Annotated in this window: 83 protein-coding genes and 3 pseudogenes (1 of these 86 only partly in view); 52 read left to right on the top strand and 34 right to left on the bottom strand. The window is 67.8% G+C overall.

Going from position 1 to position 92,756, the window contains the following annotated elements; genetic code table 11:
* On the top strand, nt 1–817 hold the 3' portion of the coding sequence (locus GOAMI_RS11075; RefSeq protein WP_051995403.1) for an SDR family NAD(P)-dependent oxidoreductase. 83 nt of this gene lie to the left of the window's left edge; only the last 817 of its 900 coding nucleotides appear in the window; its start codon lies off the left edge, out of view; it ends in the stop codon at nt 815–817.
* An 11-nt stretch (nt 818–828) separates the two neighbouring features.
* Here GOAMI_RS11075 and GOAMI_RS11080 read toward each other — a convergent pair whose 3' ends face one another.
* Entirely contained in the window at nt 829–2,364 is a 1,536-nt protein-coding gene (locus tag GOAMI_RS11080; RefSeq protein WP_006436592.1) for an FAD-dependent oxidoreductase, read from the bottom strand.
* A 132-nt stretch (nt 2,365–2,496) separates the two neighbouring features.
* Here GOAMI_RS11080 and nadB point away from each other — a divergent pair, with 132 nt between their 5' ends.
* From nadB to GOAMI_RS11115, 7 genes are all read left to right on the top strand, one after another.
* Nucleotides 2,497–4,146: an L-aspartate oxidase gene (nadB, locus tag GOAMI_RS11085; protein WP_006436593.1), complete on the top strand. Its 1,650-nt coding sequence runs from the start codon at nt 2,497–2,499 to the stop codon at nt 4,144–4,146.
* A gap of 70 nt (nt 4,147–4,216) precedes the next feature.
* The gene (locus GOAMI_RS11090) at nt 4,217–5,227 is read left to right on the top strand and encodes an alpha/beta fold hydrolase (protein WP_006436594.1); all 1,011 of its coding nucleotides are present in this window, start codon (nt 4,217–4,219) and stop codon (nt 5,225–5,227) included.
* 166 nt (nt 5,228–5,393) lie between these two features.
* Entirely contained in the window at nt 5,394–6,332 is a 939-nt protein-coding gene (locus GOAMI_RS11095) for a hypothetical protein (protein WP_006436595.1), read from the top strand.
* A gap of 169 nt (nt 6,333–6,501) precedes the next feature.
* Nucleotides 6,502–6,795, top strand: coding sequence for a metal-sensitive transcriptional regulator (locus tag GOAMI_RS11100; RefSeq protein WP_005196646.1), 294 nt, complete (start codon nt 6,502–6,504; stop codon nt 6,793–6,795).
* Nucleotides 6,796–6,847: 52 nt separating this feature from the next.
* Entirely contained in the window at nt 6,848–7,054 is a 207-nt protein-coding gene (locus GOAMI_RS11105; protein ID WP_006436596.1) for a heavy-metal-associated domain-containing protein, read from the top strand.
* A 1-nt stretch (nt 7,055) separates the two neighbouring features.
* Complete coding sequence (locus GOAMI_RS11110; protein ID WP_006436597.1) at nt 7,056–7,244, top strand: hypothetical protein; 189 nt, start codon at nt 7,056–7,058, stop codon at nt 7,242–7,244.
* A complete protein-coding gene (locus GOAMI_RS11115) occupies nt 7,244–9,526 on the top strand; it encodes a heavy metal translocating P-type ATPase (RefSeq protein ID WP_006436598.1) in 2,283 nt (760 codons plus the stop codon). Before GOAMI_RS11110 ends, GOAMI_RS11115 begins: the two co-directional genes overlap by 1 nt.
* A 145-nt stretch (nt 9,527–9,671) precedes the next feature.
* Here GOAMI_RS11115 and GOAMI_RS11120 read toward each other — a convergent pair whose 3' ends face one another.
* Nucleotides 9,672–11,147: an FAD-binding protein gene (locus GOAMI_RS11120; RefSeq protein ID WP_006436599.1), complete on the bottom strand. Its 1,476-nt coding sequence runs from the start codon at nt 11,145–11,147 to the stop codon at nt 9,672–9,674.
* 165 nt (nt 11,148–11,312) lie between these two features.
* On the opposite strand from GOAMI_RS11120, the gene GOAMI_RS11125 reads away from it, so the two are divergent.
* From GOAMI_RS11125 to GOAMI_RS11155, 7 genes are all read left to right on the top strand, one after another.
* Entirely contained in the window at nt 11,313–12,869 is a 1,557-nt protein-coding gene (locus GOAMI_RS11125) for a molybdopterin-dependent oxidoreductase (RefSeq protein WP_006436600.1), read from the top strand.
* 331 nt (nt 12,870–13,200) lie between these two features.
* Nucleotides 13,201–14,292: a Re/Si-specific NAD(P)(+) transhydrogenase subunit alpha gene (locus GOAMI_RS11130; protein ID WP_006436601.1), complete on the top strand. Its 1,092-nt coding sequence runs from the start codon at nt 13,201–13,203 to the stop codon at nt 14,290–14,292.
* A complete protein-coding gene (locus tag GOAMI_RS11135) occupies nt 14,292–14,597 on the top strand; it encodes an NAD(P) transhydrogenase subunit alpha part 2 (RefSeq protein WP_004020381.1) in 306 nt (101 codons plus the stop codon). The genes GOAMI_RS11130 and GOAMI_RS11135 overlap by 1 nt, the downstream gene beginning before the upstream one ends.
* 20 nt (nt 14,598–14,617) lie before the next feature.
* A complete protein-coding gene (locus GOAMI_RS11140; RefSeq protein WP_040004779.1) occupies nt 14,618–16,144 on the top strand; it encodes an NAD(P)(+) transhydrogenase (Re/Si-specific) subunit beta in 1,527 nt (508 codons plus the stop codon).
* Nucleotides 16,145–16,310: 166 nt separating this feature from the next.
* Nucleotides 16,311–16,742 carry a nitroreductase family deazaflavin-dependent oxidoreductase gene (locus tag GOAMI_RS11145; protein WP_006436603.1) on the top strand — a complete coding sequence of 144 codons (432 nt, stop codon included), beginning with the start codon at nt 16,311–16,313 and terminating at the stop codon, nt 16,740–16,742.
* Nucleotides 16,743–16,820: 78 nt separating this feature from the next.
* Complete coding sequence (locus GOAMI_RS11150; RefSeq protein ID WP_006436604.1) at nt 16,821–17,249, top strand: DoxX family protein; 429 nt, start codon at nt 16,821–16,823, stop codon at nt 17,247–17,249.
* Nucleotides 17,250–17,366: 117 nt separating this feature from the next.
* Nucleotides 17,367–18,386 carry a YdcF family protein gene (locus tag GOAMI_RS11155; RefSeq protein WP_006436605.1) on the top strand — a complete coding sequence of 340 codons (1,020 nt, stop codon included), beginning with the start codon at nt 17,367–17,369 and terminating at the stop codon, nt 18,384–18,386.
* A 32-nt stretch (nt 18,387–18,418) separates the two neighbouring features.
* Here the strand turns inward: GOAMI_RS11155 and GOAMI_RS11160 are convergent, their stop codons facing one another.
* The 3 genes from GOAMI_RS11160 to GOAMI_RS11170 all read right to left on the bottom strand — a co-directional run bounded on the left by GOAMI_RS11160 (nt 18,419) and on the right by GOAMI_RS11170 (nt 22,639).
* On the bottom strand, nt 18,419–19,156 hold the full coding sequence (locus GOAMI_RS11160; RefSeq protein WP_006436606.1) for a metallophosphoesterase family protein: 738 nt from the start codon (nt 19,154–19,156) through the stop codon (nt 18,419–18,421).
* Between the two features lie 166 nt (nt 19,157–19,322).
* Complete coding sequence (locus tag GOAMI_RS11165; protein ID WP_006436607.1) at nt 19,323–20,099, bottom strand: dienelactone hydrolase family protein; 777 nt, start codon at nt 20,097–20,099, stop codon at nt 19,323–19,325.
* A 62-nt stretch (nt 20,100–20,161) separates the two neighbouring features.
* A complete protein-coding gene (locus GOAMI_RS11170; RefSeq protein WP_006436608.1) occupies nt 20,162–22,639 on the bottom strand; it encodes an ATP-dependent DNA ligase in 2,478 nt (825 codons plus the stop codon).
* Nucleotides 22,640–22,755: 116 nt separating this feature from the next.
* Here GOAMI_RS11170 and ku point away from each other — a divergent pair, with 116 nt between their 5' ends.
* Nucleotides 22,756–23,739, top strand: a complete 984-nt coding sequence (gene ku, locus GOAMI_RS11175) for a non-homologous end joining protein Ku (protein WP_445614945.1) — start codon at nt 22,756–22,758, stop codon at nt 23,737–23,739.
* 60 nt (nt 23,740–23,799) lie between these two features.
* Nucleotides 23,800–25,131, top strand: a complete 1,332-nt coding sequence (locus GOAMI_RS11180) for an MFS transporter (RefSeq protein ID WP_006436610.1) — start codon at nt 23,800–23,802, stop codon at nt 25,129–25,131.
* Nucleotides 25,132–25,152: 21 nt separating this feature from the next.
* Here the strand turns inward: GOAMI_RS11180 and GOAMI_RS11185 are convergent, their stop codons facing one another.
* Nucleotides 25,153–26,061 (bottom strand): LysR family transcriptional regulator ArgP, encoded by a 909-nt coding sequence (locus GOAMI_RS11185; protein WP_006436611.1) that lies wholly within the window; start codon nt 26,059–26,061, stop codon nt 25,153–25,155.
* Between the two features lie 85 nt (nt 26,062–26,146).
* Between GOAMI_RS11185 and GOAMI_RS11190 the strand changes: the two are divergent.
* From GOAMI_RS11190 to GOAMI_RS11200, 3 genes and pseudogenes are all read left to right on the top strand, one after another.
* A pseudogene (locus GOAMI_RS11190) lies at nt 26,147–26,766 on the top strand (LysE/ArgO family amino acid transporter).
* Between the two features lie 79 nt (nt 26,767–26,845).
* A complete protein-coding gene (locus GOAMI_RS11195) occupies nt 26,846–27,727 on the top strand; it encodes a YhjD/YihY/BrkB family envelope integrity protein (protein WP_006436613.1) in 882 nt (293 codons plus the stop codon).
* A 55-nt stretch (nt 27,728–27,782) separates the two neighbouring features.
* Complete coding sequence (locus GOAMI_RS11200) at nt 27,783–28,469, top strand: CDP-alcohol phosphatidyltransferase family protein (protein ID WP_006436614.1); 687 nt, start codon at nt 27,783–27,785, stop codon at nt 28,467–28,469.
* Here the strand turns inward: GOAMI_RS11200 and GOAMI_RS11205 are convergent.
* Complete coding sequence (locus tag GOAMI_RS11205) at nt 28,449–29,465, bottom strand: hypothetical protein (protein ID WP_006436615.1); 1,017 nt, start codon at nt 29,463–29,465, stop codon at nt 28,449–28,451. The genes GOAMI_RS11200 and GOAMI_RS11205 overlap by 21 nt on opposite strands.
* 95 nt (nt 29,466–29,560) lie before the next feature.
* On the opposite strand from GOAMI_RS11205, the gene GOAMI_RS11210 reads away from it, so the two are divergent.
* From GOAMI_RS11210 to crtI, 4 genes are all read left to right on the top strand, one after another.
* A complete protein-coding gene (locus tag GOAMI_RS11210) occupies nt 29,561–30,175 on the top strand; it encodes a TetR/AcrR family transcriptional regulator (protein WP_006436616.1) in 615 nt (204 codons plus the stop codon).
* A gap of 153 nt (nt 30,176–30,328) precedes the next feature.
* A complete protein-coding gene (gene idi, locus GOAMI_RS11215; protein ID WP_006436617.1) occupies nt 30,329–30,916 on the top strand; it encodes an isopentenyl-diphosphate Delta-isomerase in 588 nt (195 codons plus the stop codon).
* Between the two features lie 82 nt (nt 30,917–30,998).
* Entirely contained in the window at nt 30,999–31,910 is a 912-nt protein-coding gene (locus tag GOAMI_RS11220; RefSeq protein ID WP_006436618.1) for a phytoene/squalene synthase family protein, read from the top strand.
* Nucleotides 31,907–33,496: a phytoene desaturase family protein gene (gene crtI, locus GOAMI_RS11225; protein ID WP_006436619.1), complete on the top strand. Its 1,590-nt coding sequence runs from the start codon at nt 31,907–31,909 to the stop codon at nt 33,494–33,496. The genes GOAMI_RS11220 and crtI overlap by 4 nt, the downstream gene beginning before the upstream one ends.
* Nucleotides 33,497–33,757: 261 nt before the next feature.
* Here crtI and GOAMI_RS11230 read toward each other — a convergent pair whose 3' ends face one another.
* The 5 genes from GOAMI_RS11230 to GOAMI_RS11250 all read right to left on the bottom strand — a co-directional run bounded on the left by GOAMI_RS11230 (nt 33,758) and on the right by GOAMI_RS11250 (nt 39,242).
* A complete protein-coding gene (locus tag GOAMI_RS11230) occupies nt 33,758–35,251 on the bottom strand; it encodes a phytoene desaturase family protein (protein ID WP_006436620.1) in 1,494 nt (497 codons plus the stop codon).
* A complete protein-coding gene (locus GOAMI_RS11235) occupies nt 35,248–36,396 on the bottom strand; it encodes a glycosyltransferase family 2 protein (protein ID WP_006436621.1) in 1,149 nt (382 codons plus the stop codon). Before GOAMI_RS11235 ends, GOAMI_RS11230 begins: the two co-directional genes overlap by 4 nt.
* Nucleotides 36,383–37,237 (bottom strand): carotenoid biosynthesis protein, encoded by an 855-nt coding sequence (locus tag GOAMI_RS11240; RefSeq protein WP_006436622.1) that lies wholly within the window; start codon nt 37,235–37,237, stop codon nt 36,383–36,385. Before GOAMI_RS11240 ends, GOAMI_RS11235 begins: the two co-directional genes overlap by 14 nt.
* Before the next feature lie 143 nt (nt 37,238–37,380).
* The gene (locus tag GOAMI_RS11245; protein ID WP_006436623.1) at nt 37,381–38,103 is read right to left on the bottom strand and encodes a hypothetical protein; all 723 of its coding nucleotides are present in this window, start codon (nt 38,101–38,103) and stop codon (nt 37,381–37,383) included.
* On the bottom strand, nt 38,100–39,242 hold the full coding sequence (locus tag GOAMI_RS11250) for a polyprenyl synthetase family protein (RefSeq protein WP_040004770.1): 1,143 nt from the start codon (nt 39,240–39,242) through the stop codon (nt 38,100–38,102). Before GOAMI_RS11250 ends, GOAMI_RS11245 begins: the two co-directional genes overlap by 4 nt.
* Nucleotides 39,243–39,367: 125 nt before the next feature.
* Here GOAMI_RS11250 and GOAMI_RS11255 point away from each other — a divergent pair, with 125 nt between their 5' ends.
* Nucleotides 39,368–39,661, top strand: coding sequence for a hypothetical protein (locus tag GOAMI_RS11255; RefSeq protein WP_006436625.1), 294 nt, complete (start codon nt 39,368–39,370; stop codon nt 39,659–39,661).
* Nucleotides 39,662–39,729: 68 nt separating this feature from the next.
* Complete coding sequence (locus GOAMI_RS11260) at nt 39,730–41,010, top strand: alpha-hydroxy-acid oxidizing protein (protein WP_006436626.1); 1,281 nt, start codon at nt 39,730–39,732, stop codon at nt 41,008–41,010.
* Nucleotides 41,011–41,194: 184 nt separating this feature from the next.
* Here GOAMI_RS11260 and GOAMI_RS11265 read toward each other — a convergent pair whose 3' ends face one another.
* A complete protein-coding gene (locus GOAMI_RS11265; protein ID WP_006436627.1) occupies nt 41,195–42,151 on the bottom strand; it encodes an oxygenase MpaB family protein in 957 nt (318 codons plus the stop codon).
* Nucleotides 42,152–42,234: 83 nt separating this feature from the next.
* Between GOAMI_RS11265 and GOAMI_RS11270 the strand changes: the two genes are divergently transcribed.
* From GOAMI_RS11270 to GOAMI_RS11290, 5 genes are all read left to right on the top strand, one after another.
* Nucleotides 42,235–42,939 carry a TetR/AcrR family transcriptional regulator gene (locus tag GOAMI_RS11270; protein ID WP_006436628.1) on the top strand — a complete coding sequence of 235 codons (705 nt, stop codon included), beginning with the start codon at nt 42,235–42,237 and terminating at the stop codon, nt 42,937–42,939.
* Between the two features lie 28 nt (nt 42,940–42,967).
* On the top strand, nt 42,968–43,615 hold the full coding sequence (locus GOAMI_RS11275) for a TetR/AcrR family transcriptional regulator (protein ID WP_006436629.1): 648 nt from the start codon (nt 42,968–42,970) through the stop codon (nt 43,613–43,615).
* Between the two features lie 123 nt (nt 43,616–43,738).
* Nucleotides 43,739–44,953, top strand: coding sequence for an acyl-CoA dehydrogenase family protein (locus GOAMI_RS11280; RefSeq protein WP_006436630.1), 1,215 nt, complete (start codon nt 43,739–43,741; stop codon nt 44,951–44,953).
* Nucleotides 44,950–45,966, top strand: a complete 1,017-nt coding sequence (locus GOAMI_RS11285; RefSeq protein WP_006436631.1) for a phosphotransferase family protein — start codon at nt 44,950–44,952, stop codon at nt 45,964–45,966. The genes GOAMI_RS11280 and GOAMI_RS11285 overlap by 4 nt, the downstream gene beginning before the upstream one ends.
* Nucleotides 45,967–46,004: 38 nt before the next feature.
* Entirely contained in the window at nt 46,005–46,751 is a 747-nt protein-coding gene (locus GOAMI_RS11290) for an SDR family NAD(P)-dependent oxidoreductase (protein WP_006436632.1), read from the top strand.
* A 113-nt stretch (nt 46,752–46,864) separates the two neighbouring features.
* On the opposite strand, the gene GOAMI_RS11295 is transcribed toward GOAMI_RS11290, so the two are convergent.
* Nucleotides 46,865–47,572, bottom strand: coding sequence for a histidine phosphatase family protein (locus GOAMI_RS11295; RefSeq protein ID WP_006436633.1), 708 nt, complete (start codon nt 47,570–47,572; stop codon nt 46,865–46,867).
* A 133-nt stretch (nt 47,573–47,705) separates the two neighbouring features.
* Here GOAMI_RS11295 and GOAMI_RS11300 point away from each other — a divergent pair, with 133 nt between their 5' ends.
* Nucleotides 47,706–48,122: a VOC family protein gene (locus GOAMI_RS11300; protein ID WP_085950455.1), complete on the top strand. Its 417-nt coding sequence runs from the start codon at nt 47,706–47,708 to the stop codon at nt 48,120–48,122.
* Nucleotides 48,123–48,148: 26 nt separating this feature from the next.
* Here the strand turns inward: GOAMI_RS11300 and GOAMI_RS11305 are convergent, their stop codons facing one another.
* Nucleotides 48,149–49,210, bottom strand: coding sequence for a sigma-70 family RNA polymerase sigma factor (locus GOAMI_RS11305; protein ID WP_006436635.1), 1,062 nt, complete (start codon nt 49,208–49,210; stop codon nt 48,149–48,151).
* A 673-nt stretch (nt 49,211–49,883) separates the two neighbouring features.
* On the opposite strand from GOAMI_RS11305, the gene GOAMI_RS11310 reads away from it, so the two are divergent.
* The gene (locus GOAMI_RS11310) at nt 49,884–51,047 is read left to right on the top strand and encodes an ROK family transcriptional regulator (protein ID WP_006436636.1); all 1,164 of its coding nucleotides are present in this window, start codon (nt 49,884–49,886) and stop codon (nt 51,045–51,047) included.
* 133 nt (nt 51,048–51,180) lie between these two features.
* Here the strand turns inward: GOAMI_RS11310 and GOAMI_RS11315 are convergent, their stop codons facing one another.
* Together GOAMI_RS11315 and GOAMI_RS11320 are read right to left on the bottom strand one after the other, a co-directional pair.
* The gene (locus tag GOAMI_RS11315) at nt 51,181–52,029 is read right to left on the bottom strand and encodes an ABC transporter permease (protein ID WP_006436637.1); all 849 of its coding nucleotides are present in this window, start codon (nt 52,027–52,029) and stop codon (nt 51,181–51,183) included.
* Nucleotides 52,029–53,045 (bottom strand): ATP-binding cassette domain-containing protein, encoded by a 1,017-nt coding sequence (locus GOAMI_RS11320; protein ID WP_006436638.1) that lies wholly within the window; start codon nt 53,043–53,045, stop codon nt 52,029–52,031. Before GOAMI_RS11320 ends, GOAMI_RS11315 begins: the two co-directional genes overlap by 1 nt.
* 284 nt (nt 53,046–53,329) lie before the next feature.
* On the opposite strand from GOAMI_RS11320, the gene GOAMI_RS11325 reads away from it, so the two are divergent.
* Genes GOAMI_RS11325 through GOAMI_RS11340 form a run of 4 tightly spaced genes read left to right on the top strand, consistent with a single transcriptional unit; the run spans nt 53,330 to nt 56,389 of the window.
* The gene (locus tag GOAMI_RS11325) at nt 53,330–53,731 is read left to right on the top strand and encodes a TOBE domain-containing protein (protein ID WP_006436639.1); all 402 of its coding nucleotides are present in this window, start codon (nt 53,330–53,332) and stop codon (nt 53,729–53,731) included.
* Complete coding sequence (gene modA / locus GOAMI_RS11330) at nt 53,728–54,477, top strand: molybdate ABC transporter substrate-binding protein (RefSeq protein ID WP_006436640.1); 750 nt, start codon at nt 53,728–53,730, stop codon at nt 54,475–54,477. The genes GOAMI_RS11325 and modA overlap by 4 nt, the downstream gene beginning before the upstream one ends.
* Complete coding sequence (locus GOAMI_RS11335; protein ID WP_006436641.1) at nt 54,474–55,298, top strand: ABC transporter permease; 825 nt, start codon at nt 54,474–54,476, stop codon at nt 55,296–55,298. The genes modA and GOAMI_RS11335 overlap by 4 nt, the downstream gene beginning before the upstream one ends.
* Complete coding sequence (locus GOAMI_RS11340; protein ID WP_006436642.1) at nt 55,295–56,389, top strand: sulfate/molybdate ABC transporter ATP-binding protein; 1,095 nt, start codon at nt 55,295–55,297, stop codon at nt 56,387–56,389. The genes GOAMI_RS11335 and GOAMI_RS11340 overlap by 4 nt, the downstream gene beginning before the upstream one ends.
* 195 nt (nt 56,390–56,584) lie before the next feature.
* Here GOAMI_RS11340 and GOAMI_RS11345 read toward each other — a convergent pair whose 3' ends face one another.
* The 5 genes from GOAMI_RS11345 to GOAMI_RS11365 all read right to left on the bottom strand — a co-directional run bounded on the left by GOAMI_RS11345 (nt 56,585) and on the right by GOAMI_RS11365 (nt 61,235).
* On the bottom strand, nt 56,585–57,118 hold the full coding sequence (locus GOAMI_RS11345) for a hypothetical protein (RefSeq protein ID WP_006436643.1): 534 nt from the start codon (nt 57,116–57,118) through the stop codon (nt 56,585–56,587).
* A 297-nt stretch (nt 57,119–57,415) separates the two neighbouring features.
* On the bottom strand, nt 57,416–58,429 hold the full coding sequence (locus tag GOAMI_RS11350; RefSeq protein WP_238064040.1) for a hypothetical protein: 1,014 nt from the start codon (nt 58,427–58,429) through the stop codon (nt 57,416–57,418).
* A gap of 50 nt (nt 58,430–58,479) precedes the next feature.
* A complete protein-coding gene (locus GOAMI_RS11355) occupies nt 58,480–58,830 on the bottom strand; it encodes a hypothetical protein (RefSeq protein ID WP_238064039.1) in 351 nt (116 codons plus the stop codon).
* Nucleotides 58,831–59,018: 188 nt separating this feature from the next.
* On the bottom strand, nt 59,019–59,978 hold the full coding sequence (locus tag GOAMI_RS11360) for an adenylate/guanylate cyclase domain-containing protein (RefSeq protein ID WP_006436646.1): 960 nt from the start codon (nt 59,976–59,978) through the stop codon (nt 59,019–59,021).
* 87 nt (nt 59,979–60,065) lie between these two features.
* A complete protein-coding gene (locus GOAMI_RS11365; RefSeq protein ID WP_040004781.1) occupies nt 60,066–61,235 on the bottom strand; it encodes a TetR/AcrR family transcriptional regulator in 1,170 nt (389 codons plus the stop codon).
* A gap of 129 nt (nt 61,236–61,364) precedes the next feature.
* Here GOAMI_RS11365 and GOAMI_RS11370 point away from each other — a divergent pair, with 129 nt between their 5' ends.
* A complete protein-coding gene (locus GOAMI_RS11370) occupies nt 61,365–62,576 on the top strand; it encodes an acetyl-CoA C-acetyltransferase (protein ID WP_006436648.1) in 1,212 nt (403 codons plus the stop codon).
* Between the two features lie 112 nt (nt 62,577–62,688).
* Nucleotides 62,689–64,863, top strand: coding sequence for a 3-hydroxyacyl-CoA dehydrogenase NAD-binding domain-containing protein (locus GOAMI_RS11375; protein ID WP_024499449.1), 2,175 nt, complete (start codon nt 62,689–62,691; stop codon nt 64,861–64,863).
* 168 nt (nt 64,864–65,031) lie between these two features.
* Here GOAMI_RS11375 and GOAMI_RS11380 read toward each other — a convergent pair whose 3' ends face one another.
* From GOAMI_RS11380 to GOAMI_RS11390, 3 genes are all read right to left on the bottom strand, one after another.
* On the bottom strand, nt 65,032–65,967 hold the full coding sequence (locus GOAMI_RS11380) for a hypothetical protein (RefSeq protein ID WP_006436650.1): 936 nt from the start codon (nt 65,965–65,967) through the stop codon (nt 65,032–65,034).
* Between the two features lie 164 nt (nt 65,968–66,131).
* Nucleotides 66,132–66,989 carry an alpha/beta fold hydrolase gene (locus GOAMI_RS11385; protein WP_006436651.1) on the bottom strand — a complete coding sequence of 286 codons (858 nt, stop codon included), beginning with the start codon at nt 66,987–66,989 and terminating at the stop codon, nt 66,132–66,134.
* Between the two features lie 32 nt (nt 66,990–67,021).
* Nucleotides 67,022–67,342 carry an ArsR/SmtB family transcription factor gene (locus GOAMI_RS11390; RefSeq protein WP_006436652.1) on the bottom strand — a complete coding sequence of 107 codons (321 nt, stop codon included), beginning with the start codon at nt 67,340–67,342 and terminating at the stop codon, nt 67,022–67,024.
* 93 nt (nt 67,343–67,435) lie between these two features.
* Here GOAMI_RS11390 and GOAMI_RS11395 point away from each other — a divergent pair, with 93 nt between their 5' ends.
* The 5 genes and pseudogenes from GOAMI_RS11395 to GOAMI_RS11415 all read left to right on the top strand — a co-directional run bounded on the left by GOAMI_RS11395 (nt 67,436) and on the right by GOAMI_RS11415 (nt 72,524).
* A complete protein-coding gene (locus GOAMI_RS11395; RefSeq protein WP_157228304.1) occupies nt 67,436–69,070 on the top strand; it encodes an ABC transporter substrate-binding protein in 1,635 nt (544 codons plus the stop codon).
* Nucleotides 69,025–70,143: an ABC transporter permease gene (locus GOAMI_RS11400; RefSeq protein ID WP_174324730.1), complete on the top strand. Its 1,119-nt coding sequence runs from the start codon at nt 69,025–69,027 to the stop codon at nt 70,141–70,143. The genes GOAMI_RS11395 and GOAMI_RS11400 overlap by 46 nt, the downstream gene beginning before the upstream one ends.
* Nucleotides 70,140–71,006: an ABC transporter permease gene (locus tag GOAMI_RS11405; protein ID WP_006436655.1), complete on the top strand. Its 867-nt coding sequence runs from the start codon at nt 70,140–70,142 to the stop codon at nt 71,004–71,006. The genes GOAMI_RS11400 and GOAMI_RS11405 overlap by 4 nt, the downstream gene beginning before the upstream one ends.
* Nucleotides 71,003–71,638: pseudogene (locus tag GOAMI_RS11410) on the top strand (ATP-binding cassette domain-containing protein); the annotation flags it as partial. The gene GOAMI_RS11405 and the pseudogene GOAMI_RS11410, both read left to right, overlap by 4 nt.
* A gap of 274 nt (nt 71,639–71,912) precedes the next feature.
* On the top strand, nt 71,913–72,524 hold the full coding sequence (locus tag GOAMI_RS11415; protein ID WP_006436657.1) for an ABC transporter ATP-binding protein: 612 nt from the start codon (nt 71,913–71,915) through the stop codon (nt 72,522–72,524).
* Between the two features lie 144 nt (nt 72,525–72,668).
* Here GOAMI_RS11415 and GOAMI_RS11420 read toward each other — a convergent pair whose 3' ends face one another.
* Both GOAMI_RS11420 and GOAMI_RS11425 read right to left on the bottom strand, forming a co-directional pair.
* On the bottom strand, nt 72,669–73,625 hold the full coding sequence (locus GOAMI_RS11420) for a R2-like ligand-binding oxidase (protein ID WP_006436658.1): 957 nt from the start codon (nt 73,623–73,625) through the stop codon (nt 72,669–72,671).
* A gap of 101 nt (nt 73,626–73,726) precedes the next feature.
* Nucleotides 73,727–75,856 carry an MMPL family transporter gene (locus tag GOAMI_RS11425; RefSeq protein ID WP_006436659.1) on the bottom strand — a complete coding sequence of 710 codons (2,130 nt, stop codon included), beginning with the start codon at nt 75,854–75,856 and terminating at the stop codon, nt 73,727–73,729.
* A gap of 223 nt (nt 75,857–76,079) precedes the next feature.
* On the opposite strand from GOAMI_RS11425, the gene GOAMI_RS11430 reads away from it, so the two are divergent.
* Nucleotides 76,080–77,207, top strand: a complete 1,128-nt coding sequence (locus GOAMI_RS11430; protein WP_006436660.1) for an NDMA-dependent alcohol dehydrogenase — start codon at nt 76,080–76,082, stop codon at nt 77,205–77,207.
* A 55-nt stretch (nt 77,208–77,262) separates the two neighbouring features.
* On the opposite strand, the gene GOAMI_RS11435 is transcribed toward GOAMI_RS11430, so the two are convergent.
* Together GOAMI_RS11435 and GOAMI_RS11440 are read right to left on the bottom strand one after the other, a co-directional pair.
* Entirely contained in the window at nt 77,263–77,844 is a 582-nt protein-coding gene (locus GOAMI_RS11435) for a potassium channel family protein (protein ID WP_006436661.1), read from the bottom strand.
* Nucleotides 77,841–79,832, bottom strand: a complete 1,992-nt coding sequence (locus GOAMI_RS11440; RefSeq protein ID WP_081598231.1) for a M13 family metallopeptidase — start codon at nt 79,830–79,832, stop codon at nt 77,841–77,843. The genes GOAMI_RS11435 and GOAMI_RS11440 overlap by 4 nt, the downstream gene beginning before the upstream one ends.
* 85 nt (nt 79,833–79,917) lie before the next feature.
* On the opposite strand from GOAMI_RS11440, the gene GOAMI_RS11445 reads away from it, so the two are divergent.
* The 3 genes from GOAMI_RS11445 (at nt 79,918) to GOAMI_RS11455 (ending at nt 82,963) form a co-directional block, all read left to right on the top strand.
* On the top strand, nt 79,918–81,378 hold the full coding sequence (locus tag GOAMI_RS11445) for a dihydrolipoyl dehydrogenase family protein (protein WP_040004772.1): 1,461 nt from the start codon (nt 79,918–79,920) through the stop codon (nt 81,376–81,378).
* A 128-nt stretch (nt 81,379–81,506) separates the two neighbouring features.
* Nucleotides 81,507–82,244 (top strand): FadR/GntR family transcriptional regulator, encoded by a 738-nt coding sequence (locus GOAMI_RS11450; RefSeq protein ID WP_006436664.1) that lies wholly within the window; start codon nt 81,507–81,509, stop codon nt 82,242–82,244.
* Nucleotides 82,244–82,963: a sterol desaturase family protein gene (locus GOAMI_RS11455; protein WP_006436665.1), complete on the top strand. Its 720-nt coding sequence runs from the start codon at nt 82,244–82,246 to the stop codon at nt 82,961–82,963. Before GOAMI_RS11450 ends, GOAMI_RS11455 begins: the two co-directional genes overlap by 1 nt.
* Nucleotides 82,964–83,313: 350 nt before the next feature.
* Here the strand turns inward: GOAMI_RS11455 and GOAMI_RS11460 are convergent, their stop codons facing one another.
* On the bottom strand, nt 83,314–84,066 hold the full coding sequence (locus GOAMI_RS11460; RefSeq protein WP_006436666.1) for a pirin family protein: 753 nt from the start codon (nt 84,064–84,066) through the stop codon (nt 83,314–83,316).
* Nucleotides 84,067–84,255: 189 nt separating this feature from the next.
* Between GOAMI_RS11460 and GOAMI_RS11465 the strand changes: the two genes are divergently transcribed.
* The gene (locus GOAMI_RS11465; protein WP_040004783.1) at nt 84,256–85,893 is read left to right on the top strand and encodes an NTF2-like N-terminal transpeptidase domain-containing protein; all 1,638 of its coding nucleotides are present in this window, start codon (nt 84,256–84,258) and stop codon (nt 85,891–85,893) included.
* A 119-nt stretch (nt 85,894–86,012) separates the two neighbouring features.
* Here the strand turns inward: GOAMI_RS11465 and GOAMI_RS11470 are convergent, their stop codons facing one another.
* On the bottom strand, nt 86,013–86,462 hold the full coding sequence (locus GOAMI_RS11470) for a DUF3054 domain-containing protein (protein WP_006436668.1): 450 nt from the start codon (nt 86,460–86,462) through the stop codon (nt 86,013–86,015).
* 6 nt (nt 86,463–86,468) lie between these two features.
* Nucleotides 86,469–87,626: a lysylphosphatidylglycerol synthase transmembrane domain-containing protein gene (locus tag GOAMI_RS11475; RefSeq protein WP_006436669.1), complete on the bottom strand. Its 1,158-nt coding sequence runs from the start codon at nt 87,624–87,626 to the stop codon at nt 86,469–86,471.
* A gap of 76 nt (nt 87,627–87,702) precedes the next feature.
* On the opposite strand from GOAMI_RS11475, the pseudogene GOAMI_RS11480 reads away from it, so the two are divergent.
* The 3 genes and pseudogenes from GOAMI_RS11480 to GOAMI_RS11490 all read left to right on the top strand — a co-directional run bounded on the left by GOAMI_RS11480 (nt 87,703) and on the right by GOAMI_RS11490 (nt 90,925).
* Nucleotides 87,703–88,980, top strand: a pseudogene (locus GOAMI_RS11480) (AI-2E family transporter).
* Nucleotides 88,977–90,218: a MacS family sensor histidine kinase gene (macS, locus tag GOAMI_RS11485; RefSeq protein ID WP_006436671.1), complete on the top strand. Its 1,242-nt coding sequence runs from the start codon at nt 88,977–88,979 to the stop codon at nt 90,216–90,218. Before GOAMI_RS11480 ends, macS begins: the two are co-directional and overlap by 4 nt.
* 11 nt (nt 90,219–90,229) lie before the next feature.
* Nucleotides 90,230–90,925 (top strand): response regulator, encoded by a 696-nt coding sequence (locus tag GOAMI_RS11490; protein WP_006436672.1) that lies wholly within the window; start codon nt 90,230–90,232, stop codon nt 90,923–90,925.
* Between the two features lie 39 nt (nt 90,926–90,964).
* Here the strand turns inward: GOAMI_RS11490 and GOAMI_RS11495 are convergent, their stop codons facing one another.
* Nucleotides 90,965–92,314: an MFS transporter gene (locus GOAMI_RS11495; RefSeq protein WP_006436673.1), complete on the bottom strand. Its 1,350-nt coding sequence runs from the start codon at nt 92,312–92,314 to the stop codon at nt 90,965–90,967.
* A gap of 187 nt (nt 92,315–92,501) precedes the next feature.
* A partial coding sequence (locus GOAMI_RS11500) for a hypothetical protein (protein WP_157228305.1) occupies nt 92,502–92,756 on the bottom strand: 255 nt, incomplete at its 5' end.

Genomic DNA, 92,756 nt, shown 5'->3' on the forward strand with positions numbered 1-92,756 from the left:
TGCCGTCATCACCGGCGCCGCTTCGGGAATGGGCCGGTCTCTGGCGAACAGGCTGGTGGCCGCCGGGGTGCCGGTGCTGCTCAGTGACGTCGACACGCAGGCACTCGCCGAGACCGCGGACTCGGCTGCGGAGAACGGCGCGACGGTGCATGCCGCCGAGGTGGACGTCGCCGACACCGCGGCCGTCACGGCTTATGCGGATGAGGTGGTTCGACGGTACGGCGCGCCGGCGCTCGTGTTCAACAACGCGGGCATCACGATGGTCGCGTCCGTCCTCGACGAGGACGACGATTATGCGCGGCGGATCCTCGCGGTCAACTTCGGTGGGGTCGTCAACGGTACCGAGGCATTCCTCCGACACCTTCATACCGCGGGGGGAGGGCGCATCGTGAACACGTCGAGCGCGTTCGGGCTGATGGGATCGCCCGCCCAATCGGCGTACTCGGCGTCGAAGTTCGCGACCCGCGGATACTCGGAAACCGTTCAGAAACAGTTGCGAGACAATGACTCCGGTGTCCGGATCCACATCGTCTACCCTGGCGTGGTCCACACCGCCATCGCACGACGGGCCCGGTACGTGGATTCCGCTGTGCGTGACCGTGTCACCAAGGGTTTCGACCGCCGGTTGCCAGGTACTCGATCGGATGCCGCGGCGATCTCGATCCTCGCCGGTCTGCTCGGCAACCGTGACCGCATACTCGTCGGGTTCGACGCATACGCCCTGGATCTGGGTGTACGAATCCTGGCCGGGGCCCTGCAGCGCCCCGTGGCGACGGTGACGCGACCGGTGTTCCGGCGGATCCTGGGCGCGGGGTAGTCCTGCCGGGATCAGTCGTCGGATGCGTCCTGCGAGTACAGGTTTCGCGTTGCCGGTCCTTCGAGGACCACACCGGTGTGGCTGAAGCGCGACCCGTGCAGCGGACAGTCCCAGGACTGCTCGGCGTCGTTCCAGCGCAGCACGCCGTACAGATGGGTACACAGAGGCGCGACGGATCGGGTCTGGCCGGCCACCGTGCAGACGGCCTTGGGTGCCGCGCCGGAGTGCCCGACGCTGCCGTCGCCCTCGGCGGGTGAGGTGTCCGCGGGTTTCAGCAGGCCGAGGTAGCCGCCGGCCATATATGCCGCGACCTGCGCGTTGGCCGACACCGCCGACGCCAGCGAGCCGGGCTTGGTGACCTCCGAGGTGCGCCAGGGGCGAAGGGTCTTGGACCAGGGCGGCTCCGACCCCAGGATGCGTCCGGTCATTGACAGCGCGGCCGCGACACCGTTGGTGAGTCCCCACTTCGCGAATCCCGTGGCCACCTGAACGGTCTCCATGCCGGGCAGAAGTTGCCCGACGTAGGGCAATTCGTCGATCGTCGTATAGTCCTGCGCCGACCACCGCGCGACCATTCGCGCGGTCGGGAAGTGCTTCTCGGTCCAGGCGATCATGTCCAGCGCGTGTTGGCGTTCGGATTTGGTCCGGCCCACCTCGTGACCGAAACCGCCGACCAGTAGCAGTTCGCCGTCGTGATCGTGGCGCGGAGCGGTTCGCAGGGAGACCGACGGGTTGTCGGCGCCGAGGTACATCTCGCGGGGGATCTCCCCGTCGACGACGAACGCCGCCGCATATGAACGCTGCGGGTGCACCCGGGCGAAGAACCCGGCGCGGTCGAGGAACGGGACGCCGGTCGCGAGGATCACCGACTCCGCGCGCAGGTCGCCGGCGTCGGTGGTGACGGTGTGCGGTGAGCCGTGGCGCAGGCCCTGCACGTGGACACCCTCGTAGAGGTGGCCGCCGTGCGCGCGGAAGTCGTCGGCGAGGGCGCGCAGCACCACCATCGGGTCGATCTGCGCCTGTCCCTCCAGGCGGATCGCGGTGTGGACGTCGAAGGGCAGCTCCGGACAGTCGACGTGCTCCACCGGGATGTCGTGCGCTCGGCAGGCCTCGAACTCCTTCTCCACCGTCTTCGCGCCCGACGCAGTGGCCGCGAACGTCAGCGCCGCCCGCTCGTCGACCCGTAGTCCCCGGTGGGCGAGGTAGTGCCGCAGCCATGCCTGGCCTTCGCGATTCGCCTCGACGTAGTCGTGGACCGCGGCCTTTCCGTGACGACTCGCGATCGACGACAATCGAGTGCCCTGCAGGAGGGAGAGCTTGCCCGTCGTGTGTCCGGTGGCCGCGGCGCCGATGTGGCGTCGTTCGAGAACAGTGACCTTCTGACCGGCTCGAGCCAGCAGGAGTCCGGTGGTCAGACCGGTGATCCCACCGCCCACGACGACCTGGTCGTAGGTGTCGACGGTCCCGAACGGTGTGGTTTCGGGACGCACGTCCGGGAGCCCTGCGTGGTCGGTGTCACTCGCCGGGTCGAACCAGAGGGTTTTCATGGAGCTCGGGTTGCCTCGATCCGGCGCGATCAAACATTTCGCGGAGGGAAGCCGCGGGGTAGGGTTTTCGACTGGGAATCGAATACCCCCCGCCGGGGTTGTCGAGAGTACGACCGGCGAAAGGCGGATGACATGATTACGTCCACACATGGACTGGTGCGGGACGCGGCTGCCGCGGACCGTGCCGATCTCGTCGTGGTCGGGGCCGGCATCGCCGGTCTGACCGCCGCGCTCTGCGCCGCGGAAGGTGGACTGTCGGTCGTCGTCGTGAACAAGGGGCCGAGCTGGCGTCCGGATCGCGGCGAGCAGCCGACCTCGACGTTCTACGCCCAGGGCGGCGTCGCGGTGGTCATGCCCGAGGTCCGTCCCACCGACTCGGACGACACCGACTCGATCGATCTGCACCTCGCCGACACCCTTGCCGCGGGTGGCGGCCTCAGCGACGCGGTCGCGTCGCGTCCGATCCTCGCCGACGGATGGTCGTCGGTGTCCGCGCTGATCGAGTGGGGTGCCGACTTCGACCGCGATGCCGACGGGGAGCTGCTGCGCACTCGTGAAGGCGGCCACTCGGTGCGGCGCATCATCCACGCCGGTGGTGACGCCACCGGTGCCGCGATCCAGCGGGCCCTCCACAATGCCGTCGCGCAGCGTGCCGGTGCCGGAGCGTCCATCCGCTTCCTCGACGACGCGATCGTCACCGAGGTGCGGGTGTGCGACGACCGGGTGTCCGGTGTCTCCTACCTGCGGAACGGGGGGTGGGGTGCAGTCGACGCGCCGACGGTCCTGCTCGCGACGGGTGGTGCCGGTCATCTCTACGCCGCAACGACCAATCCGGCGGGTGCCACCGGCGACGGCATCGCGCTGGCGCTCCAGGCGGGCGCGCAGGTGGCCGACCTCGAGTTCATCCAGTTCCACCCGACCATGCTCTACACACCCGGCGCCCGCGGGCGTCGGACGCTGATCAGTGAGGCGGTCCGGGGCGAGGGCGGCCGACTCGTCGATGTGTACGGACGGTCGGTGACCGAGGGCGTGCACCCGATGGGCGACCTCGCGCCTCGCGACGTGGTCGCCAACGCCGTCGAGACCGCGATCGAACTGACCGGGCATCCCTGCGTCTACCTCGACATCAGTGGGGTACACGATTTCGAGCGCCGATTCCCGACGGTCAGCGCCGGAATCCGGGCGGCCGGCCTCGACCCGGCCGACCACCGCATCCCCGTCGTGCCCGGCGCGCACTATCTCTGTGGCGGAGTGGTGACCGACGACGAGGCGCGCACCGCCGTCGACGGCCTCCTCGCCGCCGGCGAGGTCGCGCGGACCGGCCTGCACGGAGCCAACCGGCTGGCGTCCAACAGCCTGCTCGAAGGGCTCGTGATGGGTCGTCGTGCTGCCGCGGTCGCCCTCGGCCGGCGTGATCTGCGGCCGGCCACCGCGGCCGCCCCGCAGGTGCCCGGACCGATGCCGATCCTCGACCGCGACCTGCTGCAGGATGTGATGTCGCGCCGGGTCGCGCTCCGCCGGTCCGCCGACGGACTGGCGGTCGCGGCCGAGGTGGTCGCGAACGCGCCGCGGCGTGTCCCCCGGACCGTGCGCGAGGTCGAGGATGCGGCGCTCACGCTGACCGCGTCGGCGGTCATCGCGGCGGCCACCGCCCGGACCGAGTCGCGCGGCGCGCATGTGCGCACGGACTTCCCGCAGACCGCCGAGGTCGGGGAATCCCACACGTTCCGACTCGTCGGCGGCGAGATCCGCGAGACGGGGTTCGCCGGCGTCGCGGTCTGACCCGATGCGCGCGCGCAGCGATGCGTGCAAGTCGATGCGCTCGTCGGGCCCGGGCGCTACATTGACGCCGATGACCCAGAGCTCACGACACCCACGCGACACCGAGCGCCGCGCCGCCGGTATCCCGGACGCTCCGCGACACGAGGCCATCGACCTCGGGCACATCACCCTCCGTGCACTGGTGTGGGGCCCGGTCGACGGACCGGTTGCGGTGTGTCTTCATGGTTTTCCCGACTCGGCGTGGACGTGGCGTCTGCTCGCGCCCGAACTCGTCGCCGCCGGCTATCGCGTCGTCGCGCCGTTCACCCGCGGATACTCGCCGTCGGACATACCGCTGGACAAGGACTTTCACGTCGCGGCCCTCGCCTACGACGCCCGGGCGATTCACCGGGCGGTCGGTGCCGGGCGGGATGCGGTGCTCATAGGGCACGACTGGGGTGCGCTGACGGTCAACGCTCTCGCACACCGCCCCGACAATCCGTACTCGGCTGTGGTCGCGATGTCGGTGCCGCCGATACCCGCGATCCGGCGCGCGGTCGCCGACGGCCCGGGTGCGGTGCGTCTGCTGGCGCGGCAGGCCACGATGAGCTGGTACATCGGGTTCAATCAATTGCCGTGGCTGCCCGAGCGGAGTCTGGGCTGGTTGATCCCGTTGCTGTGGCGACGCTGGCGTCTGCGGCGTGCCGGCGACCCGCGGCCCGATTACGACGTCGACATCGACCATGCGCTCGCCGCGCTGCCGACCCGCGCGCATCGATCCGCTGCCCTGGGCTACTACCGCGCGGTGCGCCGCCCACGCACCGATGCCCGCTACGCCGACCTCCGCGACGACTGGTTGGGTGAACCCCGTTGCCGCACCCTGTATCTACACGGCGCCGACGACGGGTGCATGCAGTCGAGGTTCACCGATCACGTGCGCGACGTGCTGCCCGACGGCAGTGCCACCGCGGTCGTCGCGGGTGCCGGACACTTCCTCCACCTCGATCGCCCGGAGGAGGTCAATCGCCGGATCGTGATGTTTCTCGCCCGGACGCGCGGAGGCGGACAGGGTGGCACCGAACCGGCCTCCTTCGTAGACTGACGCCCGGGATCTTCACAGCACCGCGGGCATGGGGGACGCCGTGGCGCTTGCCGGGGGACGCGCCGAGGTAGGCACGAGCACTCGAGAATCGCTCCGAAGACCGGCGTGGCATGGCGGGATGGCGCGCAGAAAACGTGAAGTAGTGCAGGTATGAAGGGGAGTCCGTATGAACGGCGAAGGCTGTTGGTCGACGGTGGTGTGCCGGCCGACCGAACGGGCGGCGCTGGGACTGTCGGGTGAGTCCGATTGGTTGCTGCAGTGCCGTCTCGCGATCGGCCACCGTGGCAACCACGCGACGGATGCGAGCACGCATCCGAGGCATGACCGCCGCCTCTGGCTGGAGTGGAACGACTTCGACGATCGTGCCCAGTCCCTCATCGAACGCAACCCCTGTCAGGTCCCGTCGCCGGAAGGTGTGGGCTGTGTCTTCTTCGTCGGTCACGGCGGACCGCACTTCTATGCGCACTCGAACGGTCACGCCCCGTCGGTGATGTCGCGCGCCGGAAACCAGCAGCGTCCGACTCCCGGACCCGAGCGCACCTCGGGTTCACAGCCGCCCAACCCGCAATCGCAGCGGATGGGGTCTCACCGGTTACCCGACTCCCACCAGCCGGCCCCATCCCCGCCTCCGGCTGAGGCACCATCGCCAGAACCGGTGCACGGGTCCTCGCCAGCGTCGGCTCCGGGTCCGGCCTACCGGGGAGGTCGTCGTTCCACGAACGCCGAACCGCTCGTCTCCGAGGACTACCACGGTCGGCGGCACCGGTCCGGCGCACCGGATCAGGGCGGTCCCGCACGGGTGGCACCGAACCCCGCGGCCGCGAACCCGCCGGTACCGAACACCAAGACCCCGAACCCGCCGGCACCGAACCCCGTGGCCTCGACGCACGCCGCACCGGCACTTCCGGACATGCCGCAGATCGCACCGGCCAGGGCCGGGGAGGGCGGCGTCCCACCGCGAGCGGGGACCGTAGGCCCGAGTCCGCAGGTGGATGCCGCCGACGAACACTCGGAGTCCGAAGCCGCCCGCCGCGCTGCGATCAACGCGGCCCTCGACGAGGTCGCCGTCGCCCTCGCGCGTCTCGCGGCAGCTCTGCGGGCCTAGTACTCGCGGTTCACTCAGTTCGACGCGCGCTCACGTCGGTGCGTTCAGTGCCGCCCGACTCGTCTGCGGCTCGTCCCGCGCAAATACGGTAGGGGGGTACCGTTGGCGGGCGGATGGTGGTATACCTGAGTGACATACCCCTGAGGGGTATCCGTACAACAGGAGCGACATGGACGAGCACCAGCACGGCTACATCGGCCGCAAGGACGACTATCTCAAGCGACTCCGTCGCATCGAGGGCCAGGCACGTGGGTTGCAGCGCATGGTCGAGGAGGACTCGTACTGCATCGACATCCTCACCCAGGTGTCGGCCATGACCAAGGCTCTGCAGGCGGTCAGCCTCGGCCTGCTCGAGGAGCACATGGCCCACTGCGTCGTGCACGCGGCGCAGGAGAGCGACGCTGCGGGCAAGGAGAAGGTGGACGAGGCCATGGCCGCGATCGCCCGCCTGGTGAAGTCCTGACGTCGACCCACACGTCATCGCGCACGACATCAACCGACCACGAGGAGTACGCATGAGCACCACCAGCACCTACACCGTCACCGGCATGACCTGCGGCCACTGCGTCGCCTCCGTCCGCGAGGAGATCGCGGAGATCTCCGGTGTGACCAGCGTCGACGTGACCCTCGAAGACGGAGCCGTACGCGTCGTCGCCGACCGTGAGATCCCGCGGGAGGAGATCGCCGGAGCGGTCGCCGACGCCGGGTACTCACTGGTGTGACATGAGCATCCCCAAGGGTCCCCTGGCCTACGTCGTCGCGCTGATCGCCGCGTTCGTGATCGCCTTCGGCGTCGGCCGGGCATGGGGGCCGCAACCCGAACCGGTGACCCACGACGCGCCCTCGCACGGTGTCGTCGAGACGACCGACGGCAACACCCACGGTGACATGACGAATGGGGGCGATCACTGATGTCTGCGAGTCCTGGCCTGCAACTGGTCGACCTCGACATCTCCGGCATGACCTGCGCGTCCTGCGCGAACCGCATCGAGCGGAAGCTCAACAAACTCGACGGTGTCACCGCGTCGGTGAACTACGCGACCGAACGCGCCCACGTCGAGGTTCCCACCGGGCTCGCCGCCGACGACCTCATCGAGGTGGTCCGTGCCGCGGGCTATGACGCCTCCCCGATCCTCCCCGAACCGCCGGCCGCATCGGCGGACGCAAATGTGGCGGACGCGAACGTGGCGGGCACTGCGACGACCGTCGACCCGGAACTCGACGCGCTGCGTCAGCGGCTGATCGTGTCGGCGGTGCTGTCGGTCCCGGTGATCGCGCTCGCGATGATCCCGGCCTGGCAGTTCACCTACTGGCAGTGGCTGTCCCTGACGTTGGCCGCGCCGGTGGTCGTGTGGGGCGCCTATCCGTTCCACCGCGCGGCGTGGATCAATCTGCGTCACGGTGCGACGACCATGGACACCCTCGTGTCGGTCGGCACGCTCGCCGCGTTCGGCTGGTCGCTCTATGCCCTTTTCCTCGGTACGGCCGGCACGCCCGGACTCACTCACGGCTTCGACCTGCTGCCCCAACGCGCCGACGGGGCGTCGCACATCTATCTAGAGGCTGCCGCGGGCGTGACGACCTTCCTGCTGGCAGGCCGCTACTTCGAGAAGCGGGCCAAGCGTCGTGCCGGCGATGCGCTGCGTGCGCTGATGGACCTCGGCGCCAAGGACGTCGTCGTCCGACGAGACGGCACCGAGAGTCGGATTCCGATCGGTCAGTTGGCCGTCGGCGACGAGTTCGTGGTGCGCCCGGGTGAGAAGATCGCGACCGACGGGGTCGTGGTCGAGGGCGCGTCGGCGATCGACGCGTCGATGGTGTCCGGTGAATCGGTCCCGGTCGAGGTGACCGCAGGTGACGCGGTCATCGGAGCGACGGTCAACACCAGCGGACTGCTCGTCGTCCGGGCATCCGCGGTGGGTTCCGACACCGCGCTCGCGCAGATGGCGCGCATGGTGGCCGCCGCGCAGGAGGGCAAGGCCGACGCACAGCGCCTGGCCGACCGGATCTCCTCGGTGTTCGTCCCCGCGGTTATCGCGATCTCCGTTGCCACGCTGGGTTTCTGGCTCGGTGCGGCGTCGTTGGACGACTTCGCGGGCGGCGACGTGACCTTCGCGTTCACCGCGGCGGTCGCGGTGCTCATCATCGCCTGCCCGTGTGCACTCGGGCTCGCCACCCCGACCGCCCTCATGGTCGGCACCGGCCGTGGTGCGCAGCTGGGCATCCTGCTGAAGGGTCCAGAGGTGCTGGAGTCGACGCGGCGCGTCGACACCATCGTGCTGGACAAGACCGGCACCGTCACCACCGGCGACATGTCCGTGTCGACGGTGATCGCGGCCGACGGTCACGACGAGACGCAGGTCCTCGCATGGGCCGCTTCGGTGGAGGCCGGATCGGAGCACCCGATCGGACTCGCCGTCGTCGAGGCCGGACGTGAGCATGTGACGGAGAAGGCCCGGGACTTCGTGTCCACGCAGGGCGCCGGAGTCTCAGGAACGGTGGGAGACAGGCGAGTTCAGGTCCTCTCACCCAGCAAGGTCACCGTGCCGATGCCCGCCGAGCTCGCCGACGCGGTGGCGACCGCGGAATCGGGTGGTGCGACGGCCGTCGTCGTACTGGTCGGTGAAATCCCGGTCGGGCTGATAGTGGTGTCGGATCGGATCAAGACCTCGTCGGCCGCGGCCATCGCCGAGTTCCGACGCCTCGGGCTCACCCCCAAGCTGCTCACCGGCGACAACGACGGTGCGGCGCGTGCCGTGGCCGCGGAGGTCGGTATCGACGACGTCACCGCGGGGGTGAGCCCGCAGCGCAAGCTCGAGGTGATCGCCGAACTCCAGGAACGGGGCCACGTGGTCGCGATGGTCGGTGACGGCATCAACGACGCCGCCGCGCTGGCGCAGGCCGACCTCGGGCTCGCCATGGGCACCGGCACCGATGTCGCGATGGCGGCCAGCGACCTCACCGTCGTGAGTGGTGACCTCCGCGTCGTCGCCGACGCGATCCGGCTGGCGCGTCGAACCCTCGGCACGATCAAGGGAAATCTGTTCTGGGCGTTCGGCTACAACGTCGCCGCGATCCCGCTGGCCGCGGCCGGCATGCTGAACCCGATGATCGCCGGGGCCGCGATGGCGCTGTCGTCGGTGTTCGTCGTGGGCAACAGTTTGCGGTTGCGCCGGTTCCAGCCGGGTCGCTGATAGCCGCCCCTGAAAACCGCCCCCGAAAAGCACCCCGCAGAACCGCCCCCGAAAACCACCCTCCTGACGGGCCCCGGCGACATATCGTCGCCGGGTCCGCTGCACAGGGTGCTTTTCGGGGGCGGTTATCCGTCGGGGATGGGGCTCAGCTCGCGCTCGTCGTCACGCGTGCCGCGGCGTGGCGACCGGCGCGTCGGCCGAAGTAGGAACCCTCGCCCAATTGCGTTCCGCTGCAATACCCCTTGCAGTCCTGCGCGATGTTGGTGGCGCTCGCGCCGGCCGCATACAGGCCCTTGATGACCGACCCCGACTCGTCGAGCACCTCGCCGTCGAGGGAGGTGGCCATGCCGCCCATGGTGAAGCCGGCGTACATCGCCTTGCCCAGCGACAGGTCGTAGGCGGCCCAGGGTCCCTTGTCCTGGGGTTCGAGGAACTCGGCCGCCTTGTGGAAGTCGGGGTCCTCCTTCTTCGCGGCGTTCTCGTTGTACCGGGCCATGGTCCGCTGGAGGTTGCCCTCCGGAATCCCGAGGTCGCGTTCCATCTCCTCGATCGTCTCCCAGCCGTCGATGAGCGGGACCAGATAGTTCTGCTTCTCGTTCATGTGCGTCTCGTCGACGATGAGGTAGGCCGTCGAATCCGGTTGTTCCAGAATGAAACCCGAGGTGCGTGCGTGGTAGGAGTCCTCGGTGACGAAGCGCTCGCCGAACTTGTTGACGATGACGCCCATGACCATGCTGGCCGGAGGGTAGATCGGGGCGGTGATGAACGCCTTGTCCATGTACTTCAGCTCGGCACCCACCGATCGGCCCATGCGCAATCCGAGGCCGTCGTCGTAGGTGTTGCCCAGGACGAACGGCTTCTCCGCCAGATGCGGCGTGTGTTCGGCGACCATCTCGGGATTCATCACGAATCCGCCCGCGGCGATGATCACCGAGTTGGCCCGGATTACGCCCTCTTCGCCCGGCTTCTTCCACGCCACGCCTGCGACCGCGCCGTCGGAGTCGACGACGAGCTGACGTGCACCGGTCTCGTACCGGACCTCGACGCCGAGTTCGCCGAGGCGTTTGACGAGCAGGTCGATGACGAGTGAGGCGCCACCGGTCTCGCCGGGGACCGGCACCTTGTGGCCGCGCGGGGCGGGGACGGCCTGGTCCTTGAACGGCCAGACCTTCTCGTTGCCGGTGTACATCAGGCCCTCGGTGCCCGGCTGGATGACGGCCTTCTCCGGGTAGAAGCTGCGCTCGAAGGTGAAGCCGAGTCCCTCGAGCCAGTTGAAGTGGTCGACGCTGTCGACGCAGTAGGCGTGGATCTTGTCGGCCTCGGGGTCGATGGACACCGCGGTCAGGTACTTCTCCATCTCCTCGGCGGAGTCCTCCTGGCCCGTCGCCTTCTGGACGGCGGTGCCGCCGCCGAGATAGAAGAAGCCGCCCGAGAGCGAGGTGGTGCCACCGGCTGCGGCGGCGCGTTCGATGAGCAGGACGCGCGCCCCGTTCGCGGCGGCCTCCGCCGCGGCGCAACCGCCCGCGATGCCGAATCCGATCACGACGACGTCGACCTCGTCGGAGAATTCTTTCACCGATTCGAGGGCGACGGTCTCCGGGATCTCGGTACTGGTAGCCATGCGGTCAGATTAGCGGACAAACTAGAACCTGTTCTAGTCTTGGGCTCTATTCGCGAAGGCGCCCGCGGGGGCCGGTCGGCCGAACGCCCGTCGGACGAATGGTGGGCCTTCCATCGCGACCCGCCGCCACGGGCGCAGACTCCGGTATCAAGAAGTGTGGCCTTCTTGTCGACCCGTCGTGCGCACGCCGCAGCCCCGTGGCTGGCGGGCGTCGTCGCGGTGGGTGCCGGCCTGGCCGCGGGGGAGATCGCCGCGGTTCCGGTGTCGCCGGACGCCTCGCCGTACTTCGCGGTCGGCTCATCGGTGGTCGACCACTCGCCCGCGGCGGTCCGGGAATGGGCCATCGAGACCTTCGGTATCGCGGACAAGGTCGCACTGTTCGTCGGGATGGGCATCATCATCGCCGCGATCGCCGGCGCCTGCGGGTATCTCGAGCGTCGCCGGCCGGCGACGGGTTCGGCGATCATCGCGGTCTTCGCGGCCGTCGGCGTGCTGGCGGCGGTGAACCGGCCCGGTGCGACGTGGACGTATGCGCTGCCCTCGATCATCGCCGGCGTCGTGGGCATCGTCGTGCTGCGGCTGCTGCTCGCCCAGCTCGACGACGAACCGTCGCCGATCGATCCCGACGTCCACACGGAAGACGTTCGCCGCCAAGCGCTCTCGCGGCGGTTCGTTCTCGCCGCGGGTGGTGTTGCCGTGGCCGCCGTCGCGATCGGCGTCATCGGTCGCCGCATGCTCTCCGACGCCGCCGACACCCTGGCCGACCGCGCGCGGATCCTGCTCCCGAAGCCGGCCGTCCCGGCACCGCCGGTTCCGGCCGGCACCGAACTGAACCTCTCGGGCGCAACGTCTTTCATCACCGGTAACGACGACTTCTACCGGATCGACACCGCTCTCCAGGTGCCTACGCTCACCACGGTCGAATGGCGGCTGCGCATACACGGAGAGGTCGACAAGGAGGTGACGCTCACCTGGGATGACCTGGTGGCGATGCCGATGACCGAACGACTGGTGACGCTCGCGTGCGTGTCCAACGACGTCGGGGGAGACCTGATCGGCAACGCCAGATGGCTCGGCGTGCCGATGCAAAGGGTTCTCGACCTCGCCGGCGTGCGGCCCGGCGCCGACATGCTGCTGTCCACCAGCGTCGACGGGTGGACCTGTGGCACTCCGATCTCGACGATCACCGACGGCCGCGACGCACTGCTCGCGATCGGCATGAACGGCGGGCCGTTGCCGATCGAGCACGGTTATCCGGTCCGCCAGGTGGTCCCGGGTCTGTACGGCTATGTGTCGGCGACCAAATGGGTCGTCGACTGGGAGATCACCAGGTTCTCCGAGGCGAAGGCGTACTGGACCGACCGCGGATGGTCGGCCCTGGGACCGATCAAACTGGCCTCGCGCATCGACCGGCCCGCCAGGGGCACCTCACATCCGGCGGGCGAGGTCGTCATCGCCGGGACCGCGTGGGCGCAGCACATCGGCGTCGAGCGCGTAGAGGTCCGCATCGACGACGGTCCGTGGCAACCCGCGGAACTCGCGACCGAGTACAGCGTCGACACCTGGCGCCAGTGGAAGTTCGTATGGCAGGCGGACAAGGGAGATCACACCGTGACGTGCCGGGCGTTCGACAAGCAGGGGCGCCCTCAGGTCGAGAGGTACCAGTCACCCGCCCCGGACGGCGCGACCGGTCTGGACGAGCGCAGATACACCATCGCCTGATTGTCTCACCAGCGGATTCGGATGCGAACTCCCCTGTAGAAAGATCATGAGCAATGCTGTTGTCAAGAGGTGAGTGAGGTATCCGACTCTCCTGAGCTGACGCTGAGAGCCCGTGTTATGTTTTCCGCACCTCTGTATGTGAGCCGGGTGACAGTCATCGCTGTCGAAGCCCGAGCACTTCGTGACCTGCGTCAGGTCGTCCGCACCGCCGACACATGGCGGAGCTGCACGATTTGCACGCAGGTCACGGCGTTGTAGACATGTGCGCCGAGAACAGGCGCCGAAACAAGGCGGCGCCTACCGGGCGTCGCCGCCAGACAGGGTGAGTGAAATGACAGTGGGTGTCGTGCGCGAGACAGCCCCGGGGGAGCGTCGTGTGGCGCTGGTCCCGAAGGTGGCTGCCTCGCTGGTGGGCAAAGGTGTGCCCGTCGTGGTGGAGTCGGGGGCCGGTCTCGGCGCCCTGATCCCCGACGAGGCGTACACCGAGGCCGGGGCCACGATCGGAGATCCGTATTCGGCGGATGTGGTGCTGCGCGTGTCGCCGCCGTCGGACGATGAGATCGGCAAGCTGCGCAGCGGTCAGAAACTGATCGGTTTCCTGGCTCCGCGTAATGCCGACAACAAGATCGGTGCGCTGCGTGATGCGGGTGTCGAGGCGTATGCGGTGGAGGCGATCCCGCGTATCTCCCGTGCGCAGGTGATGGACGCGTTGAGTTCGCAGGCCAACGTCGCCGGCTACAAGGCCGTGGTCGTGGCTGCCGATCAGTCGACCCGGTTCTTCCCGATGCTGACGACTGCCGCGGGCACGGTGAAGCCGGCGACGGTGCTCGTGCTCGGCGTGGGTGTGGCCGGTCTGCAGGCCCTGGCCACGGCCAAGCGTCTGGGCGGACGGACCACCGGTTACGACGTGCGGCCCGAGGTGGCCGAGCAGGTGCGGTCGGTCGGTGCGCAGTGGCTCGACCTGGGTATCGACGCCGCCGGCGAGGGCGGGTACGCCCGCGAACTCACCGAGTCCGAACGCGCCCAGCAGCAGCAGGCTCTCGAGGACGCGATCAAGGGCTTCGACGTGGTGATCACCACCGCGCTGGTGCCGGGACGCCCGGCGCCGCGCCTGGTGACCGCCGCTGCGGTCGAGGGCATGAAGCCGGGCAGTGTCGTGGTCGACCTCGCCGGGGAGACCGGCGGCAACTGCGAGCTGACCGAGCCGGGGCAGACCGTCGTCCGCCACGACGTCACGATCACCGCGCCGCTGAATCTCCCCGCGACCATGCCCGAGCATGCCAGCGAGCTGTACTCGAAGAACCTGCTGGCGCTGATCGAGCTGATGCTCGACGAGAACGGCGCCATCACACCGGATTTCGGTGACGAAGTGGTGGCCGCTGCGTGCGTCACCCGTGCAACCTCTGAGGGGGTGTCTGCCTGATGTACGCCGGACTTCTCGCGAATCTCGCGATCCTGGTGTTGGCCGGATTCGTTGGCTTCGCGGTCATCTCGAAGGTTCCGAACACCCTGCACACCCCGCTGATGTCGGGTACCAACGCCATTCACGGCATCGTCGTGCTCGGCGCGCTGGTGGTCCTGGGCAAGTTGCCCGCCGACGCCGGATGGGGCGTGCGCATCATCGCGTTCGTCGCGCTGGTGTTCGGCACGCTCAACGTCATCGGTGGCTTCGCGGTCACCGACCGGATGCTGGGCATGTTCAAGGGTAAGAAGGAGGCCGCCAAGTGATCGGCGCCCAGGAATCATCGGTGTCACAGTTGGTGCTCGCGGCGGGCGAGCACACGCCCAGCGAGGGCGTCTCGTATCTGGTGATGGCCCTCTACATCGTGTCGTTCTCGCTGTTCATCTACGGTCTGATGGGTCTGACCGGACCCAAGACCGCGGTGCGCGGCAACTGGATCGCCGCGACCGGTATGGGTCTGGCCGTGGCGGCGACCCTGCTCTACATCTACAACTCGGGTGCGGTCGGCGAGGACGGTCATTCGACCGTCGGGGTGCCGACGATCAACTGGATCCTGATCGTCATCGGTCTGGTTCTCGGTGTCGTGCTGGGCATTCCGCCGGCGCTGAAGACCAAGATGACGGCCATGCCGCAGCTGGTGGCGCTGTTCAACGGTGTCGGCGGCGGCACGGTGGCCCTGATCGCATGGGCGGAGTTCATCGAGACCTCCGGGTTCTCGGTCTTCCACAACACCGAACCGGCCTCGCCGCTGGTGGTCGGCTCGCTGATCGCGGCGATCATCGGTTCGATCTCGTTCTGGGGTTCGCTGGTGGCGTTCGCCAAGCTGCAGGAGATCATGCCCAAGGGTCTGGAGAAGACCTTCGTGGCGAATGCGAAGCTGTTCCAGGCGGCCAACATCGTGCTGCTGCTGGTCGCGTTGGGACTGGCGATCTACCTGGGTGTCGACGCCGCCGACGGTGGCGGGGCGAGCGTCTGGTGGATGGTGGGGCTGCTGCTCGCCGCCGGTGTGATGGGTCTGTTCGTGGTGTTCCCGATCGGTGGCGCGGACATGCCGGTGGTCATCTCGCTGCTGAACGCGATGACCGGTCTGTCGGCCGCGGCTGCGGGTATCGCGCTGGACAACACGGCGCTGATCGTGGCCGGCATGATCGTCGGCGCGTCGGGTTCGATCCTGACCAACCTGATGGCCAAGGCGATGAACCGGTCGATCCCGGCGATCGTGTTCGGATCGTTCGGTGGTGGCGACGCCGCGGCTGCCGGTGGTCCCGGCGGTGAGGGCGGCACGGTCAAGGCCACCTCGGCCGCGGATGCCGCAATTCAGATGGCGTACGCGAATCAGGTCATCGTCGTGCCCGGTTACGGTCTGGCCGTCGCGCAGGCCCAGCATGCGGTCAAGGAGATGGCGAGCCTGCTCGAGGCCAAGGGGGTGGAGGTCAAGTATGCGATTCACCCGGTCGCCGGTCGTATGCCCGGTCACATGAACGTGCTGCTGGCCGAGGCCGACGTCGAATATGACGCGATGAAGGAGATGGATGACATCAACGGCGAGTTCGGCCGTACCGATGTCGCGATCGTCATCGGTGCCAACGACGTCACCAACCCCGCGGCGCGGAACGACCCGAGCAGCCCGATTCACGGCATGCCGATCCTCAACGTCGACGAGGCACGGTCGGTGATCGTGCTCAAGCGGTCGATGAGTTCGGGCTATGCCGGCATCGAGAACCCGCTGTTCTTCGCCGACGGCACCTCGATGCTCTTCGGCGACGCGAAGAAGAGCGTCGACAGCGTCATCGAGGAACTCAAGGCGCTGTAGAAGAGAACACACTCAGAAGACCCCCGGCAGTCCACGTTTCGTGCGGCTGCCGGGGGTCTTTTGTGTGCCGGGCGCGCATCGAGCAGGAATCGAGAAGCGGGCGCGCGTGTCTGGCGGTTAGCGTCTGGTCAGACGACAGGGTCAGAGAGCGAATCGAAGGAGAGTCATGTCTGTCTGGCAGTGGTATCAGCGGAAGATGAATGAGCGCACCGTCACCCGGATTCGCAACAAGAGCGGGACGATGTGGGGGATGGACATGGTCATCCTGCGCACCAAGGGGCGCAAGTCGGGCCGACCACGAGAGACACCGCTGAGTTGGTTCCCCTACGACGGCGACTGGCTGGTCGTCGCTTCCGGTGGTGGAAAGGGCAATCCGGACTGGTATGCGAACCTCGCGGCGCATCCCGACGCCGTCGCCGTGGAACGGCACGGCGCACAACCGGTTCCGGTCACGCCGGTGGTGCTCACCGGCCCGGAACGAGAAGCCGCGTGGAATGCGGTCGTCAGTGCGCAACCCAGGTATGCGAAGTATCAGAAGAAGGCGACCCGCGAGTACCCGGTGGTGAAGCTGGCGACCGCCGGAGAGTGCGCCGGGTGATCCAACGATGAGTTTTCCGCACGAGCGGTGTCTATCCCTGCACGACAACCAGACCGCTCGTCCACAAGGGAGAACAACATGACCACCGACACCACCACCATAACGCGTTCGTCCGACACCAGCCGGGGCCGAAACCGGCGCCGCATCACCGGGATCGTGATCAGCGTGCTCGTCGGCGCATTCCTTGCGTTCGACGTCGTGGGCAAGCTGACCCGACCGCAGTCGGTGGTCGACGGCACGGAGAAGCTCGGCTTCGACTCCGACCAGGCCATCGTCATGGGCATCGTGTTGCTCATCTGCCTTGTCGTGTATGCGATCCCGCGGACCGCCGTGTTGGGCGCGCTCGGCATCACCGCCTACCTCGGCGGCGCGGTCACCGCGAACATGCGGATCGAGGAACCGCTCTTCAGTACGGTGTTGTTCGCGGTCTACCTCGGCGTCCTGATGTGGATCGGACTGGTCCTGCGTCGCCCGGAACTGCTGAAGGTCGCCGGCCTGCGCCGCTGATCGCCGACCGCGGCACGCTCCTGACCGGCCCCGCACCCGTTATCGATCTGGAATCGGACGGGTGCGGGGCCGTTGCGCATCTCTCGTACTGTTACGCGAGTGACTGGTGTTACCAGAGTGAAGCGCTTTCGGCTGGCGGCTGCCGCCACCATCGCGGTTGCCGCGCTCGGCGGTGTGGCCGTCGGGTCGCTCCCCGCCGACGGGGCGAGTGTGGTGACGGTGGCGGACGCCGTCGACCCGGCCGGGTTGTACAACGACGCGCAGTCGAAGTTCGCCAACGGGGACGTGGCCGGCGGGCTCGCGTCCCTGCAGCAGGCGCTGACGATTGCGCCCGCAGACACCGATGCGCTTGCACTGCAAGCGATCTGGGCCGATCAGATCGACGATGCCTCGGTCAGCAATGCCGCCCTGAGTCGCTTGCGTGTGCTGAATCCGCTCTTGGCCACCACGGCACGCAACGTGATCTCCGGGGTCGCCACGGCTGCGCGGATCGTGCCGGACACCACGCCCAAGCCGGTTGCCGGGCGGGTCGCGATCGTCGTTCTCGGATTCGGCCTGGATGCCAACGGAAAAATGGCTCCGGAGTTGGTGAATCGGGTGTCGGCGGGCAAGTCGCAGGCCGAGATCACCACGGCTGCACCGATCGTCGTGACCGGCGGGGTGCCCAAGAACGGCATCACCGAGGCCGCCGCCATGAAGACCTGGCTGATCGACAACGGCGTCGCCGCCACGCGCATCCTGACCGAGGACAAGTCGGGGTCGACCGTCGCCAACGCGCAGAACACGTCGGAGATCCTGCGTGCGAAAGGCATTCGCGACATCGTCCTGGTCACCTCGCCCAACCACATCCGCCGCGGAGCCGCGGACTTCGGGGCGACCGGACTGCGGGTCGTCGGAACCCTCACCACCGCCACCGATCTCAGCAAGTACCTCACTCCGCTGACCAAGGGTCAGACGCGGGGTATCCGGCTCGAAGCCACCCGGGCTGCGCGAATCCCCACGACCCACCAGCCCGGAGTGCTCCCGCAGAACCTCCCCGATCCCGGCCCCGGTCTGCTCGCCGACATCGGTGGCCAGGTCCTCAAGCAGTTGCTCGACGCCGGATCGTCGGCCATCGGTTCGGGGACCGAGGGCTGAGTTCGGTCAGAACATCCCCGAACGGAGTTCGGTCAGAACATGACCGATCGGTAGTGGGTGACGAGTCGCCCCTTGTCGTAGATGTGGAAGGCGATACCGGGCGGCTGGCCGCGGTTGACGACCTCGTTGCCCTCGAACGGGAGGTTCAGCGTCGACGCGACGCCCGGAGCGACGCACAGTGGGCGGTCGGCGAATCGGGTCACCGCGGGCGTGTGTGCGTGGCCGCACAGGAACGCGACGATGTTCGGGTGGCGTTCGACGAGGGGGACCAGACGCTCCTCACCGGTCTGCCGGATCGAATCCATGAACGGCATGTGCAGCTCGACGGGCGGGTGATGGAAGGCGATGAAGACGGGCGTCTGCGGGTCCTCCGCCTCAAGTCGAGCCGACATCCAGGTGAGCGTCTGGTCGTCGATGTAGCCGTCGTTGCGTCCGGGGATCGAGCTGTCGCACATCAGGAACAACACGTCGCCGACGCGTCGGGCGTGGTTGATCGGTCCGGAGGTCTCGGCGCCGAGCAGTGTGGCACTGAACGGTTCGCGGACGTCGTGGTTGCCGGCGGTGATGAGCATCGGCAAGGGACTCTGGAGAACGCCGAAGGCCTCTCGGTACTCACTCGGCACACCTTCGTCGGCGATGTCACCGGTGACCAGCAGAGCGTCGATTCCGGCTGCCCGCGCGTTGATGTAGCTCAGCGTCGACTGGATGCGGCTTCGGTTGAACCGCGTCCCGTTGAAATGAAGGTCGCTGATGTGGGCGACAACGAACACGAAGAGCTCCTGTCACGGTCACTGACTCCCACGAGGCTAGTCCTAGGCCCGGCTGCGACCCGCACCACGGTGGCGCCACGAGTCGAAACACACTCCGCTCGCGTTGGTGTGGCTCATTCGTCTGACCGGCCGGTAGGTCTGATGGCGCACTGGTCCCGGCCGGCGTTCAGGTGGTGAGGGTTCGCCGGAACAGCGCCTCCAGCTCGGTGAAATGGTGTTCGCAGGCCTCGTGGTGGTAGGCGGGGATGTCGGACATCGTGTACCCGTGTTCGGCCCCCGGGTAGACGGTCGCCGAATGGGTGACCCCACTCGAGATGAGTGCGTGCTCGAATCGGGCGATGGCGGTGCGGGGGAGCGAGCGATCCTTGTCGGCGTGGACGGCCAGTACGAACGCGTCGATGTCGACGAGATGGAGGTGAGGGCTGTCGGAGTCCTCGGTCACGAGGTTGCCGGTGTGGAAGATCCCGACGGCGGCGACCTCGGCGGGACGCGCGGCCGCCAGGTTCAGCGCCAGCCGGCCGCCCATGCAGTAGCCGGTGACGCCGATCGGGCCGGACGAGACACCGCGCACCGAGCGCAGGGCCTCGAGGTAGGAGACGAGGTCGGCGCGGGCGACGTCGAATGTGAGAGTCGACGCGCGGGGCATCGCCGCCCGGAAGAATGCCCCGAGAGCCCCGGGCAGCAGCGGATCGTCGGCTGGGGCCCACTCGTCGGCGGTGCCGTACCGGTAGAAGAGATGCGGCACCGCGACGACGTGACCCCACGACGCGATGCGGTCGGCCATCGCGCGGGTGCGCGGGCGGAGTCCGATCACATCGGTGATGAACAGGACGCCGGGGAGCGGCGACTCGTCCGCGGCTGCCGGCCGGGTCACATACATCTCGGTGTCGCCGTAGGCTGCGGGGACCGTGATCGTCTCGCCGTGGACTGCGGATGACTCCATTGATCCTCCTGTGCTCGGCGGTGTGGGAGTCCGGGTCTTGGTTGGTTCTCGGAGGTGGGTGGTCACAGGTCCCCAGGCAACTTGTCCCGACGGATACCGCGCCAGCTCGGGTGGCGAAGGTGGCCGGCGGTGGTCCAGTCCATGAAGCGCACCTCGCCGACGATCTTGGGCAGAACCCAGACCGCGCTCGACGCGATGGGACGGTCGAGTTTCTCGAGGAATGGGGACCGCGAGATCTTCAGCGGTTCGAGTTCCTCGGCGAGAGAGCGCAACTGCGCGTCGGTGAATCCGGTTCCGACGCGGCCCACGTAGCGCAGTCCGGTCTCCTCGGGCAGCCCGAGCAGAAGCGATCCGATGGTGTGCGACCGGTTGCCGCGCCCGGGACGATATCCGCCGACCACCACCTCGATGTCGCTCCAGTTCTTGTGCTTGAGCCACTTGGTGGAGCGTCGGCCCTGTTGATAGACCGAGTCACGGCGTTTGGCGACAACACCTTCCATGTTGTGTTCGCGGCTGTACTCGATCGCCGCACTTGCCGGCGTCGGAAGCAACGGCGGCACATCGATGTACGTCGAGCGACGAAAGGCCGGCGCGAGTTCCTCGAGGATCTCGCGCCGTACGGACCACGGTTTGCGTAGCAACGACGTCCCGTTCAGATACAGGATGTCGAACAGGTGCAGCTTGAGTGTGTACGGCTCCTCGGTGTGCCTACGTGAGGTGAACAGCGTGAAGTTGGTTCGGCCGGTGGAGTCGATGGCCACCGCCTCGCCGTCGAGCACCACATCCATGAGCCCGAGATCGTCGGTGATGCTAGCGAATTCGGGAAAATCGTTCGTCATGTCGATCCCCGAGCGGGACGTCAGCCGGAACTCGCCGCCGATCGAGCGCACCAGGAGTCGATAACCGTCCCATTTGCCCTCGAACGCCCAGTCGCGCCCGTTGAGCTTGTCGATCGGCTCGTCGGTGGCGAGCATCGGTCTCGGATCGGTGAGACTGTCGGGAACGATGGGGCGCGGCTCGTCGGTCATCAGGTGGGCGAGCCAGTTCTTGTCACCGGTGCGGATCAGTGCGTACCGGCCCTGGAGCCGCTCGCCGTGCAGGCGGACGATGACCTCTTTGTCCCGCCACTTCTCCAGCTCGAAAGTGCCTTTGTCCCAGATCGATACGTGACCACCGCCGTATTCTCCGGCCGGGATGTCGCCCTCGAACTCGGCGTAGTCCATCGGATGGTCCTCGGTCTGGACCGCGAGTCGGTTCTGGTCCGGATCGGTGGGGAGGTTCTTCGGCACCGCCCACGAGACCAGCACGCCGTCGTGTTCGAGACGGAAGTCGTAGTGGAGTCGCCGTGCGTGGTGCTCCTGGATGACGAAGATCGGTGCGCGGGGCGCGGATTCCGGATGATCCTCGTCCACCTCGTCCTCCGCTTCCCGGAGGCGTTGCCGATGGTTCTCGTCGCCGAAGGGTTCCGGCGTCTTCGACTCGTCGCGTTTGCGACGGTACTCACGCAGATTGATGATCTGACCCGACCGCGTCTCCTCCGCGTGGTCGTCGCCGGCGCCGTGATGGTCGTCGGAGGTGATGTTCTCCCGCAACGTGTCCGGGTCGGCGAGATCGTCACCGGTGTCGGAGGAACCGACGACGTCGTCCGAGGCGGTGGCCGGATCGTCGTCGTACGGAGCGTCGAGACCGGCCAGGAGATCGCCGACGTCGGCCACTCGGTCGAGGACCTCGGTGTAGAGCAACTGGGCGATCGTGGGGTCCTCGATCTCATCCCATGTACGGGGCGCGGCGACCCACGGTTGTTCGCGTCCGCGCAGCGAATACGGCGACAGGGTGGTCTTCGAGGCGTTGTTCTGGCTCCAGTCGATGAAGACCTTGTCGTCGCGGATCTTCTTCGACATGTTGGCGGTGATGAAATCACTGTGCTGCCGGGCGAACTCGTCGGCCACCTCACGGGCGACCTTCCGGGCGGCTTCCGAGCTCACCGGTTTGGGCAGCCGGGCGTAGATGTGAATACCCTTGCCGCCGCTGGTCACCGGGTACGTGGTGGTGCCGCCCAGCCAGTTCCGGATCTCCACCGCCACGGCCGCGGTCTCGTGCAGGGGGACACGCGGACCGGGGTCGAGGTCGAAGACGATCCGGTTGGCCATGCGTTCGCCGTCGGGGCCGATCGGCAGCCGCCACTGCGGGACGTGGATCTCGAGCGCAGCCATCTGGGCCAGCCAGACGAGCGTGGCGCGATCCTCGGCGAGCGCGTATTCGATGACCCGCTCGCTGTGCTGGATGCCATGGCGGCGAACCCAGTCGGGCGCGCTGTCGGGCAGATCCTTCTCGAAGAACGGCGTCGACTCGACACCGTTGGGCCAGCGTTTGCGGGTGACGATGCGGTTCCGCAGGTGCGGCAGCATCACCTCGGCGATGCGCGAGTAGTAGTCGATGACGTCGTATTTGCGTGTCCCGGTCGCCGGATAGAGCACCTTGGAGAGATTGGTGATCGAGATCCGGCGGCCGTCGACCTCCAGGATCTCTCCGCCTGCCATCACCCCATTGTCCACACCGCAGAGCCGAAGGCTCGTCGATCGGCGCGGGTGTCTCCACGGAGGCGTTTGCGTCTGGTTGCCGACGTCGCACACGAACTCCTGGCACAATGGCCGACATGCGCTCGATCTGGAAGGGCGATCTCAGCTTTGGCCTGGTGAATGTACCGGTCAAGGTCTATTCCGCGACGGAGAGTCACGACCGCAAGTCCTACCAGGTCGACTCCTCCGACGGCACCCGCATCCGATACCGGCGCGTGCGCGAGGGAACCGACACCGAGGTCGACTACTCCGACATCGCCAACGCCTACGAATCGGAATCGGGCGAGACGGTGATCCTGACCAAGGACGACCTGTCGACGCTGCCGGTGCAGAAGAGCCCGGAGATCTCGATCCTCGAGTTCGTGCCGGTCGAACAGGTCGATCCGATCTACTTCGACAAGCCCTATTACCTGGAGCCGTCGTCGAAGTCGCCCAAGGCCTACGTGCTGTTGGCCAAGGCGCTCGAGGAAACCGACCGCCTGGCGATCGCGACGTTCACCCTGCGGAACCGCACGCGGGTCGCGGCGCTGCGCGTCGTCGACGGCGTCATGACCCTGCAGACACTCCTGTGGCCGGATGAAGTTCGCAAACCCGACTTCGGTTTTCTCGACGAGGACACCGAGATCCGCGACCAGGAACTGAAGATGGCGGCGTCGCTGATCGAGTCGATGGCCTCCGACTACGATCCGTCCGAGTTCGAGGACACCTATCAGAACGAGCTGGCCAAACTCATCGAGGCGAAAGCCGAGGGCAGCGAGGCGTTCCCCGAGTCGGAGGAGGAGAAGCCCGGCGAGGAGGATTCCGAGGTCGCCGATCTGCTTGCCGCTCTGCGTGCCTCGGTGAAGGACCGCGGGGCTTCCGACGAGGACGAGGCCGAGAAGAAGGACACGGCCGCGAAGAAGGCCGCGAAGAAGGCTGCCAAGAAGGCACCCGCCAAGAAGGCCGCGGCGAAGAAGGCTCCCGCCAAGAAGGCGGCCTCGAAGAGCAGCTCTGGATCGTCGGGCTCCAAGAGCACGGCGAAGAAGGCGCCCGCCAAGAAGGCCTCCCGCCGGGCGAGCTGATCGCGCTCTCCGGCGGAAATTCGCTGGCCTGAGAACGTCGGCGTCCGGCAAGCTCGAGGGGTGAGCACCGACGTCGACACCCGTCTGCCGCGCGCCTTGAAGCCCCTGGCGCGACGGCAGTACCGGCTGCTGGCGTCGGGTTTGATCCTGGCGATGTTCGGTGACGGGATCTGGACGATCGCGGTGATCTGGCAGGTCATCGCCCTCGGTGGCGGACCGGGACAGGTGTCGCTGGCGACCGGGATAGCAGCGGTCGGGATGCTCGTCTCGACCCTCGCCGGCGGTGTGCTGGCCGACCGGATCTCGCAGCGCCACATCATGATCGGCCTCGAGGTCACCAAGATGGTGGCGTTCGGCGCCGTGGGTGTGGCGTCCGTGGCCGGCGTTCTCGATCTCTGGATGGTCGTGGTGGCATCGCTGCTCGCGGGCGCCACGATGGGCATGTACTACCCGGCATACTCGGCGCTGCTGCCCGGTGTGGTCTCGTCGTCGGAACTGCAGGCGGCGAACGGTATCGAGGGTTTCTTCCGCCCGGTGGTTTTCCAGGCGGTCGGCCCGATGGTGGCCGGGGCCGTCATCGGGGCCACCGCGCCGGGGCAGGCGGTCGTGCTGGCCGCGATCGCGTCCATCGCGTCGGGGTTCTGTTATCTGGTGATGGCTCCGGTGACGTCGCGACGACTGGGCGAACCGGCGAGTTCCGAGTCGGAGATCGTGCGCACCGGCGCAGGCGTTGGCGGTGTGGTCGTCGACCTCGTCGGGGGCTTCGTGTACATGATCCGCACGCCGTGGCTGTGGGGGACGCTGTTCTTCGCCTGTGTCCTGGTGCTGGCGACCCTGGGTCCGATCGAGGTGCTCGTGCCCTTTGCCCTGCGTGAGCGCGTCGAGGGTGGCGCTTCGCAGCATGCGTGGGTGCTGGCCGGGTTCGGTATCGGGGCGGCTGTCACGTCGTTGGTGTTCGCGTCGCTGCCGATGCCCCGGCGGTATCTGACGGTCATGTTCGGGGTGTGGTCGTTCTCGAGCGTGCCGCTCGTCCTGATGGGGGTCGCCGATTCGACCTGGCTGTTCGTCGCGGCCGGCTTCGGTATGGGAGTCCTGTTCGACGGCCCGATGGTGTTGTGGGGGACGCTGCTTCAGCGTCGTGCCCCGCCGCCACTGCTCGGCCGAATAGCAAGTCTCGACTTCTTCGTGTCGGTCGCGCTGATGCCGGTGTCGATGGCGATCGCCGCTCCGGTCTCGTCGGCGATCGGGTTGACCGCGACGTTCGTCCTGGCCGGTCTCCTGCCGGTGCCGATCGCGTGGGCGTTCTACTTCGCGGCCCGCATGTGGCGCGACGAGATCGAGCACCCGCTCGTCGACGAGACGCCGCCGAAGCTGGTGCCGGTCAACGACTGACCAGTCCGCCGACGTCGCGGGTCACCGCAGCACCTCCGCGGCGCCTGCGACCACCAGGTCCGTGAGATGGTGTAGCAGAGGGGAACTGAGTTTCCAGTACTGCCAGTAGAGCGGGACGTCGAGGTGGTGGTCGGCGATCATCCGCACCCGGCCGTCGTCGAGGGCATCGCGGATCTGGACGGCGGGTACTGCGCCCCAGCCGATTCCGAGGGAGACCGCGCGGTGGTACTCCGTGGAGGCCGGGATATAGGCGGCGGGTGGGTCGACGGCGCGGCCGGCCAACGCGGCCACCATGTTCAGCTGGATGTGGTCGTTGCGATCGAACTGGACCATCGGGGCTCTGGACAACGCCTCGGCGTCGAGACCGTCCGGCAGCCAGGTCTCGATGAATTCTGGTGTCGCGACGGGCAGATACCGCAGGCTGCCGAGCGGGTGGAGGGTGCAGCCACGCACGGCCAGCGGTTCCGACGTCACCGCGGCGAGTACGTCACCCGACTTCAGCAGAGCGCCGCTGCGCGTCTCGTCGTCGCGGAACACCTCGACCGCCACCGCGTGGTCCCGGTGGAACCGGGCAAGAACCGGAAGCAACCAGGTCGCCAGCGAGTCCGCATTCGTCGCGATGGGGAGATGAACCCGGGGCCGTGCGGAGACCGGGGCATCGTCGTGGTCGGGTTCGCCGATGAACTCGGCGCGCGTCTCGGCGAGCAACAGTTCCCACTGCCTGGCCAGGCGAACCAACACCTCGCCGTCGGGGGTCGCCGAAGCCGGTTTGGTCCGGCGCAGCACCACCCGGCCGACCGCGGATTCCAGCGTCTTGATCCGCTGACTGACCGCCGAGGGCGTGATGTGCAGCGACGACGCCGCCGCGTCGAACGTCCCTTCACGCAGGACTGCGGCCAGCGTGCGCAGACCTTCCTGGCTGATGTCCATGCGACCACGCTAGATGAAGAACAGCTGATGATTCTTTAGAAACATTCGCTGTACTGATCGAAGCGACGGTCATAACGTTCGCAGGGTGTCCAGCTACCTCCTCCCCGCGATCGCCGGGCTGCTCACCGGTGCGGGCCTGATCGTGGCGATCGGTCCGCAGAACGTCTTCGTCCTCCGGCAGGGCGTGGCGCGCCGGCACACGGGGTCGATCGTGGCCGTGTGCGCGATCTCCGACGTCGTGCTGATCGTCGCGGGAGTGGCGGGACTCGGCGCGATCGTCGCCGCCCACCCTCAGGTGATCACCGTCGCCAAGATGGTCGGCGGTCTTTATGTGCTCGGGCTCGGACTGCTCGCCGCCAAACGCTGCCTCCGCAGCAACGAGGCCATCTCCGCGAACGCCGAAGAGGCCGAATCGGCCGGCCGGTGGGTCGCCGTCGGCACCGCGCTGGCGCTCACGTGGCTCAATCCACACGTCTACCTCGACACCGTCCTGACCATGGGTGCGATCGCCAACGGTCACGGAAACGGCAAGTGGGCCTTCGCCATCGGCGCGTGTCTGGCCAGCATCCTGTGGTTCACCGCGCTCGGGGGAGGGGCCCGGCGCCTGTCGCGCTTCTTCGCCAGCCCGCGCGCGTGGAAGATCCTCGACGCCGTCGTGGCGGTCTCATGATCGGGATGGCGATCGCGCTCTTCGCGTCGGTGTGACCTCGCTGTGACATCGGTGCCGGTGATTGGGCATCCGCAACATGCCTAGTCGAGACCTTTGTCCGGTACACCGGAGAGGGTGACCCTCAGTTCCTCCGCCCCGCCGGCGACTCGCGTGCCGGGGCCGCGGTCGTTCGATGTGCGTGCGGTGGTGTCCGACACGCGGGCCATCCTCGCCCGCGGCGACCTCGCGGTCGCCGCGGCGGCACTGACCTACTACGCCGCGATCGCCGTGGTGCCCTGGGTGTTGCTGGCCATCTGGTCGACGACGTGGATTCGCGGGGCGTCGTCGGCGGAGAGCACATGGCTGGGTCTCGACGTGCTCATCCCACCCGACATGGGCGGTCGCGCGGTCTTCGACGAGGCGGTCGTGATCGGCACCGGACTGTCCGTGCTGAGCGCCCTCGTACTCCTCTTCCCGGCATCGTTCTACGGAGAAGGCCTACGCCGGGCCTGCCTGACCTTCTATCCGAAACGGGATCGCTTCACCGGGTGGCGATCCCGGTTGTCGATCCTCGCGCTGTTCGCCCTGGTCCCGACGCTGGCGCACATCGCGGTCACGGTCGGCGGGTCGATCACGGGACTGGCGCCCGACGGCGGCGGCTCCGGAGGTTTCTGGGACCTCGCGACCCGCGTGGTCGTCGGATTCGTCACCGTCTGGCTGAGCCTCGCGGTGGCATTGACGTGGGTGTACTGGAAAGTGACCCCAGGCCGTCCGAGCCTGGCGATCGCCGGGGTCACCGCGCTCGTCACGGCGTCGTTCATCGCCGGATTCGCGCAGGGATTCCTGCTGTTCCTGTCCCTGCCGATCGATGTCGGTATCCCCTACGGCGGCCTGCGCGTCATCGGCGGAGTGGTGGCGGTCGGACTCTGGCTCTACGTCCTGCACGTGCTCGTGATCGTCGGATGGGCTCTCGGGCACGCACTCGACGGCGCCCGGGTCGACGACCGTGTCGGCTGAACCGCGTCGCCTCGCCGGTGACCGACGACTCGCACGCCGGTCTCAACGGGACACCGTGCTCGACGCGTGGTCGGAGCTGCACGGCGGAATCGATCCCCGTGAATCCTTCTGGGTCGAACGGTGGGTCCTCCTCAGCAACGCGTGTGCGCGGCCGCTCGCGCGCCTCGGCATCTCCCCGAACGCGATCACCGTCGGCGGGGCCCTGGCCACCGCGATCGCTTTCGCGGTGACCTTCGCCGGACACGGATGGTTCGCAGTGGCCGCCGTCGTCATCCTCCTCGCCGCGGTCCTCGACGGCGTGGACGGCGCCATCGCCGCCCAGACCGGTTCGGCGACCCAATGGGGCCGGGTTCTCGACACCATGGCCGATCGCTGGTCGGACATCTTCCTCGCGGGAATCGTGGTGATGGCCGGTGCGCCGCCGTGGATGGGGGTGGTGATCGCGGTGCTGACCCTGTTCCTCGAGGGGACCCGGGCGACGGCCCAGGCGGCCGGGATGGCGGGCCCGGGCAGGGTCACGGTCTGGGAGCGGCCGTCGCGCGTCATCCTCGCCTTCATCGCGATGGTCGCGGCCACCGTCGTGTGGCAGATCGGTCTGTCCGACAGCGATGCCGACGCGCTGGCGGCGACCATCGCCGCGACCGGTGCGATCCTGGCGATGATCGGCCTTCTCCAGCTGTTCGTCGCCGTGTTCCGGCAGACCCGCGGGCGTCCGCCCGAGTCAGACTCGTCGCTGCCGTAGGGCGGAGAGCGCGAGCAGGACCGCGCCGGCGGCGATCCAGCCGAGCAGGATCCACATCGGACCGGCGGTCGAGGCGTCCGGGAAGTAGGCGACCGACCGGGTGAGGGTGCCGCCCGCTCCAGTCGGCAGCCACTGGCCGAGCGTTCCCCACGGCGCGGGGAGCAGGTATGGCGAGGATGCGAGCCCGGAGAGCGGGTTGGAGATCAGCATCATCAGGATCGCCGCGACACCGACGCCGGGTGTCCCGAGGAGTGCGCCGGCACCGGCGGTGAACCAGGAGATGGCGCCGATCAGAAGCGCCAGCGCCATGGCGACCGGCACCACGCGTCCGTCGATCACGCCCAGCCACGACCAGACCGCCGCGAAACCGAGTCCGGCGACCAGTGGGCCGATCAGGACGACGGTGGCCTGCATCCACACCTGCCCGGCGAGAGCGATCGCGGCCGATGCGCCGAGTGCGATACCCGCGATGAGCAGCGGGAGCAGACCGGCCGCGAATCCGGTGCCGCGTGCATCGGTCGACGGCGGTGCGACCACCGACTCGGTGGTGACCGGCAACGACTGCGCGGTGGCGATGCCCGTCCCGACCCCGGCCACGATCTGCGCCAGCGCCGGCGATCCCGCCTCGGCCGTCAGGACGGTGACGCCCTGCGGGCCGACGGTCACGGCACCGACGATGTCGCGGGTCTCGATCGCACTCCGGGCGGCGGCGGCGTCGGCGAACTGCTCGACGACGAAGGCGTCGTCTCCGGCCCGGTCGGCCAGAGCGGACTCGATGGCCTGTGCGGCGCGTGCCGGCGCGACCACGCCGAGCGGGACGTCGTGCGGCTCGGGGTCCACCGCGAGGGAGACGAACATGGCGGCGATCGTGCTGACCACGATCGGGATGGCGAGGACGAGCACGGCGACAAGTCGCCAGGACGGTCCGTGAGGCGCGGGCTTCGGCCCCTTCTCGGTGAGGGGCAGTTGATCTGACGGATCGATGTACGTGGTCATCGCGACCTCCCAAAAAGAACGAACTCTCGTTTTAAGAATTATGCACCGCGGGTTGAGGATCAATCAAGAACGAAGATTCGTTTTATACTCGTCGAATGCCGAAGATCAGCGAGGAACGCAAGCTCGAGCGGAGCCGGCAGATCCTCGACGCCGCGCGCAGCTGCTTCGCCGAGAAGGGTTTCCATCGCGCGTCGATGTCCGACGTCATCCGGGAGTCGGGCCTGAGCGCCGGGGCGGTCTACTCGTACTACTCGTCGAAGGAGCAACTGATCGCCGCGGTGGCACGGTCGGTCTTCCAGGCATACGAAGCGGGCCTCGGCGACCTCGCCGACGGTGACGGCGCTCCCGCGTCGCCCGAGGACGCCGTCCGGGTGCTCGCGGCGCACGTGATGGCCGAGATCGCGCCGCTGACCGACGACTTCCGGATGGTGATGACCATCTGGGGTGAGGCGGCCAACAACCCCGAGCTGCGCGAGATCGTCCGCGAGATCGTCCTGGGGCTGCGCGCGGTCTTCGAGCGCGTTCTGATCAGGTGGCGCGACGCCGGTCACGAACTTCCTGGTGAACCGGCAGATCTGGCCTTGCCGATGGTGTCGGTGATGCAGGGCATCGTCGTGCAGCAGTCACTCGTCGGGGACGTCGACCTCGATGCCTATGTGGACACGTGGTGTGCGCTGATGCGTGCCGCCGGTTTCGGCGACCGGGACTGATCGGCCGGACCTGCCTACCATCGAGGCGAGTGCGCCGAGGCTCCGATCGCCCGCCCGCCGGCCCGAGCCGCGGCCCATCCGATCGGAGCCTCGGTGCCGAACATCGGGTGAGCCTGTGCTCGCCCCCCGATCTCGACTTGTGATGAGGAACAGATGACCAACGACTCGGTGGTTCTCGCCGATGCCGACGGCCGACCATGTGGTACCGCCGACCGCGAAGGCGTGCACGGCGTCGACACCCCGTTGCACTTCGCGTTCTCGTGCCACCTGGTCGACGGCAACCGGATCCTCATGACCCGTCGGGCCCTGTCCAAGCGCAGCTGGCCGGGAGTGTGGACCAATTCGTTCTGTGGCCATCCGCGTCCGGGTGAGTCCGTCGTCGACGCCGTGCACCGGTATGCGCAGCGTGAGCTCGGGATCGACGTCGACGAGGTGCGCTGCATCCTGCCCGACTTCCGGTACCGCGCCGTCGATGCGAGCGGCATCGTCGAGAACGAGATCTGCCCCGTGTTCGTCGCACGGCCGGTGGGATCGCTCGAGCCGAATCCGGATGAGGTCGCCGAGTACGCCTGGGCCGAGGTCCCGGATGTGTGGGACCTGGTGGCACGCACTCCCTGGGCGGTGAGTCCCTGGTTCGCCGACCAGGTGCGGCAGCTCCCGGGTCCCGATCCCCACGGGTTCGTCGACGGCGCGCTTGTGGATTCGACCCATCCGATGACGGCACGGGCGTCGAATCCATGATGTCGGGACCAGCGGACACGGCGTACCCGCCGTCGTCGCCCCGTCGTTCACATACCCATCGTCACACCGCAGGAGCCATCGGATGATGCATCTACCCGGTCATACCGAAGTGGTCCCGCCACATCGTCGGTACGACGCCGTGGCCGAGGCGAGCGCGGCGCTGGTGATCAGGTCGTACTCGAGTTCTTTCGGGCTCGCCTCCCGGCTGCTCACCCCCGCGATCCGCCGCGACGTCCGCAACATCTACGCGCTCGTCCGCGTCGCCGACGAGATCGTCGACGCACCGCGGCCCGAGCAGGGTCTGGTGGACCGGCGCAACGAACTCGATCAGCTCGAGGAACAGACCGCCGCGGCGATGATCACCGGGTCGAGCAGCAACCTGGTCGTGCACGCCTTTGCGCGGACCGCGCGCCGCGCCGGGATCGACCTGGACCTCGTGACGCCGTTCTTCTCGTCGATGCGTGCGGATCTCACTCAGGTCGAGCATGACTTCGAGAGCCTCGCCGCCTACATCTACGGCTCCGCCGAGGTCGTCGGACTGATGTGCCTGCGGGCGTTCCTGGCCGAGGAGCCCAAGGCCGCCGCACGCTACGACCACCTCGCGCCCGGTGCGCGTCGTCTCGGCGCCGCGTTCCAGAAGATCAACTTCCTACGGGACTTCGGTGAGGACAGTGACGGACTGGGTCGTCGATACCTCGTCGGCCTGGACCCCGATCGTCCCGATGACGGGGCGTGGTCGCTGTGGCTCGACGACATCGATCTCGATCTCACCGCCGCCGCGGCGGCGATCCCGTACCTTCCGGCGAACAGCCGGGTCGCCGTCTGCACCGCACACGACCTCTTCGCCGAACTGACCGCACGCCTACGGGAGTCCTCGGCCGCCGAGGCCAGGAGGCAACGCGTCCGAGTTCCCAACGCCGGCAAGGCGAAGATCGCGGCCGCCGCCGTCGCCCGCCGCGGTATGCCGCGCACACCGAGGGGATTGACCTCATGAACGCACGCAAACGAATCGTCGTCATCGGTGGCGGTGTCGCCGGACTGGCCACCGCCGCACTGCTCGCCCACGACGGGCACGACGTCGAGGTGATCGAGAAGAACGACGACCTCGGTGGACGCGCCGGGCTGTGGAGCGCCGACGGGTTCCGGTTCGACACCGGGCCGTCGTGGTGGCTGATGCCGGAGGTCTTCGACCATTACTTCGAGATGCTCGGTACCTCGACACAGGAACAGCTCGACCTCGTCCGGCTCGACCCGGGGTACCGAGTCTTCTTCGGGGACAACGAATCCGACGAACCACCGATCGACATCTTCGGCGACTTCGAGCGCAACCGCGAGGTGTTCGAGCAGATCGAACCGGGCGCCGGAGCGGCTCTCGAGTCCTACCTCCGGACCGCGCGACAGGCGTATGACCTCGCCGTCGAACGGTTCCTGTACACCAGCTTCGACTCCGTACGCGCGTTCCTGAGCCTGCCGGTACTGCGGCATGCGCCGACCCTCGCGTCACTGCTGACCCGCTCGTTGCAGTCCTTCATCTCCGCGCGCTTCAGCGATCGGCGCCTGCAGCAGGTGCTCGGGTACCCGGCGGTGTTCCTCGGTTCGTCACCGGAGCGGACACCGTCGATGTACCACCTGATGAGCTGGCTCGATCTCGCCGACGGAGTCCGATATCCGCAGGGCGGCTTCACGACTCTCGTCGACGCACTCGAACGCGTCGCACGCGAACGCGGCGTGGTGATCCACACCGGTACGGCGGCGACCGCCGTGCTGACGCGGAAGCGACCAGGTCGGCTACGCCGGCGCCGCGCCGAGGTCGTCGGGGTTCGCGTTCAGGGGGCTGAAGGTTCCACGCGAGATGTGCCCGCCGACATCGTGGTCGGAGCGGCCGACCTGCACCACCTCGAGACGAAGCTGCTGCCCGACGACCTGCAGACCTTCCCGCAGCGGTACTGGGAGCGTGCGACCTCGGGGCCGGGTGCGGTGCTGGCCTATCTCGGCGTGAGCGGTGAGCTGCCCGAACTGGCCCACCACTCGCTGTTCTTCACCGAGGACTGGAAGACCAACTTCGACGCCATCTTCGAAACACCCACGCGGGTACCCGATCCCGCATCGCTGTACGTGTGCAAGCCGTCGGCGACCGACGAGTCGGTTGCCCCCGACGGTCACGAGAACGTCTTCATCCTCGTCCCGGTCCCGCCCGATCCGGGTCTGGGACACGGTGGGGTCGACGGTGGCGGCGACCCCGACATCGAGAAGGTCGCCGACCGCGCCATCGCGATGATCGGACAGTGGTCCGGTGTCCCCGATCTCGCCGACCGCGTCGTCGTACGACGCACCGTCGGCCCCGCGGACTTCGTCGACAACGTGAACTCGTGGTGCGGTGGGGCTCTGGGGCCGGCACACACGTTGCGCCAGAGCGCATTCCTGCGTTCGACGAACCGCTCGCGCAAGGTCGAGGGGTTGTACTACGCGGGGTCGAGCACCCGGCCGGGCATCGGCTTGCCGATGTGCCTGATCAGTGCCGAACTGATCCGCAAGCGGCTCAACGGAGATCACTCCGTGGGGCCCACACCGACGCGCTGACCCCCCCGCCGCCTGAGGGACGTTGGGGGGCTACCGCTCCCGCATGCCCTTCGTGACGCGTCTTCCGCAGGCTCCGGATGCTCCTCAGGGAGCGGGGGGACCCGCTCCGCAGGCTTCGGACGCGCCTCAGGGAGTGGTTCGTGGCTCGCTGCGCTCGCCTGAGTTCGGTTGGGAGCAACCAATCCTGCCGCCTGAGGTGTGAGGAGCGATAGCGACGAGCCTCGAAGGCCTGGTGAGGCATTCCCTGGGAGGGTTCACTCCTCAGGGGGCAGCGGCGATCAGGTCCGCCACGATCATCGCCGACATCATCACGAGCGGTAGCCCACCGCCCGGGTGCGACGACCCGCCCACCAGGTAGAGGCCCGGAACGGGCGAGGTGTTCTTGGGCCGCAGGAACGCCGCCCGCGGACCGTTCGACGACGAGCCGTAGATCGAACCGCCGGGCGTCATGGTGCGGCGTTCCAGATCTGCCGGCGTGACCAGCAGCCGATGGCGGACCCGGTCGCCGACGTCGACGCCGCGGTCGGCCATCACAGCCATGATCTGATCGGCGTAGCTCTCTGCGAGTCCTGGTGCATCCCAGTCCACTCCGTGCTCGGGATCGTGCCGGGGCGCGTTGACGAGCACGAACCAGGCGGCCGTCTCCGGTCCTGGAACGATCTCGGGATCGTCGGGTGCGGAGATGTACACGGTCGGTCGGGCGACGGGGCGCGGTGGGCCGTTGAAGCCGAAGACGGCGTCGAACTCCTCGTCGTAGTCCTCGGCGAACAGGACGTGGTGATGTGGCTGGTCGGCGGGCGGATCGTCGAGGGCCAGGAGCAGGACGAAGCCCGACAGCGACGGCGTCGACCGTCGCAGCAGCGCAGACGGAATGCGGGCAGGACGGCGCGGTACGAGGCGGCCGTACACCTGGCGGGCGTCCGCATTCGCCACGACGATGTCGGCGGTGCGCCTGCTGCCGTCGGCAAGAACGACACCGTCGACACGTGTGCGTTCGTCCGTCGACACCCGGGACACCTCGACACCGAACTCGATTCGGCCGCCGAGGGCGAGGAGCCGGTCCCGCATCGCGGTCGCGATCCGTCCGAGTCCGCCGCGTACATACCAAGAGCCCCAGGCCTGTTCGGCCCACGGGACGGACGCCAGCGCTGCCGGTGCGCGTCGCGGATCCGAACCGGTGTAGGTGGCGTAGCGGTCGAGGAGCATGGCCAGGCGGGGATCGTCGAGATACTCGGACCCGAGCCCGCGCAGGGACTTCCAGGGCGCCACGGTGCGGACATCCGACGGTGTCGCGATCCCGCCGATCATCGTCCGCACGCTCATCGGCGATTCCAGGAAGGGGCCGTGGGTCACGTCCCAGATGGCCTGGGCGCGAGCGAGAAACGCCGACCACTGGTCGCCACGTCCGGGGCCCAGCGCGGCGTCGAGCGCGGACGGGATGTGGTCGAGGGTGTCGGGCAGCTCGAGTTCGGTGCCGTCGGGGAAGCGGTAACGTGCGGCGACGGGCAGCCGCTGGAGTTCGAGTACGTCGTCCACGGATGCACCGGTGTCATCGAACAGTTCGGTGAGGACGTGTGGCATGGTCACCAGGGACGGGCCGGTGTCGAAGACGAAGCCGTCGTGCTCGATGACGCCGAGTTTGCCGCCGACGGAGTCGAACTGTTCGAGCACGGTGACGTCATGACCGGCCGCCTGCAGGCGCATCGCGGTGGCGAGCCCGCCGACGCCCGCGCCGATCACGATGACCCGGCTCATCGGTCGACCTCGATGGTGCGTCCCTTCCAGCGAAGTTCGCCGCGGCGTCGGGCGATCGTCGAGTCTGCTGCGAGGAAGGTGAACAGGGCGATCGACGCGGGGTGTCCGAAGGCGTCGGGGAAGGTGCGTCCACCGGTGCATCGGGCGGCCACCAGTCGGGAGGCGACGCCGGCGAGGTATCCTACCAGTCCGGTTCGCGACCCGGTGAGTGCGGCGAGAGCCGGGATCACATACATCAGGCAGAGGGCGGCGGTCACCGCGGATGTGCCGGCCGGGGAACCGAACGCAGACCACAGCGATTTGCGGTATCCCGCACGGACTTCGTACCAACCGTCGTACATGTGGCAGATCGCCACGGTGCTTCCCTCGGCGACCACGCCGCGTCCGCCGGCGGCCTTGATCGCCCGGAGCAGGGCGATGTCCTCCAGGACGACGTCGCGGACGGCCTCATGACCTCCCGCCCGTCGATAGGTCACGGCGTCGACCATCAGGAACTGACCGTTCGCGGCCGTCAGGGACTCGCGCGGGGAACGCTCGGCGAGTCCGAGTGGAAGCGTGCTCATCCACGACCACTGGAGCAGCGGCTGCACCAGGCGCTCGGCGGCACTGGTCGCAACCTGCCGTGGATAGGGGCTGACGAGATCGAGACCGGATTCTCGCATCAACGCGACCGACGACGTGAATGCGTGCGGTTCGACCACGACGTCGGCGTCGACGAAGGCGAGGACCCCGTCGGGGAGGGTCCCGGCGGGCAGGGCGTTGTCCGCCAATTGCCGGCAGGCCCAGGTCTTCCCGAGCCACCCGGGCGGGGGTGGCGAACCCTCGAACACCTCGATCCGGTCGTCGTGCGCGGCGAGTCGTGCCAGCACGGCGTCGGTTCCGTCGACCGAGCCGTCGTCGAGCACCAGCACGCGTGCCGGTCCGGGCCAACGGTCGATGGCGTCGAGAACGGCGGTGAGGCAACGTTCGGCCCTGGTGACCTCGTTTCGCATCGGGATGAGGACCGAGAGCGGCTCGGCGGTCGGGATGTCGGTGAGGCCGGGCCGGCGGACTCGGATCGCGTTGTCGACGGTGAGAGCGAGCGATGCCAGCGAGAGACCGGTCCCCACCGTCACCGTGCGATGCCACAGGTCAGTCGCGCGCACGATGTCTCCTGGACTGGATCGATCGCACCTCGAGCACGAGCAGCGGCAGCGCGACCACCCCCATCACCACGGCACCGGCCAGTGCGACCGTCGGCCGGCCGAAGAACACGGCGTGCGCCATGACCGACGAGAAGTAGGTCCACAGATAGGCGGTGACGGGAACCGCGTCGTCCGTGTTCTCGTACCCGGCGCCGACCACGCGGTCGAGGACGGCGATCATCAGGAACGAAACCAGAAGCCAGCCCGCGAAATTCGTCAGTGGGATGTCGTCGACACCGGGCAGGGACGGTTCGGGGAACTGCCACACCCAGTGCCCCTGGTCGACCATCTGGGGATCGAGGAAGACGTCCCACGCGGTGAGGGCATAGGCGCCCAGGAACGCGGTGGCCACACGCGCACGCGTGCCGGACAGGTTCAGTGCCCCGATGAGTCGCCGGGTGACGGCGAGCGCAGGCCACGACATCATGATCCAGGCCAGCGGCACCAGAACCGGCACGCCGAGAATCTTGAGGCCCAGACCGTCGGTGTAGGCATATGTGCCGAAAGGGAATCCGGTACTGACACCGATCGCCTCGGCGACCAGCCCGCCGCCGCCGGCGATCACCACCAGACCCACCGCGGCCCCGAGTCCACGCGTGGCCGCCAGATGGATCACCGACGCCGACGCCAGCAGCACCACGCTCGCGACGGTCAGCGGAAGAGTGCCACCACCGGTCAGCGGGAAGGCGATCTGGACCCCGATGGTCGCGGCCAGGAGAACCCACGCGACCGGGATGAGGTGGTGACGGCGGGATGATCTACTCGCCGGGCCTTCGTGGCTCGTCGCCTGCGCTCCTCGCACCTCAGGCGGCGAAGGTACTGGGGCTTGCGCTCCTCGCACCTCAGGCGGCGAAGGTACTGGGGCTTGCGCTCCTCGCACCTCAGGCGGCGAAGGCGTTTGCGCTTGTGTTCCTTGTGCTTTGGCTGGCGAATGTCTGGTCGTGCTCATGCGGATCTCCCCTGGTAGGTCCCCGTGACGTCGAGGACGGCGAACCGGGCAAAGAGTTCCTCGGCGTACCAACGGGCGGGTTTGGTGCGCGAGATGGCGGACTTGTGGGCGGGGGAGCGGTAGGCGAAGTCGGTGAGGTCGTGCGCGGAGTCCCAGAGCGAGAACGTGCCCTGGACGCCGATCGGCAGCTCGCCGACGCCGAGCGCGAGTCGATTCCCCTGTGCGCCGGCCAGTTCCGACGCCACCGGCGGAACCGCCCGCCAGAAGGACGCCATCGTCGTCGGCCGCAACCGGGCGCGGGTGAGTGCGGCGACCGGTCCCGCCCAGTCACGTGGCCGGACCCCGGCGGCCGGCTGGCCGTCGTGCGACCGATGGCCGAACGGGTCGACCCTCGACCACCGACCCTTCGACCGGAGCGGCCGCATCGTGATGCGCAGTTCCTCGGTGCTCGAGTCCTGCCAGCGTCGCAGGACCCGCGAATTCGACGAGGCGCGCGCCGCATCGTCGTCGTTCCAGACGGTGAGCGCTGCCCAGTGCCGCAGGTCGGCGCTCTCCATCGTGAACGTCCTGGCGGTTCCGGTGCCGAGCAGTTTGGCGAACCGAAGTCCCGGGGTCGCCCGTAGCGCGCGGCGTCCCGATGCCATCCGGCCGAGCGCGGGCATCACCCGGTCGACGCCCCAGATGCGCAACTCGACCGTCGGAGCACCATCCGAGTTCATGAGCGGCGCCACACACAACGTTCGACGAGGGAGGTGAGGGCCTGACGGGTCTGGTCGTCCACCGAGGCGTGCGCGACGACGGCGAGAGCGTCCTCGGCGAGCTCGACGATGCGTTGTTCGACGCGTTCGAGCGCGCCGGTGGATTCCACGACCTCGCGCATCAGTGCCGCACCGTCGGCGTCGAGGTCCGGGTTGCCGAGGCAGTTGGCCATCACCCGCCGTTCCGTCCAGGTCGCCGATTCCTCGGCCAGTGCCATCAGCATGGTGCGCTTGCCCTCGCGGATGTCGTCGATCGTCGGCTTCCCGGTGACCTTCTCGTCGCCGAAGACACCGAGGATGTCGTCGCGCAGCTGAAATGCTTCACCGGCGCTGAGCCCGATGCGGTCGTAGTCGGCCAGGAGGCCGGCGTCCGCGCCGGCGAGCGTGCCACCGAGACGGAGCGGTTGCCCGATGCTGTAGCGGGCGCTCTTGTATCGGAGGACGCGCACGGTCCGATCAGGATCGGTGTGCTCCTCGGTCTGGCCGAGCATGTCCAGGTACTGCCCCGCGTAGGCCTCGTTGCGCATCTCCGTCCAGGTCTCGCGCACGGCTTGCCGGACGTCCCGGGGCACGGCGTCGACCGCCGCGGCGACCAGATCGTCCGACCACGACAGGCACATGTCGCCGACGAGGATCGCAACGGCGGTGCCCCACGTGTCGGAATCGCCGCGGCGCCCGTCGGCGCGATGAGTGTCGGCGAAGTGGCGGTGGACGGTGGGGAGGCCGCGACGGGTGTCGGAGTCGTCCATCACGTCGTCGTGGACCAGGGCGGCGAAGTGGAACAACTCGATCGCGGACGCCAACTCGACGACACCGGGCACCGTCTGCCCACGTGCCGCGCCTCGAGCACCCCACAGGCAGAAGGCCGCGCGCAGGCGCTTGCCACCGCCGATACGTCCCCCGATGGCATCCACCGCGGGAGTGAGCTCGGCCCCCACTTTCTGCAGCGTCAGGGCATGGCGGCGGAAGTGCGCGGCCAGGACCTCCTCGACGAGTTCCAGGTCGGTCGTCGCGTCGTCGATCGCGCGGAGACCGGAGTTCGTGTCGAGGACAGGCCGGTGGGGGAGGGATGAGTCGGTCATCTCTGCGGTCTGTGTCATGTCGAGGCCCTTCGGGGGGTGCGGGTCGGCTGTCGGGTCCGCCGGCGTATGCGGGTAACCGGTCTTCGGAGCGGTGACACCCGACGGATGGGTGCGGGCTCCGGGATGCCGGTACGTTGGGTCGCATGGCAGTGGATGCAACGGTTCCCGTGGTGGCGGTCGGTCTGGTCGGCGGTTTCGCGGCGGCGCGATACAGCGGTCGGCGAGAGCTGGGCGGGGTGGTCCTCGCGACGGCAGGCGCCTGGTGCACCCGACGGTGGGCGGTCGAGAAGGGGCCGGCGGTGGCGGGCGGTCTGCTCGCCACCTATCTGGCGGCGTTCGGCGGCTCGCATCCGCTCGCGAAGAAGATCGGTGCCTGGCCGTCCGTGGGCCTGGTGACGGTTGCCGCCGCCGGCGTGACGGCGATCGCCACGCGCTGAGTCAGGGTCCCTCGGACACAGCCGGAATCGTCCCGGGCCGGCCGATGCCGACGTTACGATCGGCTCCCATGACCACGGGATACGGGCGAGCGCGGCAGAATGACATCTACACCGCTGGTGTTCACCGACGAAAGCCACGCGTGCCAACCGATTTCGCGGAACTCGAACGTCGCGCCAGACGGGCGATGTCGGCCCGCGCGTGGGCGTACATCGGCGGCGGTGCCGGTGAGGGTCGCACGATGGCGGCCAACCGCCGGGCCCTGGACCGCTGGGCGATCGTGCCGCGGATTCTCCGCGATGTCTCCGAGCGAAACCTCGAGGTGGAACTGTTCGGGCGTCGCATCCCGGCACCGGTGTTGTTCGCGCCGGTGGGTGCCGGGTCCCTGGCTGTTCCGAACGCCGACCGGCTGATCGGTCATGCGGCCGCGGAACTCGGTGTGCCGTACATCTTTTCGAACCAGGCGAGTGTGCCGATGGAGACCGTGGCCGCCGAGATGGACGGTGTGGCGCCAGGTGCGCCGCGATGGTTCCAGCTGTACTGGTCCACCGACGACGAGTTGGTCGACAGCCTGCTCGCCCGTGCGGAGGAGATCGGTGCCGACGCGGTGGTCGTCACCTTGGACACCACGATGCTCGGATGGCGTCCCCAGGACCTGAACCTGGGATCGCTGCCATTCGCGCGGGGTGAGGGCATCGCGCAGTACACCTCGGACCGGCGCTTCGCCGACATCGTCACCGAGCGACTGCGCACCGCCGCCGGGGAACGACCCGAGATCTCCCTCGGCGCCATCGCGACCCTGATCTCGATCACCCGCAACGCGCCGGGGCGCTTCCTCGCGAATCTCACGTCGGCCCGACCGCGCGCCGCGGTGCAGACCTTTCTCGACATCTATTCGCGTCCGTCGCTGAGCTGGGACGATCTCGCGGGGCTGCGCGGGCGGACGTCGCTGCCGATCGTGCTCAAGGGGGTGCTCCATCCCGACGATGCCCGTCGCGCCGTCGACGCCGGGGTCGACGGCATCATCGTGTCCAACCACGGTGGACGCCAGATCGACGGTGCCGTGAGCACGATCGACGCCCTCGAGGAGATCGCGCCCGCCGTCGACGGCCGGATCAAGGTGCTCATCGACTCCGGGATCTACACCGGCTCAGACGTTTTCAAGGCACTCGCGCTCGGCGCCGACGCCGCCTGCATCGGCCGGCCGCACATGTACGGGCTGGCGCTTGCCGGTGCCGACGGTGCACGCGACGCGGTGGCCGACATCATCGCCGAACTCGACCTCACGCTCGGACTCGCCGGCCATACCGACGTTGCCGCGCTCGGCCGCGATGCGTTGCGGAGGTTGTAGGCGCGCGTTTCGACACGGCGCCTCGCTGCGCTCGGTGCCGGCTCAACGGGCGGGGAGGGGTCGTCGCTGCGCTCGGTGCCGGCTCAACGGGCGGAGGAACGAGCGGAGGGGTGGCTCAGAAGGCCGAAAAGCCCGTCCCGCTCGCGATGAGCGGGACGGGCTTCCCCCAACCGGGAACCGGAACTCAGACCAGAGGGCGACCGGTGCGCATCCGCCACCGGACGTCGGCGAGCAGCAGGTTGAACGGGAAGCTGCGAACCGGCTTGGGTGCGCGGGTGATGATCGCCCGGAGTGCGGCGTTGTGCTTGTCGAAGAACAGTTGCTGCCACGGCGACAGTCGCACGTCCATCTTCCGGCGGAAGTTCTCCGGCAGGAAGCCGATGGCCAGGATCTCGAAGTACCAGCCCAGTAGCTTGGCCACGATCGGACCCAGGAACTCGGCGCGGGCGATCTTCATCAGGTACTCACGGATGACCGGGTCGATCTCGAGAGTCTCGACGGTCTCGTTCCAGTACTCCTCGAAGGCCGCTCGATCGGCCGGCCAGGCCTCGCGCGGGACCTGCAGCGTGGTGCCCAGGACGGCGCCGGCCTGGTAGAAATCGTCGGACACCTCGGTCATCCCGCCGAAGATCCGATGGACGTCCTCGGTGCCGCGGTACAGGCAGGCCGCGACCCACAGCTGCAGCTTCGGGTCGAAGGCGTTGTATTTGACCGGGCTGTCGGTGGTGGACCGGACCTGCGCGTGGGCTTTGCCGATCGCCTTGCGGTAGGCCTTGCGGTCCTTGGCGCTGCCCAGACCGGCGACCGCGAGGTAGCTCAGAGTGGTGCGACCGCGCTTGAGGGGATGCTTGAACAGATTCCCGGAGTCGACGCGGCTCTCGTACACGCCGTAACCCACCGCCGGCAGGCTCAGCTGCATGATGACGTTCGCCGCGCCGGCGAGGACGCCGATGCCCAACGGATCGAGGTTCTGTGCGGAGGGGAGCGCGTCCAGTTCGGCGCGGGACATGCGTGCGGTCGACGGCAGGAACTCGGTGTCCGGCTTCTCCGCGGCGAGGAACTGCTCGATCTCGGGTGTGGCGTCGGCCGACGTTCGCGGCGACAGGGCCGAGCTTCCACTGGTGATAGGCTCCGATGCCATCGAACCCCTCCTGGCCGGATTTAGGAAACGTTTGCTTCCCGTTTTATAAAACATGAACTTACTGGGGTGTCAAGATAGGAACCATGGGAAGAGGACCTTCGACCCCGGAAACCGGGTCCGACGCCGCTGCGTCGGATACGGCTGCTTCCCTCCGCGCGTACGGCGGCGAGGGTGGCGACACCCGGGTCGCGCGACGCCGCGCATCGCTGATCGACGCAGCTCTGGACCTGCTCGGCGCCGATGACGCGGAGGCGGTCACGGTGCGCGGAGTCTGTCGGCGGGCCGGCCTGACCGCACGATACTTCTACGAGAGTTTCGAGTCGGTCGACCAGCTCGTCGGTGTGGTGTACGACGAGGTCATCGAGGAGATCGCACATTCGAGCCTCGCCGCGTTCTCTGAGGGCGCGACCATGCGCGCCAAGGTGGCCGGAGCGGTCGCCGCGATCGTCGACCTCATCGATCAGGATCGGCGCAAGGGTCGACTGCTGTTCTCGCAAGCCCTGCTGAGCCCGGTGATCGCAGCGAAGCGGATGGAGTCCACCACACTGTTCGCGGATCTGACGCTCCAGAGCACCTCGACGATTCTCGATGTGCACGTCGGCCCCGCGCAGGCGACGGGCGTGGCGCATTACCAGGTGGGTGGGTTGAGTCGCCTGCTCGCGGCCTGGCTCGAGGGCGACGTCGAGCTCACGAAGTCGGACGTCGTGGACCTCAGCATCGCGTTGCTCGTGTCCCCCGCGGAGATCCTGGAGAAGAGCCTGTCCCACCGCAGCGCCGATGGTGAGTAGTGCCGCGCGTGGAGATATGTTTGAACCCATGAACAGCGGAACCGGCGAAACCGACGTACGACCGGCGAAGCAACCTCTCGGCGCGTGGCGTGACTACGGCGAGCCCGAGCTCCCGATCCCGCTGGCGGCGGCCCTCGAGGCGTTCGCCGAGCAGGGCTATCACGGCACGTCGGTCAGAGAGGTCGCCGCGCGGGCGAACCTCTCGGTGCCGGGGCTGTACCACCACTACCCGTCGAAGCAGTCCCTGTTGCAGGGTCTGCTCGAGCGGACGATGACCGACCTGCTGGCCCGGTCGGAGGCGGCGATCCTCGAAGCCGGACCGGAGCCGGTGAAGCAGTTCGACGCGGTCGTCGAATCCTTGCTGCGGTTCCACATGTACCGCCGGGAGCAGGCATTCGTCGGATCCACGGAGATCCGGAGTCTCGACGACGACTACCGGCCGAAGTACATCGCCCACCGGGACCGTCAGCAGCGGATGGTCGACGAGATCGTCTTCGCCGGCGTGGAGGCGGGCGACTTCACCACCGAGTACCCGAAGGATGCGGCCCGCGCGGTGGCCACGATGTGTGTGGGTGTCTCGACGTGGTTCAAACTCGACGGACTGCTGGGCCCGGACGAGCTGATCGCGCGGAATCTTCAGCTGGCCCGTGCCCTGGTGGGTTACCGCACCACCTGAGGGCACGGATTTCACCCGGTCAGCCTTGACCAGGATGACATCGCCTGGCAAGGTATGGACGGCCGAACGATCGCTCGGTCGGCGTCGGGTAAAGTTCCCGTCGGTCCAGCCAAAGGAGTCACGATGCCCATAGACCTGCGCCACGATCCCGCGGTGGTCGAGCTGGTCGAGAAGACCGAACGTTTCGTCCGCGAGTACGTGTTGCCGCTCGAGGATGCGAACGCCGGCGACATCACCGCAGCCGGCGGAGACGACCTGCGCCGCGAGATGAATGCAAAGGCCAAGGCGGAGGGCATCTTCGCCCCGCACGCACCGGTCGAGTTCGGCGGTCTCGGCCTGAACATGACCGACCGCGCGCCGGTCTTCGAGGCGGCGGGCTACTCCACCTTCGGTCCTGTCGCGCTGCACATCGGCGCGCCGGATGAGGGCAACATCCACATGCTCGAGCGCATCGCCAGCGAAGAGCAGCGCCACAAGTATCTCGCCCCGCTCGCCACCGGCGAGGTGCGGTCGGCCTTCGCGATGACCGAACCGGCGCCGGGCGCGGGCTCGGACCCCAATGCGCTGCGTACGCAGGCCGTCCGCGCCGACGGCGGCTGGAAGATCAACGGCAAGAAGCACTTCATCACCGGCGCCGAGGGCGCGGGCTTCTTCATCATCATGGCCCGCACGGCCGGCTCGCCCGGTGACCGCGGCGGCGCCACGATGTTCCTGGCTCCGGCCGACACCCCGGGAATCACCGTCGGTCGCCACATCAACACCATCGACAAGGCGATGATCGGCGGACACTGCGAGGTCACCTTCGACGACCTCTTCGTTCCCGACGCCGACATCCTCGGCGAGGTCGACGAGGGCTACCGCTACGCACAGGTCCGGCTCGGACCGGCCCGCATGACCCATGTCATGCGCTGGCTCGGCGCCGCCAAACGCTGCCACGACGTCGCGGTCGACTATGTCTCGCGCCGTGAGGGATTCGGTGGCCGACTTGGCGACCTCGGCATGATCCAGCAGATGATCGCAGACAACGAGATCGACCTCGCCGCATCGCGTGCGCTCCTGCTCAAGGCCTGTCATGAACTGGACCTGGGCAACCACGCGTCCGACGAGACCTCGATCGCGAAGACCTTTGCCGGTGAAGCATATTCGCGCATCGCCGACCGCAGCATCCAGATGTGCGGCGGCCTCGGGGTCTCCGCCGACCTGCCGATCGCCCGCCTGTCGCAGGAACTTCGTCCGTTCCGCGTCTACGACGGTCCGTCCGAGGTCCACCGCTGGGCCATCGCGCGCCGCGCCGTCGGCCGCGCGAAGAAGGCACAGGCCGCGGCGGGTGCGAAATGACCGGAGTCGAATCAGCTCTCGAGGCGGACAAACTCCGCCGACTCCTCGTCGACAGCGGCGTCGAAGTCGCCGGTGACCTGTCCATCGACCTGATCAGTGGCGGCAAGTCGAATCTGACCTACACCGTCACCGACGGCCACACGAAGTGGGTGGCGCGTCGTCCACCGACTGGTGGACTCACGCCGTCCGCCCACGACATGAACCGCGAGTGGGCTGTCACCAGTGCGCTGCAGTCGACCTCGGTGCCGGTCGCGCGAACTGTCGCCTTCGACTCCGACGGGTCGATCATCGGGGCACCCTGCACGGTCGTCGAATTCGTCGACGGCCGGGTGGTGCGCACCGCCGAGGATCTCGCCGTGTACTCCGACGAGGAGGTGGCCGCCAATCTCGACGGTCTCGTCCGGACGCTCGCCGACCTGCACGCCGTCGACTACCACGCCGTCGGTCTCGGCGACTTCGGACGGCCGGCCGGATTCGCTGCGCGACAGGTCAAACTGTGGGCCCGTCAGTGGGGTCACGTGAAGACCCGCGAGCTGCCCGACGTGGACCGCCTCGTCGAAGCGCTGTCCGAGCGTGTGCCCGAGAAGGCCCGGGAATCGGTGGTGCACGGGGACTTCCGCGTCGACAACACGATCGTGGACGCGAACGACCCGGCACGCATCGCCGCTGTCGTGGACTGGGAGATGTCGACGCTCGGCGATCCACTGACCGACGTCGCGCTCATGTGCGTGTACCGGACCGGTGCCTTCGACCAGGTGCTCGGCTTCTCCGCGGCGTGGACCAGCGATCGCTACGCATCCGTGGACGAGATCGCGCAGAAGTATGCCACCGCAACCGGTTCCGACCTCGGCGACTGGGACTTCTACCTCGGTCTCGCCAACCTGAAGCTCGGCGTGATCGCCGAGGGCATCACCTACCGTGCCCTCTCGGGCGCGTCGTCGGGCGACGGCGCCGAGCGTGCGGGTGAGGCCACCGCGGCTTTCATCGCCGACGGTCTGCGTCACATCAGCTGAGAGTCACATGGGAACAGTCAGAATACGGGGACAAGTGCATGAGTGAAGTGTCGAAGAACCGGTCCGCGTTGGTCACCGGCGCGTCCCGTGGCATCGGAGCGGCGATCGCCGAACGGTTCGCCGCGGACGGTTGGGACCTGACGATCAGTGCCCGAGGCCGGGAAGCGTTGGAGAAGAAGGCGGCCGAGCTCCGCGAGCACGGCGCCGGCCGGGTGGAGGTCGTCCCGGCCGACATGACCGATGCCGAAGCGATCGCCGCACTCGGCACCGCCCATGCGGAGGCATTCGGGCGATGCGACGCGCTGATCATCAACGCGGGCATGGGCTCCAAGGGTGCGGTGGCGGATATGCCGGTCAAGCGTTTCGACCGTCTCTACGAGGTCAACGTGCGGGCGCCGTACATCCTGCTGCAGTCGGTACTGCCGATGCTGCGGACGACGGCGGAAGCCAACGGGACGGCGAAAGTCATTGCCGTGGCGTCGATCACCGGCGTCTACCCCGAGCCCGAGCTGTCCGCCTACGGCGCGACCAAGGCCGCGTTGATCTCGCTGTGCGAGACGTTCAACCTCGAGGAGTCGGAGAACGGCGTGAGTGCGACGACGATCGCGCCGGGTTACGTTGCCACCGACATGACCGACTGGCTCAAGGACCGCATCTCCAAGGACGAGATGATCACGGCCGCCGATGTCGCCGTCGTCGCACATTCGGTCACGCAGCTGTCGCGGTATGCAGTGCTGCCGAACGTGGTGCTCACGCGTCCGGGCACGAATCTGCATCGGGCCTAGCAGGCGTCGAACACAACGAGGAGCCGTGTCGAACGCCCCTGTCGCGGGGGTGATTTCGGCACGGCTCCTCGTTGTGCGTGGTTGCTCGACGCGCACACACCATGCCGCTGGACTCAGCGGAAGGTCGAGATACCGCCCTCACGGTCGGAGAGGTGGCCGTGCTCGTTGAACGACACCACCGTCACGCCTTGCCTGCCGACGATCAGTTTCGTGATCGACGCATTGACCATCGAGCGCGCCATCGTCGGCCACTGCTCGTCCGGGATGCCCCAGAGCTGCGCGATCCACTGCGTGATGGTGCCCGCGGAGGACACCACCAGGAGCGTCTGACCTGACCCGGCCTGCTCCGTGGCACGAACCGCGGCGTCGTGCACCCGGGCCTGGAACTGTGGGTAACTCTCCGCGGGTCCACCGTCGGGTCCCGGTGTCGGTTCGTGGTCGCCGGCCGCGATCCAGGCCGCGAGGCCCTTGTCCAGATGCTGCTGGTAGTTGCGGCCGTCGCGGTACATCTCCGGGGATGCGTGTCCCACGAGCGCCGGCAGCGAGTACTCGTTCCAGCCGGGATCCACCTTCGCGTCCGGTCGTGCTTCGAAAGCGCCGAGCACTCCGCTGAGGGTCTGGCTCTGCCGCGGTAGGTCACCACTCACGGCCGCCGTGAATCCGTCGATCTGCCCCGACAGGAACGCACCGGAAACCGCGGCCTGGGTGTCGCCGGTCGCGGTGAGTCCGCCCGGGCCGTTCCGGAGGTCGTCCGTGGCGTCGGATACGCCGTACGCCAACGCATTAGCCTGACCGTGCCGCACAAGGTAGATGACGCCCATGAGTGAACACTATTCGATCGCGATGAATTCGTATGCGCGGGCAGGTCTGTATCGGGTGAGACCCTGTTCCGGCCGGCCGATCCGCATGCGGTCGAACGGGCGGGTCGAGTCCCGATCCCGACTGGAGGCCGCCGTGGCATCGATGCTCTTCGTCAATCTGCCGGTGGCCGACGTGGCGCGGTCACGACGGTTCTTCGGCGCGCTGGGCTTCCGGTTCGACGAGATGTTCTGCGATCAGGCCACCGTGTGCATGACGATCAACGACGCCGCGATGGTGATCCTGATGCAGCACCGACGCTTCGAGGGGTTCGCGGCCGGGAGCATCGCCGACCCCACCCGCGGGCGAGAGGCGCTCGTCTCGTTCTCCGCCGACAGCAGGGAACACGCCGACCAGCTCGCAGGCGCGGCGCTCGCCGCGGGCGGTGCACCGCTGCGCGACCCCGAGGACTTCGGGTTCATGTACTGCTGCAGCTTCTGCGATCCGGACGGCCATGCCTGGGAGGTGGTCTGGATGGACCCCTCCCAACTGCCGCAGAATCCCGACGGGTGACCCGGGACGCCAGTTCGGCCTGGGTATCAGTGCCAGGGGTTCGGCGCGGTGCGAGCCGGGGCGTCGTACGGCGTCGGGGGGAGGCCGAACCTCGCGAAGTCGGCTTCCATGGTGTCGCTGAAGAACGCCACCACGTAGCCGACCTTCTGCGTCGCCGGATCGATGTCGAGGACCTGGAGCTGAAACGGCCGGTGGACGCCGTCGGGTTCGCGCATGTACAGACCGAACGCGGGCTGCCCGTTGGCGACGGTGGGCAGCAGGATCTGATCGCCGGGCTTCTCCGCCGGGCAGTTCTTACTGATGAGTGTCCCGATCGCCTCCGGGCCCTGGTACCAGCCGGTGAACGGCGGCATCTCCCAGATCGCCTTGTCGGTGAACATCTCGGCGATCGCGTCGACGTCGTAGCGCTCGAAAGCCGACACATAGCGTGCGAGCAGTTCCCGCTTGGCGTCGTCGTCGAGGACCGAGGAGTCCGAACTCGCGGAGTCGGCCTGCGGCCGCGCGGTCTTCAGTTGCTCGCGGGCGCGCTGCAGAAGGCTGTTGACGGTTGCGGTGGTGACGCCGATAGTGTCCGCGACCTCGGCGGCGCGCCACTGCAGGACGTCGCGCAAGATCAGCACGGCGCGCTGGCGTTCGGGGAGATGCTGGAGGGCGGCGATGAACGCCAGCCGCACCGATTCGCGTGCGCCGACGACGAAGGCCGGGTCCGCGTCGTCGCCGGGGGTGATCTCGTCGACGGTGCCGGCATACGGCTCGAGCCAGGGCACCTCGTGGTTCTGGAGGAGGTCGTCGGTCGGGTCGAAGGCATCGCCGCCGAGGCCGGACGGGAGCGGTCGGCGCTGTGAACTCTGTAGTGCCGTGAGACAGGTGTTGGTGGCGATCTTGTGCAGCCAGGTCCGCACCGAGGAGCGGTGGTCGAACTTGGAGTATCCGCGCCACGCGCGCAGGAATGTCTCCTGGGCCAGGTCCTCCGCGTCGTGATGCGAGCCCAGCATCCGATAGCAGTGGGCGACGATCTCACGACGGAACGGTTCGGCGACCTCCAGGAAATCGGCGTCGGAAACGGACTCACCCGCGGTTGTGGTCATGCTCACAATTTACCGTCGATCACCGACACACTCGACTCGGAAGAGACAAGGCGACCTCGGTCCGCTCGGAACGCGACCCAGGTCGGATGGGCGCCGGGTAAGGATTTGGAATCACGCTGAGCGCAACCCGCGCGAATCATCGTCGGCGGGGCTATCTTCGCCGGTGAACGCATATGCCCGTAGGTTGCCAAACCTCCGTCACCTGGCGGAACGGGCTTGCCGCGGCGGGGTGGGCGTTGCTAGCTTGATCCGCATGACGAGTGTCGACCGCAGGCTGTCGGAGGTCACCTATGTGACCACCGCGCTGGGCTGCCGTCTGCCGCTCGCTCGTGTTCTCTGTTGTTGTCGTCGAATGCGCTGAGCCGACGCCTCGTCCGGGGTGTCGCTCCAAGTCTCTTCATCCGAGCACTTCAGCCACCCCGCCCCGCCGTGAAGAACGCGGGGATTTTCGACGAGGACAATCATGACCGCAATCCTTCCCGAGATCTCCACTCGCACCCTGCGCACCGCCCCCACGCCGCTGACGCGTCGGCCTGCGTCCCGGCCGGTGCGCCGTGGTCCGCAGGTGAGCCGCCAACCCGTACCGTTGTCATCCGTAACTTCGTCGGTCCCGTCGTCCCGAATCCCGGGACCGATCGCTGACCGACGAGGATTCGGGAAGGGGGATCAGCGGGTGCACGTTGCGACGCCTCGCCTCGAGCTGTCGAACAAGCCGGCCGCTCTCGTCCTCCGGGCCGCCCGCCTGGCCGGCCCGCTGTTCCGCGATGATGCCGCCGAACGCACCGGCCTGAGCATCTCGACGGTCAACCGCCAGGTCAGTGCATTGCTGAAGGCCGGCCTGATCCGCGAGCGCGCGGACCTCGCCCCGTCGGGAGCCATCGGACGCCCGCGCCTGCCCTTCGAGGTCAACCTCGCCGAGTTCCTCACCCTCGGTATCCACATCGGCTACAAGGTCACCTCCATCACCACCCACGACCTGCTGCATCGCGTGGTCGGTGCCATCCAGATCCCGACGCCGGTGGCCGACACGCCCGAGCAGACCCTCGCCGCGATCGGTGTGAGCGCACGCCGCTTCGCCGAACGCTGGACCGGAAAGCGAGTGCTCTGGGTCGGCGTCGCACTCGGTGGCCGGGTCGCCGAGGGCGGCATCGTGGATCATCCCCGCCTGGGCTGGGAGGGTGCACCCGTCGGGCGTGTCATCGCCGAGGCCGTGGGTCTGCCGGTCTCGGTCGCGTCGCACGTCGAGGCGATGGCAGCCGCCGAGCTGGTCCTCAACCCCGACGACGAGCAGTCGAGCTTCCTGTACTTCTACGCCCGCGAAATGCTGGGCATCGCCTTCAGTGTCGGCGGTACCGTCCACACTCCCACCGCAGGACCGCCGGTGATCGGTCACTTCCCGACCGGCGCCACCGAGCTCCTCGATCCGCACCGCACCGGGCGTCTGGAACCGGCGGTGAGCGATACCGGTGTTGTCGAAGCCGCTCAGGCGCTGGGTCTTTCGGTGGCCGATGTCGAGGGCCTGCACGGTCTCGCCCGTGCGGGTGACGCAACCGCGCGCGCTCTGCTCGAAGAACGTGCCGAGGTCCTGGGCCGCACTGTCGGTCTCATCGCCGACATCTTCAACCCAGACCACATCATCCTCGGCGGTCAGGCGTTCACCGACTACCCGGCCAGCCTGCCGACGGTGGCCCGCGCCGTTCGCGAGACCTCGATCGTCACCAAACGCGATGTGCGGGTATCGCATTCGGGAGCCACGGTGCAGCAGCAGGCGGCCGGTGCGGTCTCGCTGGACGCGATCTACAGCGACCCGCTGCAGGCGATCGGGTTGACCGCCTGAACGGGCCGCTGTAGTCCCCTCGATACGCTCGCAAGCTCGCTACTCGGGGAGCGTGTTGTGGCTCGCAAGCTCGCTACTCGGGGAGCGTGTTGTGTTTCGCGAGTTCGCTACTCGGCGAGCGGGTGGTACTCGCTCAGTCGATGGTGCGCTTGTTGTACGCGCGCAGGGCGAACGGTGCGAAGATCAGGGTCAGCGCGACCGCCCAGATGATGGTCGAGATGACCGGATACTGAAGCGGGAGAGCCGAACCCGGACCGAACTCCGGACCGTTGCCCCACAGCACACGCAAGGCCTGTACCAGTGACGACATCGGATTCCATTCGGCGATCGTCCTGAGCCACGTGGGCATCGGGTCGGTCGGGACGAACGCGTTCGACAGGAACGTGATCGGGAACAGCGTCGAGAACATGAAGCCGTTGACCGCCTCCACGGTTCGCAGCCACGATCCGATGAGGATGCCGAACCAGATCATCGCGAATCCGAACAGCAACAGCATGGCGTATGCGAGAACGGCCTCGACGAAGGAGCCGCGGATGCGCCAGCCGATCGCGAGACCGGTCAGCGACATCACCACGATGCCGATGGAGCTGTGCAGGACGCTCGCGATGCTGCGGCCGATCAGCACGGACGACCGTTGGATGGGCAGCGACCGGAACCGATCGATGATGCCCTTCTCGAGGTCCGCGGTGATTCCCGACGCGACGATGAACGCGGTGAACACGATGGTCTGGCCCATGATGCCCGGCAGCAGGAATTCCTTGTAGGAGGCACTGTCGGTCTGGATCGACGTGCCGAACACATACGCGAACAGAAGCACGAACATGATCGGCTGGATGGTGACGTCGGAGAGCATCTCCGGCATCCGTTTGGTGTGGATCATGTTGCGTTTCACCATGATCCAGGACTGCTGCCAGAGGGACGTCGGATGGACTCGCGATGTGCTCGCGACCACCGCGTCGGTGTGTGCAGTGGTGGTGGTCATCAGGAGTGCTCCTCGTCGGTGGAGTTGGTGGTGTCCTCGGCGCGGTGTCCGGTGAGGGATAGGAAGACGTCGTCGAGGCTCGGGCGTGCGAGGCCGAAATCGTCGACAGCGATACCGCTTTCGTCGAACCATGCGGCGACGCGGGGGAGGTCCCCGAGGCCGCCGGAAGCGGTGGTGAGCCGGCGTGCGGGGACGTCGACGAACACCTCCGCGCCGTTCTTGCGCAGCAAGGCCTCGGCCGCCGGGAGATCGTCGGCGTTGGACACGGTCAGCACGAGGCTCGCCGCGCCGGCCTGCTCTTTGAGCTGCAGCGGCGTGCCGTGGGCGATGATCCTGCCCTTGTCGATGACGACGATGTCGTCGGCGAGCTGATCGGCCTCTTCGAGGTACTGCGTGGTCAGTAGAAGCGTGGTCCCGTCGGAAACGAGGTCACGCAGCACATCCCACAGCTCCGAGCGGCTGCGTGGATCGAGGCCGGTGGTCGGCTCGTCGAGGAACAGCACGGGTGGGGCCGCGAGGAGACTGACCGCGAGATCGAGCCGGCGGCGCATGCCACCGGAATACGACTTGACCTGCTTGTTGCCGGCCTCGCTGAGTGAGAACTGCTCCAGGAGCTCGTCGGAGCGGCGGGCCAGGGTCTTACGACCGATGCCGTACAGCCCGCCGATCATGCGCAGGTTCTCACGTCCGGTGAGGATCTCGTCGACGGTCGCGGCCTGGCCGGTGAGGCCCATGTTCTGCCGGACCATGCCGGGCTGTTCGATGACGTCGAAGCCGGCGATGCGAGCGGTCCCGCTCGTCGGCGGTGACAGGGTGGTCATCATGCGGACGGTGGTGGTCTTGCCTGCGCCGTTGGGGCCGAGCAGGCCGAGGACGGAACCACGCGGGACGGTGAAGCTGACGCCGTCGACCGCGGTGAAATCGCCGAAGCGTTTGACCAGGTCGATGGCCTCGATCGCGACGTCGGGCGTCGCGACATCGCCGGGTGCGACGGCGGGAACTGTGACTGAGTTCATAACTCTCCACGGTATCGATGGGGTCTGACAGGGGCGAACGATTTTCCGGTGTCTCCGGGTGAACATGGGGGTCAACTCAGGGGACATCGGGGAACTTCGACGTTCCTCGACATGACAGACCGGGAACCCCCATGGAACTCATCGGTCCGACGGCCCGGACTCCGACGGTCGGAGTGGGATTCACGCTAGGAACTCAAATTGACTTGAAGTCAAGAGCGGACCTGCCGCCGCAATCGCGGATTCAGAGTGCCATTTGTCACGCAGATGCGGATACGATAGCCGGCGTGACCGCGATACGGATCAAGGACGCCGCAGCATTGCTCGGCGTCAGCGACGACACGATCCGACGATGGATCGCGTCCGGGGTGCTCGAGCAATCCGACGACGGGCCGGTGGCGACCGTCGACGGGGCCCGACTCGCGCAGCTCGCGCGCGAGCGTGCCGTGGCGCCGGACGACGGTGCGCCCGTCGCGCGGTCGGCACGCAATCGGTTCACCGGGCTGGTCACCGAGGTGTTGGTGGACGGCGTCATGGCCCAGGTGACGTTGCAGTGCGGACCGTTCGAGGTGACGTCGCTGATGAGTGCGCAGTCGGCACGCGAGTTGGAGCTCGCGCCGGGGTCGGTGGCCACCGCGATCGTCAAGTCGACGAACGTCATCGTCGAGACGAGGAGGGGCGACCGGTGAGGAGGTTCGTCACTGCTTTCGCGGCGGCCGGGGTGGTTCTCCTGGCCGGTTGTTCGTCGGACGACGGGAGCGATTCGGGCACCGTGACTCTGGACGTGTCCGCAGCGGCGTCGCTGAAGAAGGCTTTCACCGCGATCGCGGCGGAGTTCGAGAAGCAGCACGATGGCGTCACCGTTCGTCTGTCCTTCGACGGGTCGTCGACCCTCGCCAACCAGATCCAGCAGGGTGCCCCCGCGGATGTCTTCGCGAGTGCCGACGAGAAAAACATGGCGAAACTCGGGGATCTGGCGGTCGAACCCACGATCTTCGCGACCAACACCCTGGTGATCGTCACCGCGCCGGGAAACCCGTTGCGCATCAGGTCGTTCGCCGACCTCGCGAGGCCGGGCGTCACCGCCGTCGTCTGCCAGGCGGCTCAACCGTGCGGCGCCGCCACCGGCACCGCGGAACGCAACACCGGGATCACGATCGACGCGGCGTCGGAGGAGCAGTCGGTGAGCGCGGTACTCACCAAGGTGACGACCGGGCAGGCCGATGCCGGGGTCGTGTACGTGACCGATGCTCGTGCTGCCGGAGACCAGGTGGCCACCGTGACCGACCCGGCATTCGCGGAAGTGGTCAACGCGTATCCGGTCGCGGGGGTCCGCGGCGCCGACGACGGAGGGCTCGGGAAGCAGTTCGTGGACCTCGTCCTCGGCGAGGACGGTCAGCGCATCCTTCGCGACGCCGGCTTCGGGGCGCCATGACGGTGCGTCGTCCGGGTCTCGCCCATCGCGATCCGACGGGATTACCGGCCTGGACGTATGGGCTCGCCGCGGTCGGTGTCGCGTTGATCGTCCTGCCGCCGCTCGCGTTGCTGCTCCGATCGCCGTGGGACACCTTCGTCGAGCAGATGACATCGCCGTCTTCGCTTGACGCGCTGCGGTTGTCGTTGATCACCGCGTCCATCAGCACCGGGTGTTGCTTGCTGGTGGGGGTGCCGATGGCGGTGATCTTCGCACGGTACGACGGTCTCGTCGTCCGCGTCGTCCGCTCGCTGGTGCTGCTGCCGCTGGTGCTGCCCCCGGTGGTCGGCGGCCTGGCCTTGCTCTACACCTTCGGCCGACTCGGGATCGTCGGACAGCGTCTGCACGACGCCGGGATCGACATCGCCTTCACCACCACCGCCGTCGTGCTGGCGCAGACCTTCGTCGCGTTGCCGTTTCTGGTGATCAGCGTCGAAGGTGCTGTCCGCGTGGTGGGTACGAGGTACGAGGAGGTCGCCGCGACGCTCGGGGCCGGACCGACCCGCACGTTGTGGCGGGTGACCCTGCCGTTGGTGGCGCCGTCGTTGCTCGCCGGGCTGGTGCTGGCATTCGCGCGTGCGCTCGGCGAGTTCGGCGCGACGATCACCTTCGCGGGCAACGCTCCCGGGATCACCCAGACCGCGCCGCTCGCCATCTACGTGTCGGCGATCGATGATCCCCAGGCCGCGATCCCGTTGTCGCTCATCCTGGTCGTCATCTCTCTGGTGGTAGTGGTGGGCGTGCACAGTCGTCGGCGTCGGAGTGGGGCTGGTGTGCCGTGACGGACGCGGATCTGGTGGTGTCCATCGATCAGGCGGTGCCCCCGCTACGGGTCGAGCATCGGTTCGTCGCTGGACGGACGACCGCGGTCGTCGGGCCGAACGGTGCCGGCAAATCGACGATGCTGCGGGTGATCGCGGGGTTGTTTCGGGGCGCTGGCGCATCGCGGATCCGCCTCGGCGATGAGGTGTTTCGCGACGGCCGCGTATTCGTTCCACCGCATCGTCGTGGGATTGCGCTGCTGTCCCAGGACGCGCGGCTCTTCCCGCACCTGACCGTCGCGGAGAACGTGGCGTTCGCGCCGTCGGCGCAGCGGATGTCGCGTGCCGAGGTGCGCGAACGAGTGGCGCGGTGGGTGGAGGCCGTCGAGGTCGCGGAGTTGGTGGACCGCAAACCTGATGAGCTCTCCGGTGGCCAGGCGCAACGTGTGGCGATCGCCCGAGCGCTCGCCGCGGAGCCCCGAATTCTGTTGTTGGACGAGCCGTTCCGCGCGCTGGACGTGGATGTGGCGAGCCGGTTGAGGGCGTTGCTTCGAGTTCTGCTCGCCGATCACGGCCGTACGACGATCATGGTGACCCACGACCCGGTCGACGCTCTCGGACTCGCGGAGGACATCGTCGTCCTGGACCGGGGGAGGATCGTCGAATCGGGTTCCACGAGTGCGGTGTTGACCAATCCCGGGAGCAGGTTCAGCGCATCGCTGTCGGGGCTCAATCTGTTCGTGGGGCGGATCGATGAGGCTTCGACGGTCGTCGACGAGTCCGGAAACCGGGTCGTCGGGACGGTGGGTGAGGATGTGCCGGCCGGTGGTCTCGGTGCTGGAACGCCTGCCGCCGCGACGTTCTCACCGCGTGCCGTGGCCGTGTATCTCGAAGCGCCGCACGGTAGCCCGCGAACCATGCTGCGGGCGACCGTCCGTGACGTGGTGCCCCGCGGTGACCACGCAGTGGTCAGCACCGACGTCGGCGGGCAGGTCGTGGCGGCCGAGGTCACCTGGGCCGCGGTCGCTGACCTGGGGTTGGTCACCGGGATCGAGGTCGTGCTCGTGGTCAAGGCGAGCGAGGTTCGGGTCAGCCCGGTGGCTGTGGCGTGACCGCAGACCTCATTTCGATGTTGCGACTTCGATCGAAGTCGCAACATCGAAATGAAGTCTGCGAGTCAGAGGACTACTTGCGGGTCCGGGCCGTTGCGGATTATCGAGTGACGATGTAGGCGACCAGGATTCCGGCGATGAAGGCCAGAAGGGGAAATGTGACCCAGATTGCCAGTCTTCCGGTGAAGTAGGTCTTCAGTTGCCGCCACTGTTGTGGATCGTTCTCGCTAGCCAATGCTTCTCCATTTCCAAGATTTCTTGCTCGATGTCATACCAGGTGTCAGAAGTGGTCGTTGCGGTGAAGATCGAAAGAGCAGACTTTCCGTCCATGGGGGTGCTGAATGCTGCCTGCACACGGAGGACTCTGAGGGCAAGGCCGTTCGATGTGTATGTGCCCTCGTCTCTACAGAGGTATCCATCGACATCAACGTGGTGGGCCAGCGGGGTTGATTCTGGCAATGCTGCAATATCGAGTGCTGTATCGAGATCGCCTAGGCGAATTGCGTCGCCGGTGTCGAATCTGAAGTATTGAATGGCGATGTTTGCAGCGAACTGGGGCGGGGGTTCTTTGGATCGAATGAGCACCCTGCTCGCGCCGGCGACATGCGCGGCTTCGGCGTCCCAGTCGTACCAAGCCGGGGGGCTGACGAAATCCTGGTCACGGGTCGTAGCAACGAGTGTCGCAACACTACCGAAGTTCACGAGCGCGTACTCGAGCGCGGCAATCATCTTCGGTCAGTTACCTTCTTTGTCTAATTCCATGTGCTAACCCCTAAAAGAAACCCGAGGAAGAATGTGACCCCGGAGGGCAGGACGGCAAGTTTGTTCATCAAATATGTCTTTACAACAGTAGACGAGTGGGAATAACTCTCGGCCAACGATTGGGCGGGTTTAGCGGGACTGTTGTCCCGGTGTCTTCCCGATTCGCGGTAGCTCATTAGTCAAACCAACCCTTCACCATCTTGCCTACGCTCGATCCGGCACTACTTCCCAGAGCAGCCCCGATCCCAGCACCGATTGCGATTCCTACCGGTCCAGCGAAAGTGCCGACAGCAGCACCCGCCAGAGCACCGCCGACGGCCCCTCCGGCGAGGCGCCCGCACCGGATGCGATTGCGTCTCCGCCGTCCTGAAGGCCAGCGTCGTACTTGCGGTACTCGTCATACATCGTGACCGCAACTCCTGCAGCGGAAGCACCACGACTCAGGAACTTGCCCGTCGTCTGAAGCATGCCTTGATCGGCTTGGCGGAGGGCGTGACGGCCCATCTCCGTGGCTTGCCAGTTGCTCCCGATCCCGTCCACGAACTCTAGTGCTCCCGTAACCGCCATTCCTCCGAGCGGGTGGGGGTTGAGCTCTAATGCGGTCCGGATGTACTCGAGTCGAGATCGCTCGATGTTGGCATTCTCGCCACGTCGGATTCGATCCAGTTGCTCAGGCGTCAGGTCGAATGCTCGCCTGTAGCGGCCGAGTTGTTCGGGTGTCGCAGAGCCGGCCATCACTGCTTTCGTGTCACTCGCGGCACGCTTGGGATCGACGATTCCGCGGTTCTGAGCCACGGAAGCCGGTGTGATGCCGCCGATCTCACCGAGCGCGCCATTGATGCCATCACGGGTGGCCGTCACGGTGTCGTCCGCCGCTGTGGCGAGGCTCGACAATGCGGACTGGTGCTCGAACGCTTCCCCGGCGTCGTACTGGGCGCCGTCCGGTGCACGAGCCGGATCGAAGTTGATCGCGTACCCACGGCTCCCGCGGTCGAGGATGTAACCCCGGCTGTCGGCCAGAGTGGTTCGACTCTCGAGTGCGGTGATGGCGTTGCGAACGATGGTTGCACCGGTCTGCAGGACCTCTGCGACGTCACCGAATTCGTCGGCGGTGTTCCTGATCCATCGGGTGAGGCTCTCAGCCCTGGTGTCGGCGGCATCGCGGGCGTTGCCTCGCCAGTCCGACAGCTTCAGGTTGAGGACGGGGTTGCCGGCTTTCGGTGCCTCGACCTCCAGATGGGCCTGCAATCGAACGACGCCGAACGCGATCTGCGCCATGACCTCGGGCCTCCACGAGGTCACCTCGTTGTAACTCGGTGGCATAGGGCTTACTGCACCGACAACAGGACGCTGAGCGGAACGACGTGGTGGGTCTGGTCGCCTTGGCGAGTGGGGTAGGGGACTGCGTCGCTGATCCGGCCGGCACTCTGGTCGTCCGTGGCCACGGTGGTGTCCTTGGCGTCCAGGACCAGTTCGGAGAACGCGGAAACCGCGCCGGACAGGTTGGCCAGTGACGACGCGATCTGCTCATCGGCTGTGGCCGCCACCACCGACATGTCTGCCGTCGCGCCGGTGAAGTTGCCGGCCAGTTCGCCGAACGTCGACGATGTGCCCTCGAGGCCAGAGCGAGAAGTGAGCTCGAGCGCCATCAACCGCGAACGACGCGCAGTTCGATACATCCTTCGCAGCGGTGTCGAGTGCTGCTGGATCGACGACCAAGTCCGACACAAATCCCCCGTTGATGTCGCAGACCACGATAGGTGTACCGGCGTCAGCGTAGATCGTCGGGGATGGGGCCGCAGATCGTTGTCCACAGCCGACCCCCAGACCTCGATCGAAGTCCGGGAGTCGAACCGAGGTCTGCCGGTCAGTCGTTGAGCGGCCCGTCGCGATGTGCCTCGAGGACGCGGGCCTTGAGGTGCTTGTAACCCCGGACCCGCAGTGAGGGCATCGATTTGAGATAGAACCGGTCGTCGGCGCTGATCTCGTCGGCGATGGTGTCGTCGATGAGAGTTGTTCCCGGGTGGGCGGATCCGGCCAGGCGGGACGCGATGTTGACGGGTTCGCCGAATACGTCGCCGAGTCGGGTCAGCACAGGTCCGCGGGCGAGGCCGACGCGGAGCGGTGGCAGGTGGTCGTTCTCGGACAACTCGTGGATGCGGATGGCCGCCGCAGCGGCGGCATGCGCGTCCTCGAACGTGAACATCACCGCGTCGCCCAGCGTCTTGACGACGCGACCGCCGTGATCGACGACGACGTCGAACGTGTCGTCCTCGAACGAACCGAGGAGAGCCTCGAGATCGGTCAGGTCGATCCGCCGCGAGAGGCTCGTGTAACCGACGATGTCGGCGAACCCGACGATCAGGTCGAACTGTTCATCCGCCGAATGCTCCACGTGACGTTCGAGGGCGAGCGCCATGTGGCGTCGCCAGATCAGCTGCTGGACCTGACCCAGTGCCGCGCTCATCTGCTCGAGATCCCACGGGGTGTCCGGGTCGTCGGCGATCTCCCGGAGCTGGTCGGCCTGCCAATCGGCCAGCCTCGACATCGTCTGGCCGATCGCCCGCGCCATGGCGATCTGCGTGGCCTCGGGCATGGCGCCCGACGACGCGGCGAACACGCGCAACGCGGCGACGTCACTCTCGGTGGCGACTTTGTCATCGGTGGATCGGCGCACGAAACCGAACGCATTCCACGCTTTTTCGGCGAACTCCGGTTCGATGCCCAACTGTGCGATCAGCTCGTCGCGCGTGTAGCGGGGCTCGTTGACATCGGCGACGGACGGTCCGCGGTCGTCTCCGGCGAGGGAGCGTGAGTCTTCCGGCATGGAGACAGTGTCTCGCACTGTGCGGCCGGGGGAGGCGCATTGGGTGCAGGATGCGCCTGCGCAACCCGACGCCGTGGGTCCGGCAGGTCAGATGGCGAGCACGCCCTTCATGAGATACGCCATCCGCGCGGCGAATTGGGGGCTCTGGGCTCCCCGGCGCATCCGCACGGCGTCGTTGACGATCGACAGTGCCGCGTGGACGGCCACCGCGCCCTGGTCGCGCTTGAGTGACGGGTCCACCTCGACGAGCAGATCGGTCCACCGCGCGACGTAACGCCGCTGAATGTCCAACAGGTCGGTCGCGCTGGGTTGCCCGGCGAGCACCGACGAGTTGTTGAAGCTGACCGAGAGGTCGGGCGTGCTGGTGATGACGTCGACGTAGGAATCAACGAGTGCGGCCAAGAGTTTCGCCGGGTCGTTGGTTGCACCGTACGCCGCCATCACCCCGGCCTCGAGGCGGGCGCCACTGCGGTGACCGATGGCCACCAGGATTGCCATCTTCGACGGAAAGTGTTTGTACACACTGGGTCCCGCGATGCCGACGGCGCCCCCGATCTCGTCGACGCCGACATCGGAATAACCGCGATCGGCGAACAGTGCGGCCGCGGCGTCGAGGATCTCGTCGCGGCGTGACCGCGTGACACCGGTGACGACCGGCGTCGTGTCGAGTGGCGGCGCGGTCGACGGACTCAGCGCCAGCAGGCGTCGGACCAGCTTCTCGATCTCTTCGCGGGCACGAGCGCTGGACATCCGGGTGTGATGGACGGTCAGGCTGCCGCTGACGCTCAGGATCGCCCACGCGAGCTGGACCGCCTCGCGTTCGGTCAGGTCGTCGCGTCCGGTGAGGATCGCGGCCGCCCACTGCCCGATCACCTCGCGGGTGCGGAGCGCGACCTGCTTGTTCTGGTCGACGGTCAGGTAGTTGCTCGTCCAGCGCCAGAGCGATGCCGTCTGTGGACTCTTGACCGCGAGCGCGCACACCGTCGAGATCAGCGTCGCGGCGTCGTTCCCGTGCCTGAGGGCGCGATCGGTGCAGTCCTCGAGGTCGTCGACGCCGGCGAGGACCGCCTGTTCGAGAAGGGACTGCTTGTCGTCGAAATGCCTGTACACCGACGGTGCGGTGACCCCGGCTGCGCGGGCGATGTCGGCCACCGACACCTGTGCGTAGCCACGCTGGACGAAGAGCGCCGCCGCGGAATCGACGAGCTGTCGCTTGCGGTCGGCGCCCTTGGTGCGGGTCGTTTTACGGTCAGGCATGGTGAACAGACCATAGCGCACATTCACCGATGAGCGAGAGTCGTTGACCATGGGGTATAGCCAAATAAGTGATTCCGCGTTAGCCTCGGTGAGTAACCAACTGGTGGTTCGTGTGAAAGGAACACTTTCGTGCCTGATCAAGCATTCATCTACGAGGCGATCCGCACGCCTCGTGGCAAGCAGCGCGGCGGCGCGCTGCACAGCGTCAAGCCGGTCGACCTGGTCTCGGGTCTGATCGACGAGCTCCTGGCCCGCCACGGCGGTCTCGATCCCGCCGACGTCAACGACGTCATCCTCGGTGTCGTCTCGCCGGTCGGCGAGCAGGGTGCGGTCATCGCACGCACCGCGGCCCTCAACAGCGGCCTCCCCGAGAGCGTTCCCGGTACTCAGGTCAACCGCTTCTGCGCCTCCGGTCTGGAAGCCACCAACCTCGCCGCGGCCAAGGTCGCCTCCGGCTTCGACGACCTGGTCATCGCCGGTGGTGTCGAGTCGATGTCGCGCGTCCCGATGGGCAGCGACGGCGGAGCGCTCTTCACCGACCCCGCGACCGCCTACGACCACTACATCGTCCCCCAGGGCATCGGTGCCGACCTCATCGCCACCATGGAGGGATTCTCGCGCGAGGACGTCGACGCGTACGCCGCAGAGTCGCAGGCTCGTGCTGAGAAGGCTTGGGCCAGTGGCTACTTCGCCAAGTCCGTCGTTCCGGTCAAGGACATCAACGGCGTCACCATCCTCGACCACGACGAGCACCGTCGCCCGGGCTCGACCGTCGAGAGCCTCGGCAAGCTGAAGGCCGCCTTCGCCGCACTCGCCGACATGGCCGGCTTCGACGACGTCGCGCTGATGAAGTACCCGAGCGTCGAGAAGATCAACCACGTCCACACCGGTGGCAACAGCTCCGGCATCGTCGACGGTTCGGGCCTCGTGCTCGTCGGCAGCGAGGCGGCCGGCAAGCGCAACGGCCTCACCCCGCGTGCTCGCGTCGTCTCCTTCGCCGAGGTCGGCAGCGAGCCCACCATCATGCTCACCGGTCCCACCCCGGCCACCGAGCTGGCACTGAAGAAGGCCGGCCTGACCATCGACGACATCGACGTGTTCGAGCTGAACGAGGCCTTCGCCTCGGTCGTCATGAAGTGGATGAAGGATCTGAAGGTCCCCCACGAAAAGGTCAACATCAACGGTGGCGCGATCGCCATGGGTCACCCGCTCGGTGCGACCGGCGCGATGATCTACGGCACCTGCCTCGACGAGCTCGAGCGCACCGGCGGCCGCTACGGCCTGATCACTCTTTGTATCGGTGGCGGCATGGGCGTCGCGACCATCATCGAGCGTCTCTGACCCTTCGAGGCTCGCTTCGCTCGCTCCTCAGGGAGCAGTGGAGCCGCTCGCTTCGCTCGCTCCTCAGGGAGCGACGACCCCTACTCCACGAGAAAGAACTCTGCGAAACACCATGAGTGACAACATGATCAACTGGGAGAAAGACGCCGATGGCGTCGTCATCCTGACCATGGACGACCCCAACCAGGGCGCCAACACCATGAACGCGCTGTACCAGGAGTCGATGGCTGCGACCGTCGATCGCCTGGAGGCGGAGAAGGACGACATCACCGGTGTCATCCTGACCTCGGCGAAGAAGACCTTCTTCGCCGGCGGCGACCTCAAGGACATGACGAGCGACCGCTCGGACGTCTCCAAGGCCGAGATCGCCACCCAGATCACCGAGACCACCAACGGCATGAAGAAGGTGCTGCGTCGTCTCGAGACCCTGGGCAAGCCCGTCGTCGCGGCCATCAACGGAGCCGCACTCGGCGGTGGCCTGGAGATCGCGCTGCACACCCACTACCGCGTCGCTGCGGACGTCAAGGGTGTCCAGATCGGTCTGCCCGAGGTCACCCTCGGCCTGCTCCCCGGTGGTGGCGGCGTCGTCCGCACCGTCCGCCTGCTCGGTATCCAGAACGCCCTCATGGGTGTCCTGCTCCAGGGCCAGCGCTTCAACGCGACCAAGGCCAAGGAGACCGGTCTGGTCGACGAGGTCGTCGGCTCCATCGAGGAACTGATCCCCGCCGCCAAGGCATGGATCAAGGAAAACCCCGAGGCTCAGCAGCCGTTCGACGTCAAGGGCTACAAGATCCCGGGTGGTGCTCCCACCAACCCGGCTTTCGCCGCGAACCTCCCGGCGCTGCCGGCCCTGCTCCGCAAGCAGCTCAAGGGCGCGAACATGCCGGCGCCGCCGGCCATCCTGGCCGCAGCGGTCGAGGGTGCCTACGTCGACGTCGACACCGCCGACATCATCGAGACCCGATACTTCGTCTCGCTGGTCACCGGCCAGGTCGCACAGAACATGATCAAGGCGTTCTTCTTCGACCTGCAGCACATCAACGGTGGCGGCTCGCGTCCCGAGGGCTACGAGAAGTTCACCGCCAAGAAGGTCGGCGTCATCGGCGCCGGAATGATGGGTGCCGCAATCGCTTACGTGTCGGCCAAGGCCGGCATGGAGGTCGTCCTCAAGGACATCGACCTCGAAGCTGCCAAGCGCGGTAAGGGTTACTCGGAGAAGCTCGAGGCGAAGGCCGTCGCCAAGGGCAAGACCACGCAGGAGAAGAGCGACGCTCTGCTCGCCCGCATCCACCCGACCGTCGACGCCGCCGACTTCAAGGGCGTGGACCTCGTCATCGAGGCCGCCTTCGAGTCGGTCGAGGTGAAGCACAAGGTGTTCCAGGAGATCGAGGACATCGTCGAGCCCGACGCCGTCCTGGGTTCCAACACCTCGACCCTGCCGATCACCATCCTCGCCGAGGGTGTGAAGCGTTCCGAGGACTTCATCGGAATCCACTTCTTCTCGCCGGTCGACAAGATGCCGCTGGTCGAGATCATCAAGGGTGAGAAGACCTCGGATGCGGTGCTGGCCAAGGTCATCGACTACACGCTGCAGATCCGCAAGACCCCGATCGTGGTGAACGACAGCCGTGGCTTCTTCACCAGCCGCGTCATCGGCACCTTCGTCAACGAGGCCATCGCGGCCGTCGGCGAAGGCATCGAGCCGGCGTTCATCGAGCATGCGGGCACCCAGGCCGGTTACCCGGCCGCGCCGCTGCAGCTCATGGACGAGCTGACCCTGACCCTGCCGCAGAAGATCCGCAAGGAGACCGAGGCAGCGCTCAAGGCCGAGGGCAAGGAAGTTCCGCAGCACGGCTCGAACGCCGTCGTCGACTGGATGGTCGAGAACGGCCGCACCGCCAAGAAGGACGGCAAGGGCTTCTACGACTACGACGAGAACGGCAAGCGCACCCAGCTCTGGCCGGGTCTGCGTGACCACTTCAAGTCGGGCACCACGGAGATCCCGCTCGAGGACATGAAGGAGCGCATGCTCTTCGCCGAGGCGCTCGAGACCGTGAAGTGCTTCGACGAGGGTGTTCTCACCTCCGTGGCGGACGCCAACATCGGCTCGATCTTCGGTATCGGCTTCCCCGCGTGGACCGGTGGTGTCATCCAGTACATCAACGGTTACGAGGGTGGCCTGCAGGGCTTCGTCGATCGTGCACGTGACCTCGCGTCGAAGTACGGCAAGCATTTCGAGCCGCCGGCCTCGCTGGTCGAGAAGGCCGCGAAGGGCGAGAAGTACTGACCCTTCGAGGCTCGTCGCTACCGCTCCTCGCACCTCAGGGAGCGGGTAGCTGATCTCTCACGCAAGAGCCCCGGCCGGATCCAATCCGGTCGGGGCTTTTGTTTCGCTCACTCATTCCGTTCCCGCTCACCCTTCAACGGTGAGCGGGAACGGATCTGGTGAGCGAAACTAGGCGGCAAAGAGCCCAAGCTTCGCCAGCCACGGTTGGAGGAGCGGGGCGAGCTGACGCTTCTCGAGGGTCGACCACGTCCACCGGACAACGGTGATACCCTTGGCGCGCAAGCGATCTTCACGCAGCTTCTCGCGGACGACGACGTCCGTCGCCGATTCGTCGGCGCTGCGGAGCCGACCGTACTTGTGTAGACCGTCGAACTCGCCGACGAGCAGCTCCTCCCAGTCGAAGTCACTGCGGTAGGTGTGGCCGCCGATAACGAACTCGCGTTGCAGCGTCGGAATCGGAAGTCCCGCATCGATCATCTGCGCTCGGCCCCAGGATTCGCCGACGCTCTCGGCGGCCGCGTTCGCGAACGGTAAGGCCCGTCGTGCATTTCGTGCGCTTCGGCGTCGACGGCCCGCGAGGAGATCTGCCATCACCGTCTGATCGGCGCCCTCGCGGAGAGCGGCGTCGAAAATGACGAGAGCCTGGTCGAAGTTGCTCATCGTCGCGACGTCGACGGCGGTGCGTTCGATGGAGGTGACACGAATAACGTCGACCTCGACCACCTCGCCGGCCTCGAGTGGCGCGGCATGCAGGTGACGGTGTGCGCGGATCGACCCGCCTGAGGTTCTGCCGGTCGTCACGTGGACAAGGCTCAGGTCCGGATGAAGCATGGGCAGTTCGTGGAGGGCGGCGGCGGAGACATGGCTGAGCGGATGGCCGTCGGCGGGGCCCGAGGTCGCGACTGCGAGCGCACGCAGACGGTGCCGTTTCTCCAGAGAGTCCGCGCCGGTCGGTACGTCGAGGGCGGGGGTCCAGACTCCCGGGATCAGGCGCACGAGCTCGCGCCGGGCGGTGGCGCCGGACAGTTGCTCGTCGGAGAATCCTGCGTTCAGTGCCGCATCCCGATGGATGAGCCCGAACCGATCGGTGGGGAAGGGTGGCATGAGAAATACGACGCAGCGCGCAAGGGTTGGGTTCCCTGCCGAAGGAGCGCTCACATGATCCGTTCCCGCCCACCGGTCACGGGTGAGCGGGAACGGATCTCGTGAGCGAAAGTCAGTCTTCCCGCTAGTCGGGTCTGCCAAGCGGGAGGGGAACAGTCCCGCGGTCAGCGGGTCAGGAAGGAGGTGACCGTCGCCTCGAAGGCCTCATTGGCCTCGATCATCACCCAGTGGCCGCACTTCGGGAAGATGTGCAGTTCTGCGTCGGGGATGAGCCGCATGGGGACCATCGCCATGTCGGGCGGGCTGACGCGGTCGTCGCGGCCCCAGGTCAGCAGGGTCGGGCAGGCGACCTTGTGCATCGACGCCCAGTATGGTGGCGTGTCGGAGGCGGCCATGAACTGCTGCTGCATCTCGAAAGCCGCAGAGCCATACATCATCTGGGCGGTCTTCTGCGCGTCTGGATTGATGGCGGCTTCCCAGCGTTCCTCGATGAGTTCCTCGGTGACCAGGGAACGGTCGTAGACCATCGAGTTCAGCCAGCGGACGAGCTTGTCCTTGTCGGGGGCATCGGTGAACTCCTGGAGGAGCCGCAGGCCCTCGCTGGGGCTCGGGCTGAACACATTCGGGCCGACGCCGCCGATGGTGACGAGCTTCTCCACGCGGTCGGGCTTCTTGATCGCCAGGTTGACGCCGACGACCCCTCCCATGGAGTTGCCGATCATGGGGGCCTTGTCGATGCCGAGCGCATCCATGAACCGGATGACCGATCCGCCGGCGGTGAGGACCGGGTGGCCCTCGACCGCGTCACTGACCCCGAACCCGGGGAACTCGATGACGTAACAGTGGTGCGTCTGCGCGAAATGGCCGAGGTTTCCGCGGTAGTTGCGCCAACCGGTGACGCCGGGGCCGGAGCCGTGCAGCAGGATCAGCGGGGGTGCGTCGGCGTCACCCGCCTCGTGGTAGCGCAGGGTGCCCTGGTCGGTCGTCAGTTCCCGTTTGGTCGCATCGAAGGAGACATCCACGCGACAAGATTAGAACGTGTTCTAATCCCTTGTCACGGGTGTGCGTGATCATGTCCGTGAGCTGGGGATATGTGACCGACTCCGATGATGTCGTGGAGGATGCGATGGACGATCGCGTCGCCGACGACCTCGTAGTGCACCATCCGGCCCATCTTCTCCGACCGCACCCAGCCCTGGTCGCGGAGGGCGCGGATCGACTGCGAGGCAGCATTCTCGGTGATCCCGATGGCGGCGGCGAGTTCGGCGACCGTCGAGCCCGGGTGGGCATGCATCTCGGCGACGAGGCGAAGCCGCGTCGGGTCGCTGAGCAGGGTGAAGCGCGCCGCCCACGAGTCCGCGTCGAAATCGCTCACCGGTACCTCCTCTGCTCGTCCCACCCCCTCGATATACACCACCGGCGGCAATCGTCGGGTCGAGTGGCGACCGATGTATGTCTGGGAGAACATATGTCTGTGACGACACGTGTAGGCCGCCCGCCCCTCGGACGCCGCGGACGGCCGGTGATCGTCTCGGTTGCAACGATGCTGCTCGCGGGGACAGTCCTCGGGGCATGTGCCGGCAGTGAGGACACGGCGACGTCGGATCAGATCGTGCTCGCCGAGAGCCAGGATCTCGACCGCTTCAATCCGATCCTCGGCTACGGACAGTTGGGTGTCTCGCCGATCTACGACGGATTGCTGGCTCCCGCTGCCGACGGTGACGACCGTGTGCCCGACCTCATTCCTGCGCTCGCCGCGTCGGCGCCCGAACGGATCGCACCACGCACGTGGCGGGTGCCGCTGAAGGGCGGTGTCACCTTTTCGGACGGCAGTGCCTTCGACTCCGCCGATGTGGTGGCGACCTATCGCGCCGTCGTCGACCCGAAGGTCGCCTCGGGCATCTCCACCGACTTCACCCCGATCGTGACCGTCGATGCCGATGGGCCGCAGGCGATCAGGCTGACCACGAACACGGACGCGGACCCGTCGCCGTATCTGCTCCTCGGCATCGTTCCGTCGGAAAGGGTGGAGGCCGCCCCCGCTGCGCAGTGGGCGATCAACACCGAACCTGTCGGGACCGGCCCGTATCGTCTCGAATCCCTCGACCCCGACCAGGCGGTCCTCGTCGCCCGCGACGACCGCGCCGGTGATGTGCCGTCGGTGCGCAGGATCGTCTACACCCATGTGCCCGACGACAATTCCCGGGCGCAGCTCCTGCAGACCGGCGAGGTCGACGGGGCGAGCCTTCCGCCGCGTCTGGCCGACGGATTCGCCGAACGCTCCGGGGTCGACGTCGCCGTGGTGGCTTCGGCGGACTGGCGGGGAGTGTCGCTGCCGGCCGAGAACGCCTTCACCGCAGACCCTTCGGCGCGGCTGGCGATGAACATCGGCGTGGACCGGTCGGCGCTCGTCGAGGACGTGCTGATGGGCAAGGGCGAGCCGGCCAGCACTCCGATCGCGGAGGTCTACGGAAGCTCCTACGACGCCGCCGCCCAGTTCGCCTACGACCGTGCCCAGGCCTCGTCGATCCTCGACGACGCGGGCTGGCGCACCGGTCCCGACGGCGTGCGTGTGCGGGACGGGGTTCGTGCGAGCTTCCCGTTGCTGTACAACGCCGAGGACACCCTGCGTCGCGATCTGGCCGTGGCATTTGCGGCGTCGATGAAGAAGATCGGCGTCGAAGTGTTGACGCGAGGCACCAGCTGGGACGAGATCGACACCAAGATGGGCTCGGCTGCCGCTTTTCTCGGCGGCGGTGCCACCCCGTACAGCATCGATTCCCAGGTCTACGACGCGCTGCACACCCGCGTGCCGGATTCGTCACCCTACTCGAACCCGGGCAACTTCACGGCTCCCGGTCTCGACGAATTGCTCAACACCGCAAGAGAATCGGCGTCGGGGCCGGAGAACGACCAGCGGTACCGCCGCATCCAGCAGGTCTATGCGCGCCAACCGTCGCAGGTCTTCCTCGCCTTCGTCCATCACACCTACGTCGCGCGGAGCGCCGGGTGGTCGCACGATGCGCCCATCCTCGAACCCCACTCGCACGGCGTCACATGGGGACCGTGGTGGAATCTGCCGTCCTGGTCACCGGCCTCGTGACCACGCGGATCCGGCCGGACGCCGGGCGGTCCGCAGCCGTGGTGGACCTCGCCGCGGAAAACGCCACCGGGACAGGCGAACAAGCGCGACGCCGTTCGCGCACCGGGCCCGCGATGCGACTGCTCGGCCGTCGCTTCCTGGTCATGGTCCCGACTGTGCTCTTCGTGTCGCTGGCGGTGTTCGCGGTTGCCGCGGCCTCGCCGTTCGATCCGCTCACCGCTCACCTCGGTGACAACCACCAGTCGGCGACCCAGGCACAGCGGGACGCCGTCACACAGGCCTACGGACTCGACGACCACTGGTTCGAGGCCTGGTGGAAGTGGTGGGCGGCCGTGCTCCAGGGGAACCTCGGGTGGTCGTCGACCATGCGTCAACCGGTGGCGGACGTGATCTCCGATCGTGTGCCGTTCACCCTCGGGATGTCGTTGTCGGCGTTGATCTCTGCGGCCACCGTCGCGATCGTCCTCGGCGCGGTCATCGGCATGCGGCGCGGTGGGCTCCTCGATCGCGTGTGCACGGCGCTGGCCGCAATGCTCGCCGCGACTCCGCCGTTCGTGGTCTCGCTCGTGCTGGTCAGTGCATTCGCGGTGGGGCTCGGGTGGTTTCCGTCCTCGGGTGCCCGCCGTCCGGGCGATGACCACTCGCTCGACGGTCTGCTGACGCACGCGGCGCTGCCGTATCTGGCCCTGACGATCTCGATGATCCCGTGGTTGCTGCTGACGATGCGTTCGGCGGTCGTGGATGCGTCGGCCTCCGATGCGGTTCGGGGCGCGCGGGCCCGCGGGGTGGGCGGATGGACGCTGTTGCGCGGGCACATCGTGCCGGTGTCGGTGCTGCCGACCCTGGCACTGCTCGGGACCAGACTGCCCGAACTCATCGCCGGTGCCGCGATCGTCGAAACCGTCTTCGGCGGGCCGGGTCTCGCCGAGGCTCTCGTCGATTCGGCGGTGGCACTCGACTTCGCACTCCTCGCGCCGCTGGCCGTCGGATCGGCTGTGCTCGTGCTCGTCGGATCGGCGCTCTCGGATGCGGCCGCCATCTGGATCGATCCGCGGATCGGGCTGCGCGCATGACCGCGGTCGGTGCGTCGGCGTTCCGCGTCGAGAGGCGTTGGGCCGCAGCGCGTGATCGGCTCGGGTTCGGGACACCGTGGATCGTGCTCGGCGTCATCGGGATCCTCGCCGTGGGGTGGCCACTCGCCGCCGGGGATCAGACCGCCGACTTCGCCCATGCCCTGCGCGCCCCGAGCGAAGACAACCTCCTGGGCACCGACCATTCCGGATACGACCTCGGGGCCCGCGCCGCGGAGGGCCTGCGGATCTCGTTGGTCATCGCACTCGCCTGCGCGATACTCGCCACCGTCCTCGGCGTCGTCGTCGGGATCGCGTCGGTGGCCGCCGGCGGCTGGGTGGACGCGATCGTCATGCGCGTCGTCGACGCCGTCAACGCGCTTCCACACCTGGTCGTCGGAGTGGTGATCGCCGCGATGTGGCGGGGCGAACCGGTGGCGATCATCGCCTCGATCGCGCTGACCCACTGGCCGGCCGTGGCACGTGTGGTGCGTGCCGAGTTACTGGAGGCGACGTCGGCCGGGTGGGTGGAGACCGCGCGGCTCGCGGGCGCGTCGCGGACGTTCATCGCGACCCGTCACCTCATGCCCGCTGTCTCCGGTCAGGTACTGGTCGCGATGACGGTGCTGCTCCCGCATGCGGTGTGGCATGAGACGACCCTGTCGTTCCTCGGCGTCGGCCTCTCGCCGGACGCCGCCAGCCTGGGCACCCTCCTCGGGCAAGCCCGCGGCGACGTCCTCACCGGCGCCTGGTGGACGCTGGTGGTACCCGGCGTGGCGCTCATGGTCACCGCGGTCGCGTGTTCGGGAGCTGCCGCCTCGCTGCGTCGGGCCACGCTACCGCCGGCCGGGGAGGTGTGGCGGTGAGCGCTCGTCTCGACGGCCTGACGGTCGACGTCGCCACCCGGCGTCGCGAAGCGGTTCGGGTACTCGACGACGTCACGCTGGATCTGCCGGCCGGTTCGCTGACCGCGCTCGTCGGCGAATCGGGATGCGGGAAGTCGATGGTCGCCGCCGCGCTCTGCGGACTGCTCCCACCCGGGTCGAACGTGACCGGGCGGATGTCACTGGGTAACGACACCTTCATCGGGGACGAGATCGCAGGCCGTGACCCGCGCTGGCGGACGCTGCGTGGGCGCCGCGTCGGGCTGGTGCCGCAGTCGGCGGCCACCTCGTTCACACCGGTTCGTACGCTCGGCTCACAGCTCGACGAGGTGATCGTCGGGCTCGACGGCCCGCGCGACGCCGTCGAGCTGTGCCTGGCGGTCCACCTCGATCCAGACGCTCTGCGGCTCTACCCGCACGAACTGTCCGGCGGGATGGCCCAGCGCGCAGCGATCGCCGCAGCCCTCGCCGGCGACCCACAGATCCTCGTCGCCGACGAGCCGACCTCCGCACTGGACCCCGAACTCGCGGCCACGATCTGGGACCTCCTGGCGGCCACCGCTCGACGCGGCGCCGCTGTTCTGGTGATCACCCACGATGTGGAGACGATGGTCGGGGGCCGGCAGGGGGCGGGGGGCTTCGACGCGGTGCCTCGCTTCGCTCGGGACCGGCTCAGCCGGCAGGGGGGTGCGGCTGATGTGCGGGGCTCGGACGGGGTCAGCCGGCAGGGGGGTGCGGCTGATGTGTGGGGTCGGACGGGGTCAGCCGGCAGGGGGGTGCCGACCGAATCGCGGTCATGCGCGCCGGCCGGATCGTGGAGCAGGGCACGCCGACCGACCTCGCGACGTCCGCCGACGAGTACGTCGCCGCATTCTTCGAGGCCGTCTCATGACGGCGGCACTGATCGGGCGAGGCTTGACCGCGCGTTTCGGTGGCCGGGAGGTGTTCACCGGCGTCGATGTCTCCGTCGACGCGGGATCCGTCCTCGGGATCGTCGGCCGGTCGGGCAGCGGCAAGACGACGCTCCTGCGCATCCTCGCCGGACTCGCCGAACCCACGGCGGGCTCCGTCGAGCAGCACGGCGTGGAACCGCGGCCGGGGACAATCGGACTGCTCGCTCAGCACCCGCGCATGGTCGTCAACCCGCGCTGGACTCTGCGGAAGATCGTTGCCGAACCCGCCACCATCGCACGACGGAACTGTGACGTCGAGGTGAGCGCGGCACGTGTGGGCCTCGACCCCGCCCTGCTCGACCGCTTCCCCGCAGAGGTCTCCGACGGTCAACTCCAGCGCGCATGCGTCGGGCGCCTTCTGGTTCAGGCTCCGCGATTCGTGCTGTGCGACGAACCGATCGCCATGCTCGACCCCGTCTCGGCGCGGGCCGTGATCGGGCTACTCCAGGAACTGGTCGACGACGGCGCGGGTCTGGTGCTGGTCAGCCACCAACGGGGGCTCGTCGACGCGCGGTGCCGTGACGTCGTCGATCTGGACGTGCGGTAGGGGGCTTCGACGCGGCGCCTCGCTGCGCTCGGTGCCGGCTCAGCCGGCGGGGGGTGGGGGGCTTCGACGCGGCGCCTCGCTGCGCTCGGTGCCGGCTCAGCCGTCGGGGGTTGGGGGTGCCGGCTCAGCCGGCGGGGCAGCGGGTCACATCTGCAACCGCACCGCGTCGTCCTCGCCCATGGCGTCCTCGAGGACTTCTGGGGAGTAGTCGACGTCGATGTCGGCGACCGAGCGTCCGCGGGCGGACTCGATCGCGGAGAGCCGGCGCTGGGCGCGGTCGGCGGCATAGGTCAGGAACTCGTTGTTGTCGAGCCCGAAGGGTTGCTCGTCGAACTGCTGGTTGACCCAGTCGATCATGCCGAGCGCCAAGGGGAGGAGTTCGTCCATGCGCTCGCCGACGGCGGCCCACAGCGAGTCGTCGGCGGCGACGTGACGGCGGCAGGTGAAGGTGCCCCATGCCATGTGGCGCCGCTCGTCGTCGCTGATGAACCGGATCAGCTTCTGCATGCCGGGGAAGATGTCGAACCGCGTACAGACCTTCTGCCAGGCGTGATAGCCGGTCAGTGCCAGGCTGCCCTCGATGACGTGGTTGTAGGTGACGCTCGCGCGGATCTGGTTACGCGGCGACGCGTCGTGTTCGAGGGCGTGTAAAGACGCCGGCAACTCCTCGTAAAACAAGCGGCGATAGAAGGGATTGTCGGCGACGAAGGGCTGGAGGTCGCCGGTCAGTCCGACGGAGTCCATCCACATCCGGAAGACCTGGGTGTGTTTGGCCTCCTCGAAACAGAACTGTGTCAGGTACATCTCGTCACCGAAGCGGCCCTCGGTCGCCATCGCCTTCATGAACGGCTGGATGTCCTCGGTCACCGCCTCCTCCCCGGCGATGAACTGACTCACCAGATAGGTTGCGCTGCGCCGTTGTTCGTCGTTCAGCTCCACCCAGTCCTGCGCGTCCCGGGAGAAGTCGATCGCCACCGGATCCCAGAACCGGGAGTTCCCTTTGACGAAGAGTCGCAATGGAAACGAGTCCCAGTTGAGACCGCCCTGCCGCAGTGACGAGAAGTCCTGGCGGCCCTCTTCCTTGTGTTCGATAAGGGTCATGAGATCACCAGCCAACCGACGTGGGAATGCGAATACCTGACGCTAACGCGTTACCGTGCCGACGGTGTTGGAATCAGTGAATTCGCTTGTCACAGCTGATGTTACGCCCTCTCGAGGACGGATTCCGGTGTCGTGTCCTCTTCTTCCCGTTTTGCGAGCGCGCTCGGCCACCAGATCTTGCGTCCGATGTCCAGGGTCAGTGCGGGAACCAGGAGCGTACGCACGATGAGGGTGTCGACGAGGACGCCGAACGCCACCAGGAAGGCCACCTGTACCAGGAACAGGAGTGGGATCACGGCGAGGGCCGCGAAGGTCGCCGCCAGCACGACTCCGGCCGAGGTGATGACGCCGCCGGTCGCGGTGAGCCCGCGGATCATGCCGATGCGGGTGCCATGCCGGAGCGCCTCCTCGCGCACCCGGGTCATCAGGAAGATGTTGTAGTCGATGCCGAGCGCCACGAGGAACACGAAGGCGAACAGCGGGACCACCGGGTCGGCGCCGGGGAAGCCGAACGGACCGTTGAACAGCAGCGCGGCCACACCCAACGTCGTCGCGAAGGAGAGCACGGTCGTCGCGAGCAGGATCGCGGGCGCGAGGACGCTGCGCAGCAGCGCCACCAGGACCAGGAACACGACGATCAGCACGATCGGGATGATCAGGTTGCGGTCGTGGATGGACGTCTCGCGGGTGTCGAGATCGATGGCGGTGGTGCCGCCGACCAGGGCGTTCGCGTTCGGGACCTGGCCGACCGCCGAACGGATGTCGGCGACGGTGTCCTGGGTGGCGAGTGACTCCGCATTGTCGGTCAGCGTGGCGGTGACGGCGACCTTGCCGTCACGGACCATCGGCGCGCTGCCTTCGGTGATCAGTTCGGCGCCGGCGACACCGTCGGTCGCGCGGACCGCGTCGAGTACGGCGGTGCCTGCGCCCTGATCGGCGATGACGTAGGTGGGCGTACCGCTACCGGCGTCGAAATGTCTCGCCTGGATCTCGGCGCCCTCCACGGACTCGACCGAGCCCATGAAGAAGTCGGTCGACGCGATGCCGTCGGCCTTGAAGGTCGGGGCGAATGCCGCGCCGATGAGCAGCAGGATCAGGGTGCCGGCCCAGATGGCGCGCGGCTTGGACGCGACCGTGTCGGCGATGCGCTTCCACAGGCGGTGGGTGGCACCGCTGTCGGCCGAGGTCTGCGGGGCGTACCGGGGGCGCAGCGGCCAGAACGCGGTCCGGCCGAGGAGCGCGAGGGCGGCGGGGAGGAACGTCATCGACGCCAGGAAGGACGCGAGGATGCCGATCGCGGCGACCGGGCCGAGGCTCTTGTTGGAGTTCAGGTCGGACAGCATCAGACAGAGGACACCGGCGATGACGGTGCCCGCCGACGCGGCGACCGGCTCGATCGTGGCGCGCCAGGCCTGCCGGAGCGCCGCGTACTTGTCCTCGGTCGCGATCAACTCCTCCCGATATCGGGATACGAGCAGCAGCGCGTAGTCGGTGGCCGCGCCGAAGACCAGGATGAACAGGATGCCCTGGCTCTGACCGTTGAGGTCGAGAACGCCCTGCTTGGTCAGGAAGTAGACGAGGCCCGACGCGAGTCCGAGGGCGAAGACCGCGGAGATGAGGACCACGAACGGCAGGATCGGGCTGCGGTAGACGACGATCAGGATCAGGATCACCACGGTGCCCGCGACCAGCAGCAGCAGGCCGTCGATTCCGGCGAAGGCCTCCCCGAGGTCGGCGACCTGGCCGGCGGGGCCGGTGACCGCGACGGTCAGACCGTCCGGCGCGTCGGCCAGCTTGTCGCGCAAGATCTCCACGGTGTCGGCGGGTTCGCCCGCGCTGTCGATCGGGACGAAGACCTGCGCGGCCTGACCGTCCTGCGACGGGATCGGCGGCGAGACCGCCGGTCCGAATCCGGGCTGACCGGCCACCTCGGAGGTGGTGGTGCGCAGGAACTCGAGGTCGCCGGGCGTGATCCCGCCCGAGCGTTCGGCGATGACGATGCCGGGGATCTCGTCGGTGTCCTGGAAGTCGGCGAGGAGGTTCTGGACCTGCGTGGACTCCGCCGACGCCGGGAGGAAGGAACTGCTGTCGTTGCTCGCGACGCTCGCGAGCTTGCCGGCGAAGGGGCCCGTGATCCCGCCGACGATCAACCAGGCGAGGAGTAGAAGGGCCGGGATCAGCCAGCGGAGCTTGCGGGTGGGACGGGGACTCGAATCGGTCTTGTCCGGCATGGGGCCATCGTTCCAAGTGTTGCTCTCACGTGCCGACGAGGGGCTCGAGGACGGTCGCATGCAACCGATTCGGCGCCGGCCGCAGGCCGGAGCGAACGCGCGAGACGGATCACGTGAAATGGCTGCGGCGACCGCGGTCTTGGACCACCATGTGATGTACGTTGCATAAGCAGACGGCGATATCTAACGCCCTGTTCCGGGGCGGCACGAGTAAGGAGCACATGTGAAGACCAAAGGTGCAGTTCTCCGCAATCCGGGTGAGAAGTGGCAGATCGAGGAGTTCGAGCTCGGCGATCCGGTGGCGGGCGAGGTCCAGGTCAAACTTGTCAGCTCGGGTCTGTGCCACAGCGACCATCACCTCCGCACCGGCGACAGCCCCGCCCCGATGCCGGTTCTGGGTGGTCACGAGGGTGCCGGCGTGGTGACCAAGGTCGGCCCGGGCGTCACCAACCTCAAGGAAGGCGACCACGTCGTCACCGCGTTCATCCCGGCCTGCGGGACCTGCGAGCCGTGTTCGCGAGGACAGCAGAACATCTGCGACGAGGGTGCACGGCTGCTGACCGGCCTCTCGATCGCCGACGACACGAACCGTGCGCACACCCATGACGGACTTCCGCTCGTCCAGATGTGCATGCTCGGGACCTTCGCGCCCTACATCACCGTGAATCAGGCCTCGCTGGTGAAGATCGAGGACGACATCCCGCTCCAGGCGGCGGCACTCCTCGGGTGCGGTGTCGCGACCGGCTGGGGCTCCGCAGTTGAGATCGGCGGGACGCATGCCGGCGACACCGTCGTCGTGGTCGGCATCGGCGGTGTGGGCATCAACGCGGTCCAGGGCGCCGCGGCGGCCGGTGCGCGCCACGTCATCGCGGTCGACCCCGTGCCCTTCAAGCTGCAGATGGCCGAAAAACTCGGTGCGACGCACACCTTCCCGTCGATGGAGGCGGCGGCCGAGGCCATCGGCGACATCACCTGGGGCCGGATGGCCAACACGACGATCCTCACCGTCGGTGAGATCGACGGCTCGATGATCGCGCCCGCCCTGGCCCTGACCGGCAAGGGCGGACAGGTCGTCGTGGTGGGCATGGGCAACTACGCGTCGATGGACGCGCAGATGAACCTCTTCGAGCTCACCCTGCTGCAGAAGCGGGTGCAGGGCGCGATCTTCGGTGGTGCCAGCCCCCGGACCCAGGTGCCGGCGCTGCTCAACGAGTACCGTGCCGGCAAGCTGAATATCGATGATCTGGTGACCAAGACCTACCGGCTCGATCAGATCAACGAGGCCTACGACGACATGCTCGCGGGCAACAACATTCGCGGCATGATCGTCTACGGCGACGACGACTACTGATCGCTCCGGCGAGGGCGATCACTGATCGCTCGCGCTGACACCCGGCGACGCCAGGTCACCCTCCGGTGGCCTGGCGTTTCTGGTTGATCAGCAGATTGAGGAATCGCAGACCGAGTCCGAGGAGCACGAGGGTGCTGGCCATCTGGATGGACACCGCGATGCGGGCGCCCTGCGAATACGCCGCGATGTCGCCGAAACCGGTTGTCGTGAACACCGTCAGGCAGAAGTACAGGGCGTCCACGCGGCTGAGGTACTCGTTGAAGCTGCCCGGGTCGTATTCGGAGAACAGGTAATACGTGGTGGCGAAGACGACGACGTAGAACGTCGACAGTGCGACGAGCATCTCCATTGCGGTCGCGAGCGGATGGACCGACCGGGCGAACTTCCGGACCTCCCAGACGCAGAAAGATGCCAGCAGGAAGGCGCCGACCGTCAGTCCGAGGATGTTGAGATCGCTCGTCCTGTTGATCGGCAACAAGAAGTATCCGATCAGCAACACGATGGCCGCGCCGACGGGCCGGAGTAGGGCGACTGTCAGATCGCGTCCCTTCGCGAGGACGAAGGATTCCGGTGCCCCGGGTCGCGGTACCGGGGCGCCATCGGGCGAGGCGCCGCCGGCCCCAGGTGCGTCGTTCACCAGATCCGGACCCGCTGGTCTTGCTCGAGATACAGTGCGTCGCCGGGCTTCACGTCGAACGCCTCGTAGAACGCGTCCACGTTGCGCACGACGCCGTTGCACCGGAACTCCGGCGGCGAATGCGGGTCGATGGACAGGCGGCGGATCGCCTCGGCGTCCCGGGTCTTGGTGCGCCAGATCTGGGCCCAGCTGAAGAACACGCGCTGCGTTCCGGTGAGGCCGTCGATGACCGGCGGATCCTGCCCCTCGTGGGCGATCTCGTAGGCGACGAGCGCGATCGACAGACCGCCGAGATCGCCGATGTTCTCCCCGATGGTGAAGTCGCCGTTGACCTTGTGCTCGGGGTCGAGGCCGGTCGGGGTGAACTCGCCGTACTGGTCGATGAGTTTACGTGTGCGTGAGGAGAACTCGGTGCGGTCGGTGTCCGTCCACCAGTCGACGAGGTTGCCGTCGCCGTCGTACTTCGCGCCCTGGTCGTCGAAGCCGTGGCCGATCTCGTGCCCGATGACCGCGCCGATGCCGCCGTAGTTGACCGCGTCGTCGGCCTCGGGATCGAAGAACGGCGGCTGCAGAATGGCCGCGGGGAAGACGATCTCGTTCATGCCCGGGTTGTAGTAGGCGTTGACCGTCTGCGGGGTCATGAACCATTCGTCGTGGTCGACCGGCCCACCGATCTTGGCGAATTCCCGGTCCTGCTCGAACGACGATGCGCGCGCGACGTTCCCGATGAGATCACCGCGGTCGACGCTCAGTGCGCTGTAGTCGCGCCACTTGACCGGGTAGCCGATCTTGGGGGTGAACTTCTCGAGCTTGGCGAGGGCCTTCTCCCGGGTGTCCGGGGTCATCCACGGGAGTTCGGAGATGTTGCGGCGGTAGGCCTTCACCAGGTTCGCGATGAGCTCGTCCATGCGCGCCTTCGCCTCGGGCGGGAAGTGCTTGGCCACATAGAGTTTGCCGACCGCGAACCCCATCGCGCCCTCGACGAAGCCGACGCCGCGCTTCCAGCGGTCGCGGATGGTCTCCGCGCCCGTCAGGGTGCGGCCGTAGAACTCGAAGTTCTCGTCGACGAAGTCCGACGACAGATACGACGCGGCGGAATGGAGCAGGCGCCACGTCAGCCACGTCTTCCACTCCTCGAGCGGGCGTGAGGCGATGAGTGCCGACGCTCCGGACACGAAGGACGGCTGCGCGACGACGACCTCGGCGAAGGTCGGATCGCCGGTGGTGCCCAGACCGCCCAGCCACTCACCGATCGGGAAACCGTCGGCGGCGGAGGCGAAGTCGTCCAGCGTCATCAGGTTGTAGGTGAGTTCGGCGTCGCGGCGCCGGACGACGTCCCAGTGTTCGGCCGCGATGGCGGTCTCGAGATCGAGGATGGTGGCGGCGCGGGCGGCGGCATCGTCGAAGCCGGCGAGGGCGAACATCCGCTCCACGTGTGCGACGTAGGCGGTCCGGGTCCCCGCGTGCTTGTCCTCCCGGTAGTACGACTCGTCCGGCAATCCGAGGCCGGACTGGGTGACGTGCACAAGGTAGCGGTCGGACTTCTTGGCGTCGGTGTCGACGTAATAGCCGAACAGTCCACCGGCGCCGTGACGCTGGAACCGGCCGATGCGTCGGGCGAGCGCGTCCGCCGAGTCGACGGCCGCGATCTTCTCGAGTTCCCCGGTGATCGGGCCGATGCCGAGTGCCTCGATGTGATCGGTGTCCATGAACGACGCGTAGAGGTCACCGATCTTCTGTGCGTCGGAGCCGCTCGCGGGGCTCGACTCGGCGCATTCGGTGATGATGTCGCGGACGTTCTCCTCGGAGTTGTCGCGCAGCACGTGGAAGGCGCCGTCGACCGAACGGTCGTCGGGGATGACATGCGACTCCAGCCACTTCCCGTTGACGTGGGCGAACAGATCGTCCTGGATGCGGACGGAATCGTCGACCCAGTCGAGGTCGAGTCCGGACTTGAGGTCGGTATTCGAAGCAGTCACGCGCTCCATCCTGTCACCGGATGGGCGATCCGTCAGCAGCGTTCGGTACCGGCGAAATCGCACGAGGTCCCCGGTCGGTCCCTACGGTGGATCCATGGTGGGAGAAACCAGCTACGACGTCGTCGTGATCGGCGGTGGTCCGGTGGGCGAGAATGCTGCCGACTACGCGATACGGGGAAGCGATCGCACGGCCGCGATCGTCGAACACGAACTGATGGGTGGGGAGTGCTCGTACTGGGCCTGCATGCCGAGCAAGGCGCTGCTCGGACCCGGCAACGCCCTCGAGGAGGCGCGGTCACTGGCCGGGTCCCGCGAACGGGCATCGGCGCCGAATCCGGATGCCGACGCCGTGCTCGGCTGGCGGGACACCGTCACCGGGCGTCTCGACAACAGCGCCGCCACGCACGATGACTCCGGCCAGGTGCAGTGGGCCGACGGTGCCGGCATCGAGGTGATCCGCGGTCACGGCCGGATCGTCGGCGAGAAGCAGGTCCGCGTCGGCGACCGGTTGGTGACGGCACGCGAGGCCGTGGTCATCGCGACCGGCAGCACCGCGTCGGTCCCGCCCGTCCCGGGACTCCGCGAAGCGCTGCCGTGGACCTCGCGCGACGCCACCAACATCCTCGAGATCCCGGAACGGATGGTGGTTCTCGGCGGCGGGGTGGTGGCGTGCGAGGCCGCGACGTGGCTGCTCGACCTCGGGGTGCGCAGCCTGGTCATGGCCATCCGCGGGGACCGGCTGTTGCCGCGGATGGAACCCTTTGCAGGGGAACGGGTTGCCGACGCGCTGCGGGCTCTCGGCGCCGACATCCGCTTCGGGACGACGATCGAGGCGGTCGAACGAACCGACGCCACTGCCTCGGGATACGGACGACTGCACGGCGGCCCGGCGGTCGTCCGGCTCGCGGGCGACGGTGCGGGGGAGCTCACCGTCGACGAGATCCTGGTCGCGGCCGGAAGGTCGCCCGCGACAACCGATGTGGGCCTCGACTCGCTGGGTTTGGCGGCCAAGGGACCGTTGACGGTCGACGATCACCTCACCGTGCCGGGGCATCCGTGGTTGTACTCGGTCGGAGATGTCAACGGCCGCAACGTGTTGACGCATATGGGCAAGTATCAGGCGCGGGTGGCCGGTGACGTCATCGCGGCCCGGGCGGAGGGGCGAGACCTCGACGGATCGCGGTACGTCGCGGTTTCGGACCATGCCGCGGTGCCGCAGGTGGTGTTCACCAGACCGGAGATCTCCTCGGTGGGGCTGACCCACGCGCAGGCGGAGGACGCGGGCATCGACGTGCGCGTCGCCGAAGGGGGCATCTCGGTGGCCGGGTCGTACCTGCTGGGTTCGGACTACTCGGGGTACGCCTCTCTGGTCGTCGACGCGGCGCGGGACGTCCTCGTGGGTGCGACGTTCGTCGGGGCGCAGACGGGCGAACTCGTGCACTCGGCGACGGTCGCGATCGTCGGTGAGGTGCCGCTGTCGCGGTTGTGGCACGCGGTGCCGTCGTATCCGACCGTCAGCGAGGTGTGGCTGCGATTGCTCGACCAGCTGCGCTGACCTGCAGAATCACCGCTTCAGCGGAGTGCCGCTACGTAGGGCCGGCGCGTCTCCGCCGACGTCGCGAGCATGCGGCACAATTGGTCTGACCACTTGACCACCTGACCGAGGGTGGCTACCGTCACAGCATGCCCTTCGAGCCGGTGACCCAGCAGAGCGCACCCGAGATCGTCTTCGACCAGATCGTCGAGGGGGTGCTCTCCGGCGATCTGGCCGCCGGTGAAGCGCTCCCCAGCGAACGAGAGCTGGCACGGATGCTCGGGGTGTCCCGGCCGACGGTGCGCGAGGCGCTCAAACGAGTCGCCGCGGCCGGGCTCGTGACCATCCGGCAGGGCTACGGCGCGCGCGTCCAGGACATCGCACGCACAGGCGGGCTCGACCTGTTGCCACGGCTGCTCCTCCGTGGAGGGGCGCTCGTGCCGAGTGTCGCGCGGTCGATCGTCGAAGCGCGCGCCGCCGTCGGGCCGGAGGTCGCCCGCCTCGCGGCGCAACGTGCCACCGACGACGATCTCGTCGCGATCCGGTCGGTCCTGGATCGTCTCGCCGCCGAGCCGGACCCGATCGGCCAGCAGGTCGCCGCCCTCGAGTTCTGGAGCGTCGTCATCGACGCGGCCGACTCGATCGCCTTCCGGCTCATGTACAACTCGCTGCGCGCCGCCTACGAGCCCGCCGTACCCGCTCTGGCCGGGGTCCTGGAACCCGAGGTCGGGAACATCGAGGGCTACCGCGCGCTCGTCGACACCATCGCCGCGCACGCACCCGAACGCGCCGAAGCCGCGGCCCGAGCCCTTCTCGCACCCGCGACGACGGCACTACTCGCTCTCTGCGAGGCACTCGAGATCACCGACCCACAGGAGGAACACTGATGGCCGCCGACGAGATCGACATCAGGGCGCGCCGGCAGGTCGCGGCCGAGGAACGACGCATGCGGTCGCGGCACTCGATGTCGCTGCGCGACGCATTCGCCGAGTTCCTCCGGCATCCGTCGCCGTGGATCATGGCGGGTTTCCTCGTCACCGCGCTGGCGGCACGAGTGTGGTTGGGCGGCTGGGGTTTTGCCGACCTACTCGTCCCGGCGATCATGGTTGCGAGCTTCCCGCTGGTGGAGTGGCTGGTCCACGTCTTCGTCCTGCACTGGCGACCGAAGCGCCTGGGCCCGGTCACCGTCGACCCGCTCGTCGCCCGCAAACACCGCGAGCATCACCACAATCCCCGCGACATCCCGCTCATCTTCATCCCGTGGCAGGTGCTGATCGGGGTGATGATCGCGGCCCTCATCGTCGGGCTCGTCGTCTTCACCAGCGTCGAGCGCGGGCTGACCTTCCTGGTCGTGCTGCCGGCAATCGGCCTGGTCTACGAGTGGACGCACTACCTGATCCACTCCGACTACCGGCCGCGCCACGCGTTCTACCGCAGGATCTGGCGCAACCACCGGTTCCACCACTACCGCAACGAGCACTACTGGTTCACGGTCACCACCGCCGGGACCGTCGACCGGTTGCTGCGGACCTACCCCGACCCGGACACCGTCGAGAAGTCACCGACCGCGAAGGACCTGCACGCGCTGTCGCGGACGGCGGAGTAGGTCTGAGGCGCTGGCCGAAGGACGACCGAGGTCGGTGAGGTCGTTTCGATACGGCTCGTCGCAAGCTCCTCGCCTACTCAACGAGCGGGGGCGGCTCGTCGCAAGCTCCTCGCCTACTCAACGCTCCTATGTCACGCGGCGGTCGCGGTTGCTGGTTGAGCCGGTAGCGAGCGGAGCGAGCCACCGCGTCGAAACCTCCCGCCGTGCTGGTGAGCGGGCCGGTGGCGGGCGGGTTTCGACGCGACGCCTCGCTTCGCTCGGTGTCGGCTCGACCGGCATGGGGTTGCTCGGTGTCGGCTCGACCGGCATGGGGGTTACTGGTGTGGAGGTTTCGTGCAGCGTGTGGGGCCTCAGGAACCGCCGAGCCCCGACGCCATCGACCACACGAGGATCTCGGCGCCGGCGGAGGACGTGACCGACATCAGTTCGGCGTCGAGGGCGCGGACGGCGTCGCCGGCGTCCAGAGGCGCAGGTTCCCCGTCGACGGTGACCGCGGCCTGCCCGTCGACGACGAACAGGTGGGTGAACCGGGCGGCCGGGAGTTCGACGGTGCCGCCTGCGCGCAGCCGCGCGGCGTAGAGCGTGGCGCCGGCGTTGGCGAGGGAGATCGCGGCCCCACGGTCGGGGTCACCGGAGGCGACCGCGACCAGCTCACCGGTCGACAGCTGGTCGGCGACGTCGGCCTGGTCGTAGGACGGGGTGAGCCCGTGCCGGTCGGGCATCAGCCACATCTGCACGTAGTGCACCGGCTCGGTCCCGGAACCCGCCAGCTCGGGCCAGGAGTCGTTGCGCTCGGAGTGCTCGACCCCGGTACCGGCGCTCATCCGCTGGACGAGACCGGGATAGAGCACTCCGGAGTGTCCGGCCGAGTCGCGATGCACGAGCGTTCCGGAGACCACCCACGTGACGATCTCGCTCTCCTGATGATGGTGGAGGTCGAAGCCCGCGCCGGCCGCCACCTCCTCGTCGTTGAACGCGAGGAGGGCACCGAAGTGGGTGTTCGTGGGATCGTAGTGATCGCCGAAGGAGAACCCGTGTCGTGAGGTGAGCCAGTCGGTCGTCGTGACCATGCGATCGTCGCCGGGGATCACCGTGAAAGCCATGGCTCCATCATCGCAGTCGGCGCGGGCCGGACTCGGTGCGGTTTGTCCCCCGTTTGGTGGATCGAACCATACGTCCCGGACCGATGCGACCCGCAGATTGCGGGACGAGATGAGTTCGTGACCGGCTTGATTCCCGAATGGAAGCTGGGAGCGTCGAATTCGAGTGTGACAAGAGTGAAGATTGTCGTCATGAAGATCTGGGTCAAGCGCGCAACATCCGCCGCTTGTGCCGCGGTCACCTGTGCCGTCGTGGTGAGTTCCTGTTCGCTCACCGGATCGTCGAACACCGGTGCTGCCGCCGCCATCGACGCATTCGCCAGCGCGCTGAGCCGACAGGACGCCGGCGGTGCCGCGCAGCTCACCACCGCGCCCGGTCAGGCCGGCGACAGTCTGATCACGACGCTGAAATCGATGTCTGCACAACGGATCGACGTCGACATCGAGAAACCCGTCGAATACAGCGACGGTACCGCGACCTTCGCCCTGACCACGAAGTGGAACTGGGACAAGGGACGCGCCTACGAGGCGAGCAGTGAAGGAACTGCCCGGAAGCTGTCGTCGGGGTGGAAGGTCACGTGGGATCCGGCGATCCTGCATCCGGGTCTCGGCGCCGGAGGTCACCTCCGCGAGATCCGGACCGACGCGACGCCCTCACCGTCGGTGCGCAGTCGCTCGAACAAGGTCTTCATGTACCTCCAACCGGTGAACGAAATCGTCATCGACCCTGCACAGACGCGCGATCTGGCGGCCACGACCCGAGCGCTGGCCGGCGTGATCGCGCCGATCGCGCCGCTGATCACCCCAGCGGTCATCGGCGAGAAGCTGGCCGAGACGCCGGGTAAGTCGGTCATCGCCGTCACGCTGCGCGATCCGGACATGCAGGTTCTCGCGGGCGACCCCGCGCGTGTTCCCGGCGTGAGCGTCAACCGCACCGATCAGCTCGTCATGGCCGACCGTCGGCTGTCGTCGCCGCTCGAGGACGGCCTGACCAACTACTGGCAGGCGATCCGCGACGCCACAGCCGGCTGGCAGGTCGAGATGGTCAACCCCGGCGTCCGGCCGCGCCGCCTCGCAGGTGAGCAGGGACCGCCCGGACCCGATGTGCTGTCGACCGTCGATCAGGGTGTGCAGCTGACCCTCGGCGACGCCGCGGTCGAGGTCGGGCAGCCCGCCACGATCCTCACCCTCGACGCCCAGACCGGCGCGATCCTGGGCATGGCGCAGAACACGTATGCGGCCGAGCGCAACATCGATATCGATCGGGCCTACCCGGTCGGTTCGACGCTGAACCCGGTCTTCGACGAGGTCGGACGCATTGCCGGGCCGCAGCCCGAGCAGGCGGACACGTTGCTCGACCGGCTGGGTCTCGGTGTCCAGTTCACCGTGCCGGGGGCCAGCGTTCCGACGCCGGGCCAGCCCGGTATCGCGACCATCGGTTACCGCCCCGGCCAGACGAACATGTCGATGACCAACATGGGTGCGCTCGGCGTCGCAATGGCACGCGCCGCGGCGGGTCAGCCCTCGTCGGTGCCGCCGTTCGTCCTGAGGAATGTGCCCACCAAGGTCGCCGGCGGTGAGCTCGGCGGCCTCGACCCCGCTCTCGTCGGACCGATCTTGAAGGCGATGACCGCCACCGCGGCCACCGGTGATGCCAGCGACCTCACCCGGGCACCCGGGCTGAAGGCGCTGGTCGGCACCAACGGCCCGGAGGGACCGGGCTGGTTCGTCGGCATCCAGGGCGGACAGGTGGTCGTGATCTACACCGAAGGTCCGAAGTCGGGTACCGCGGCGCTTCAGGTGGCGCAGAAGTACTTCACGATCAAGTAGTCGAGACCATCATCGAGTAGACGAGGCCACCGCCGGCCCGGTGGGCGCTTTCGACGCGACGCCTCGCTGCGCTCGGTGTCGGCTCAACCGGCGTGGCTTGCGGACATCGGCGCGGTGTGTCAGCGGTCGGCGGCGCGCCGGCCGAGGTAGGCGAAGACCGCGCGCCATCCGAGCAGGAAGACGGCGAGCGTCACGGTCGCGACGATGACGAAGCTGACGGCCACGCCCTGGCTGAGGATGAAGCGCAGGATCATCGCGACGGTCACGGTGCAGAACCAGATGACGATCCCGACCGGCACCACACGGTCGGGACGGAAGTCGTGGCCGAAGAAGTCGCTGGACCGCACGTGGGCGTACACGTAGGTGATCGACCAGCCGGCCGCGCAGCCCACGAGGAACGGCCACAGCGTGTGCAGAAAGGCGACCGGTGCATAGCCCTCTTCGTGGCTGGCCCGGCCGATCACCACGAAGATCGTGATGGCCACCGCGTCGAACAGGGCGGCAACCGGCCCGGTCGCGGTCCCGCGCGCCGGTGAGGTCCCCGCCTCGGTGGGGTTCGGGATCGGCATGGTGGTCTACCGTACCGGGTCTGACGGGGGATCAGTGTCGGACCCTTGACCGGACTCCGAACGGGACGGGTCCTCTGATGCGGCCGCGTCGACGTCCCGCTCGACCGCGTCGATGAACGTGTCGTCGCGCCTGATCCGGCTGCGGAACATGATCGCGATGACCACCCAGCCCACCGCCGCGATGAAGACGTAGCTGATGATCCGGTAGATCAGGACGGCGGTGATGGCGTCGGCGGCGGGCATCCCGGCGCTGGTGAGGGCCGGGACCAGCACGGCGTCGACCACGCCGATACCGCCCGGGAGCAACGGGATCGCCGTGCCGACGGCCTTGCCGGCCGCGTACGCGACCATGAGTCCAGAGATGCTCGGGTGCGCGTCGACGGCCCAGCAGGCGAACATCAGACACGCGACGTCGGCGACCCAGTTGAACAGGCTCCAGCCGAAGGCGATGGAGGTGTCGCGTTTGGTCAGCTGGACCGCGCGGAGCTGCTCCAGTGTCTCGAAGAGCTTCTCGGTGCCGTGGTCGTCGGGTTTGTTGCGGAGCTGGTTGATCCAGCCCAGCACCCGGATGCTGGTGTTCTTCAGAGATTCCGGATGGCTGGCGAGGTACTGCAGGACCACCGCGACCGCGAGCAGACCGGCGACCGAGAACACGACGGAGAACGGGCTGGTCTTGGCACCGGCGAGCATTGCGCCGCCGAAACCGAGGACGGCGAGGCCGACGCCTGCCAGCAGCCCCGACATGACGACCTGCCACGACGCGACGACCGGGGTCGCACCCCACTTGCGCGTCTCGCGGTAGGTGAAGGCGGGCGCCAGCACCTGACCGCCCGGCATCGTCTGGCTGAGCGAGTTGGCGGCGAGGATGACCGACAGCGACTTCCACTGGGTGACGCGGACGCCTGCCGAACGCAGCAGCGCGCGCTGGACCTTCGCGAAACTGTCCATCGACAGCATCGCGGCCACGACACAGGCGAACACCCAGTGCCATTTGATGTCGCCGATGCGTAGCCAGGCCTTCTTCAGCTCGGGCCAGATCAGCACGACCTCGACACCGAGGATCACCAGGACGACGGCCAGGAGGACCCACCGCACCCACCAGAAGCGGGGACGGGTGGCCGAGCGAGGGGTCACGTCCCCCGGCGAGCCAATATCCTCCGACATACGTGACACCTTAGGCCAGGCTGTATCGCCGTATGTCCACCACCATTGGGTAGATCGACTGTCTACTGTTGCTCTCGTGAGCGAAGCCGAACCGGCCGGTCGGCCGCATGTTGCCCCCGACCTCGCGTCCCTCGACCGTGCCAGGGTCCACCCGCAGGTGCGAGCCGCCGCGGAATGGGCGTGGCGGTTGCTCCTGCTCCTCTTCGCGGCCTACGTCGCCGCCAAGCTCTTCGTGGAGTTCGAGGAGGTGCTGGTCCCGGTCGCGCTGGCGATCCTGATCGCGGCGATGCTCGTGCCCGCGGTCGACGCCCTCGACCGTCGCGGGGTGCCGAGATCCCTGGCGGTGCTCCTCAACATCCTGCTCGCGCTGGGATTCATCGCGGGTGTCATGACCTTTGTGGTGCGCGAGTTCATGCGGGGCGTGCCGCAGCTCGTCGAAGAGGTCAGCGCAACAGTGGAACGCACCAAGGAGTGGTTGATCGAGGGACCGCTCGACCTCGACCCGGGCAGGTGCGCAGTGCGGGTACCGACATCCTGGACTTCCTGCAGCACAGCGAGGATCGGGTCACCAGCGGCGCGCTCGCCACCGCCACCACGGCGAGCGAGATCATCACCGGCGCACTGCTCACTCTCTTCCTCCTCATCTTCTTCCTCTACGGAGGTGATCAGATCTGGCGGTTCTCGGTCGGCGGCGTACCAGTCGCGACCCGTGACCGGGTGTGGCGAGCGGGGATCGCCGGATTCGGGACGCTCGTCGGCTACGTGCGGGCCACGGTCGCCGTTGGCCTTCGTCGACGCCTGCGGCATCAGCGTGGGCCTCGCCAATCTGCAGGTTCCGCTCGCACTTCCGCTGGCGTCGCTGGTGTTCCTGGGTGCGTTCATCCCGATCGTCGGTGCCCTGCTGAGCGGTTCGCTGGCGGTGCTGGTCGCACTGATCACCCAGGGCTGGCTCGCGGCCGTCGTGGCCCTCGCCATCGTCGTCGGCGTGATGCAGCTCGAAAGTCATGTGCTGCAACCATTCCTGCTGGGACGTTCGGTGCGGCCGCATCCGGTCGCGGTCGTCCTGGGCATCGCCGCGGGGCTGGTCTCGGCGGGGATCATCGGCGGCCTGCTCGCGGTACCGCTCATCGCCTTCCTCAACACCGCGATACGGCACCTGAAGGACAGCGAGGGCGCGGCCGACGACCAGGAGGCCGCCGGTGGTCACGTGGTCGAACCCAGTGAACCCGTGTGGGACACCGCCGATCCCGATGCGACCGCGGAGGCGGTGGCCGAGCGCGGCACGAGGCCCGGTGGTGAGACACCGAAATCCGATGAGTCCGAGTCGGACCCCCGGGACCCGGGACCATCGTGAGCGCAGAGCCGTCCGCGCGGTGGGTCGCGCAGATGCGGCACACCGAGGCCGGACTGCCGGCCCGTGCCGTCGACGCCGATCCGGTCGGCCCGCTGTGGCGTGGTGCGCAGATCTTCCGGCTGCTGTCGTATCTGTATGCACTCGGCTTCCAGATCGCGGTCAACGACGACCTCGAGCATCGTGCCGTCGCGTGGGCACTCTTCGGTCTGCTGACCGCCTGGACACTGGTCAGCGGCATCGGCTACTTCATCGGATTCGCCCGCAACCGCTACTGGGTGACCGCCGAGGTCGTCGCGGTCTGCGGCCTGATGCTGTCCACCTCATATGTGGCCGACGCCGGGTGGGCATGGCACAACCAGACCTGGCCGACGACGCTGTGGGCCACCAACGCGGTGATCTCGGTGGCCATCCTGGCCGGGCCGACGTACGGGATCATCGCGGGCCTCGTCGTCGGCGGGACGAGCACTTTCGTCAAGGGCGAGCTGAACCTGAACTTCGGACGCAACGCCACGATCATCGTGATCGTCGCGACCGGTATGGCCGTCGGACTCGCCGCGGCGAACGCCCGCCGGACGCATGAGAAGCTCTCGGCCGCAGCGCGTATCGCGGCAGCCGCCGAGGAACGTGAGCGCTTGTCGCGCGAGGTGCACGACGGAGTGCTTCAGGTGCTCGCGCTCATCGCCCGGCGAGGTCGTGAGATCGGTGGCTCCACAGCAGAACTGGCGTCGTTGGCCGCCGAGCAGGAACGCGCGTTGCGTCGACTGATCTCCGACGCCGGGGATGCCGGTGCCGAAGAAGACCTGGACGGCGTCGGCGTGCCGGGCGCCGGGGAGCTGGATCTCGCGGCCGCACTGAGGGTGTTCGCCGACGATCGGGTCTCGGTGAGTGCACCCGCCGACCCCGTCCCCGTACCCGCCCGCATCGGGCACGAGATCCGCGCCGCCGTGGTCAACGCTCTCGACAACACGCACCACCACGCGGGACCCGATGCGCGCGCCTACATCCTGGTAGAGGATCTGGGGAACGACGTGGTGGTGAGCGTACGCGACGACGGTGTCGGAATCGTCGAGGGCCGGCTGGCGCAGGCGGTCTCTCAGGGACGTCTCGGTGTCGCGAAATCCATTGTCGGCAGAATCGAGTCGGTGGGCGGCACGGCCGTCCTCGACACCGAACCCGGCGGCGGCACGGAATGGGAGTTCACCGTTCCACGTCGGCAGACCGAGGGTCGGCGGGACTGAGGGAGGGACCGATGGGCACAGTCGGGTCGGAGGAGGAACACGTGGCAGACGGTGCGGCAGGACGGTTGCGGATCATGGTCGTCGACGACCACCCGATCTGGCGCGACGCGGTCGCCCGTGACCTCGCCGACGAGGGATTCGACGTGGTGGCCACCGCCGACGGGGTGGGCAGCGCGGGTCGTCGTGCGGCCGCGGTCACCCCGGACGTCGTGCTGATGGACATGCAACTCCCCGACGGCTCAGGTGCCGACGCAACCGCGGCGGTGCTCGAGGTGTCGCCACGGACCCGCATCCTCGTGCTCTCGGCCTCGAGCGAGCGAGACGACGTGCTCGAGGCCGTGAAGGCCGGCGCCAGCGGATATCTCGTGAAGTCGTCGTCCCGCGAGGAACTCGTGTCCGCGGTCCGCGCGACCGCCGACGGGCAGGCCGTGTTCACGCCCGGGCTCGCCGGTCTCGTCCTGGGCGAGTACCGCAGGATGTCGCAGCAACCGGACGCCTCGGCGGCGACACCGTCCCTCACGGACCGGGAGACCGAGGTGTTGCGACTCGTGGCGAAAGGGCTCAGCGCCAAGCAGATCGCCCGGCGGCTGTCCCTCAGTCACCGGACCGTCGAGAACCATGTGCAGGCCACGCTCCGGAAGCTGCAGCTGGGCAATCGTGTGGAACTGACCCGTTACGTCATCGAACACGGCCTGGAGGAGGACTGAGTCCTCCGCCCGGCCGATTGATGAAAGTGGTTGTGCCGGTTACAGGTCGGTGGCCGCGAGGGTGGCCGACGTGATCGGGGTGGCCGGTGCGACCTTCGGAGTCACGACCATCAGCGTGGCCGCCGCACCGGCGAGCGCGATACCGCCGAACAGGTAGAACGCGGTCCCCGACGAGACGCCGGCGCCGATCAGCAGGCCACCGATGATCGGGCCGACGATCCCGCCGAGGCGGCCGAAGCCGGCACACCAGGCGACGCCCGCGCCGCGGGCCTCCGTCGGGTAGAAGTTCGACACGAAACCGTAGATCAGGACCTGGGTCCCGATGGTGCCCGTGCCGGCAACCGTGACCGCGACGAGCAGGATCGGCAGCGGGAGACCGAATGTCAGGCACACGAGCGCGAAGGTGGCCAGACAGAACGATGTCGCGACGACCTGCTGCGGGCCTCGCTGATCGGCGAGACGGGCCGCGATCAGGCCGCCCACGATCGCGCCGCCGTTGAGGACCAGCAGGAACGAGAGCGACCCCTTGGCGTCGAATCCATTGGCCTCCATGATCTGCGGAAGCCAGGTGTTGAGACCGTAGGTCAGCAACAGGCCGACGAAACTCATCGTTCCCAGCAACAGCGTCGGCACGGCGAACCGGCGCGTCACCAGCGCGGCGAAGCCGAGCTTCACCGGAGCCGGTGCCGGCTCCTGGCGAAGGTGGCGTGTCCGTAGATCCACCGGAATTCCGGTGTGCGTGCTGATCTCGCGGGCTTCCTCATACCGTCCGCGTGCGGCGAGCCACTGCGGGGACTCGGGCATCTTCAGCACCGCGAGCGGGAGCAGCGTCACGAGCGGCAGTGCCCCGATCCAGAACAGGCCGCGCCACCCGATCTGATCGACGAACAGCATTGCCAGCACGGACGCGAGGACACCGCCCGCCGGGACCCCGCTGTAGACGATCGCGTTGAACAGGTTCCGCTTGGAGGCCGGCGCGAACTCGGCGACCATCGCTCCCGCGGTCGCGACCAGGCCGCCGATCCCGATCCCGGTGAGAAAGCGCAGGATTCCGAACGAGACGAGGTCGGTGGCCAGGGCGGTCGTCGCCATGCCGACCGAGAACCAGACGATGTTGACCAGCATCATCCGACGCCGGCCGACCCGGTCACCGAACGCGCCGGCGGCGAGAGCGCCGATCATCACGCCGATGAGCGCGTAGGACCCGAGTGCGCCGGCGGTCGCCGGGGTCAGCTCGCCCAGCTGTCCCGGGTCGTCGAGCAGAGTCGGCAGGACCGTCCCGTAGACGACGAGGTCGTAGCCGTCGAAGACGATGGCGACGGCGGCGAGGGTGACGATCCAGAGCACGCTGCGGCGATGCTCCGGAGACGTCCAGGTCGAAGAGTTCATGCGGGCTGTCCCTCCAGCGTTGGTGTGCTGGCAGACATCCTGCCCAGGATGTGGCGTAGTCACATCGGGGCAATGCCCAGTTCCGGCCCATCCCGAATTGATCCGCGAGTCCGTGGGATTCATAGCCGGATACACCACGGTCGGTGGAGGCGAACTCCACCGACCGTCGGCGATCACGTCTCGGTGCTCACTTCTCGGAGCGGCTCCGCTTCAGCAGTTCCTGCACGCTGATCTGGGACTCGTCACCGGACTCGTCCGAGCGGGCGTGCCGGTCGGTGCGCGGCCGGCGACGGCCGGAGTCGGCGTCCCCGGACGGCGGGCCGGCAGGGGCGCCGGTTCCCGGCCGGGGGGTGGCCGCCGGAGTGACGTCCGGGCTCAGCCCACGCTCCATCGGCGACGGCCCCGAGGTCCGGCGACCACGGGTCGTCGGTGGCGAGTTCTC

Origin of the sequence: Gordonia amicalis NBRC 100051 = JCM 11271, from assembly GCF_000332995.1 — a bacterium.
Classification (GTDB): Bacteria; Actinomycetota; Actinomycetes; order Mycobacteriales; family Mycobacteriaceae; genus Gordonia; species Gordonia amicalis.

Coding starts and splice junctions, on each gene's coding strand:
- GOAMI_RS11275 (WP_006436629.1), top strand. CDS start 42,968: ATGAACAGCGGAACCGGCGAAACCGACGTACGACCGGCGAAGCAACCT.
- GOAMI_RS11115 (WP_006436598.1), top strand. CDS start 7,244: ATGTCTGCGAGTCCTGGCCTGCAACTGGTCGACCTCGACATCTCCGGC.
- GOAMI_RS11265 (WP_006436627.1), bottom strand. CDS start 42,151: ATGGCATCGGAGCCTATCACCAGTGGAAGCTCGGCCCTGTCGCCGCGA.
- GOAMI_RS11455 (WP_006436665.1), top strand. CDS start 82,244: ATGGCCGCCGACGAGATCGACATCAGGGCGCGCCGGCAGGTCGCGGCC.
- GOAMI_RS11270 (WP_006436628.1), top strand. CDS start 42,235: ATGGGAAGAGGACCTTCGACCCCGGAAACCGGGTCCGACGCCGCTGCG.
- GOAMI_RS11295 (WP_006436633.1), bottom strand. CDS start 47,572: ATGGGCGTCATCTACCTTGTGCGGCACGGTCAGGCTAATGCGTTGGCG.
- GOAMI_RS11105 (WP_006436596.1), top strand. CDS start 6,848: ATGAGCACCACCAGCACCTACACCGTCACCGGCATGACCTGCGGCCAC.
- GOAMI_RS11415 (WP_006436657.1), top strand. CDS start 71,913: ATGACGGCGGCACTGATCGGGCGAGGCTTGACCGCGCGTTTCGGTGGC.
- GOAMI_RS11135 (WP_004020381.1), top strand. CDS start 14,292: ATGTACGCCGGACTTCTCGCGAATCTCGCGATCCTGGTGTTGGCCGGA.
- GOAMI_RS11285 (WP_006436631.1), top strand. CDS start 44,950: ATGACCGGAGTCGAATCAGCTCTCGAGGCGGACAAACTCCGCCGACTC.
- GOAMI_RS11425 (WP_006436659.1), bottom strand. CDS start 75,856: ATGCCGGACAAGACCGATTCGAGTCCCCGTCCCACCCGCAAGCTCCGC.
- GOAMI_RS11465 (WP_040004783.1), top strand. CDS start 84,256: ATGAAGATCTGGGTCAAGCGCGCAACATCCGCCGCTTGTGCCGCGGTC.
- GOAMI_RS11350 (WP_238064040.1), bottom strand. CDS start 58,429: ATGGCGCAGATCGCGTTCGGCGTCGTTCGATTGCAGGCCCATCTGGAG.
- GOAMI_RS11145 (WP_006436603.1), top strand. CDS start 16,311: ATGTCTGTCTGGCAGTGGTATCAGCGGAAGATGAATGAGCGCACCGTC.
- GOAMI_RS11355 (WP_238064039.1), bottom strand. CDS start 58,830: ATGTATCGAACTGCGCGTCGTTCGCGGTTGATGGCGCTCGAGCTCACT.
- GOAMI_RS11220 (WP_006436618.1), top strand. CDS start 30,999: ATGATGCATCTACCCGGTCATACCGAAGTGGTCCCGCCACATCGTCGG.
- GOAMI_RS11470 (WP_006436668.1), bottom strand. CDS start 86,462: ATGCCGATCCCGAACCCCACCGAGGCGGGGACCTCACCGGCGCGCGGG.
- GOAMI_RS11405 (WP_006436655.1), top strand. CDS start 70,140: ATGACCGCGGTCGGTGCGTCGGCGTTCCGCGTCGAGAGGCGTTGGGCC.
- GOAMI_RS11490 (WP_006436672.1), top strand. CDS start 90,230: ATGGGCACAGTCGGGTCGGAGGAGGAACACGTGGCAGACGGTGCGGCA.
- GOAMI_RS11120 (WP_006436599.1), bottom strand. CDS start 11,147: ATGGCTACCAGTACCGAGATCCCGGAGACCGTCGCCCTCGAATCGGTG.
- GOAMI_RS11420 (WP_006436658.1), bottom strand. CDS start 73,625: ATGACCCTTATCGAACACAAGGAAGAGGGCCGCCAGGACTTCTCGTCA.
- GOAMI_RS11165 (WP_006436607.1), bottom strand. CDS start 20,099: ATGGAGTCATCCGCAGTCCACGGCGAGACGATCACGGTCCCCGCAGCC.
- GOAMI_RS11185 (WP_006436611.1), bottom strand. CDS start 26,061: ATGGACATCAGCCAGGAAGGTCTGCGCACGCTGGCCGCAGTCCTGCGT.
- GOAMI_RS11345 (WP_006436643.1), bottom strand. CDS start 57,118: ATGATTGCCGCGCTCGAGTACGCGCTCGTGAACTTCGGTAGTGTTGCG.
- GOAMI_RS11320 (WP_006436638.1), bottom strand. CDS start 53,045: ATGAACTCAGTCACAGTTCCCGCCGTCGCACCCGGCGATGTCGCGACG.
- GOAMI_RS11400 (WP_174324730.1), top strand. CDS start 69,025: ATGGGGACCGTGGTGGAATCTGCCGTCCTGGTCACCGGCCTCGTGACC.
- GOAMI_RS11130 (WP_006436601.1), top strand. CDS start 13,201: ATGACAGTGGGTGTCGTGCGCGAGACAGCCCCGGGGGAGCGTCGTGTG.
- GOAMI_RS11305 (WP_006436635.1), bottom strand. CDS start 49,210: ATGACCACAACCGCGGGTGAGTCCGTTTCCGACGCCGATTTCCTGGAG.
- GOAMI_RS11280 (WP_006436630.1), top strand. CDS start 43,739: ATGCCCATAGACCTGCGCCACGATCCCGCGGTGGTCGAGCTGGTCGAG.
- GOAMI_RS11080 (WP_006436592.1), bottom strand. CDS start 2,364: ATGAAAACCCTCTGGTTCGACCCGGCGAGTGACACCGACCACGCAGGG.
- GOAMI_RS11335 (WP_006436641.1), top strand. CDS start 54,474: ATGACGGTGCGTCGTCCGGGTCTCGCCCATCGCGATCCGACGGGATTA.
- GOAMI_RS11230 (WP_006436620.1), bottom strand. CDS start 35,251: ATGAGCCGGGTCATCGTGATCGGCGCGGGCGTCGGCGGGCTCGCCACC.
- GOAMI_RS11100 (WP_005196646.1), top strand. CDS start 6,502: ATGGACGAGCACCAGCACGGCTACATCGGCCGCAAGGACGACTATCTC.
- nadB (WP_006436593.1), top strand. CDS start 2,497: ATGATTACGTCCACACATGGACTGGTGCGGGACGCGGCTGCCGCGGAC.
- GOAMI_RS11445 (WP_040004772.1), top strand. CDS start 79,918: ATGGTGGGAGAAACCAGCTACGACGTCGTCGTGATCGGCGGTGGTCCG.
- GOAMI_RS11440 (WP_081598231.1), bottom strand. CDS start 79,832: ATGGAGCGCGTGACTGCTTCGAATACCGACCTCAAGTCCGGACTCGAC.
- GOAMI_RS11360 (WP_006436646.1), bottom strand. CDS start 59,978: ATGCCGGAAGACTCACGCTCCCTCGCCGGAGACGACCGCGGACCGTCC.
- GOAMI_RS11460 (WP_006436666.1), bottom strand. CDS start 84,066: ATGGCTTTCACGGTGATCCCCGGCGACGATCGCATGGTCACGACGACC.
- idi (WP_006436617.1), top strand. CDS start 30,329: ATGACCAACGACTCGGTGGTTCTCGCCGATGCCGACGGCCGACCATGT.
- GOAMI_RS11475 (WP_006436669.1), bottom strand. CDS start 87,626: ATGTCGGAGGATATTGGCTCGCCGGGGGACGTGACCCCTCGCTCGGCC.
- GOAMI_RS11095 (WP_006436595.1), top strand. CDS start 5,394: ATGAACGGCGAAGGCTGTTGGTCGACGGTGGTGTGCCGGCCGACCGAA.
- GOAMI_RS11365 (WP_040004781.1), bottom strand. CDS start 61,235: ATGCCTGACCGTAAAACGACCCGCACCAAGGGCGCCGACCGCAAGCGA.
- GOAMI_RS11110 (WP_006436597.1), top strand. CDS start 7,056: ATGAGCATCCCCAAGGGTCCCCTGGCCTACGTCGTCGCGCTGATCGCC.
- GOAMI_RS11380 (WP_006436650.1), bottom strand. CDS start 65,967: ATGCCACCCTTCCCCACCGATCGGTTCGGGCTCATCCATCGGGATGCG.
- GOAMI_RS11170 (WP_006436608.1), bottom strand. CDS start 22,639: ATGGCAGGCGGAGAGATCCTGGAGGTCGACGGCCGCCGGATCTCGATC.
- GOAMI_RS11150 (WP_006436604.1), top strand. CDS start 16,821: ATGACCACCGACACCACCACCATAACGCGTTCGTCCGACACCAGCCGG.
- GOAMI_RS11395 (WP_157228304.1), top strand. CDS start 67,436: ATGTCTGTGACGACACGTGTAGGCCGCCCGCCCCTCGGACGCCGCGGA.
- GOAMI_RS11495 (WP_006436673.1), bottom strand. CDS start 92,314: ATGAACTCTTCGACCTGGACGTCTCCGGAGCATCGCCGCAGCGTGCTC.
- GOAMI_RS11255 (WP_006436625.1), top strand. CDS start 39,368: ATGGCAGTGGATGCAACGGTTCCCGTGGTGGCGGTCGGTCTGGTCGGC.
- GOAMI_RS11245 (WP_006436623.1), bottom strand. CDS start 38,103: ATGAACTCGGATGGTGCTCCGACGGTCGAGTTGCGCATCTGGGGCGTC.
- crtI (WP_006436619.1), top strand. CDS start 31,907: ATGAACGCACGCAAACGAATCGTCGTCATCGGTGGCGGTGTCGCCGGA.
- GOAMI_RS11205 (WP_006436615.1), bottom strand. CDS start 29,465: ATGACCACGTACATCGATCCGTCAGATCAACTGCCCCTCACCGAGAAG.
- GOAMI_RS11315 (WP_006436637.1), bottom strand. CDS start 52,029: ATGACCACCACCACTGCACACACCGACGCGGTGGTCGCGAGCACATCG.
- GOAMI_RS11260 (WP_006436626.1), top strand. CDS start 39,730: ATGACCACGGGATACGGGCGAGCGCGGCAGAATGACATCTACACCGCT.
- GOAMI_RS11290 (WP_006436632.1), top strand. CDS start 46,005: ATGAGTGAAGTGTCGAAGAACCGGTCCGCGTTGGTCACCGGCGCGTCC.
- GOAMI_RS11450 (WP_006436664.1), top strand. CDS start 81,507: ATGCCCTTCGAGCCGGTGACCCAGCAGAGCGCACCCGAGATCGTCTTC.
- ku (WP_445614945.1), top strand. CDS start 22,756: ATGCGCTCGATCTGGAAGGGCGATCTCAGCTTTGGCCTGGTGAATGTA.
- GOAMI_RS11375 (WP_024499449.1), top strand. CDS start 62,689: ATGAGTGACAACATGATCAACTGGGAGAAAGACGCCGATGGCGTCGTC.
- GOAMI_RS11250 (WP_040004770.1), bottom strand. CDS start 39,242: ATGACACAGACCGCAGAGATGACCGACTCATCCCTCCCCCACCGGCCT.
- GOAMI_RS11210 (WP_006436616.1), top strand. CDS start 29,561: ATGCCGAAGATCAGCGAGGAACGCAAGCTCGAGCGGAGCCGGCAGATC.
- GOAMI_RS11090 (WP_006436594.1), top strand. CDS start 4,217: ATGACCCAGAGCTCACGACACCCACGCGACACCGAGCGCCGCGCCGCC.